Source organism: Agrobacterium sp. CNPSo 3708 (genome assembly GCF_028674915.1).
Lineage (GTDB): Bacteria > Pseudomonadota > Alphaproteobacteria > Rhizobiales > Rhizobiaceae > Agrobacterium > Agrobacterium cavarae.
The window spans coordinates 57,672-172,349 of the sequence record NZ_JAQZSF010000010.1 but is presented as its reverse complement, the minus strand read 5'-3'; the positions used below and the strand labels follow the sequence as shown (position 1 = coordinate 172,349).

The window sequence follows — 114,678 nt, the reverse complement described above, 5'->3', positions numbered from 1 at the left end:
GACAGTCGGTGCTCACCGCACGCATGAAAACACAATGCAAATCGTATCAGGTCGATTGACCAGGCCCAACATCCGCTTGGAGGCTGCCTCGTCTTGCCGGGTTGCCGCTGAGACGGAGCGCTTCATCACAAGGTTCAATCAATCCAGGCCCGATGGCCAAACGCCGCCCAAGCTTTTCCCGTGTTGCCGTCGGTCGGCTTTAGTTCGAAAGCATACATCCATTTGAGGATGGCAACGGCCAAATTGGCCGCGCACTTGCTTCGGCAACTCGTGGAAATCGGCGCACTGACGCGTAGCGGCAAACGTCGGCATAGCCGGTACTGGCTGTCATCGCAGACATAAATTGCTGCTCGTCTCGCCAACGTCATCAGCGAGGGGAGTGATTGCTCTCTGCCGCTCAGGAGCTTTGAGGGACCGTGCTGGACGGTCCGAGGTTTGGGGGAAAACAGCTCAGCAGCCTCAACGATCGCGCTACCAGCGCAAGAGACGCGGGCCGACCGCCATGCCGATCAGGCCGCATAGAACAATACCGAGCGAGTACCAGAGCGCCACGAAGGGGAGCCCGTTTTCGATACATGCCCAGGAATAGGTCCATGCGCCTATGGCCCCTGCCATCATGCCAGCGGTAAATCCGGCGAGCCGATACCGCGTCGGTGCGCAACGCCGCAAGAACCAGATATTGGCCGCGAAGACGGGAGCGGCGGACGCGACAATGATCAGTGGGCAGAACCAGTAGGAGACGCCGAAAATCAACTTCGGATAGTCCATAGCTGGCGATGCATGCAACTGCCAGAGCCCCAGCATTGCTAGCAGAATATAGATGCCGATTGAGGTCAAGCCTGCCGATTTCGGCAGTCCACCGGGGCGTGCGACAATCAACACCGCGCAGATACCATTGATCGCCAGCGCCAGCGGGTAGAATGATTTCACCCAGAAGGCGGGAAGAGACATTGCCGAGATTATGTCTGGACGCAAACCATGCACGAACAGGATAAATGCACCAGACAGCAAGACACCAGGCAGCAGCGCCTTTGTTAGTAAGCGGAGAAGAGCATGCGGCCGTATAGGCTGCAGTCCTCTTGCCAGGCTGTCGATCAGATCATCCGTTTTCGCCACGTTCGCCTCTCAATCTCGCAGCCAGCGCCTTGATGCCGCGATGAACGCTGACCTTGACCATTGCTTCCGTCTTGCCACTGGCAGCTGCCGCCTCTGCGACCGAACGACCCTCCAACCTGACGCGCCGGATCAATTCGCTTTGCCACGCCGGAATGCCAGAGAGCAATCGCTCCACATCCATGCTCGCGAGGATCGCGTCTTCGGAATAGCCGTCCGCGACGCCCTCGACCAGTTCCAGGCTGACAACCGATCGCCCGCCTCGTCGCCGGTGGTGATCGACCAGCTTGTGGCGTGCGATGGTAAAGAACCAGGCCGTGAACGGTCGCTCGCGATCGTAGGTGATCCGGCGCTGATGCAGCGCCAGAAGCGTATCCTGGATCAGATCGTCCGTATCCTGCGCGTTCGACGCCAGCCGTCGCTTGAAATAGCTCTCCAGCAGATGCCGCAAAATACCGAGCAGACAGCGATAGGCATTCTCGTCCCCGTCAAGGGACAGAAGCATCAACGCCTTCAGCTCGAATTCGCTCATCGCCATCATGTCTTTCAGGTTCATACGGCCCTAGGGCGAAACGGTTACACCGCATCGACGGTAAAATCGAGAAAAGTTCAGCCCGACCGAGTTTGCGATCACAACCGCGTGATGACTGTTACCAATTCCAGCCTTCCGCGAATGAGCCTGATGTGAACCTTCGGCGCAAACACGCGGCGAGCACATCAAACGGGAGACGCATCATGACTATTCGTTCCTTCACTGTCGCCATCGGCGCCGTCATTCTTGGTCTTTCCTTTGCGGCAAGCACCGCCGAGGCTCAATCCTCCGACGCAATGAAAAAGACCGATACCATGAAGATGGATACGATGAAAAAGGACAACATGAAGACCGATAGCATGAAGATGGCCGGCAACAAGACCGACTGTATGCACAAGGCCGGCATGGAAAAGGACTCGATGAAAAAGTCCAACATGATGAAGAAATGCGATGCGATGAAATGATCCTGTCCGCCCCCGCGAAACGCAACTTTTGCGGGGGCGGTTTCGTATCGACGATAACGCTGGCGCTCGAGGGAAATTATGGATGCGACCGCACAACCCGTCACTGGAAAACGAATTCTCATCAGGCGACACAGTCTGACCGTGCGCCTGTCGCACTGGTTAAACGTTCTGTGCATGACCGTGCTTCTGTTTAGCGGACTGCAAATCTTCAACGCGCATCCGGATCTCTATTGGGGTCAATATGGCGCCGATGACGACCCGGCCTTCATTGCCATGGACGCGGTGCAGGACGGCGACCGGGTCAAGGGCATGACCCGCATCGGCGACGTCTCCTTCGAGACGACCGGTTTCCTGGGCGTGTCCAATGTCGATGGGGAGCCAACGGCCCGCGGCTTTCCCGCCTGGCTGACGCTGCCGAGCTATCAGGACCTCGCCACCGGTCGGCGCTGGCACTTTTTCTTTGCCTGGCTCTTTGTGATCAACGGACTGATTTACATTGCCTATGGTTTTATTGCCCGTCATTTCCACCGGGACCTTTTGCCTAAGCGCGGTGAACTCGCGGCATCGCACCTCGTCCAGGAGGTGGCTGATCATGCTCGTTTGCGCTTTCCGAAAGGCGAAAAAGCGCGTCACTACAATGCTCTGCAGAAGCTCACCTATCTTCTGGTGATCTTTCTTCTGCTTCCCTTGATGATTGCGACTGGGTTGACAATGTCACCGGGTTTCAATGCCTTCGCGCCCTGGCTTCTGGATCTGTTCGGCGGTCGACAGTCGGCCCGGACACTGCATTTCATCACAGCCAGCGCACTGATCGCATTTGTCGTCATTCACATCGTGATGGTTCTGGTCTCCGGCGTATTGAACAATATGCGCTCAATGATCACCGGACGTTATATCATAATCGAAGAGCCGGAAGGGGAGTTCAAGCCATGAGCCGCCTCTTTACCCGTCGCCGTTTCCTGATCGGATCAACGCTCACCGCATCCGCACTCGGTCTGAGTGGCTGCGATGCGCTTGTCCAAAACGATAAGGTCCAGAAAACCCTGAAACTCGCCGAGGGCCTGACGAAGCGTGCGCAGCGCTTGCTGATCGGCGACAACACCCTGGCGCGCGAGTATACGCTCGCGGACATCTCGCCAAGTTTTCGCGTCAACGGTACAAGCATGCCCGACGGCGCGCAATATCAGCAATTGTTGTCGACGCAATTTTTGCAGTGGCAGTTGGAGGTCGGTGGCCTCGTCGAGCGCCCAACCAAATTCCCCCTTGCAACCCTGAAGGCAATGCCGGCACGCAGCCAGATCACCCGCCACGACTGCGTCGAAGGCTGGAGCGCGATCGGTCAGTGGACAGGTGTGCCGCTCGCTGCCGTTCTGGACAAGGTCGGCCTCAAGCCGGAAGCGCGTTATATCGTCTTTCACTGTGCCGACGAATACGAAAAGACCCTGGATGGCAGCGGCTGGTATTACGAGAGCATCGATCTCGTTGACGCTTTTCATCCTCAAACCATTCTCGCCCATTCCATGAACGGAAGAGATCTCGAAGTCGCGCATGGCGCGCCGCTGCGGCTGAGGGTCGAGCGGCAGCTTGGTTACAAGCAGGCGAAATATCTGATGCGCATTGAGGCCGTCGCGGATTTCTCCAATCTCTACGGCGGAAATGGCGGCTTCTGGGAGGATCGCGGCTACGAGTGGTACGCCGGAATATAGGTCGAAATCCAGATTTCCATAGCCAGCGGATTTTTCAGCCCGCCTCCGCCGGTTGTTCAGCAGACAGGGTTTGAAACACAAAGGAAGCACAATGTTCTCAACCTCAAAAACAGGTTTTACCCTTTTCGCCGGCGCGCTGGTTGCGTTGACGCTCGGCGGAGGCGCCAAGGCCGCCGATCAGGTTCGTGTCCGTGGCACCGTCGAAAGCCTTCAGGGCAACATCTTGTCCGTCAAAACGCGTGAAGGCAGCAGCGCAAAGATCATGCTGAAGGATGGCTGGAAGGTCTCCGGCGTCGCCAAGGCATCGGTTGACGATATCAAGCCAGGTGACTTCGTCGGTATCGCATCACTGCCAACGGCGAGCGGCGGCGATGGCGCTTTGGAAGTGCTGATCTTTCCTGCAGCGATGAAAGGCACAGGCGAGGGGAGCTACGCCTGGGACCTGAAGCCAAACAGCTCGATGACCAATGCGACTGTTGCCGACGCCGTAAAGTCTGTTGACGGTCATGCGGTGACCGTGAGCTACAAGGGGAAGGAGAAGAAGATCACCATTCCGGATGGCACGCCGGTTGTCACTTTTGCCAATGCTGCGGAAACCGACATCAAGCCTGGTGCAACCGTTTTCGTACCCTCCGAAAAGGCCGATGACGGTTCGATGTCGAGCGGTCGCGTAGTTGTCGGCACGAATGGTGTCGTTCCGCCGATGTGAGCGGAGGAAACCGCTTAAGGGAGACAGAGACCGTCGGGCGATAAAGGCCGGCGGTCGAAACATGCCAACAGGGCGGAGCACTTGGCTCGATATTCAAGCAAGGTTGGAAAGCTTCGCCGTCTGGAGAGTGATTTAAGGCTGACGTGACTGGTCCTCGCCGAACCGCCGTCAGCGGAGCGCGCGCAGAAGCGACCGCCTGACCCGACCATAAGCGACCGTATATCGCGTCGCTTCAGCCATGCGAAAGACCGTCTATCGGCGAGTACGGGGCGGGCGATGAAAGAATTTCTCGAAACCAAGGGGAAAATTGAGGGACGCAAGAGGATTGCTGAAACTAATGCTGGGCCGCGTTCGTAACTCGTCGGAAAGCAAGGCCTGAACGTGGGAGCGAAAGGTCGCGCAAGGCGCTCAGGATGAAAACGCGCTGCTGAACTGTCGCGTGATTGCTCTGCTTCGGAATCGCATAGGGCAGTATCGGCTGGAGGCCATGGCAATGTCGGAGTTGACCACATGAGGACTTGTCCCATTGACCATCTTGCCACGCTCATGGTGTTTGTGGCGATCGGCTTCTTCCGGTTAAGCAGCAGGGAGAGCCGCTTTCGCTCCTTGCCATTGGATCGATCGCGCAACACTCAGGAGCCATTCGACGATGCTGACGCCCGGGGGCTGATCGGGAGAGCTCTTCTCTCGACAGTTACGGCAGGATCCGGTCTCTGGCTCATTCGACGCCAGTTGAGAACCTTGAATGCGTCGCGATGAACAATATTCAGGGCAATGGCCGATCATGGACTGACAGAAGCAGCGTCTTTGTCGGGTTTACCGCCCGTCGCTCCTTGTTTTTTCCAGAAGCCAACCCCTATAAGGTTGGGGTGGCAAGGTTTTCTTCAATGCAAAGCAACGATATCGAAGTTTTGATCAATCGTGTCGCGATGGGAGACCGCGCCGCCTTTGTCGCACTTTACCAGGCGACTAGCCCAAAATTGATGGGCGTATGTTTGCGCATCCTCAAAAATCGCAGCGATGCTGAAGAGGCGCTGCAAGAAATATACATCAAGATCTGGCAACGCGCGAAAACCTTCGCGACCGGACATAACGGTCCGTTTGCATGGCTTGCGACAATCGCGCGCAACCACGCGATCGATACGATCCGCGCCCGCAAACCTGTTTCCGATGATCTCGACGCAGCATATGATCTTGCCGATGACACAACCCCGAACCCAGAGCAGCGCATGGGCATCGTCGATGATGGCCGCAGGATCGACAGATGCATGGCAGAGCTCGATCCGGCACATGCCAACGCAGTTCGTCGCGCCTATGTCGAGGGCCTGAGCTACATCGAACTTGCAGACGATCTGCGGGTCCCGCTGAATACGGTGCGCACCTGGCTGCGCCGTAGTCTCCTTAAGCTTAAGGAGTGCATCCAGCGATGACGCGTGATCCTGGCTCAAGCGAGCACTCTAAAGATGAAATCCTGGCAGGCGAATATGTCTTGGGTGTTCTGTCCATCGAAGGAAGAAGGATGGTCGAGCGCCGCATGGCCGGCGATGAGGCGTTTTCGCAAATCGTTGCGCGCTGGCAGGCCGACATGGAGTCCTTCAATCAGGACTACGACGAAGTAACGCCTCGCGCCGCCGTGCTGGAACAGCTTGAACAGCGTCTCTTCGCAGCACCGCAGACGAATAAGGTGAACGTCAGCCTTTGGAATTCAATGGCTTTCTGGCGTTGGCTTTCACTCGGCACCTCCGTAGCCGCTGCTGCCGCCCTGATCTATGCGTCGGGTATCGCGTCGCCATCTTCTCGGGATGGTAAGCTGGTTGCGGAACTCTCGGCACCCAGTAATTCCGTCAACATGCTGGCGTCCTATGATGCTGAAAGCGGGCGAATGCGCATCGTACCTGTCGCGGCAGGGCGCGCTCAGGAGAAATCGCTGGAGCTCTGGCTTGTCCCTGGGCAAGGAGATCCCTTCTCGCTCGGCATATTGCCGGCAGATACCGGCGGAGAACTGGTCATTCCATCGGACCTGCGTGATCGTCTGAGTGGCGGCGCAACGCTTGCAGTATCGCTGGAACCGTTCGGCGGCTCGCCCACAGGCAAGCCGACCGGAGCGATCGTGGCGAGCGGCACGGCAAGAAGCCTCTGAACTTCCGCTTTCCGGAGCGATGCGCTGCGCGATGGCACAAGGCACCTATTTGGAGGGGAGATGGGATACTCCGTGGCTGCCTATCTGAGGACGGAAGCTTGGCGGCGCAAATGCGCGACAGGGCTCGCCTGCCTGTATGGCTTCGTCGGCACGATGCACCTTCTGTGGCCGACGCCATTTCTGAAAATCACACCGGATTGGGTTCCGTCGCCACATTTGGTGATTTTGCTGACAGGGCTTTGCGAAATCGCTGGTGCGGTGGGAATCGTAACCGCACGACTTCAGCGGGCCGCAGGCATTGGTCTGGCGCTTTATGCGGTCTGCGTTTTTCCGGCGAACATGAAACACGCGATCGATGCGCTTTCTGGTGACCCGTCGGTCTGGGAGTGGATCTACCACCTTTTGCGCCTACCCCTCCAGCCCGTCCTGGTATGGTTGCCTTTGTTTGCTGGCCGCGTGGTGAGGTGGCCACAGCAAGCGAGATGACCGTGTAAAATAATTCGACGGCTCTGAAACTTCTTCTCAGGCCGTTCCGTAACCTTCTTGTCCCGGAAGAGGGAAGCCGACCCTTAGGAGATGCAGCCTTGCATCTGGGTGATCGGCCAGGAGGAATCACCATGTTCAAGCTCGCAATCCGTTTCGCAGCCTGCGCCACCGCAATCGCGATCGCTGCTGGCAGCGCCTACGCAGCCAATCCAAAGGTCGGCGGCGCCGCGATGTACGAAGACAAGAACATCGTGGAAAACGCGATGAATTCGAAGGACCACACGACACTTGTGGCCGCCGTCAAGGCAGCCGGCCTGGTCGAGACGCTGCAAGGGAAGGGACCGTTTACCGTGTTCGCCCCGACGAATGAAGCGTTTGCAGCTCTTCCCAAGGGAACCGTCGACACACTCCTGAAGCCTGAGAACAAGGCACAGTTGACCAAGGTCCTGACCTGCCACGTCGTCGCAGCCAATGCCATGTCAACGGCGATCGAGAAGATGATCAAGGACGACAAGGGCACGCATGACGTCAAGACCGTCGGCGGCTGCGTTTTGAAGGCCAAGGAAAGCATGGGCAAGATTACACTGACCGATGAAAACGGCAATGTCGCGCATGTCACGATCGCCGACGTGAAGCAGTCGAACGGCGTCATTCACGTCATCGACAAGGTGCTTCTGCCAAAGATGTAATTTGCGTCTTTGAATTGAGATAAAGCCGGATAACAAACCGGCTTTATTTTCATTGAGCCAGGCCTCGGAGTGGCCGCCCATTGGGAGATCTGGAGCTTCGCAACTCCAGCGATTTCTCGATCTAACTCTCTGATTTTCATGTTGGGCTTCAACTAAAGCCTTTCGCGGCCTTCATACTGCCCAGGGCAGTTCTCCAGTTTATTTTCTATAGAGAGTGGCCTGGTAAAAGGCGCCGGAGATCAGCGATCGATGCCGGTGCTTTCGGTTCCGTTTTCTGGCGCTTCAATCGAACTCACGACAAAGCGCCGGCACCAAGGCCAAACGCCACCATCGCCGCTTCACACGCACGGGTAAACCGCATCGACGGGCCTTCTTTTCCAGTTGCGAGCTTGCTGACGCGCGCTCCCTCCAGCAGCATGGAAAGCGTATCAGCCAAAAGTTCCGGATCGCTCGCACCCGTTGAACGACAGAGGTCGGCAAGGCGGGAATGCTGCTGCATCTTCAGGGATTCGATGACCGCGTGTGCCGGGTGTCCCTGCTCCTTCAACTCCACGGCGGCATTGGCTAGATCGCATCCATATGGCTCACTCGAGAGACACTGAGCGCGCGCTTTAACCCATGCAGCAAGCTGAGCCCTCGGGTCGCCGGGGTTGTCTGTCTCGAGATCTTTCCAAGCTTGATCCAATGTCTGAGAACTGTGCTTGAGCGCCTCGCACACCAGATCGTCCTTCGAGCCGAAATGTCGATACAACGTCATCTTATTGGTGGCTGCGGCTTCTGCGATGGCATCGACGCCTATGCCGCGTATCCCATATTCACGAAACAGTTGACAGGCCGTTGAGACGATACGGTCACGAGGTGGGATTTTCTGTTCGGAGGAGCGATCAGATTTCACGGATTTCATGATTTTTGATTTTTATCCTGAAGTGACGTTGACACGGGTGTGACTGGTCGGTAACTATCCATTTGTTACTTACCGGTAACACCATGCGGGGTGGCCGTCAAGTCACTGCCGCCCTCTGGATTTAAAACTCGTCGAAAGGAGACTGTCATGACCGTTACGACAGGGGAGATGACGCTCGCTGAAATGTATAGAGATCCACTGATCCTTTCAGTAATGCGCGCGGATGGTATCGCTCTGAATGAGTTCAAAGAGATGATGGCTGCGGCTACCGCGTCTCTGAAGACACGGGACGCAACATTGCCAGAGCTGCGAGTCCGGACGACTGAAGCCGCAGCGTCTTCGAGACGTCCGCAGGTGGCGACGATGCAGCCGTTGTTCGCAGGTTCATTTCAATCGTGCTGTGCAAATTTGTAACGTCTGATCAGTGGTTCGACATCTGACGGTGAAAGTACGCCGCGCTCCACTCAGGTGCTGCTTGCATCTGGAACAGGACGCCAGATTGAAATTCTAATAAGTTTCGTCGAAAGGCACTGTGTTGCTGCGTTGATACCACTTGTCTCCTGGAAATAAAGAGGAGATGAGTGCTTCCACGTTCGGAGTTACGCTACGCCCTAACTTGTTGCGAGGTGAGGGCAACAATTGTACCTTTCGAACATAGTTAGAGCCACCCCGATTAGCGCCGATAGCGTTTTGATCCTCGAAAGTGGATCGATAATGTAGAAAACTCTTTGAGGCTTGCGGTTCTGCGTCGGGCAGTTCGAGGGTTTCCCGCTTATTGTCGATGTGGATATCTCTGTATCGTTCTCCAGCATTCTACGTGTGAATCAACCGCCGCTCTCAAATCTGATGAACGACGGCGCGGAGGATAGGGGCATATCCTCAGCGCGCAAATTTCTCTTTAACTTCATCACGCGTCTGTCACTATCCAGAGTTAGGCCAGCCTTCACATAGGATCATCGGTCATGGCGAATTTGGAAGATGTAGCGAAGAGGGCGGGTTGCTCAATCGCAACCGCCAGCCGTGCTCTGGGTGCGCGCGGTCCCGTGAGCGATGCGGTGAAGGCGCGCGTGCGGGTGGCGGCAGCGGAGCTTGGTTATCGCCCTGGAGTGGCGCCACTTTCTCGTGGGGGGCGGAGGCCATTGGTGGGGGTGCTTATTCCGAGCATTACCAATCCAGTCTTTGCGGCCTCGCTGTCGCAAATCCAGAACCGTATGCGGGTAGGTGGTCATGCCGTTGTGCTGGCGCAATCCAACTATGATCCTGCGCAGGAAGCTGATGCGATCGAGGCGCTCCTTTGCGAGCGTCCCACCGGACTCATCCTGACGCTTTGCAATGCGGAGAATGGCGTTCGGCAGGCAAGCCGGCTGCCGCCTACCGTGTTGCTCAACAACCGTCCTACCTCTCTTTTTCGTGCAGCTGTCACAGTCGATAATTTTGAGGCTGGCCGCCGGATCACGCAGCATTTGATCGATCGCGGACATCGCCGCATTCTCTTCGTGTCGGGCAGTTTCGCTGCGTCCGATCGAGCCCTGTTGCGCTACGAGGGGTACCGAAAAGCGCTCGCAGACATCGAGGTTGCTCCGTTGGCCGCGCTGCAGATTCCGTTTGTCGAGAACCAAGAGCAACCAGATATTTTTGTCGCTGTCATGGAATTGATGCCGACGGCCATCATTGCCTCGAACGATCTTCTGGCCTGCGGCGTGATCGGCGCTTTGCGTCGCGAAGGGCTTTCGGTTCCGCAGGACGTATCGGTCGCTGGGTTCGACGGTATTGCCATTGGTCAGTTGATGACACCACCGCTGACGACCATCGCAATGCCTGATGCGAGTATGGGAGCGGTCGCAGCCTCCCTTTTGCTGGATATTGCAGAAAAGGGCGTTGCGCCACGGCATCTGCAGGTGGAGTTTGCCCTCAGAGCGGGGGGATCGGTCCGCTCCATCTGATTGTGGCCCGCCGCAGTCGATGCGGCGGGTATTGTTTCATCTAACGCATGTCGCGCTAAAGTTCGTCGCGTTTTTGCGATAAAAACATGTGGCAAAACTAGAACTTAAAGCGAGAGGAGCGAATCTGAAAGATCGCGCCACGCTTGCGTTCAGTTCGTGCGTTGCAGAAGGCGCTTTACTTCCTTGGCGGCATCGTCGAGCGCCTCTTGCGGAGACGCCGACTGGTCAACGACGCGCGAGATGTTGTCGACGATGGTTTGCGTCACACGTACACCATTGGCGCCCGGGAAGGCGTACCAGGGGATCATCCGCGGCATCTGGTTAAGGCCAGCCAGAAACAAGGGGTTTTTCTTGTAGAAGTCGCCGAGGTATTCTGGGGACTTTGCAGCCAGTTCGTTGTTCGGCACATAGCCGGTGCCGGGGACGACGACGGATGCGCCGTAAGGGCCTGCCGCGAACTTGGCAAACTTCCAGGCAGCAGCCTGCTTGGTTTCATCATGGGTGAGGATGACGACGGCATTGCCGCCGGTGGGAAGCTTGCCCTTGACGGGATCGATCAGCGGGATCGGTGCCGTGCGCAGATCAAACTTGTCGCCGACATTCTTGATGGTATTGCGCAACGCGCCGGTTGTCTGGAAGGCAAAGCCGACTTTTCCTGCCACGAAGGCCTGCTCGCCGGCCGCCTTGGTGAAAACGGGCATGCCTGCTTCCTTGACCAAGCGGTCGATCGTTCCCATGGCCTTCTGGCCTTCCGGACCGTTGAAGGCGACTTGCGTTTCGTCGGCACTCAGCATTGTGCCGCCAGCGCCGAAGAGAAGAGCGGAGAACATCCAGTCGTCGCCCTGCCAGCGGAAGTCGATGGAATCCACGCCGTTTCCAAGCGCCTTGATCTTCTTACCAAGCGCGATGACCTCGTCCCAGGTCTTCGGCGGCTGGTCAGGATCGCCGCCGGCGGCCTTCACCAGATCGGCGTTGTAGTACATGATCGGGTTTGAGGTTGCGAAAGCAAGACCAACCTGTTTGCCATTGACCTGGGCAAGCTTCAGGATCGTGTCCGAGAAGCCTTGATTCGCCATGCTCTCGTTGTCCTTGGCGATCATCGGTCCCATGTCGACAGGAATGTTGCGCTCGTCGGCCATGCGCAGACGATTGAGACCGATGAAGGTCACGTCAGGCATTTCGGCGGTGCCCACCTGGCGCATGATTGTCTGGATGCCCTCTTCATAGGTCGCGGAAGGGTTGGCGAACTGGATCTTGATATCCGGGTTCTCTTCCATGAACTTCTTCGAAATCGTGTCCATCACGTCCTTGAAGAAACCTGGCATAGGGTAGTGGACCGTGATGGTCGTTTCGGCATGGGCCGGTAGAGCCGCCATCATGGAGACGGCGGCGGCAGTGAGTATCTTGGTGAAATGCTTCATGGCATGTCTCCTTGTGTGAGAGGTAACCGGTCAGCCCTTGAGACCGGTCATGGTAATGCCCTCGACGAAGCGCTTTTGGGCGAACAAAAACGCCATGACGAGAGGGAGGGTGATGATGAGGGTTGCGGCCATAAGCGCGCCGTAGTCGTCGCCTGCCTCTGCTGCACGGAAATAGAGTAGACCGAGCGGAGGGGTGGCGTAGGTTTGGTTAGAGACGACGATCAGTGGCCAGTAGAGATCGTTCCAGTGAGCCACCACCGAGAAAATGGCGAAGGCCGTAATGGCCGGCCAGGCGTTGGGCACGATGACCCCGGCGACGATGCCCATCTCCGACATTCCATCCAGCCTTGCGGCATGAATGAGATCATCCGGCATGGCGCGGAAGAACTGCAGAAAAAGGAAGATGCCGAACACCGAGATGGAAAAGGGCGCGACGAGCGCGGTGTAGCTGTTGAGCACCGCCAGATTGTTGAAGGCCACATAAAGTGGAAGCGCTGTCGCGTGAATGGGGACCAACAGGCCCAGCATGACAAGCGCCATCATCAGCCTTGCGGCGCGAAAGTTCAGCTTGGCAAGCGCATAGGCGCAAGGAACCGCAATCAGAACCTGGAAGAAGAGGATAAGACAGCAGACCACGACGCCGTTGAACAGCAGGCCGAGCATATTCACGCGGGTAAAGGCCTTCATGAAATTCGGCAGGAAGAAGGAGTGTTGCGGAATGAGGGAGAGCGACGAGGTGAAGATCTCGCTCTGGCCCTTGCCGGCAGTCGACAGCATGAACACGTAGGGTGCCAGGAACATCAGCGCGCCGAGGCAGAGCAGGCCAAGACGCAGGGCCCGACCGAAAGTGAAAGTGGCTTGCGGGTTCATGTGTAGTGCACCTCGCGGTCGAGCAGGCGGTATTGGATGAACATCATGACGACGAGGACGGCGAGGAAGATAACTGTCATGGCGGAAGCGTAGCCGACCCGCAGATAGACGAAGCCCTCCTGGTAGATGGTGAAGAGAAGCACCTCGGAGGACTTGTTGGGCCCGCCTTCAGTCAGCGTCTTCACTGTCTCGAACACCTTGACGGCGTTGATGACGCTGATTGTGATGACGAAGAGCGTGGTGGGTCCCAACATAGGCCATGTCACGAGGAAGAAGCGATCGAGACCGGATTTTGCCCCATCGACATTTGCCGCGGCATAGAGATCCCGTGGGATCGCCGTCAGGCCCGCCAGAAAGAGGACCATGTTGAAGCCGGCACTCTGCCAGATACCGATGATCGCCAAGCTGTAGAGCACGGTGCTCGATGAACCGAGCCAATTCGGGCCGGTGATTCCGACCAGCTGCAGGGCGGCGTTGATCGGTCCGATGGTCGGATGAAACAGGTATTGCCAGACGGTAGCCATGGCGACGAGCAGCGAAGCGACAGGCAAGAAATAGGCGGTGCGGAAGAAGGACTGACCGATCTTTTCGCTTTCGATCAAAAGCGCGATGCCAAGTCCTAGAAACAGTGAGACGGGTGCCACGATTGCGCTGTAGATCGCCGTGTTCCACAGAGACTGGCGGAAGGTGCGATCAAAGAAGAGCTCGGCATAGTTTTCGAAGCCGACGAAGCGGAAGCTGCCGTAGCCAAGCTCGAAATCCGTAAATCCCAGGAAGACCACAGCGGCAAGCGGGGCGAGGATGAAGGCGATCATCAGTAGGACAGCCGGCAGTGCGAGCAACCAGGCGGTTCTTGCCTGCCGCGCAGCGCTAAGATCCGGCAGGGCGAGGGGCGTTGCGGGATAGGTTGCCTCAACCATGAGCAACCTCCAGTGCGTCCGCTGTCACGTGCTGAGAAGACAGGCGTTTGCCATCCTGTGCGAAAAGGAGCGCGCGGCCTGGTTCTGCAAAGATGGACACCGGCATGCTCGCGGAAATGCCTTTGGCTTCAGCAGGTGTCAGCTTCGCGACAATCGGCTGGTTCAGTCCATCGATCACCATATAGACGATGACCTCGGAGCCTAGGAACTCCAGGCGCTCCACATGGGCGGCAACGCCGCTTGGATTAGGAGGCGACACGCGCAGATGTTCCGGCCTGATTGCGATGGTAACTTCGTCCCCTTCGCGTGCAGCACCACTCACCGTCAGACAGATGTTCCCGAGCTTCACTGTCCTGTCCGACGTTACCCGCGTCGTGAGCGTGTTGATCCGGGGTTGACCAAGAAAACGGGCGACCTCGATATGGGCCGGATCTTCGTAAATGGCCTGGGGTGAGGCGAGCTGGAGAAGATTGCCGGCAATCATCACGGCAACCCGGTCCGCCATCGACAGGGCCTCCGCCTGGTCGTGGGTAACGTAAAGGGTCGGTACGCCTGCGCGTCGATGAAGATCGACGATTTCTCCGCGGGCATGCACACGCAGGTTGGCGTCGAGGTTGGAAAGTGGCTCGTCCATCAGGAACAGGGCCGGACGCCGTACCATCGCCCGTGCCAATGCCACGCGCTGACGCTGACCGCCGGACATCTGGCCGGGCTTGCGATCGAGTAAATGCTCGATCTTCAGGGATTGCGCCATGCCCTGAACCTGCCGTTGGATGGCGCTGCGGGCTTCTTTCTGACCGGGCAGTAGATTGCCAAGGATCGGCAGCCGCTGAACACTTGTCAGTTTGCGCATCGCCAGCGGAACGGCGATGTTTTGTGCAGCGGTTAAATGGGGATAGAGCGCGTAAGACTGGAAGACCATCGCGACATTTCGCTCGGCCGGCGCGAGCGCCGTCAGTTCACGGCCGTCCGCCACCACGCTGCCCGAGGTGGGATGCTCAAGGCCTGCCACGATGCGTAGAAGCGTGCTCTTGCCGCAGCCGGAGGGGCCAACCAGCGCGATGAATTCTCCAGGTTCCGCCTCCAGGCTGATGCCTTTGAGGATGGTGTTGTCGCCGAAGGATTTGGTAATGCCGGAAAGACGAAGCGCGCTCATTCAGCAGCCTCCCCGGCCGGTTGTGGCTTCGGGTAGACCTCTTCGATGACATCGTCGATGTAGTAGGACGTCATGCCTGGAACGGCGACGATCTCGCTCGACACCGTGGCACCTTCGAAGGTATGAATGACGGCGCCGATGAGGCGCTCCCCTGGCATTTCACGCTCCAGCGTGTCGATGAGGAAAGCGGCCGACGGTCCCCAAACAAGACTGGTCTGGTTCAGCGTACCTTGCCAAGCCCAGTGCAGGTGACCGGTGGCAACGAGACCGACATCGCGCTGGCGCATCAAGTCGTAGAGCCGCGCGCGCGGCGCGGGGCGGATGCCCCAGTAACCTGTGTCGCCTTCCAGGGGTTCGTCCACAAATATTGGCTTGTGGGTAAAGAGAGCGATACGACGATCGCCCGCAGCGGCGAAGGCCTGCTCCAGCCAAGCGAGCTGAGCGTCCTCATTTTCGTCTTCCATGCCAAGCAGGAGAGAGTTGAAGCCGATCAGCCGCCAGCCGTCGATATCGCAAGTGAAACGATCTGGACCGACGAGGCTGAGCCAGCGATCAAGACGTGTTTGTGTAACCGGCTGTGGTGATCCCCGCAGGTGGCCGACATCATGATTTCCCGGGACAATCAGAACCGGCGCCGGAGCCTGACGCATCAGCTCCATGCAAAATGTCATGTCGTCGGCGTGATCGGCACCGTCGACGGTGAGATCGCCGGTATGAATGATCAAATCCGGCTTCTCTGTCTCGAGCCAAGCCAGCAAAGGCGCCCAATTGCTGTTGAAATGCGTCTTGGACGGGCTAAAGTGGGTATCTGTGATCTGGATGACCTTCACGGGCAAAACTCCGATGCGTGGGATGAAGGCAATCTGCCTCACCGTCTTCGGGCCCTGATAGAGGCTGACCTTGTCAGGCGCGTTACAGCGCTTTCCAGTCGCTTTCCATTTTTGTCATCAAACGGTTACAAACGCCTTTGGTTATGGTGCTCTGGGCCTGCGCAAATTTTTGTGGTCACCCGGATGTTGACCAAGCCTCGTGAAATTCGCTCTCCGTGTAGCGGAGCGCAGCCATGCCTGGCTCAGGAAAGGCTTCGGCTTTACGCTCGCGCGTCTCTTCAGCCTGTAAAGGTGAGCAAGCATGAAAATGCAAAGGCTCACGGGATCACCTCAGTCTACTTTGATAGCTGCGACGAGCCCAGCAAAGTGGTTGCCGGTATCTCAATAACGACATCGGAAAGGAAAAAGCCTAAAAGTACAAAGAGGTAACCTGAAATTTCGCGACATGCTTTAGGCTGAAGTACTGATCTAAATTAGTAGGCGCCCATTTTTTCACGACTAAATTGTTAACTTCAATATGAGAGGTTCGTCCAAACCGCACTTCAGGAACAAAGACCATGGCGCTTTTCTTCAATTCCGATGACGCAAAAATATTGAATGCACTGGATCTTTCCTTTGCAGTCATCGAATTTGATGTGGATGGCAACATCCTTAAAGCCAACAAAAACTTCTGTGACCTGATGGGATACTCGCAAGCGGAGCTTCGAGGGAAGCATCACAGTATTTTCCTGGACAATGACTATGCGCGGTCTGCCGATTACAAGACCTTCTGGAACAAGCTTCGCGGCGGAGAATTTGTTTGCAGCGAGTTTACCCGTCTTGCCAAGGACGGGACCGAGATCTTCATTCGCGGCAACTACAATCCGATTAAGAACAGTGCCGGCAAAGTGCTGAAAATCATCAAGTTTGCCAACGACATCACGCAAACCAAGATGCACGGCATCGATACGGGCGCGAAGATCGAGGCGATCTCAAGAGCGCAGGCGGTGATTGAGTTCAAGACGGACGGTACGATCCTTTCTGCGAACCAGAACTTCCTGCAGGCGCTTGGCTATACGGCCTCGGAGGTTGTGGGGAAGCATCACAGCATGTTCGTCGATCCAGCTTTTGCGGCAAGCCCTGACTACGCAGAGATGTGGCGCAAGCTCAACGCTGGAGAGTTCATCGCCGACGAGTTCATGCGCGTGGGCAAAGGTGGCCGCCACGTCCACATTCAGGCATCCTATAATCCGGTTTTCGACTTCAAGGGGCGGGTCATCAAAGTCGTCAAGTTCGCAACGGATGTGACGGACCGCGTCGAAAACGTCGAGAGACTTGCCAATGCTCTGACGAGCTTGGCGCATGGCGATCTGTCGCAAACAATCGATAAGCCCTTCATGGCGGCACTGGATCGTCTGCGCCGTGACTTCAATGCCGCATCGGCAAGGCTGCGGGACGCCATGGCGACGGTGCGCAACAATGCGGAGACGATTTCCGCCGGCGCCCATCAAGTCCGCATCTCAGCTGACGATCTGGCAAAGCGGACGGAGCAACAAGCAGCTTCGGTGGAAGAGACGGCCGCGGCGCTTGAGGAAATCACCACGACGGTGAAGGATTCGAGCCAACGCGCGGAAGACTCCGGCCAGTTGGTTGGGCGGGCGAAGGCTCATGCAGACCGTTCCGGTGAGATCGTCAACGAAGCCATGGTGGCGATGGACAGGATCAATCAGTCTTCGAATGAGATTTCCAATATCATCGGCGTCATCGACCAGATTGCCTTCCAGACGAACCTGCTTGCCCTGAATGCGGGCGTGGAAGCCGCGCGTGCCGGAGAAGCCGGAAAGGGCTTTGCCGTCGTCGCCCAGGAAGTCAGAGAATTGGCGCAACGTTCGGCCTCGGCGGCGAAAGAAATCAAGACGCTGATTACTGCTTCCGGTGCACAGGTGGCCAACGGCGTCACGCTGGTTGGTAAGGCAGGTGAAGCGCTGCAGGAAATCGCCGGCAATGTTCAGGACATCAACAAGGATATCGGAGCTATCATCGAGTCCGCCCGTGAGCAGTCGACCGCTCTCAACGATATCAACCGCGCCATCAACCTCGTCGATCAGGGCACGCAGCAAAATGCGGCCATGGTCGAAGAACAGACGGCAGCAAGCCATGGGCTTGCAGCAGAAGCAAAGGCGCTCTTCGCCTTGCTGGAACAGTTCCGTTTCGATGACCGCCCGCCAGCAAACCTGGTGACGTCCAAACCCGTTCAGGCCAGACCGCCGGTCCAGCGCGCCAGCCCGAAATTCGCCTCGCATGGCAATGCTGCGGTGAAGGCTGAATGGACGGAATTCTGATACGGCCGTCTCAGGTTTGGCCGCTATCAGTTCCCACAGTTACGATCGTCTAGAGAGCCGTGCGTCCTGTCGGACGCACGGCTCTCTATCTTCTTTGAATCGACGCATCGTGCTTTCCAAAAATCGAGTCCGATTTTCGAGCCGATGCTGTAGGGATCATAAGAAGTGCTAAGCCTCAGGAGAAACGCTGCTCTTGACGCGACAGCTTGACTTTGCACGGGATTGTCTCACCAATCGCGAAGCGGCGTCCGCGGGCTCTCCCGCCTCAAGGCCGTGTATATGGCGCATTTAAATTTGACTTTAAAAGGAAAGATTTTTATGTGCAAAAACGCTGATGAAAGCGCAAGTCGATAAACAGGACGACCACAGAATATGAACAGCGTGAGCCCCATCGTGGATGAGAGCCAAATCGAACCCAGCCGCACGAAGCGTCTGAAAGCGGGCACGCGTGACGCGCATGGTGCGCTCGACAGCTTCATCATGACCGCCAAGCCGTTCGAAAGCCGCGAAAACTTCGGCAAGTTCGTAAAGACGCAATATCTCTTTCACAAAGATCTCGACGCGCTCTTCTTCAATGCGACGCTCGACGGTCTTCTGCCGGATTTGAAAGGACGCCGTCGCATCGGGCTGATCGAACAGGATCTCCAAGATCTGTCCCTCGATGCCCCGGAAAATCAGGGTGCTCGCTTCCAGCAGGATGACCAAAATTTCGATCTGCCGGAGGCAATGGGCTGGCTCTACGTGGTGGAGGGTTCCAATCTCGGTGCTGCTTTTCTGCTGAAAGACGCTGCCAAACTGGGACTTGGAGAAGAGTTCGGCGCACGCCATCTTGCCGGTGCTCCGGAAGGCAGGGGCTTGCATTGGCGTACGTTTACCGCAGCGCTCGATGAGATCGAGCTGACGGAAGAGGAGGAGCGCCGTGTCGTTTCCGGTGCGCAAAACGCCTTCGTCGCGGTCCACAATTACGCCCGTCAGATGATGGCTTAAATTGCTTCGATCATCATGAGAACATCTCGCCAAACGTCTGAGTGACGGAGCAGACCTGTGTGAATAAAACTCATAGATCCCGCTTGCAGCGCTGGTTGTCTTTAAAGGTGCTCTATCCTACATCAGACGGGCTTTTGAAAAGGAATTGCGCATGGCGAAGATCAAGAACGTTGCGATCCAGATGGATCATGTTTCCGGCATCAACATTGCCGGAGATTCAACATTCGCCATCAGCCTTGAAGCCCAGGCGAGGGGATATCGCCTTTTCCACTACACGCCGGACCGCCTGTCGATGCGTGATGGAAAGATTTACGCCACCGTCGAGCAGATGGAACTGCGCGATATCAATGGCGACCACTTTTCGCTGTCCGAGCCTGAGCGGGTCGATTTATCGACAATGGATGTGATCCATCTGCGCCAGGATCCGCCTTTCGATATGGCTTACATCACCTCCACGCATCTCTTGGAGCGCATTCACCCGAAGACTCTTGTCGTCAACGATCCGGCCTGGGTGAGAAACTCGCCTGAAAAGATTTTCGTTACGGAGTTTGCGGATTTGATGCCCGCAACCCTGATCACCAAGGACGTTGCCGAAATTGCCCGCTTCCGTCAGGAAATGGGCGATATCATCCTCAAGCCTCTTTACGGAAACGGTGGGGCAGGGGTGTTCCACTCCACCCGTGACGACCGCAATTTCTCCTCGCTCTTGGAAATGTTCGGCCAGATGTTCCGCGAGCCCTACATCGCCCAGCAATATTTGCCGGACGTGCGCAAGGGCGACAAGCGCATTCTGCTGGTAGATGGCGAACCCGTTGGTGCCATCAACCGCGTGCCGGCTGAAAACGACGCGCGCTCCAACATGCATGCCGGCGGTCGACCCGAGCCGACTGAACTGACGGCGCGCGAAAAGGAAATCTGCGAGCGCATCGGTCCTGCTCTGCGCGAACGTGGCTTCCTCTTCGTCGGCATCGACGTTATCGGCACCTATATGACGGAAATCAACGTCACCTCTCCGACCGGCATTCGCGAAGTGAAGAAGTTCGGTGGCGCCGATGTCGCCAGCCTTCTTTGGGACGCGATCGAGCGAAAGCGCGACGCTCAGGGCTGAAGCCACCACCACAACGCAGCTGCCATCAGACCGTCTCAGCCGGTCCGATGGGCACACGTTATCTTAGCGCCTCAATCCCAGAAGGATGAGCACGAAGGCGGCCGCGAGCGGCAGCCATAAGTGCATGAGGCCGATCGCGCTGAAGACGGGAAACTCTTGCCTGCAACCTGTCGGGTTCATGCCGCAGCCAAGCGGGACAAAAAAGAAGAACCAGACGAAGGTCAGACAGACGAGTAGCGCCCCTGCGATCAGCAATATTATCTTCACCTCACTCTCCTTTCGGCCAGCGGCTTCCGGCAGTTTGTGAAAACGTACTGCCGGACGTGCTGAAGCCTTTGGTCGGTATCATTACCACGTCCATGATAGACCGCTAACATACAAACAAACCAACGCGCCATCGATTGATCGCGTCTATCATGTGATGCTTCGAACCGGTGCGGAGAGCCATAGCTGTTATACCCCTCTTGGCGTATGTCCTGTGACGCGCTTGAAGGCGTGGGCGAAGGCGCTTTGCGAGCTGTAGCCGACGGCAAGTGCCACGTCCGAGATGCTGCCCCCATTCGCCAAGTGCCGCTGTGCCAGGACCATACGCCAGCGTGTCAGATAGTCCATCGGAGCGCGGCCGACGCGCTGTGAGAAGCGCAGTGTCAGGGCGGAGCGCGACATGCCGATTTCTCTTGCGAGAGCATCGATCGTCCACCGGCGGGCCACATCGGCATGCATAAGCCTGATCGCCTTTGCAACACGAGCGTCCCCAAGCGCCGTAATCCAACCGACATTCGCAACCGGAGCGCTGGAGATATAGGAACGGACGGCCTCAATAATAAGGATTTCGGCGAGTTTCCCAGCCACCAGATCTCCGCCGATCTGACCGGCATCGGCCTCTTCTTTCAGCGCGGACAGGGTCCGAGCGATTGATCGGGCACCTGGTGAGCCAGGATCGACCCGCAGAAATGCTGGGAGTGCATCGAGGAGAAAAGACGCGTTCACACTGGCAAACCCGCTGCCGCCGCCGATCAGCATCGTGTCGCAACAATCTCCCAGACGCACTGTGTTGTGACCGGGAGGAGCATAGAGCGCCATACCATCGGAGGGCTCAATGTCCGGGTGGCTTGCCACCGCGTAGGAGATGTTGCTGAGCAGGATGACATCTCCCTCAACCAGCGCTTCCGGATCACGACCAGGCAGCACAAGCGAGCAACGTCCCGTCAGGACGGCGACGAATTTCAAGCGCTGCCTTCCGTCGAACGATAAGGCCCAGGTGCCACCTGCCTCAAGGCTCGTTCCACGCACACTGCGCGGTTCCAGGACGGTCAGAACATCGGAGAGAGGATCATTCATTTCGATTTTTGGCCGATTGCGACAAAGATTGAGCCCATCAAGCATAGATCGTCCAAGAACGCCATCCTATCCTGGCTGCTCTTAAGTCAGAAAGGAAAATCCCATGACCATTCAGGGCAAGGTTGTCGCGATTACGGGTGCCGGACGCGGAATTGGACGGGCGACCGCGCTTCATCTGGCTGCACGTGGCGCGCGCGTGGTGCTTGGGGCGCGTAGCGAGACCGAACTACTCGACGTCGCTCGGGAGATCGAAAGTGCGGGTGGTGAGGCGGCGTTGCGCAGCACCGATGTGACGAGGAGGACTGACCTTGAATCGCTCATCCGTCTTGGCCGCGACCGGTTTGGCAGGGTCGACGTTATCGTCAACAATGCCGGCATTGGCCCGATCTCCCGCTTCGATGCGTTGCGGGTGGAGGACTGGGACGCGATGATCGACGTCAACCTGCGTGGAGCTCTTTATGGAATTGCCGCTGCTCTCACAGCCTTTGCGCAGCAAGGGAAAGGCCATGTGATCAACGTGATTTCCACGGCGGGTCTGAAAATCGTGCCGACCATGGGCGTTTACGCCGCTACCAAGAACGCGCTACGCACCGCCACCGAAGCCCTGAGGCAGGAGGCCGGCGCAAAGCTGCGGGTCACGGAAGTCTCTCCCGGCTTCATCGACACGAGCTTTGCCGATTCATCAATCACCGATCCGGACGTAAAAGCCATGATCAACCAGCAGAAGGAGCGGTTGGCGATCTCGCCGAACGCCATTGCGCGTGCCATCGCCTTTGCCATCGAGCAACCCGAGGATGTCGAGATTGGCAGCGTCGTTGTCCGTCCGACCGCGCAAGATTAGAGCAGGTTATGGTTCTGCTCACTGCTATAGACCGCTCACCATGGCTTTATGAGCGTGACATCGCTCAAAACGTCATTGCGCCCACATTCGGAGCTTCCGGATGCAGGCGCAAGTGCGGGTTCGTGCCGCCCATCGACATGTCGAGTGCGAAGCCGTTAGCGCGGGCCTGCTGGGCGTGGACGGGTTGCGACGGGGCAGGGCGACGAACCGGAGCAGCAGATTTTGCCGCAGGACGGTGCGCGACCGAGGGAGCCGCTGCGCGAGCCGGGGCGGCACGACCATTCGTATTGGCACGCTCGACCTTGAAGAAGGCGATGCTGGCCTGAAGCTCTTCGGCCTGTGCGGCCAGTTCTTCCGAGGTGGCGGACATTTCTTCGGAAGCACCGGAGTTCTGCTGCGTCACCTTGTCGAGCTGCTGGATCGCCTCGTTGATCTGGCTTGCACCGATATCCTGCTCGCGGCAGGCCGCAGAGATTTCCGAGACCAGTTCCGCGGTTTTGCGGATATCCGGAACCAGACGGTTCAGCATTTCGCCAGCTTCGGTCGCAACCTGAACCGTCTCGCCTGAAAGCGAGGAGATTTCAGCGGCTGCCGCCTGGCTGCGCTCTGCCAGCTTACGGACTTCCGAGGCAACGACCGCGAAGCCCTTGCCATGCTCACCGGCACGCGCGGCTTCGACAGCGGCATTGAGTGCCAGAAGGTCGGTCTGACGCGCGATTTCCTGGACGATAGAGATCTTCTGCGCAATGGTCCGCATGGCGACGACGGCACGGCCCACCGCTTCACCGCTGGCCTCTGCATCCTTGGAAGACTGGCGAGCGATCTTCTCGGTCTGGGCAGCATTATCGGCGTTCTGCTTGATGTTGGCTGCCATCTCTTCCATCGAAGCGGATGCTTCTTCAGCGGAGGATGCCTGTTCGGTGGCACCCTGAGACAGCTGTTCGGAAGACGAAGACAGTTCCTGGCTGCCGGAGGAGACGTTATCGGCTGCGGCAAGTGCGTCACCGACGACGCCGCGCAGGCGCTCGACCATCGACTGAAGAGCGATGCCGAGCGTGTCACGTTCCGATAGAGGCTTCGGAGTGACGGTCAAATCACCGTTCGAAATCTTGTCCGCGACACTTGCGGTTTCGCGCAGATTGGTCACCATGTTCAGCATGGCGATGCCAAGCGTGTCCTTCTCCGAGAGAGGCTGCACGTCCTTTGACAGATCACCAGCCGCAATCGTGCCAGCAACATCGGCTGTTGCACGGAGATTACGAGTCATTGTGTTAACGCGATCGACAAGGTCCTTGATCTCGTCGTTGCTACGGATCTGAACATTCTGCTCAAGGTCGCCCACAGCAATTGCTTCTGCTACCGTCATAACCTTGCGCAACCCCGAGCTGATACCCAGGGCAATCCAAAAGGCGGTGAGGACTGCAATGAGAATCGCTGCTACAGAGCATGAAATCAGCATAAATCTTGTTTGATTATAGTCGTCTGAAGCTACCTGTTTAGACTCCTGCAGTCGTGCCCTGTTCATCTGGACGCCTTCATCGAGCTTCTTCGTCAGGGCGTTGGCGGCGTCGCGTCCTTCTCCGGCAGAATAAGCCTCGGCAGCAGCGGTGTTTCCTTCGTCTATCAGAGCACGTACGCGATTGTCGCTGGCTTCGAAGGCTGTTGTGATCGTCTGCAGATCCGCCCAGTAGGAGCGCGTCTCAGAACTTGCCGTTGCCGCCATCTCATTCAAGAGTTCGGTGAGATGGGCTTTGCTTTCATCGCCCACCTTTTTGTGTTGAAGCATTTCCGCAGGGGACTTCGCCAAGATCATGTTTTTCTGCGCCCGGATCGTCACAAGCGACAAGGCATTTATCTGATGGACCTTGTCGAGACGAGGAACGGTGCCTTCAACCACTTCGTTCATCGCGTCTCTTGCTATGCCCAGGCTATAGATCCCATATCCTGAGGTGCCCGCTAGCATGAGAATGAGAAGACCGAAGGCGAGAGCCAGTTTTGTTTTGATGGTGAACCGCATATCAGACGTCCTTGAACGCGAGGTTATGATTGTCGAGAAGACACCAGGCCCGTGCCATTGGCTCGAGCTGTGGGTGGCGCTGACTGGAATGTTGAAGTTCGCAGCTAAGTGGGCTTCGGGATGAATACTATGTAAGGGTAGTCGTAGATTCCGCGCCCGTAACCCGGCACCGAGCAGCTAAGTGCTGAGGAAAGCCATTCAGTTAAAGTGGATCTAGGTGCTTACGAAACAGCGCTGGAGGGCGGTTGATCGGGCTTATCGGCTGCGCAGGGCACAGACGCTAAGGCAGTAAAGCGACGTGTTTCGATCAGTTTGGTCGGCATGATTTTCTCATCGCATGAGAGTTAGAAACTCCGCATCGACCCTTCCAGGATGGTCGGCGCTGTCGGATCAAGCGGCATCTTTAAAGGAGACCCGTGCGCATCATGCGTGCGAGGAAGACAATCCTTGAAGGATTTCAAGGGTAGCTTTTGAATGGAATCAATTTATCGGTTTGTGGTAAAAATAACGTTACTGCTTTTGGCAAACAACAATTGTTGCCAGGAACCTCGCCCTCGATTTGAGGGCCGCGACGACTTCTTAAAAGATACCCTTGGTGCCCTAGTTGACCCAACGACGTCGATGACGCGGGCTGGCCTCACGGCGTTTGCGCACCCGTCGTCGCGAGATAGACGGAGTAGAGGGATTTGGTCGCCGTGATGAAGAGCCGGTTCTTCTTCGCACCGCCAAAAGTCAGGTTCGCCACCGTCTGCGGCACCTTTATCTTTCCAAGAAGCGTACCCTCTGGTGAGAAGCAGTGGACACCGTCGCCGGCGCTCGTCCAAAGGTTACCGGCCGTATCGAGGCGGAAGCCGTCGGGCAGGCCACTATCCAGGTGGCAGAACTCTTTGCCGTTCGTCAGCGTCTTACCATCGACCACGTCGAACACCCTGATATGACGCGGGCGTGAGACATCATGGCTGTAGGAGCTGTCGGCAACATAGAGTTTTGTTTCATCCGGGGAAAATGCCAGGCCATTCGGCTGCACGAAGTCGTCGACGGCGATCTCCACCTCGCCGGATGCAGGATCGATCCTGTAGACATTGCGGGTCTTCTGTTCCGGCTCGGATTTATAGCCTTCATAGTCGGAAAGAATGCCGTAGGTCGGGTCGGTGAACCAGATGCTGCCATCGGATTTGACGACGACATCATTGGGTGAGTTCAGCCGCTTGCCATCATAGCTGTCCGCCAGCACCGTGATCGAGCCGTCGATTTCGGTCCGCGTCACGCGACGGCCGCCATGCTCGCAGGAGATCAGCCGGCCCTGACGGTCTCGCGTATTGCCATTGGCAAAGTTGGACGGCTGGCGGAAGACGGAAACTCCGCCATCCGGCACCCAGCGAAGAATGCGCTGGTTGGGAATGTCGCTGAAGAGCAGGCAGTTGAGGTCGGCGAACCAGACCGGTCCCTCGCTCCAGCGGCAGCCGGAATAGAGTTCTTCCAGTTCGGCGTTGCCGACGATCAGATGTCGGAAGCGGTCGTCGCGAATGTCATAAACGGAGCTTTGATCTTTGGTCATGGGCGTCAATCGGCTTGAAAGTGTTGCGTTGGTTCAGCGGGTGGCTTTGGGGCCGCTCGCCAGAAAAATCACGGAAATGATAATGAGGCCAGTGAGGATAAGGCGCGCGCCAGCACCGAACCCATAAGTGTTCAGCATCGAGACCACAAGGAACATGAAGAGCGATGCGCCCCAGATGCCCGGCACGTTGGAATCGCCGCCGGCAACGGCTGTGCCGCCGATGACGACCACGGCAATCGACATCAGGAGATATTCCGACCCCATGTTGAGCGCTGCACCGCCGGAAAAGCTTGCCAGGAGATATCCGGCGATGGCGGCGAGGACGGAACAGAAAACGTAGGTCGTGAAGCGCGCGCCATCGACGGGGATGCCGGTCATGCGGGCGGCAAAGGTGCTCTGGCCTATGGCTGAAATCCAGCGCCCGTAGAAGGACCGGTCAAGCAGTACCCAGGCGATGACCGAAAGGAAAAGTGCAACGAGCGCCACATTCGGTATGCCAAAAGTACTGGAGATAGCGAAGTTAGCCAGTGTTTCAGGTGGTCTGATCCGCAGCCCGCGATTGGACCAGATCGCAATCGACTGAACGATGAAGCTCATCGACAGTGTCGCGATGATGGGCGGGATTCGTAAAAGCTTGATCAAGGTGTAGTTGCCGATGCCCACCGCAATCCCGATGAGGATGGCGACGAGCAGTCCGGGAAGGATAAGACTGTCGGACACATCCATGAACTTCAGCGCCAGCGTGCCGGACAGCGTCATGGTGGCGGGGACGCAGAGATCGATATTGCCTGGCCCAAGCGTGATGACGAACATCTGGCCGATGCCCACGATGACCGAGAAGGCCGCGAATGTCAGCGCCGCATGGGAAAGCCCGAAGGAGCTTGCGCCGCCGGTGAACATCACGGTGATGACCCAGACCGCAACCGTCGCGGCAAAGGACCAAATCCACGGTTTTTTGGTGAAGGCAGCGAGGCGGCTCATTGGTTTTTCTCCCGCTTCTCGAGGCGATTGAGCAGAATGCGCAGGGCAAGCACGATGATGAGGATCGCGCCCTGTGCACCGATCTGCCAGTCTGGCGAAATGCGCATGAAGGACAGGAAAGAGCCCGCGAGCGTCAGCGTCAGAGCGCCGATCACCGCACCGATCGGGGAAACACGTCCACCGACGAATTCACCGCCACCGAGAATGACGCCGGCGATCGACAGAAGCGTGTAGCGCAGGGCGATATTGGCATCGGCCGACGTCGTCAGTCCCACGAGCGCTATCCCCGAGAGGACGGCAAAAAATCCAGCCAGTGCAAAGGTCGCGGCACGAATGCCGACCACCGACCAACCGGATCGCTCGACCGAGCGCAGATTGCCGCCGACGCCGCGCATCAGAACGCCGAAGGACGAGCGCATGACGATGTAGTGGGCAACCACTGCGATCACGATGCTGGCAATGATGGCGACCGGGACGAATGGCGGCTTTGCCGTCATCAAGGCGCGCACGAAGGCCGGTGCCTGTCCACCGGGGGACGGCAGGATCAGAACGGCGAGACCACCCCAGACGAAGCTCATTCCGAGGGTCACGACAATGGAAGGCAGGGCACGCAGGTGAATGACGGCGCCAAGAACCGCATAGACGGCGATCGCCGCTGCAAAAATGCCGATTCCGATGACGGGAGAATCCTGAAGAAATGTTGCGGTCACGCAGGCGCAGAAGCTGACGAAGGTGCCCATCGAAAGGTCAAGATCGTTGACGGACATGATCAGCATCTGCGCGATGGTCGCAAGTGCGATTGGCACCGCCAGATTGAACAGCAGGTTCATGCCGGTATAGCTCATGGCCCGCGGCTGCATGTAGAGGACCGCAATTAGCAGGAAGGCCAGCGATGCGGCGGGAATGACAAGGCGAAGGGTGTTGGCTGAAACTTTCATGGCTGCGCCTCCCCGGAAAAGGATGCAGCCAGCACATTCTGTTCGGTAATGTCGTCGCCGACAAGTTCTGCCTGTATGGCACCATCGCGGAACACATAGACGCGGTCACACAAGCGAATCTCGTCCATCTCCGTCGAGTACCAGATGAAGGTCCGGCCGTGCGCGGCTTCCGTTCTCAAGATGTCGTAGACCTCCTGTTTGGTGCCGATATCGACGCCGCGCATCGGGTCGTCCATCAGCACGGTGCTGGCGGTCGTCGCCAGCGCCCGGGCAAAGAGCACCTTCTGCTGGTTGCCGCCGGAAAGTGAGAGAATCTTGTTGCCCATGTCGGGGGTACGAATTTCGATCCGCTTCTTCCACTCGGCGCCGAGTTCGCTCTCACGTGACCTGTCCACCAATCCACCGGAGGAGATGTCCCGAAGCGATGCGACCGACAGATTTTTAAGAATGCTCCAAAGCGAGAAAGTGCCGTTCAGGCTGCGGTCTCCCGCAACGAAGGCGAGATCGGCCTTGCGGTTGGGCAGCCAGCTGCTGTTCTTTGCCAGATAAAGATCGAGTAGCGCCTCCGTCTGTCCATGACCGCCAAGGCCGGCAAGACCAATGATCTCGCCGCGATAGGCCTGAAACGCGATCTCTGAGCCGCGGCGTTGCGCCATGGAGAGAACTTTTTCACCGGACCGGACGCGGGCAGTCTTCTGCCTGTCCTGATCCTTGACGACACTGCCCATGGCTTCGACCAGCGTCCGTGTCGTAAATTCACCGGCTAGACGGTCCGCGACGACGCGGCCATCCTTCATCACCACAATGCGGGTGGCGGTCGACAGGATCTCGCCGAGAATGTGGGAGATCAGCAGCACCGAGCCGCCCTCGCGCACAAAACGGCGCACATAGGCCATGAGTTGCTCCGCTAGACCTGCATCCAGCGAGGAGGTCGGTTCGTCGAGAATGACGAGCCGGGGCGCATCCGGCGTGCGGCAGAAATTGATTGCGATTTCCACCATCTGGCGTTCTGCGATGGAAAGGTCGGAAATCGTCGCTTCGCAATCGATCCCGTGGCCTGGAAAGATGTCGTCGATGGTTTGGCGTATCGCGGAAAGCGCGCGTCCGCGCCAGTTCCGGCCGCTCATGCCGGGATGCATGATCCGCACATTCTCACTGATCGTCAGGTTCGGGCAGAGGGATAGTTCCTGGAATACGCAGCGAACACCGCCTGCGCGCGCTGCCGAAATGCCCTGTCGACCCGGTGCCCCGCCATAGGAAATCGTGCCCTCATGCGGTGTCAGGCCACCATTGACGACATTGACGATGGTGGATTTTCCTGCGCCATTGTGGCCAACGAGGCCAAGACATTCGCCTGCGCGGATGATGAGATCGGCGCCGTCCAGTGCCTTGACGGCGCCGAAGACGACTTTGACGCCGTGTGCGGCGACGACTTCTTCCGTCTCGATGATGTCATTCATGAGCAAAACGCCAACGATCTGAAATGATGAAAAAAGGATGGCCGCTGCGGCGACACGTCAGCCGCAGCGGATAGGAGGCGATGTCCGGCCTTACTTGCCGGCAATCACCTTCTGCGCATCAGCCTGGGAGTAATCCACGTTGGCAACGCCACCCTTCTGGGTGTTTTTCAGGTTCTCTTCGAGATTGTCCTGATCGATACGCAGGAAGGGAACCGTGAGATCCTTCTTCACATCCTTGCCGTCGAGAATTTGCTGTGCCACCCAGAAGGCGAGCGTCGAGACGCCGGGCGCAATCGAGACCGACATGGTCTTGTAGCCGCTGGCATCCTTCTGCTGCTTCCACCATTGCAGTTCATCTTCGCGGTTGCCCATGATGATGGTTGGGGTCGGGCGCTTGGCAGCGGCAAACGCCTGGGCAGCACCGTAACCGTCACCACCCTGGGTCACGACAGCCGCGATTTCAGGCAGGCTTGGCAGGATGCCGGCGACGGCGCGCTGTGCAACGTCCTGAGCCCAATCGCCATTGACCGAACCGGCGATCTTGAACTGCGGGTTCTTGGCAACGCCTGCGGCGATGCCCGCATGGATCTCGTCATCGACGGAGACACCAGCGAGGCCGCGGATTTCGAGCAGGTTGCCGCCCTTCGGCATGGCCTTTGCAAGATAATCGATCTGGCTTTCGCCCATGGCCTTGAAGTCGACGGCGATGCGCCAGGCGCAAGGCTCGGTGACGATCCCGTCGAAGGACACGACGATTATGCCCGCATCACAGGCTTCTTTGACCGCGCCGTTCAGCGCTGTGGGAGAAGCGGCGTTGATGACGATCGCATCATAACCCTGGAGGATGAGGTTCTGGATCTGGGCTGCCTGCTCCGTTGCCTGGTTTTCGGCAGTGGTGAAGGCGTCCGCGGCTGCGACCTGCTTGTCGCCAACCGCCTGCTTGGTGATCTTGTCCCAGCTCGTCAGCATCGCTTGACGCCAGGAGTTGCCGGCATAATTGTTGGAGAGCGCGATTTTCTTCGCCGATGTATCGGCGTGAGCGGTGATGGGCATCGCGGCGCATAGGACAGCCGCCGATGCGAGAAGCATCTTTCTAAAAGCCATTGATTTTCCTCCCTGTGGCTTGCTCTTTCGGAGCCTGGAATATGTTTCGCCGCAAACCTTCCCCACGGCGGAAACGCAATTCCGTTGCACTGGAGCTCCTTTCCCCAGTAAGAGCTAAAATGACGAAGAAGGGCTGGCTTGTATAGGCGCATCACGGCAATCTTCGTGCGGACTTACGCACAAAGCTTGCGGGTTCCCGCAAGACGAAGAGCGTTGCGGAGCGCAGAATGCGAACCGGGCGCTTTCGACAGATCGCCGTCCGTCAGGGAAGATGCTTGGGAGGGCATCGGCATATGCTGGATAAACCGAGCAGCACGCTGTTTCACCACTATATGGGCATATCGCGTCTGCTCGCCGGGCAGCTTGAATTCAACGCCATCATCCAGGCCGTGGCGACCGAGATCAGCCATATCATCCCGCATGACCATATGGATGTCTGCATCAAGCAGCTCGATGACAAATATCATATTGCCTATGAAAGTGGCCTCGCCAGTGCGTGGAGCCTGCAGCCGCCAGCGCTTCTGACGGGTAGCCCCATACGCTCGGTTCTGTCAGGGGAGGTCGATTATCTCCTGAGCGGGGACGCCTGCGCCGACCCACGCTTTCATTTCGACGGCGCGTTCTCCAGCCCGATCCACGAACTCGATCTGCACAGCCGTCTGCATGTGCCGATGAAGGTGCATGGCGATATCATCGGGGCACTCAGCTGCTCGTGCCATCAGTCCAATGCCTATACGATGGAGGATGTCGCCAATGCTCGTGCCGTTGCCGACCTTCTGGCCCCCTACTTCTATGCGATCCGCGCGGCCGAGCAAGCCAAGCGCTCGGCCATCGAAGAGGCGCAGGCCAATGCCCGGGAGGAGGGCTTGCGCCTCGGTGCACTGCAACTGACCGAGGCACTGGAGGCCGAGCGTCAGCGGATCGGCATGGATCTGCACGATCAGACGTTGGCGGATCTGACGCGGCTTGTCCGTCGTGTAGAGCGCATGAGCCACGCGACTGAAGTGTCGGGAGAAATGCTTGAGCCGGTGATGCGCAGCCTGCAGCAATGCATGCAGGATCTGCGCGGCATCATCGAGGAAGCCAAGCCATCCATCCTGCAGCTTTTCGGCCTGGTGCAGGCGATCGAGACTTATCTGGACAGGTCGGTGAGGGACAGCGGATCGCCGATCGACTGGTCTGTCTCCGATACCACGGACGGGCTTGTCGACAACCTGGATAACTCGGTCGCCGTCTCCTTGCTGCGCATCGTCCAGGAGGCGGTCAACAACGCCATACGCCATGCACAACCGACGAAGATAGAGGTGGAGCTATCGCAGGCGGATGACGCGCTGCGTGTCACCGTGTCGGACGACGGTTGCGGCGTTCCCGCCGACAGCGGCTCCGGTGGAGGCCTTGGTATCGGCAACATGAAGACACGTGCGCGACTGATTTCAGCGCATTTTCATCTCGGCCCCAACGCTCGGGGGACAGGCACCTGCATCACCCTGACCTTACCGACCGGGCTCGGCGAAAAGCCTGAGGAGGCATAAGATGGACGTATTGATCATCGAGGACGACGTTCTGCATCGGGCCTATCTCAACGAAGCGGTGAGGGCGGCCCTGCCGGAATGTGGCACGGTACTGGAGGCTGAGAACGGTAGGGCAGGTGAAAAGCTGGCGCGAGAAAATCGCGCCGCCCATATCGTTATGGATTTGCAGATGAACGAGCGAAACGGCATCGAGGCCGCCCGCACCATCTGGAAGGAGAGGCCGGATACCCGCATTCTCTTCTGGTCCAATTATTCGGATGAAGCCTATGTGCGTGGCGTCTCCCGCATCGTGCCCGAAGGCGCCGCCTATGGTTACGTGTTGAAATCAGCCTCGGACGACCGCCTGCGGCTGGCGCTGCGCAGCATCTTCATCGAAGCGCAATGCGTGATCGATCGCGAAGTCCGGGGGCTGCAGGAAAAGAGCCTCGGCAAGGCGCACGGCTTTTCCGATGCGGAATATGAAATCCTGATCGATATGGCGCTGGGACTGACGGACAAGGCCATTGCACGGCGTCGGAACCTGTCGCTGCGCAGTGTGCAGAACCGCCTGCAGAGCCTCTACGAGAAACTGAACGTGCATCAGTCGACGGCCGACGACGAGGCGGAAGGGCGATATAATCTGCGCACGCGCGCCATCACCATCGCCTACCTGCGCAAGCTTCTGAATTACAGCGCATTGGAGAGAGCCGAACGCGAGTTGGCCGAGTGGCATGGGGGAAAATGACAAAGGCCCGGTTAGTTTGTCCCCCACTTCTTCAAATGAGGAATATTCTGCTATGGCGGAAATTGGTCGCTAAACTCCGAGCACTAAGGCTGATCTCCGCAGCGCTTTTTAGCTTTCTAGTGCTAAATGCCCCGTGTTGAGCTGGTATCTTTCAGCGCCGCCGCTCCAGTTTCTAATCTCAATTTTTTCACTTCTCCCATGATGTCCAGCTCGACAGTCTTATCGGAGACAGTGAAATTCCACGGTGGTTCGACACAGACTGACCAGAGCTTCTCGCCGGTCTTGCTCCAGACCCCGAACTCCAACTCCGCAGACATGAGAACGTAATCCTCGTGCCGTGTCCAGCGCAAGAAGCCGTAATCGGTGCGATCCTCGAAGATCCTTTCTCGCTTATGGATGTTATAGCCCAGGAGACGTTCTCCCGCTCCGATGAATAGAATCGAGGTCTCCGGAACGACGAGGAAACCAGGATGGAATGTTCCACTGGCATCCTCATATCTCTGAGTAATGACGATCTCAGGTAACCTGTGCGGGTTGCCTCCATCGCATAATACCCCCAAGAATAGATCGCGCCCTTCTAGCGCATTCGGTTCGATTTGATCCACGAAGGCGGCACTTTTCACGTAGCTGTCGCAAATTGGTGGAAGGCTTCCGTCTTCGATCAACAATGTCCAGGTTCCGACCGCAACCGAATGCAACAAGCGCCTCCTATAGATGACCGTTCTGCGCCTGTATCGACGAGGTGGCAAAAAATTGAACAATTGCTTCCTATGCGCAATGCTTCAAGAAAATATTTCGAACGAGAAAAGCGCCTACAATGTCCCCACTGTAGGCGCTTCAGCATCATTGTTGGTTCCACCCTCAAGTCTCGGTAGGTGGTTGGAGTTTAATTCGGGCCTGCCAGCTTTCGATCAGTAAGTATCAGTTCATCTGGCTGACGAAGCGGGTCTCGAGATAGGCCTCGACCGCTTCTGAACCGCCCTCCGTGCCGTAACCGGAATCCTTCACGCCGCCGAAGGGCACTTCCGGAATGGCAAGGCCATTGTGGTTGATCGTCAGCATACCGGCTTCGACGCGCTGGCCGAGAGCGTGCGCCGTCTTCACCGAACCGGTAAAGGCGTAGGAGGCCAAGCCGAAGGGTAGGCGGTTTGCTTCCTCGATCGCATCTTCCATCGTGGAGAAGCGGTTGACGATCGCCACTGGACCGAAGGGCTCTTCGTTCATGATCTTGGCGCTTGTCGGCACGTCGGTTAGAACCGTCGGCTCGAAGAAGTTACCCTTGTTGCCGATGCGCTTGCCGCCGGTCTTCAGCGTGGCACCATGCGAAACCGCGTCCTGAATCAGCGCTTCCATCGCAGGGATGCGGCGTTCATTGGCCAGAGGTCCCATGCCGGTGTCGGCATCCAGACCGTTTCCGATCTTCAGGCCTTCGGCATATTTGACGATGCCGTCGATGAACTTGTCGGCAATGCCATCCTGGATGAGAAAGCGGGTGGGTGCGACGCAGACCTGTCCGGCGTTACGGAACTTGGCTGCAGCTGAGACTTCGACTGCCTTGTCGAGATCGGCATCCTCAAAGACCAGCACGGGTGCGTGGCCGCCGAGTTCCATCGTGGCGCGCTTCATGTGCTTGCCGGCGAGTGCTGCTAGATGCTTGCCGACCGGGGTCGAGCCGGTAAACGAAATCTTGCGGATGACCGGGTGCGGAATGAGATATTCCGAAATCTCGGCGGGAACCCCATAGACGAGATTGACGACACCAGCCGGAACGCCCGCATCGGCAAACGCGCGAATGAGTTCTGCCGGCGACGCCGGTGTTTCTTCCGGTGCCTTCACGATGATCGAACAACCGGTTGCGACCGCTGCGGAAAGCTTGCGGACCACTTGGTTGATCGGGAAGTTCCAGGGCGTGAAAGCCGCGACCGGGCCAACGGGGAATTTGATCGCCAGGTTGGAGACGCCGCCGAAACGAGCGGGAATGACCTGACCATAGGTGCGACGTGCCTCTTCGGCGAACCAGTCGATGGTGTCGGCAGCGTTATTGATTTCGCCCTTGGACTGGGCGATCGGCTTGCCCTGTTCGCGGGTCATCAGCCAGGCGATGTAGTCGATCCGCTCACGCAGAAGATCGGCGGCCTTGCGCATGATCTTCGAACGTTCGAAGGCGGAGGTATCGCGCCAGACCCTGAAACCCTTGTCTGCGGCGGAAAGTGCCAAATCCAGATCTTCCTTTTCCGCATGCGCGATGGAGCCGATGATCTCATCGGTCGCAGGGTCGGAAACGGCGATCGTTTTGCCGGAGAGCGCGTCGCGCCACTCGCCATTGATGAAGAGTTTAACGTCGGGATAGCTGTGCATGTGAAGACCTTCGCGATTTTACCGACCGGCAGGGCGCCGGTGCATTTCGTTCAATCAGCAAATCGATTGCCGCCTGAAGCGGAACGGGATGTCTTCGGTAAACCGAAGACGGTGGTGAGCCTCTTATATTATTTCGCCCGGTCGCGGTTTCAACCGGTAAGTTCTAAAAGTATGATTTATTTCGCAGTGCAAAAGACCCGGTTCGGAGGCCGGGTCTTGGCGTGAGTGTGTGGCTTAAAAGAATGCCTGAAGGCCTGTCTGGGCCCGGCCGAGGATCAGCGCATGCACGTCATGCGTCCCCTCGTAAGTGTTGACTGTTTCCAGGTTCTGCGCGTGGCGCATGACGTGATATTCGATCTGAATACCGTTGCCGCCATGCATGTCTCGGGCCTGCCGCGCGATGTCGAGCGCCTTGCCGCAATTGTTGCGCTTGATGATGGAGATCATCTCCGGCGCCATGCGATGCTCGTCGAAGAGACGACCAACGCGCAGCGATGCCTGAAGGCCGAGCGCGATTTCGGTCTGCATGTCGGCAAGCTTCTTTTGATAGAGCTGCATGCCAGCGAGCGGCTTGCCAAACTGCTTGCGGTCAAGCCCATATTGCAGCGCCCGGAACCAGCAGTCTTCCGCCGCACCCATGACACCCCAGGAAATACCGTAACGTGCTCGGTTGAGGCAGCCGAACGGACCTTTGAGCCCGGAGACGTTGGGCAGCAGCGCGTCTTCGCCCACTTCCACGCCATCCATGACGATTTCGCCGGTGATGGAGGCGCGCAGCGAAAGCTTGCCACCGATCTTCGGGGCGGAAAGGCCCTTCATGCCCTTCTCCAGCGCAAAGCCGCGGATCTCGTTGTTATGCGCTTCGGATTTTGCCCAGACGACGAAGACATCGGCGATCGGTGCGTTGGAAATCCACATCTTCGAACCGCGCAGACGATAGCCGCCTTCGATCTTCTCAGCGCGCGTCTTCATGCCGCCGGGATCAGAGCCGGCATCCGGCTCGGTCAGGCCGAAGCAGCCGATGAGCTCGCCTGAAACCAGACCCGGCAGATACTTGTCCTTCTGCTCCTCAGAGCCATAGGCAAAGATCGGGTAGATGACGAGCGAGGACTGGACGCTCATCATCGAGCGATAACCGCTGTCGATACGCTCAACTTCACGCGCGACAAGACCGTAAGCGACGTAGCTGGCGTCGGCTGCGCCGTATTTTTCTGGCAACGTCACGCCGAGCAGACCGGCCTGACCCATCAGGCGGAAGAGTTCCGGTTCCGATGTTTCGGAGAGATAAGCGTCCTGAATGCGCGGGAGAAGTTCGGCTTTGGCGAAGGCGGCGGCGGAGTCGCGGATCATCCGCTCGTCGTCGTTGAGTTGATCCTCAAGCAGAAACGGGTCCTGCCAGTTGAATGATGCACGTTCGCTCACGATGAAGTCTCCACTTTTGTTGCCGCGATTATTGGCAATCGATCGTCGCCGGGCAAGCCATGTTTACTCATCCGGCTATTACCGATAGGAATGCGCCATGACGTCACTCAGCCGCAAACTCCTGCCCTCCACCAGCGCGCTCGCCGCCTTTGATTCCGTGGCGCGGCTCGGCAGTTTTTCGCTGGCTGCGGACGAGCTCTCCCTGACCCAAGGGGCGATCAGCAGGCAGGTCATGTCGCTGGAAGAGCAACTTGGGGTCAGACTTTTCGAGCGCGGCGCGCGGGGCGTTTCGCTGACGCGGGAGGGTGAAACCTATGCGAAAGCGATCGGTATTGCGCTTGGCGATATTCGCTCCGCCTCGCTTCAGGTCATGACCAAAACGCATGCCAATACGCTCAATCTCGCCATGCTGCCCACCTTCGGCACACGGTGGCTGTTGCCGCGCATTCCAAAATTCGTCGCTGCCCATCCGGAGATCACGCTGAATTTTGCCACGCGGATCGGTCAGTTCGATTTCGAAAAGGAAGGGCTGGATATGGCAATCCATATTGGCCAGCCGGACTGGCCTGCGGCAGAGAGCGTCTTTCTGATGGACGAGATGGTCGCACCTGTCTGCAGCCCAGCCTTCCTCGCCAGCCATCCGATCGCCAGGGCTGACGACATTGCCGGTCTTGCGCTGCTGCATATGGCCTCACGGCCCGGTGCGTGGGATCACTGGTTCAAGAGTGTCGGTATCGTCGCGCATCAGGCGCCCGCCATGCGCTTTGAGCAATTTTCCAGTGTTGCCCAAGCCTGCATCGCAGGTCTCGGCGTTGCCCTGATGCCGCTGTTTCTGATCGAAAGCGAGCTCAAGTTAGGGCAACTCGTCCAGGCCTTCGATCACCCGGTCAAAAGTCCCAGCTCCTATTATGCCGTCGCTCCGCTGTCGCGCATCAACCACGGTCCCGTCGTCCTCTTCAGGCGCTGGCTGCTCAGTGAAAGTGAAACGTTTCGCGCGCAGACGGCTGGATAGTTCTCGCTCTGTTTGCAGAGTTTCAAGGCCAAGCCGATGCTTGTGGCGAGAATTTCATCCTGCATCAATTTTAAGCTTGCGAAGACCTGGAATATGGTCCTAGATCGCCTGCGACGAGGACTGGTTGAATTGCGGCACGATGCCGATCACCCTTTGCTCGTGTCATCCCATCCGTCGATAAGCCTCTGGTTTATAACGATAAAAGTCTGCGTCAATCCTGGAATAACTTGAAATGCAATTGGTTTTCGACGGTCATAATGATGTGTTGCTGCGTCTGTGGCACAACGGTAAAAAAGGCGGGGACCCAGTCGCAGAATTCATTGACGGAGCGTCGCAAGGCCATATCGATGTGCCGCGTGCCAAGGCTGGCGGTCTGGCTGGCGGTCTGTGTGCCGTCTATATCCCTTCCGGCGATCTGATTTTGCAAGAGCCGGACGAGAACGGCCATTATGTCACGCCGCTCGCCGCACCTCTTGAGCGGCAGCCCTCTCTCGATATCGCCATGGAAAAGCTGGCGATCGCTTATCGCGTGGAGCGCGCAGGCGGCTGGAAAATCTGCCGCTCGACAGCCGATATCCGCACGGCCATGAACGAGGACATTTTTGCTGCGGTCCTTCATATGGAAGGCTGCGAGGCGATTGATGAAGATCTGGATGCGCTTGAGGTCTTTTACGCCGCGGGTCTTCGCTCGCTCGGACCCGTTTGGAGCCGTCATAACGCCTTCGGCCATGGTGTTCCGTTCGCCTTTCCCATGTCGCCGGATAGCGCGCCTGGCCTGACCGATGCCGGTTTCGAGCTCGTCAGGCGCTGCAACCAGCTCGGCATTCTGATCGATCTGGCTCACATCACCGAAAAGGGTTTTTGGGACGTGGCAAAGACCAGCGATCAGCCGCTGATCGCTAGCCATTCCAACGCCCATGCCCTGACCGGTGTTGCCCGCAATCTGACCGACGTCCAGATGGACGCGATCAAGGAAAGAAACGGGCTCGTCGGTCTGAATTACGCCGTGACCATGCTGCGTCCGGATGCGCGCGACGATGCTAAGACACCGCTACCCGACATGGTCCGCCACATCGACTACATGGTCGAGCGCATGGGCATCGATTGCGTTGCGCTCGGCTCCGACTTCGACGGCGCGACAGTGCCGGCGGACATCGCCGATGCGGCGGGCAATCAGAATCTGGTTGCCGCTCTCAAGGCTGCTGGCTACTCTGATGTAGAGCTTGCTAAAATTTGCCGGGAAAACTGGCTGCGCGTTCTGGCTCAAGCTTGGCATGAGCCGACCTGAACAAGAGTGATATGAAACCTATAAAGGGGAGAACAATGACGAAGTCGCTCAACAAAATGGCCCGCATTCTGGCAACCAGCGCCGCGCTGTCGCTGATTGCGCTGTCCGCGCCCCAGGCTTTTGCCGCCACACCGGCTGATACGCTGGTGGAAGGCTTCGCCATCGATGACATCATCACGCTCGACCCGGGTGAGGCATTCGAGCTGTCGGCCGCGGAAGTCACCGGCAACACCTACTCCAAGCTGGTCTCGATCGACCTCAACGACACCTCCAAGGTCGTGGGCGATCTGGCCGAAAGCTGGACGACGTCGGACGATGGTCTGACCTACACCTTCAAGCTGAAGCCCGGCCTCAAATTTGCATCTGGTAACCCGGTAACGGCAGAAGACGTGGCGTTTTCCTTTGAGCGCGCCGTCAAGCTCGACAAGTCCCCTGCCTTCCTGCTCACGCAGTTCGGCCTGAAGGGCGACAACGTCACGGAGAAGGCCAAGGCCACCGCGCCTGATACTTTCACGCTGACAGTCGATAAGCCCTATGCGCCAAGCTTCGTCCTGAACGTTCTGACTGCAACGGTTGCCTCGGTCGTCGACAAGAAGCTCGTGATGGAAAAGGCCAAGGCGATGACGCCAACAGCCGACTACAAATACGACACCGACTTTGGCAATGAATTCCTGAAGACCGGCTATGCGGGCTCCGGCCCGTACAAGATCCTTGGCTGGAAGGCCAATGAAGCCGTCATCATGGAAGCCAACCCAAATTATTATGGTGAAAAGCCGAAGCTTAAGCGCGTCGTCTATCGCCACATGAAGGAAAGCTCCGGTCAGCGACTGGCGCTTGAAAACGGCGATATTGACGTGGCGCGTAACCTTGAGCCCGGCGATATGGAGGCCGTTTCCAAAAAGGAAGGTCTCTCCATCACTTCCGCACCCAAAGGCACAGTCTATTACTTCAGCCTCAATCAGAAGAATGAGAACCTGAAGAAGCCTGAAGTCGTGGAAGCTTTCAAATATCTCGTCGATTATGACGCGATTGGCGCGACGCTCATCAACGGCATCGGCGAAATCCACCAGACCTTCCTGCCGAAGGGGCAGTTGGGTGCGCTGGATGAGAACCCCTACAAGCTGGATGTTGCCAAGGCGAAGGAATTGCTGGCCAAGGCTGGTCTGAAGGACGGCTTTACAGTCACTATGGACGTGCGCAACACGCAGCCTGTCACCGGCATTGCCGAAAACGTTCAGCAGACCTTGGCACAGGCCGGCATCAAGCTGGAAATCATTCCGGGCGATGGCAAGCAGACGCTGACCAAGTATCGTGCGCGCACGCATGACATCTATATCGGACAGTGGGGTTCGGACTATTTCGACCCGAACTCGAATGCGGAAACGTTTACCATCAACTACGACAACTCCGACGAAGGCAAGAACAAGACGCTTGCTTGGCGCAATGCCTGGGACGTTCCGGAGCTGACGAAGGAAACGCAGTCGGCGCTTTTGGAAAAAGACAGCGCCAAGCGCGCCAAGATCTATGAGGATCTGCAGAAGAAGGTTCTGGAAACCGGACCCTTCGTCATCGTATTCCAGCAGACAGAGGTGGCGGGTTACTCCAACAAGCTCAAGGGCCTGAAGCTCGGCCCAAGCTTCGATACCAACTACGTCTACACGATCTCCAAGGAATGATCCGGCAGGATTGGTCCATTGAGTATCGTTGAAACCCCCGCAAGCCTGAGGCACGGCAAACGCCGTGCCAACAGGCGCCTCATCGCCGTTCTTGGCTTCGTCGTTACCGTCTTTACCACCTTTTTGGGGCTGCTGGCGGTAACTTTCTTTATCGGCCGCGTCATCCCGATCGACCCGGCGCTGGCAATCGTCGGCGATCGCGCGCCTGCGCATGTGGTGGAGCGCGTTCGAGAAGAGCTCGGTCTTAACCTGCCGCTCTGGCAGCAGTTCTTCATCTACCTGAAGCAGGCTCTGACGGGCAATTTTGGCACGTCGGTGCTGACAACCAATCCGGTGATGGACGACATCAAGCGCGTCTTCCCGGCAACCATTGAGCTTGCCACGCTCGGTACGTTGATCGGTGCTATCTTCGGCGTTCCGCTTGGCGTGCTGGCGGCGGTCAAGCGCGGCAGCATCATTGACCAGATCGTGCGTGTCATTGGGCTTATCGGCTATTCCGTGCCAATCTTCTGGCTCGGCCTTCTGGCGCTTCTCTTGTTTTACGCCAAGTTGAACTGGGTCGCCTATCCGGGTCGTATCGATATTGTCTACGAGTTCACCTTCACGCCTACGACCGGATTTTATCTGTTCGACGCGCTGTGGCAGGGCCAATGGGACGTGTTCTGGGATCTGTTCCGCCACATCATACTGCCCGCTGGACTGCTCGGATATTTCTCGCTCGCCTATATCAGCCGCATGACTCGCTCTTTCATGCTCAATGAACTGGCTCAGGAATATATCGTCGCTGCTCGCGCCAAGGGACTATCAGAAACACGCATCATCTGGTTCCATGCGCTGCGCAATGCCGCGGTACCCCTGCTGACGGTCATCGTGTTGTCCTACGCCGGTCTACTCGAAGGCTCGGTTCTGACAGAAACGATCTTTTCGTGGCCGGGGCTCGGCCTTTACATCACCAATTCCCTGCAGAATGCGGATATGAATGCCGTGCTCGGCGGCACGATCGTGATCGGCGCCGTCTTCATCGGCATCAATCTCCTGTCCGATCTGCTCTACCGGACGCTCGATCCAAGGACGCGCAGCCGATGACGGATACAATGACCATCGTGAAACCCTATAGCCGCGAATGGCTTCTCTCCGACCGCCCGACCTCGCGAAAGCAGGCGCGGCTCGGACGGGCCTACGTCATCTGGCGGCGCTTTTCGGAAAACCGTCTGGCGCTCGCTGGCCTCGGCATCATTCTGGCGCTGATCCTGGTGGCGATCTTCGCAGATGTGCTCGCACCGCATTCCGCAGTCCAGGGGGATTTGCGCAACGCCCGCCTTCTTCCTCCAGGAGCCGATGGATATTGGCTTGGCACAGACGATCAAGGGCGCGATATCCTGTCCCGTTTAATCCACGGCTCGCGTCTAACGCTCTTCGTCGTCGTGCTGGTGGCAATTATCGCCGCACCGATCGGGCTGATCGTCGGCACCGTCGCAGGCTATGCCGGTGGATGGATCGACGCGGTGCTGATGCGCATCACCGATATCTTCCTGGCTTTCCCGAAGCTCGTTCTTGCGCTTGCGCTTGTCGCGGCTCTCGGTCCCGGCATCGAGAACGCTGTGCTGGCGATCGCCATTACCTCATGGCCGCCTTACGCCCGTATTGCGCGTGCCGAGACCATGACGTTTCGCAATTCCGATTTCATCGCTGCGGTGAAGCTGATGGGGGCATCTCCCTGGCGCATCGTGCTGAAACATGTCATCCCGCTGTGTTTCTCTTCGCTCATCGTGCGCGTGACGCTGGATATGGCAGGCATAATCTTGACTGCCGCCGGTCTCGGCTTCCTCGGCCTCGGCGCTCAGCCCCCGCTTCCCGAATGGGGTGCGATGATTGCATCCGGCCGTCGGTTCATTCTCGACCAGTGGTGGGTTGCCGCGATGCCGGGCGCCGCCATCCTCATCGTCAGCCTTGGCTTTAACCTGTTGGGCGACGGGCTTCGCGATGCGCTCGATCCGAAGGAGGCTGGCCAGTGACCACATCTGCGACGACACCTCTTTTGACGGTCGACAATCTGCGGGTCAGCTTTCCGACCAGAACAGGCCTGGTTGAAGCCGTGCGGGGCGTTTCCTTTTCGCTCGGCAGGGAACGTCTCGGCATCGTCGGCGAATCCGGTTCAGGCAAATCACAGACCGGTCGCGCCATCATGGGGCTGACCCCTGGTCACGCAAAAATTGAGGCCGATGCACTTCGCTTCGGCGATATCGATCTTTTGGGAGCACCTGCCAAGCAGCGCCGCGCCATTCGCGGCAAGCAGATCGCGATGATCCTGCAGGACCCGAAATATTCGCTGAACCCGGTCATGACCATCGGTCGCCAGATCGTCGAGACGCTGAAGACGCACGACAGAATCGGCTTTGCCGAGGCGAAGAAGCGTGCGCTCGATATGCTCGAGGCGGTGCAGATCCGTGATCCCGAACGCGTCTTTGGCCTCTATCCGCACGAAGTGTCCGGCGGCATGGGGCAGCGGGTCATGATTGCCATGATGCTCGTCTGCGGGCCTGAGCTTCTGATCGCGGACGAGCCGACATCGGCGCTCGACGTGACGGTGCAACTGGAAGTGCTCGATATTCTCGACAAGCTGGTGCGTGAGCGTGGCATGGGCCTGATTTTCGTCTCACACGATCTCAGGCTCGTCTCATCCTTCTGCGACCGTGTGCTCGTTATGTATGCGGGCCGCGTGGTGGAAGAGCTGCCATCTGCCAATCTGCAGAATGCGCAACACCCCTATACGCAGGGGCTCCTGAACTGTCTGCCGAAGATCGGCGAGCACCGGCATCCGCTGCCGGTCCTTCAACGTCAAGCGGAGTGGCGCCTATGACGGTCGCGCTGTCTGCCAAGGATATCGTCGTGGACTTCGACGGTTATCTAGCGCTCGATCGGGTCAGCATCGAGGTCGCCAAAGGTGAATCCTTTGGGCTCGTTGGCGAATCCGGTTCCGGTAAGTCCACACTCCTGCGCGCCATTGCCGGTCTCAACCATTTTGAGGAAGGTACCCTCACTGTGGACGGACGGACCTATAACAAGAAGTCGCGCGACAAGAGCTTCTACCGCGATGTCCAGATGGTATTCCAGGACCCCTATGGTTCGCTCCATCCGCGCCAGACGGTGGATGCCATTCTGCTGGAGCCGCTCGCCATTCATGGCATGGACGATAAAGAAGTGCGCATCACTCGCGCTCTGGACGAGGTGGGGCTGGGCACCGGCTTCCGGTTCCGCTATTCGCACCAGCTTTCGGGTGGCCAGCGCCAGCGCATCGCGATTGCTCGCGCTCTGATCCTGGAGCCGAAAATTCTGCTTCTCGATGAACCGACGTCTGCGCTCGATGCGTCGATCCAGGCGGAAATTCTCAATCTTCTTGAACAGGCGCGCAAGGACAGAAACCTCACCTTCGTCATGGTCAGCCATGATCTCGGCGTCATCAGCCACATGTGCGACAGGCTGGCGGTGATGAAAAGCGGCAAGATCGTCGAGTCGATGGAGGTGCATCAGCTGGAGACCAGAGAGTTTTCCGCCGATTATACCGGTCAGCTGATGGTGGCGAGCGAAGGTTTCCGGCGCGATTGAGACCGGCTCACGCCTGGTGTATGACCGCAGCAGTGGAGGACGCTGGTTACGTCTGTCCAACAGCCTTGATCGAACACTGGGGATGATCGCTCCATGCAATTGCGCGCATTGATGTATTTCGATGAACTGGTCCGTACCAATTCCATGCGCGCGGCAGCCGAGAACCTGAATGTTGCACCCACCGCGGTCAGTCGTCAGATCGAAAATCTCGAATATTATTTCGGCACACCGCTGGTCGAGCGCTCCAGCCGTGGGGTGAAGCTGACAGCGGCAGGCGAACTCCTTGCCGCACGCGCCGGAAAGACGCTGCGGGAACTGGACCATGTCAACCAGCTGATCGATGACCTGAAAGGGCTGCAACGCGGCCGCGTCACGATCTATGCCAATGGTGCGACCGTCGCCAATCTGCTGGCCCCCGTCCTTGCACAGTTCAGCCTGAAATATCCAAAGCTGCGTTTTGAGGTCAATATCACCAGCGCGCGCCAAGCCATAGAGGCGTTGGGAACGGCGGAAGCCGACCTCGTCGTCAGCCTGTTTGCGCCGAAGCTTTCCGGCGTTAAGGTGCGCTCACGCACGCGCATCAGCTATGATGCGATCTTCCCGGCGGGGCATGCGCTTGCCGGCCAGCCCGAAGTGACGTTGAAGGAACTTGCCGGGCTTCCGCTTGCTTTGCCGGACAAAACCTTTGCCGCACGACAGGCGTTTGACGCCCTCTTTGCAGAGGCAGGGATCGAACTCGATCCGGTCTTTATCACCAGCTCGCTGGAAATGCTGAAAGAACTGGTGCAGGGTCACGCTGCGGCGACGCTTTTGCCCGCTCTTTCGGTGGCGCGCGAGTTGCGCAGCGGCCAGATGGTTGCCGTCCCTCTGGCTGCCAAGAAGGGCATCCACACACAGATCGACCTCTGCGTCGCGCCGGACCGGCAACTCTCCTTTGCAGCCTCCAAACTCGCCGACTTTATCGAACGTTTCATGCGTGAGGCAACAACGTCTCCGTAAGGAGCATTGCGATCTTTCAGGCTCGTTCTCGATGCTTTACGTTTTCCTCTATCGAACTTCGTCCATTCGATCACCGTCTATCGGTTGATTTCCCTCCCTAAGACCGTGTAGCGTTTTCCGCTACGCGGAGCACACAAAAATGCAGATTGTGTGTGCGCCGTCTCCGTGCCACTCTTTTTGCAACAGATGGTCTTTCAAAGGGCAAAAAGCCCGGGCCGTCCGACAGGGGATAATGATGCCACGCACTTATTTTTCGCAGGCGGCGAAGCTCTCTCGCCGTACCGCCCTGACCCTTGCCTTGGGGACGGCGCTATGGCTACCGTTCTCGGCTGTTGAGGCTGAGGCCGCACCCAAGACGGCGCTGACACTTGGTATGGCGATCGAGCCGACGGGCCTGGACCCGACGATTGCAGCCCCCGTCGCCATCGGTCAGGTCACTTGGCAGAACATTTTCGAAGGCCTTGTCACCATTGACAGCAAGGGGCAAGTCAAGCCGCAACTCGCCGAGAGCTGGCAGATTTCTCCGGACGGCAAGACCTATACGTTCAAGCTGCGCAGGGGCGTGGCCTTCCATGACGGTGAGGCCTTTGATTCTTCCGTTGCTAAGTTTTCGCTGGATCGTGCCCGTGGCGAGAGCTCGGTCAATCCGCAGAAACGCTTCTTTGCTTCCATCGATACCATCGAGACGCCGGATCCTGAAACGCTGGTGTTGAAACTGAAGCAGCCTGCTGGCAGCCTCATTTATTGGTTGGGCTGGCCAGCCTCGGTCATGGTCGCGCCGAAGACTGCGGAAAACAACCGCACGACGCCGATTGGTACCGGCCCATTCAAATTCGTGAGCTGGGCAAAGGGTGACAAGGTCGAGCTTGAAAAGAACCCGTCCTATTGGGACAAGAACGTCGGGGTAAAGCTGGAGAAAGCCACCTTCCGCTTCGTGTCCGATGCGCAGGCCCAGGCGGCGGCTCTGAAAGCCGGCGATATCGACGCATTCCCGGAATTTGGCGCGCCGGAGCTGATGTCCTCCTTTGATGGCGACGCACGCCTCGGTACCTTCGTTGGCAATACCGAACTCAAGGTCGTGGCGGGCATGAACAATGCTCGCAAGCCCTTCGACGACAAGCGTGTGCGCCAGGCGCTGATGATGGCGGTTGACCGTCCGACCGTTATCGAAGGTGCGTGGTCCGGTCTCGGCACCGCCATCGGTAGTCACTACACCCCTAATGACCGCGGTTACATCGATACAACGGGCGTCTACCCATATGATGTCGAGAAGGCGAAGGCCTTGCTCGCCGAAGCCGGGTATCCGGATGGCTTCAGCTTCACCATCAAGGCCCCTCAGATGGCCTATGCGCAGCGCACATCGCAGGTTCTCCAGGCCATGCTCGCCGAAATCGGCGTGACGATGACGATCGAGACGACCGAGTTTCCGGCCAAGTGGGTCGCGGATGTGTTCAAGGGTAGTAATTACGACATGACCATCGTCGCCCATGCCGAGCCGATGGACATCGATATCTACTCCCGTAACCCCTACTACTTCAATTACAAGAACCCGGCCTTCAACGAGATCATTGCCAATGTCGAGAAGACCGCCGACGCCGGTGAGCAGGAAAAGCTCTACGGAGAGGCGCAGAAGATCCTCGCTGAGGACGTGCCGGCGCTCTTTCTCTTTGTGATGCCCAAGCTTGGTGTCTGGGACAAGAAGGTCAAGGGACTTTGGCAGGATGAACCTATACCGTCGAACGTGCTGACGGACGTTCGCTGGGAAGAGTAAGTCTTCGCAGGGACCGCACGTTCCGTCTCGCTGGGCATGATCCGGTGAGACGGAGCGATTGCAATCAACCGATCTTGGTGCACAAGGAGTAGGTGCCAGATGTTAGCCGTCCTCATCCGGCGTCTCGTAAGCCTCGTCGTCACCTTGTTTGCGGTGTCGCTCATCATCTATTTTGTCATGGGCCTGCTGCCGGGAGATCCGGCGGCCATCATGCTCGGCACCTCTGCCAGTCCCGATACGCTCGCCGCACTTCAGAAACAAATGGGCCTCGATCAGCCGCTGCCGTTTCGTTATGTCCACTGGCTGATGGGCGTTCTGCACGGCGATCTCGGGCAGTCCTATACTTACGGTGTGCCGGTGGCAGGTCTGATTGTCGAGCGGCTGGCCGTTACCCTCCCGCTTGCGCTTCTCGCTGTCTGCCTGTCCATTGCCATCGCCATCCCGCTCGGTGTGGCAGCGGCACGAAACCGCAATGGCGCGCTGGATTTCGCCGCCGGGCTGTTTTCCCATGTGGGCATTGCCGTGCCTGGCTTCTGGGTCGGGTTGCTGCTCATCATTCTCTTCTCCACAACGCTCGGCTGGATGCCGGCTGGCGGTTTTCCGGGCTGGACGCCCAGCCTTTCCGCCGGTCTTCTGGCGCTCCTTCTGCCAGCCATTGCGCTCGCCGTCTCGCAGGCCGGTGTTCTGACCCGCGTCTGCCGCTCCGCAGTGCTGGAGGTGATGAATGAGGATTTCGTTCGCACCGCCCGGGCGAAGGGTTTAAGCGAGCGGGTCGCGCTGTGGCGGCATGCGGTGCCAAATGCGATGATCCCGGTCGTCACCATGATCGGTCTGCAATTCACCTTTCTCATTGCCGGCGCGGTGCTGGTGGAGAATGTCTTCAACCTGCCAGGCCTTGGACGGCTTGCCTATCAGGCGCTGACCCAGCGGGATATCGTCGTCATGCAGTCCGTCGTGCTGTTCTTCTCAGCACTGGTCATCATCATGAATTTCCTGGTCGATATCGCCTATCTCTTCATCGATCCAAGATTGCGGACAGGTGCGCGATGATGCGACTGCTTCGCCGCCGCCCGGCATTCGTCATCGGCATTGCCGTCACGAGCTTTCTGATCGCCGTCGCATTGCTGTCCCTGGTCTGGACGCCGCTGTCTCCCACCAAAATGCAGATCGTTCAGAAGTTGAAGTCGCCCTTCGTCTATGGTGGGCTCGGCACCGATCACTTCGGCCGCGATGTGCTCTCCATGCTGATGGCGGGCGCGTGGAACTCACTGTCGACGGCGATTGCTGCCGTTGCCATCGGTGCCTTCATCGGCACCGCCATCGGCGTCACGGTCGCAGCCGTCAGAGGGTTTACCGAAACCGTGGTGATGCGCATCTGCGACATCATTTTCGCCGTGCCGCCCATCCTGTCGGCGATGATGCTCGGTGCCTTTATCGGCACCGGCCGGTTTACCGCCATCATTGCCATCGCCACCTTCATGATACCGGTCTTTGCCCGGCTGACGCTGGGTGCCGCGCTGCAGATATGGGCGAGAGAATATATTACAGCAGCAACCAGCATCGGTCAGAACAGCGCCAAGATCACGCTTCTTCATGTTGTCCCGAATATCTCCAACCAGATCATCGTGCAGGTGACGATCCAGCTTGGCCTTGCGATCCTGACAGAAGCCGGGCTCTCCTTCCTCGGTCTCGGCATGCCGCCACCCGCGGCCACCTGGGGACGGATGCTCGCCGATGCCCAGACCTATCTCGGCGTCGCCCCCTGGCTTGCCATCATGCCGGGCCTTGCCATCGCGCTTGCCGTCTTCGGCCTCAACCTGCTCGGCGATGGCCTTCGCGATCTCCTCGACCCGCGCGACACGAGCTGATCGCCCGAAGACGATATCAGCCTCATCTCCTATTATTTTTGACGAGACGATTCCATGACCGATCTCATAGACCTCAACACGCTCGAAATTCTGGCGCTCTACCGCGACAAGGCACTGTCCCCACTGGAATATTGGCAGGCAGTGGAGGCGCGCATCGAGGCATTCGAGCCGATCGTCAACGCGCTTTACGCCTATGATCCCGAAGATGCACGCAGGCAGGCGGCAGCCTCGACGCAGCGCTGGCTCAGGGGAGAATTGCTCGGGCCCCTCGATGGCCTTCCGGTCTCGCTCAAGGAACTCATCGCCACGAAGGGACAGCCTGTACCGCTCGGCACGAAGGCGGTCGAGCTTGTTCCGGCCCTGGAGGATGCACCGGTGGCGGCCCGTTGCCGTGAAGATGGGGCGATCCTCTATGCCAAGACGACCTGCCCGGATTACGGCATGCTTTCGTCGGGCCTGTCCAGTTTTCACAATCTGAGCCGCAACCCGTGGGACCCAACGCAAAATCCCGGTGGATCTAGTGCAGGAGCAGCGTCGGCAGGGGCTGCGGGCTATGGCACACTCCATGTCGGCACGGATATCGGCGGCTCCGTGCGTCTTCCCGCCGGATGGACAGGGCTCTTTGGTTTTAAGCCGAGCCAAGGCCGTATTCCGGTCGATCCCTTTTACACCGGTCGCTGCGCCGGGCCGATGACGCGCACCGTCACCGATGCTGCTTACGCCATGTCGACATTGAGCCGTCCGGATTGGCGCGATGGCACGTCGCTGCCACCCAACACCATCGATTGGCTGGATCTGGAGATCGACGTAAGGGGCCTGAAGATCGGCCTGATGCTGGATGCGGGCTGCGGCCTGCCTCTGGATGACGAGGTCCGTGATGCCGTCACGTCTGCTGCAAGACTTTTCGAGGCGGCAGGCGCCATCATTGTTCCAGTCGAGCCAGTGCTGACGCGCGACATGCTGGACGGTCTGGACGATTTCTGGCGGGCCAGATTCTGGGGCGATATGGTGGCCTTGAGCGACGAACGCCGGGCAACGATTTTGCCCTATATTCTGGACTGGGCGAGCAAGGGTGCCGAGGTGTCAGGGTCGCGCGCAGTCTCCGGCTTCAACCAGACCATGGAAATGCGCAAGAGCTGCGGGCGGCTGATGCAGAAGGTGGATGCCGTCATCTCGCCGACCAATCCGATCGTCTCCTATCCTGCGGATTGGGCTTCTCCCACCAATGACCCGCAACTGCCCTTCGAACACATTGCCTTCACGGTGCCGTGGAACATGTCGGAACAACCGGCCTCTTCAATCAATTGCGGCTTCTCGAAGTCCGGCATGCCGATTGGCCTGCAGATCGTTGGCCCGCGCTTTGAGGATCTCTTTGTTATGAAGTTGTCCAAGGCCTTCGAGGACTGGAGTGGCGGTGTGAAACAGTGGCCGCAGCCAAAAGCGCGAGGCTGATCACGCGTGCGACGAGGTTGCAAGCGTTAGCGTGCTGGGCGATGCTTCAAGCCGAGCCGTGGCACCCTAAACAAGGAATACCATGATGCCGACATGCGATTGTGCGGTCGAACTTTAAGGAGATCAGCATGCTTTTGGCCGGAACGTCCATGGAAGAAACCGGCGGGTCTGTGACCCCGGTCCTGTCGGTTCAAAATCTCACCACGTCCTTTCGCGTGGATGGCGGATGGAAATCCGTCGTGCGAGATATGAGTTTCGAGATCGCGCCGCGCGAAACGGTGGCAATCGTCGGGGAAAGCGGCTCGGGCAAGAGTGTGACGTCGCTCTCCATCATGCGGCTTCTGGATAAAAAGATGAGCCGCATCGAAGGGGAGGTCATGCTCGGCGGGCGCAATCTTTTGAGCCTGCCGGAAGAGGAGATGCGCAAGGTTCGCGGCAAGGAGATCTCGATGATCTTCCAGGAGCCGATGACCAGCCTCAATCCGATCTTTCCGATCGGCAAGCAGATCGCCGAAGCGCTGACCGTGCATCAGAACATCTCCTCATCGTCCGCAAAAGCAGAGGTCATCCGCCTTCTGGAAAAGGTCCGCATTCCCAATGCGACAAGCCGCTTTAATGATTATCCGCATCAGTTTTCCGGCGGCATGCGCCAGCGCGTGATGATTGCCATGGCACTTGCCTCCCGGCCGAAGCTCCTGATTGCCGACGAGCCGACGACGGCGCTCGATGTCACGATTCAAGGCCAGATTCTCGACCTCATCAAGCAGTTGCAGGAAGAGGAGGGCATGTCGGTGCTGTTCATCACCCATGATATGGGTGTCGTGGCCGAAGTGGCGGATCGCACCATTGTCATGTTTCGCGGCGATGTGGTGGAGACCGGTACCACGGATGATATCTTCCACCGCGGCCAGCACCCCTATACGCGTGCGCTTCTTTCTGCGGTCCCGAAGCTCGGTTCGATGAAGGAGCGCGTGCTTCCCGCCCGTTTCCCGATCATTGATATCAAGACTGGCGAAAGCCAGCCTGCGGTGGAGGTCAAGGACACGGTTTCGGGTGGCAAGACGCCCATCCTTTCGGTCAAGGATCTGACGACCCGCTTTGATATCCACTCTGGTCTTCTCGGTCGTAAATCCGGTGCCGTGCACGCGGTGGAAAAAGTGTCCTTCGATCTTTCCGAAGGAGAAACGCTTTCACTCGTTGGCGAGTCGGGTTGCGGTAAGTCCACCACCGGCCGCTCGATCACGCGGCTGATCGAGCCGACCTCCGGCAATGTGATGCTCGATGGCTATGAGGTGATGCAGCTCGACAAGGTCACGTTGCGCGCCATGCGCCGCAGTGTGCAAATGATTTTCCAGGACCCTTTCGCCAGTCTTGACCCACGCATGAGCGTGGGTGCGGCAATCATGGAACCCTTCATCGAGCACCGCCTCGGCAGCAAGCAGCAGGCGCGTGAAAAGGCTGCTGATCTGCTGGAGAAAGTGGGCCTTAACCCGGATATGATGCGGCGTTTCCCGCATGAATTTTCGGGCGGCCAGCGTCAGCGCGTGGCCATTGCCCGCTCCTTGATGCTCGACCCCAAGGTCATTGTCGCCGACGAGGCGGTCTCGGCGCTCGACGTCTCGATCAAGGCGCAGGTGTGCAACCTGCTGCTCGATCTGCAACAGAGCCTTAATCTGGCTTTCCTGTTCATCTCGCACGATATGGCCGTGGTGGAGCGGGTCAGCCATCGTGTGGCGGTGATGTATCTCGGTGAGATTGTCGAGATTGGTCCGCGCGCCGCCGTTTTTGATAATCCTCAGCATCCTTACACGAAGAAGCTGATGTCTGCCGTTCCGGTGCCGGACCCTTCACGACGGCATATTCGGCGCAACATGGCGACTGACGAGATCAAAAGCCCGATCCGCCCCGTCGGTTACGTGCCGCCGCCGCGCCATTACCGCGAGGTCTCCGCCGGGCATCTCGTACAGGAAGCAAGCTGAGGGCTCGCATCCGCTGCTCAACAGCCGTCTGCCGTGTCTCATGGTTTGACTTTTTACTGCAAAAAATGCCAGCACTTGGGGAGCAGACAAGTTAGGGCAGAGACATGGCCAGGCGATCCGATAGCGGTGGACGGTTAGACGATGCGGCGCGGGCCGGCTGGCTCTATTATGTGGCCGGTCGCACGCAGGACGAGATTGCCGCTGCCATGGGAATTTCGCGCCAGTCGGCGCAGCGTCTCGTCTCGCTGGCGGTGGCCGAGCGTCTGATCAAGGTGCGGCTCGATCACCCGATTGCTGCCTGTCTGGAGAAGGCAGAGGCGCTGCGTGAACGCTTTTCGCTAAAGCATGTCGAGGTCGTTCCGAGCGATCCGGCAGGAACCTCCTCCACCGTTGGAATAGCCGAGGCGGGTGCGGCGGAAATCGAGCGCTGGTTGCGCCAGCCAGAGCCGATCGTGCTGGCCGTCGGAACGGGGCGCACGCTGAAAGCGGCGGTGGATCAACTGCCGCCGATGGACTGTCCGCAGCATCGCATCGTCTCACTCACCGGCAATATCGGCCCCGATGGCTCGGCCGCCTATTACAACGTCATCTTTTCCATGGCGGATGCGATCAAGGCTCGCCACTTTCCCATGCCGCTGCCGGTTCTTTGCTCATCGTCTGAAGAGCGCCTCTTGCTGCATGACCAGCCCATGGTTCGCTCAACGCTGGCTTTGGGCGCTGCCGCAAATGTAACCTTCGTCGGGGTTGGCGAGTTGGGAGAAAACGCGCCGCTCTGTCTCGACGGGTTCCTCGCCGTCGACGAGATGAAAAAACTGATCGCCGAGGGTGCCGCAGGCGAAATCTGCGGCTGGTTCTTCGATGGGGATGGGCAGATCATGAACAATCCCATCAATGATCGCGTCGCCTCCGTTCCCGTGCCGCCGAGGGAGACTTGCACCGTGGTCGGTATCGCTCAGGGGCGAAAGAAATCGCCCGCCATTTTGGCCGCTTTGCGCGGAGGACTTCTCAATGGCGTCATCACCGACGAGCAATCGGCTGAATATCTGCTCACGCACTGAGCAAAAATATCTCATTTAAATCAGTATATTAGCTCCTTCTTTTGCGCTGCAACGCAGGAGGATGCTTGACTTTGTGTCGGGATAAGTGAGTAATTGCCCTCGAGCAAAGCGAATGCTCATTTTTCTTCTGGGAGGAAGATCATGACATTGAAGACACTTCTGCTGGGCGCATGCTCGGCTCTCGCCCTTTCCGGCCTCGCGTCTGCAGAAACATTGACCATTGCCACCGTCAACAACGGTGACATGATCCGCATGCAGGGACTGACAAAGGAATTTACCGACAAGAACCCGGACATCCAGATCGAGTGGGTCACACTGGAAGAGAACGTCCTGCGCGAACGCGTCACGACGGATATCGCCACCAATGGCGGCCAGTACGACATCATGACCATCGGCAACTACGAAGTTCCGATCTGGGCCAAGCAAGGCTGGCTTCTGCCACTGGAAAAGCTCGGCGACAAGTATGACGTCAACGACATGCTGCCGTCCATTCGTGGTGGCTTGACGGTTGAAGGCAAGCTCTATGCGGCGCCTTTCTATGGCGAATCCGCCATGATCATGTACCGCAAGGACCTGTTTGAAAAAGCCGGCCTGAAAATGCCTGAAAACCCGACCTGGGAATTCATCGGCGATGCGGCCCGCAAGATCACCGACCGTAAGGCCGACGTCAACGGCATTTGCCTGCGCGGCAAGGCGGGTTGGGGCGAAAACATGGCCTTCATCACCGCGCTCACCAACTCCTTCGGTGGCCGCTGGTTCGATGAAAACTGGAAGCCGCAATTCGATCAGCCCGAGTGGAAGAACTCCCTGCAGTTCTACGTCGATCTTATGAAGGATGCCGGTCCATCGGGCGCTGCTTCCAACGGCTTCAACGAAAACCTGACGCTCTTCCAGCAGGGCAAGTGCGGCATGTGGATCGACGCTACCGTTGCTGCCTCCTTCGTGTCGAACCCGAAGGACTCCAAGGTTGCGGACAAGGTTGGCTACGCGCTCTTCCCGACGCATGGCGAATTGAAGAACCATGGCAACTGGCTATGGTCCTGGAACCTAGCGATCCCGAAGAGCTCGCAGAAGGCTGGTTCGGCAGAGAAGTTCATCGCCTGGGCAACCAGCAAGGACTATTCCGATCTCGTCGCCTCCAAGGAAGGCTGGGCCAACGTTCCTCCGGGCACGCGTACCTCGCTCTACAAGAACGCTGATTACGAGAAGGCGGCACCTTTCGCCAAGACGACGCTTGCAGCCATGAATGCAGCCGACATCACCAAGCCAACGGTCAAGCCTGTGCCTTATACCGGCGGCCAGTTCGTGGCGATCCCCGAGTTCCAGTCGCTCGGTACCACGGTCGGCCAGCTCTTCTCGGCGGTCGTTGCAGGTCAGTCTTCGGTTGATGATGCGCTCGCAGGCGCTCAGTCCACCGCGACGCGCGAAATGACCCGCGCCGGTTACATCAAGTAATCCTCCCGAAGCCTGCCGCCCGGCCATTGCCGGGCGGCGGATCTTCTCGATCGTCTTCATAATCAAAAGAATGCACCGCCTGCGGTATTACTTCCGCGCGCGATACTGCGAGGACAGCGAATGGCAACGCAGAACACCAGGAACCTGGCGCGCGTGATGATGGCGCCATCCGTTTTCCTGCTTCTCATCTGGATGATCGTGCCACTGGCGATGACGCTGTGGTTTTCCTTCCAGAACTACAACCTGTTGAACCCGGCCAATGTCAGCTTTGCCGGCCTGTTCAATTACAAATTCTTTTATACCGATCCGGCCTTCTTCCAGTCCATCTGGAACACGCTGATCATCGTCGGCGGTGTGTTGCTGATCACCATTATCGGCGGCGTTGCGATTGCGCTTCTGCTCGATCAGCCGATCTTCGGCCAGGGCATCGTGCGTATTCTGGTGATCTCGCCCTTTTTCGTCATGCCACCCGTCGCGGCACTGATCTGGAAGAACATGATCATGCACCCCGGTTACGGTGTGCTTGCGGACCTAAACAGGTTCTTCGGCTTTCAACCCATCGACTGGTTCTCGCGCTTTCCGTTGCTTTCGATCGTCATCATCGTGGCCTGGCAATGGCTTCCCTTTGCGACGCTGATCTTGCTGACTGCCCTTCAGTCTCTCGATGGTGAACAGAGAGAAGCCGCGGAAATGGATGGCGCGAACTTCTTCAACCGTTTCATCTATCTGACGCTGCCGCACCTGGCGCGCGCCATGACGGTGGTCATCCTCATTCAGACCATCTTTCTTCTGGGCGTCTATGCGGAAATTCTCGTCACCACCAATGGCGGACCCGGCTATGCCTCTACCAACCTGCCGTTCCTGATCTACCGGACCGCGCTGCTTGGTTATGACGTGGGCGGTGCTTCAGCCGGCGGTATCATCGCCATCGTACTCGCCAACATCGTCGCCATCTTCCTGATGCGCGCGGTCGGCAAGAACCTCGATCGTTAAGGAGACGTCCCATGGCTCGTAAAGTCTCTACCCGTTCGAAGATCGGCTTTACCATCGCGGCATGGGTGGTTGCGCTCATCCTGTTCTTCCCGATCCTCTATGCATTCCTCACCTCCATCAAGACGGAGCCAGAAGCGATTGCAGGCTTCAGCCTCTGGCCGTCGGGGACGCTGGAAAACTACGTGACGGTGAACACGCAGCGCGACTACTTCAAGCCCTTCATGAACTCGGTCGTCCTATCGGTCGGCTCCACGATCCTGGCACTGCTCATTGCCATTCCGGCGGCCTGGGCCATGGCCTTTTCGCCGACGAAGCGTACCAAGGACATCCTGATGTGGATGCTCTCCACCAAGATGATGCCGGCCGTTGCCGTGCTGGTGCCGTTCTATCTGATGTTCCGCAATGCCGGCCTTCTCGACACCCGCTTTGGCCTGACGCTGATGCTGACCATGATCAATCTGCCGATCGTGGTGTGGATGCTCTACACCTACTTCCGTGAAATTCCGGGTGAAATCCTGGAAGCCGCCCGGATGGATGGCGCGTCGCTGTGGAACGAGATCGTCTATGTGCTGACACCGATGGCGGTCCCCGGCATTGCCTCGACACTGCTTCTCAACATCATTCTGGCCTGGAATGAGTCTTTCTGGACCATTCGCCTGACGACCACAAACGCGGCACCGCTAACGGCATTCATCGCCTCCTTCTCATCGCCGCAGGGCCTGTTCTGGGCAAAGCTCTCCGCCGCATCGATGATGGCGATCGCGCCAATCCTGGTGCTCGGCTGGTTCAGCCAGAAACAACTCGTGCGCGGCCTGACCTTCGGCGCTGTGAAATAAGGATCATAACAATGGGCAGCATTTCGCTTAAAAATGTTTCGAAGGTCTTTGGCGAAGCCAAGGTCATCCCATCCATCAATCTCGACATTCAAAACGGTGAGTTCGTCGTCTTCGTTGGCCCATCCGGTTGTGGCAAGTCCACGCTGCTGCGTCTGATTGCCGGGCTTGAGGATGTCAGCGGCGGTCAGATCATCATCGACGGTAAGGACGTGACCGAAAAGGCACCGGCCGAGCGCGGCCTTGCCATGGTGTTCCAGTCCTACGCGCTTTATCCGCATATGAGCGTGCGCAACAATATCGGCTTCCCGCTAAAGATGGCGAAGATGGAAAAGTCTGCCATCGACAAGAAGGTCAATGACGCCGCAGCCATCCTCAATCTGACCGATTATCTCGATCGCCGTCCGTCGCAGCTCTCCGGCGGTCAGCGCCAGCGTGTTGCCATCGGTCGCGCCATTGTCCGCGAGCCCTCCGCGTTCCTCTTCGACGAACCGCTGTCGAACCTCGATGCGGCACTGCGTGGCACGATGCGGTTGGAAATCTCCGAGCTGCACAACACGCTGAAGACGACAATGATCTATGTGACCCACGACCAGGTGGAGGCCATGACCATGGCCGACAAGATCGTGGTTCTGAACCGCGGCAATATCGAGCAGGTCGGCTCGCCGCTCGATCTCTATCGCAGCCCGGCCAATCTCTTCGTCGCGGGCTTCATCGGCTCTCCGCGCATGAACCTGGTCAAGGGTGCCTATGCCTTTGGCAAGTCAGCCGAAACGGCTGGAATTCGGCCTGAACATCTGCTGCTGTCGAAGGACAGCGGTTTGTGGAAGGGCAAGGTCAACGTGGCCGAGCATCTTGGTTCGGATACCTTCCTCCACATCGACGTCGAGGATATCGGCATGATCACCGCGCGCGCCGGTGGCGAGTTCGCCTGCCAGCATGGCGATATCGTCTTCATCACGCCGGATGAGACCAAGGTCCACAGGTTCGACACCAAGGGTCTGGCAATCCGGGCGTAGCGCCTGGACGCCGCCATTCGGCGAAAGCCATCACGACATGAACCTTGAGCGCGTTTCGCGCGCCGGTTCGATTGCGAATTATTCGAGGATTGTCTCATGACCTGCAAACTCTCGCTTGCAACGCTTGATCAGGCAAAGGCCACCGCCCAGATTCCCTCCTATGTGCGGAGCGACCTTTCGGCCGGCATCGTTCACTTCGGCGTCGGCAACTTTCACCGTGCGCATCAGGCGATCTATCTCGATGATCTTTTCAACACCGGTGCCGATCATGATTTTGCGATCATCGGGGCTGGCGTGCTGCCGTCGGATGCCGTCATGCGCGAGAAGCTCGCCGATCAGGATTTCCTGACGACCGTCGTCGAGCAGGACAATAATCGCACAGGTGCGCGCGTCACCGGACCGATGATCGACATCCTGCCGGTCGGCGACGCCAAAGCGATTGTCGAGGCACTTGCCGATCCGAAAATCCGCATCGTCTCGATGACAATCACTGAGGGCGGCTACTTCATCGATGCGTCCGGCGCGTTCAATCCGCAGCATCCAGCCATTGCCGAGGACGGCAAGAACCCGGCAGCACCGAAGACGGTGTTCGGCCTCATCGTTGCTGGGCTTCGAGCCCGACGTGATAGGGGCATCCCGGCCTTCACGGTCATGTCCTGTGACAACATCCCTCACAACGGCAAGGTCACGAAGAATGCCGTCGTCGGCCTCGCAGCCCTGTCCGATCCAGCCTTCGCCACCTGGATCGGTGAGAATGTGTCCTTCCCCAATTCCATGGTGGACCGCATCACGCCCGCCACCGGCGATCGCGAGCGCTCCATTGCCCGCGACGACTTCGGCATCGAAGACAACTGGCCGGTCTTCTGCGAAGAGTTCAAGCAGTGGGTCATGGAGGACAATTTCCCCGCCGGTCGCCCGGCGCTGGAGAAAGTCGGTGTTCAGTTCGTGTCCGACGTGGCGCCATACGAACACATGAAGATCCGGATCCTGAACGGCGGCCATGCTGCGGTTGCCTATCCCGCAGCACTTCTCGATGTTCACTTCGTCCATGAGGCGATGGAGCATCCATTGATCCGCGCCTTCCTCGCCAAGCTCGAAAAGGAAGAGATCATCCCGATCATTCCGCCGGTGCCGGACACCAATCTCAACGAATATTTCGAGCTGATCGAGCGCCGTTTCCTCAACCCGAAGATTGGCGACACCATTCCGCGCTTGGCGCAAGACGGCTCCAACCGCCAACCCAAATTCATCCTGCCCTCGACTTCGGACCGTCTGGCACAAGGCCTCGATATTGTCGGTCTGTCGCTCGTGTCGGCATTGTGGTGCCGCTACTTCTACGGCACCTCGGACAGCGGCAAGCAGATCGTCTTCAATGATGCGAGTGCCGAGCGCCTACAGGCGGCAGCGATCAAGGCAAAGGACGACCCGATGGCGTTCCTTGCACTGAGCGACATTTTCGGCGACGTTGCCGACTCCGACCTCTTCCGCAAGCGCTTTGCCCATGCTCTAAAGACATTGTGGCAGCAGGGAACGGCAAAGACGCTGCAGCTCTATCTGGACGATAAACTCATCGAAAGCTGACATCATGCCAACCGGAACCGGCCCCTTGGTGATCTTCGACTGCGATGGCGTTCTCGTCGATAGTGAGCCGGTTTCAGTTGCCGTGCTGATCGACATGCTGGCGCATCTGGGTGTTCAGATGACCGAGGAAGAGGCCTATCAACGGTTTCTTGGCCGCAGCCTCGCCAACATGACTGCAACGCTTTGGGAAGAGTACGGTATCGAGACCGATATCGACTTTCTCGAACATATGCGAAGCGCGCTTTTCGAACGCTTTCGCCTCGAATTAAAGGCCATTGAAGGCATTGCCGAAACACTAGACCGGCTTGATGTGCCGCGCTGCGTGGCGTCTTCCAGTCAGCCGGAACGCATCCGCTACTCGTTGGGCCTGACGGGACTCATCGAAAAATTCGAGCCGCACATTTTCAGCGCGACCATGGTGAAGAACGGCAAGCCGGCACCCGATCTCTTCCTGCATGCCGCGCACGAGATGGGCGCGGAGCCCGCCAATTGCATCGTCATTGAAGACAGTCCGGCCGGTATTGCGGCAGCTAAGGCAGCTGGCATGTGCGTTTTTGCTTTTACAGGAGGCTCTCACGCACGCTTCCCCGCATTCCGCCAACAGATCGCAGCGCTTGAGCCAGATCTCGTGTTTGACGCGATGCCGGATTTGGTCCACCTTGTGCGCGACCGAAAGGGCCGCCAAGGCTCAAGAGCAGAGGCTGGTTGACGTGCAGGTGAAGACACGGAACGGTTCTCTCCCGGTTTTCGGTAAAACAGGGATGGGAAACTAGCTTTATGCGCCAATATCTCGTTGCGGTCGATGTCGGAACAGGCAGCGCGCGCGCCGGGGTGTTCGATCGTCATGGTGCAATGCTGTCTCGCGCCACTCATCCCATCCTGATGCAGAGGCCCAGGGAAAACCACGCCGAGCACGATTCCGAGAACATATGGAAGGCGGTCTGCCTTTCGGTGCGGTCTGCCATGGCGGACGCGGCGATCGATCCGGCGCGTGTGGCTGCCATCGGGTTTGATGCCACATGTTCGCTGGTTGCGCGCGGAGAGTCTGGCGAGCAGGTGTCGGCCTCGACCACAGGCGAAGACCGGTTCGACACGGTGGTCTGGCTCGATCATCGCGCCATCAACGAGGCGGATTTTCTCACCGCATCGCGTCACCCGGTCCTAGATTTCGCCGGCGGGTCGATATCTCCCGAAATGCAGATACCGAAGCTGATGTGGCTGAAGAAACATCTGCCTCAAAGCTGGTCGAGAGCCGCTTACTTCTTCGACCTTGCCGACTTCCTCACATGGAAGGCAAGCGGCAGTGCTGCGCGCTCCAACTGCACATTGACGGCAAAATGGAATTTTCTGGCGCATGAACAGCAAGGCTGGCGCAACGACTATCTTGAACTTGCCGGGATCGGCGATCTGATAGAGCGCGCCGCGCTTCCTGCAAGCACCGTAGCACCAGGTCAAGCCGTTGGTACCCTCTCGGCCAAGGCTGCCGATGAATTGGGGCTTGATACGCAATGCCGGGTCGCGACCGGCATGATCGATGCCTATGCGGGCGCGCTTGGTGCGCTTGGCGGAAGCCTCGACAACCATGTGGAAAACAACGTCGCGCTCATCGCTGGCACATCCAGTTGCCTTGTGGCGCTCACGCCCAATCGCATGCATGGTCGCAGCCTGTGGGGACCCTACTGGCAAGCTGTTCTACCGGATCACTGGCTGGTCGAGGGCGGACAATCGGCAACGGGTGCGCTGCTCGACCATATCGTGCGCATGCATGCCGCAGGTGGCGAGCCGGATGCGGCACTTCACCGTCGCATCGTCGACCGCGTCATGGTGTTGCGGGCAGAGGAGGGCGAAGGATTTGCCAGCCGTCTGCATGTCCTGCCGGATTTTCATGGCAACAGATCGCCGCTTGCCGATCCGCATGCCAGAGGTGTGATCAGTGGCCTGACACTCGATACCTCGTTCGACAGCCTTTGTGCACTATACTGGCGCACGGCTGTGTCGATCGCGCTCAGCACGCGCCACGTTCTGGATGCGATGGAGGGTTTCGGATATCGCACCACCACGCTTCACGTCGCGGGTGGGCACATCCACAATCCGCTGCTGATGGAACTCTATGCCGACGCGACAGGCAAACGGGTCGTGGTGCCACAGACCAGCGATGCCGTTCTTCTCGGAACGGCCATGACCGCTGCAGCGGCGGGCGGCGTCTATGACAGCCTGACGAAGGCTGGTGCTGGCATGTATCCCGGCTGTGAGGAGCGCCAGCCGAATGGATCACGCGCATCCGTTTATGAGCGCGATTACAAAAAATTCCTCGCAATGTATCGACATCGCGAGGAACTGGATCGCCTTTGAGGGACGTGAGATTGCGCGGTTTTGGACGCTTCCCTCAGATCACCGGATAGAGCGACCAGAAGAACAGATCATGTTCCTGATCGCGATCGCGCTGCTCGGCCTCGTCGCGCGTGACCTGGTCCTTTTTCGATCCGCTCTCACGCTTGAGCTTTTCTTCCTGTGCCCGACGGCCAAGGCCGAAGAGATCGAAGGAAAGCATGTTGAAACCAGCAACCATTTTCATTCCTCCTGTCACCAAACTTAACAATGTGTAAAGTTTCGCGCGTTGCCACGATTTCGTCAAGATTGCGGGAGGGATTCCTGTGTCACTGCTGTGGACGGGAGGGAAAGATCCTTCCAATGGCAGCGTTTCAGTGAGAGCATTTTTTCACGGGCCTGGAAAGCTGTTCAATCATCGCCTCACCTAGAATAGACGGCATCCAGCGCCTCAAAGGCTTTTTCGACCGGTCTTGAATGGCCCTGGAATTGCAGGGCATGGGCGAAGGCTTTGATGTTTGAACGCACCGCCTCCTTGCTGGCACGCTGGCCGGTATGGTTGAGGCGGATCAGTCGATCTGAGCCGGGTCCAACCGCTGCGCCAATATCTGCCCCATCGAGCCTCGCGGCCTGGAGAAAATTGCTGCGGTCGATGTTCGTCGGAAGCTTGACGGCCGTCACCAGTGCCGAAGCCTGAGTGTCGTCGACCCAAAGCTCGGCACCCAGCGCGCGCAAAGCGTCTCGCGTCGCTTTCGCCGCCAGACGATGCCGCGCTTCAACCGCGTCGATGCCTTCGGCTTCCAGACGCTCGAGTGCGGCGTCTAGCGCAAAGAATTCGAGCGGCGCAGGCGTACCGGGCAAAGCGCCTCTGCCGGTCTCGAGCCATTGCTCTTTCTGATCGAGAAGGGACAGCATCGAGTTGCGCGGGGCGCTCTCATGCTGCAGCATCGCCCAGGCGCGGTCGCTGACCGAGATTGCAGAGACGCCCGCCGGCCCTGCTAGCGATTTTTGCGGACCGATCACGACGATATCGATGCCGTCTGCATCCACATTCAGAGCATGGCCGCCAATCGATGCGACCGCATCGACCACCGTGAGCACACCCCGTTCTCTTGCAAGCCGAATGATGTCTTCCAGCGGATTGAGAATGCCGGTGGCGGATTCGGCGTGGACCAGTGACAGCACAGAGATATCGGGATGGTCGTCCAGTTGCTGACGCACAGCCTCTATCGCGATCGGCCGTCCGGGCTCAGCCGCGAGATTGATGACATCGCTGCCCCCGCGCTTCAGCCAGTCGCCGAACCATGCACCATAGGGGCTGGTCACGATGTTCAGTGCTTTCAGGCCAGTTCGCGCAAGGCTGGTGGCGACGGCTTCCAGCGCCAATACCGCCTCGGCCTGAATGAGAAGCACATCGTTACGTGTCTTCATCAGGGCCGCCAATCGGTCTGCAAGCTTTGCGTAACGCTCCGAAGGAAAGGCGGGCACGTCGAGCAGATGGCTCCAGTTGCGATCAGGCATGGCTTTGGTCCTTACGAAGTGTGGGAACGGCGGCAATCAGCCGTCTTGCTGTATCCGACTGTGGATTCGAGATTACGCTGTCCGTCTCTCCACATTCGACGATGCGCCCCATTTCCATGATGGCAACGCGATGGCAGACGGCACGAATGACCGCCAGATCATGCGAGACGAATAGACAGGAAAGGCCGGTCTCGCTTTGAAGGGATACCAGCAATTCGAGGATCTGGGCGCGGACGGAAACGTCGAGCGCGGAAACGGCCTCATCCATCACCAACAGGGACGGGCGGCAAGCGATGGCCCGGGCGATTGCGACGCGCTGTCGCTGGCCGCCCGACAGTTGGAGGACAGGACGCTCAGCGTAGTCCGCGCCAAGCCCGACCCGCTCCAGCAGGCGGGCGATCTCGGCTTGCCGATCGCGGGGCGCAACAATTTTATGGATTCGTAACGGTTCACCGATCGCATCTGCCACCGTGGCGCGCGGATTGAACGCGCCATGGGTATCCTGAAACACCATCTGCACATGGCGACGGGCGGCTCTCAGGTCCCGACCCGAAAGGGCCAGCCAGTTTTGGCCTTGAAAGCGCACCTCGCCGCCATCTGCGGGCGAAAGCCGCATGATAATGCGCGCGAGCGTCGATTTCCCGCACCCCGACGGGCCTGCAAGCCCAAGTGTTTCGCCGCGCGCCAGCGTGAAGGAAACATCGTCGAGCGCCTGCACTGTCCGTCCCCGCGCTTGGTATCGCTTGCAGAGGTGGTTGACGGAGAAAAACGGCTGCATTAACCGGCCCTCCGGATCAGCGATGGAGTGGTCAGATCAAGGTGCGAGGAGAGGAGACGTTTGGTATCGCTGCTTGCCGGATTCGAGAGCACATCCTGCGCCTTGCCCGACTCTATAAGTCGGCCCGATTGGAACACCGCGATCTCGTCCGCAAGGCTGGAGGCCAGCGCGATATCGTGGGTGATGAAAATCAGCGTCATGCCATTGGCGCTGACAAGGCGGTCGAGGAGCCGGGCGATCGCCGCTTGCGTGATTGTGTCGAGCGCGCTGGTGGCCTCATCGGCAATCAGGATTTTGGGCGCTGCGGAGATGGCGGCCGCAATCGCCACACGTTGCCGCTGCCCGCCGGAGATTTGATGCGGATAGGCCGACAGCAAGGCATCAGGGTTCGGCAGTTGTACCTCTGCCAGCAAATCCCGGGCGTGAGCCCGCGCCTGTTTTCGGGTGAGGCGAAGATGACGGATCGCAGCCTCGGCCACCTGTTCGCCAATCGTCAGTACCGGGTTTAGGCTGGCGCTCGGGTCTTGAAAGACATAGGCGATATCGCGGCCTGGCGTTGGAAATCGTGTTTTATGGCTCTTGTCGGGATATCCATTCCAGATGAGCTGACCGTCGGTCTTGGCTCCGTGCGGCAACAAGCCGGCGATGCAGCGCGCCAGCGTGCTTTTGCCCGACCCGCTTTCGCCGATGATCGCCAAGCGCTGCTTTTCCTGAAGCTGAAGCGATACGTTGTGCAAGGACGGTTGCGCGGCGCCGTGGTAGGTGACGTTGAGCCCTTCGATTTTAAGAAGCGGGGCAAGGCTCATCGCACAGCCCCACCGGCGAACGCTTTGTTGATGCTCTCACCCAGCAGATAGACCCCAAGGACCGTAGCGAGCAGAGCCATGCCGGGGATAATGGATAGGTAAGCCGCTGAGCGAAGCACATTTCTCCCCTCGGCAATCATCCCACCCCAGGTCACGATGTTCGGGTCGCCAAGTCCGAGGAAGGAGAGGGCGGCTTCGGTCAGGATCGCCGCAGCGACGATGATGGCGGCGAGCGCCATAACCGGCGGCAAGGCGTTGGGGAGAATTTGGCGGAAGGCAATTTCCATCGGGTGCATGCCGATGGTGCGGGCGGAGGCCACATAGTCGCGCTCACGGATCGACAACACCTGCGCGCGCGTCAATCGCGCGGGGTCGGCCCAGGCGCCGAGCGCGATGGCAATGACCACGATGGGCAGCGATGGACCGATGGTGCTGACAAAGGCAAGTGCCAGAAGAAAGCTCGGCACGATCTGAAAGGCATCGGTGATCCGCATCAGCGCCTCATCGATGATACCGCCAGCAAAGCCCGCAAGCGTTCCCATAACAGTGCCGATCAGAAGGGCTGCGGCGGCAGCGCAGAGACCGACGAGCAGCGAACTGCGCGCAGCGTGGAACAGGCAGGCCATCACATCGCGTCCGAGCGTATCGGTTCCGAACGGCAGGGCGCGGTCGGTGAATGGGGGAATGAGTGGCGCGGCGACGATGGAAAGCGGATCGTTGGGAAAGACAAAAGGCGCCGAAAGGCCAGCGATCGCCACGACGAGAAGGATTGCGAGACCGACCAGGCCTTCGCGGCTGCGGAACACTCGGCCAAGAACCGTCACGTCGTTTCCTCCCCGGCGCCGATACGCGGATCGAGAAGCGCGTAGAGCAAATCGACGGTCAGGTTGACGAGGATGACGAAGACGGCGCTGACGAGGATGATTCCCATCAGCAGGGGTGTATCCCGACCTGCAACTGCCTCTTGCGCCAGCCTCCCGAAGCCCGGAATGGCGAAGACACTTTCTATCACAACGGAGCCGCCCAGCATCATAGCGGATTGAAGGCCAAGCACGGTGAGAAGGGGAAGGGCGGCATTACGGGCAACATGACGCAGTACCACCCGCGCACGCGACAGTCCTTTCGATTGGGCGAAAGTGACGAACTCCATCCGCCAGATTTCGCCTATGGCGCTGCGCATCACGCGCAGGAAAAGAGCGAGATAGATCAGGCCAAGGCTCGCAACGGGAAGAACGAGATGCCGCGCAATGTCGAGGGCGCGTGCGAAACCTTGCTTACCGGAAGCGATGGTTTCCAGACCGGACGTGGGGAGCCAGCGAAGCTTTACCGCGAAGACGAGCACGAGGACGAGGCCGAGCCAGAACCCCGGAACGGCATACAGTGCCAGTGATACAGATGATAGCGCCCGGTCCAGCAGGTTTCCCGGCTTTGCTCCAGCGACAATCCCCAGAGCAGTGCCAAGAATGAAGGACAGGAGCGTCGCACTACCCATCAAAAGCAGCGTGTTGGGCAAACGCTCTATAATCAGCGACAGCACAGGGCGGTCGAAGGCGACTGACCAGCCGAGATCGAGTTTCAGGACAGAGGTGGCGTAAAGCCACAGCCGCCATAGGGCCGAGTGATCCAGCCCATATTGCGCCCGCAGGCTGTCTCGCAGGCTGGCATCACCGCCACCGATCGATACGAGGTAGGCATCGACCGCGTCGCCCGACGCGTTTTCCAACAGCAGAAAGGTGAAGAGAAGCACGATGATCAGCACCGGAATAGCACTGATCAGCCTGCGACGGAGAATGCGGCCTGCGCCTCCCACCTCACTCCTCGATGGCGGTGTCCGCCCAGTTCGAAACCGCCCATCTTGGATTGCTGGCGACGTTCTTCACCGTATCGCGGGCGACCGTAATGAAGCCCCACTCGGCCACATTGATGATCGGCAGGTCCTCTTTGACCTTCTGCTGGAACACCTTGTAGAGTTCGGTACGCTGCTTTTCGTCCACCGTTTGCGCCGCCTTGTCGATGATGGCGTCCAGTTCCTTGTTCTCGTAACCGCCCTGGTTGGAGAAGGGTACGCCGGCTGGTGTTCCCGATTTCACCAGGATGGTGGTGGAAATGGCGGGATCGCCGCGGAAGACGGTGGGTGCTACGGCGAGATCGAAGGCGTGATCCGTATAGACCGCCTTCTGATGCGCTGCCGCATCGTTGTTCACCAGCTGCGCATCGATGCCGATGGCAGATAGTGCTTGGCGCAGATAGGCGCCGAACTGCTTGGTTTCGTTGAAATACGGCGCGGGCAACAGTTTGAGCGAAAAGCGGTTGCCATCGGCACCACGCGGATAGCCGGCCTCATCGAGAAGAGCATTGGCTTTGTCGACATTGAAGTCGTAGAGTTTTACGTCAGGCGTATAGAACTGCGGCGCGTTCTTCGGTACGGGACCGGTGGAATTGGTGGCGTAGCCCAGGAACACCGTGTCAACGACGAGTTTCTTGTCGATCGCGTGCGCAATGGCCTGCCGAACCTTGAGATCGGCAAGCTCCTTGCGGCGGTGGTTGATCTCCACCACGAGCTGGTAGGTCAGCGCCTCATAGCCATCGGCGATAACCTTGATACCGGGTTCCTTGGAAATGCGGGCAAGATCCGTCAGCGGCACGGCGGAGAAGGCTGCAAGCTGGATCTCGCCGGCTTCCAGCGCGGTTGCGGCGCCTGCTCGGTCCGGAAGCACGCGATAGATGATCTCGTCCAGTTTCGGCTGACCCTTGCCCCAGTATTTTTCGTTGCGCGTCAGCCGGTAATACTCGCCGGGTTTGTACTCGGCAAAAACAAAAGGCCCGGTGCCGACCGGCTTGGTGTTCAATGGGTTGGTGGCAATGTCGGTGCCGTCATACAGGTGCTTCGGCAGCACACTCGTCACCACCGGAAGCGCGTTGCGGATGAGCTGGAACGGTGTGGGCTTGGAAAAACGCAAGATCGCCGTGTGCTCATCCGGCGTATCGACACTCTCCAGATTGGCAAAGACCAGACGCCCGAGGTTCTGAAGCGGCTTCCAGACGGAGAGGGCCGAGAAGGCCACATCGGCCGAGGTGAAGGGTTTGCCGTCATGCCAGGTCACGCCCTCGCGCAGTCTAAAGGTCGCGCTCAAACCGTCCTGCGATCCTTCCCAGGACGTCGCAAGACGTGGTTCCAGACCGTTCCTGCCGCTGAACGATGCTTCCGCCAAGGGCTCCACAATCTTGCTGGAGATGTAGAACACGCCGTTGGAGGCAACGATCGCCGGATTGAGGTTCTTAGGCTCCGAATCTGCCGCCACGACCAGTCGTTCGCCGCTGCCTGCCGCCCAGGCCAGATCGGTCCGCATCAGCGTGGTGGAGGCTGCCAGCAAGGCGGCGGTCTTGAGAAGAGAGCGGCGCGAAATGGGGGACGGCATGAAGGACTCCGGGTTCGGATTGTGGGCGGCGTCATTGTCTCATTTAGGACTATGACGGCTTCAGTGTCCATGGGAAGTCATTGCATTGACAGCAATGTTTTCACGCCGCCTGGAATGCGCGAGGCAAATCTTTTCATCACCATCCAAGAGGCCGCGAAAATCGTTCGCGGCATCAAAGAGGCATAGGGTGGTTGATGGCCGAAGGAGCCGACGCCTTATCGCGGTCCCGCTGTCTTGGTGGTCAGTGCTTTCAGCACGCTGTCGGCTTCGTAAATCGCGCAGACGATATGATAGAAGGTGCTGGCCGGTGCCGGTTCGTCGATCATAGGTGCATCGGCGGGCCACTTGTCGAACCAGAGGCCTTTCACTGGTGTGTCGAGAAAGGGCTGGATCGCCATCACGGCCCGCGAGGCGGAGGTGATATAGCGATGCCGCTCTTCGCCTTCGGTGGCACTGGCCAGGCGAACGGCGGCCTTCAGCCATTCGGTTTGCGGCCAGAAGCGAGCCAGGCGATCATGCATGCTGAAATCGTCGAGAAGGCTCATTACCGCGACTTTGCGGCGCGGGCAGATGCCATGGCTCTCACCGATGTCGAACATCCGCTTTGCCTTTCGAATGGCATCGAAGCTGTTGCGCAAAAGCCCCCATCTGACCAGAAGCCAGGCCCATTCGAACTGATGGCCAGGCTCCATGATGCGGCCTTTTTCGCCGGGTGCCGGGGTCCAATCCTTGTCGAAGAATTCGCGCAGGCCGCCATTCTCCTGATCGATGAAACGCGTCATCGCGAGATTTGCAATCTCATCGGCGACAGCCGTCCAGGGGCCGGTTGGATCGACCGTCTCCCAGGCCAGCATGGCCTCGAAAAGATGCATATGCGGGTTGGAGCAGAGCGGATAGCGAGACGGACTGTCTTCCTCGAAGCCCTGTTCGGAATGGGCATAATGCTCTTTGAGGAGCGAGAGGATGCCGAGCGCGCGCTCGCGCATCTCGTGCTTCCTCTCCGGCAACGCCATCGCCGTCTGGGCCGCAGCAAAGAGGGCGAAAGCCTGATTGTAAAGATCGAAGGACGGATCGATCAGCTTTCCGGATGCATCGGCAAGATTGCCGTAGAGTCCGCTCTCCAGAAGATAGACTTTGTCGAACCAGTCGAGACCGTGATTGATGGCGCGCTGCCAGTCGCCGGTCCAGCCGTTTTCGCCGGCTGCGGCGTAGCAGTAGGCCTGGCGGGGCTGCACGCGAGCGCGACGATTATCGCCAAGAACCGGCTTTCCGTCCTGATCGACCCTCTCGTGAAAGCCGCCGTCGGGTTTTGCCGCTCCGGCCTCCCACCACAGCGGCAAAGCAGCCTCCTCCAGCCATCGACGCAATGCGGTGATTTCGTCCGTCAGTTGTGTTGTGGCGCTCAAGGTCTGCTCTTCCATGCTGTTTCTCTTTCCGTATTTTGATTCCCTCGCGCCGTCCGTCAAGTCGTCATAGCGGCCGTCGCCCAAGTAGAGAACCATCCGCCCAATCTTGGTCAGACGATAAAGTTCCCGTGAGCCGACCGAGGGTCGCGCCGCGACATGCGGCATCACTCTATGCCATCGACAATTCGGATTGCTAATTCATGGCGCTCACGTATTTCGTAACTATGATTGTGCCACATGTGATTCGCGATGTTCGATCCCCATCAAAGGGGCGTGGTGGGGTGATGAACACCGCCACTGCGACAGCATTGGCATGTGGCATGGCGCTGACGCTTTCAGGTTGTAATACGCCGGCCGGCGTGCAGCAATCCGGCGGGCCGAAGATGTTGGCGCCGGAGGAAGCACTGATCTTTCCGCCGCCCGGCGGCCCGGAAGTCCTCACCGTTATCAACCGCAATTATGCCAATGCCGTTCAGCAGGACGTGATCCTGCGCTCGGATGCGGCGACCCCTGGTCAGAACTATCTGAAGGTGCAGCTTTTCGGGCCGCAAAAGGCAGAGGATACCGGAAGGGGCGGACTATCGGAAAGCAGTCTGCGTGTTTCCTCGATCTCGCGGGAGATCAGGAGCGCATTTCCCGGTGTGGCGATGGCGACGTCTGCCGAATATCTGCAGAACAATTACGGCACGTTTTCCTATGCGTCAGGCAGAGGTTATGGCAACGACGCCTGCATCTACGGATGGCAGCAGATCAGGTCGCCGGAAAGCGCCCGCCAGAGCTTCAAGAATCTCGGTCGCATCAATGTGACACTGCGGCTTTGCCAGTCGGGTGTCACGACGCGCGATCTCCTGGCGGTAATGTATAACTACACGATCACCGGCAATTATCTGTCCACCAACTGGAATCCTTACGGAACCGCACAGGACCCAGACAAGGGCCTCGGACGTGCCGGCAATCCTATCTATCCCGTATCGGGTGCCGTGCCCATGCAGCCTGGAACGCAAACGCCTCTCTCGGCTCCGGTTCGTTCGCAGCCACGACCTGCGGTGACGGCCTTGCCCACTGCAGCACCGGTCGTTGTGCAGCCGCAGCCCACCGTATCCTCCAGGCCGGCTGTCCTCATTCCGTCCCCGGCAGCGCCAAGGGCGGCTGGCAGCAGACCGGCAGACGTGCCCCCGCCAGCGCGGCGTATCGAAACGAAACAGGTCGCCATTCCTTCGCCCGCCTGCGTTGCCGGTCAGACGAACGGACAAACCTGCAATTAACTGTTTCAGGTGTAACTGATCCACTTGGTCTCTTCGTCGCAGTCAGGGGCCAGTGGCATGAGGCCAGGGAGCGGTCCGCTTCTTATCGACTTGATGTAAAGGTTTGCTGATGAGCAAGGTCATCGCTTTCACCCTCTGGCTGTTCGTGTCAGCCTGTGTCTTGCTGATCATCACATTGCCCGTCAGCTTACAGACGCATCTCATCGCCACGGCGATTTCGCTGGCCTTGCTTGCCACCATCAAGTCTCTGAACGGCAAAGGCGCCTGGCGGCTCATCGGTCTTGGCTTCGGTACGGCCATCGTTCTGCGATATGTGTATTGGCGTACGACCAGCACCCTGCCGCCCGTCAACCAGCTCGAAAACTTCATTCCGGGCTTCCTGCTCTATCTCGCCGAAATGTACAGCGTGGTGATGCTGGCGCTCAGCCTCGTCATCGTCTCTATGCCGTTGCCGTCGCGAAAGGGCCGTCCTGGTTCGCCCGGCTATGTGCCAACGGTAGACGTATTCGTGCCAACATATAACGAGGATGCGGAGCTTCTCGCCAACACGCTGGCGGCTGCGAAGAACATGGATTATCCGGCGGACAAGTTCACCGTCTGGCTGCTGGATGATGGCGGCACGGTGCAGAAACGCAATGCACCGAACGGGCTGGAAGCGCAGGCCGCGACCCGGCGGCACGCGGAATTGCAAAAGCTCTGCGCCGATCTCGGCGTCAACTATCTGACGCGTGAGCGCAACGTCCATGCCAAGGCTGGCAATCTGAACAATGGTCTGGATCATTCGACGGGTGAACTGGTCACCGTTTTCGACGCCGACCATGCGCCCGCGCGCGATTTTCTTCTCGAAACTGTTGGCTATTTCGACGAAGATCCAAGGCTCTTTCTCGTGCAGACGCCACATTTCTTCGTCAATCCGGACCCGATCGAGCGCAATCTGCGCACCTTCGAAACCATGCCGAGCGAGAACGAAATGTTCTACGGTATCATCCAGCGCGGCTTGGACAAATGGAACGGTGCGTTCTTCTGCGGATCGGCAGCGGTTCTGCGGCGCGAGGCGCTCAAAGAGACCGATGGTTTCAGCGGCGTCAGCATTACCGAGGATTGCGAGACGGCGCTTGCGCTTCATTCGCGCGGCTGGAACAGCCTTTATGTCGATAAGCCCCTGATTGCCGGTCTGCAGCCCGCGACCTTCACCAGCTTCATCGGCCAGCGAAGCCGCTGGGCGCAGGGCATGATGCAGATCCTGATCTTCCGCCAGCCGCTTTTCCGCCGAGGGCTCTCCTTCCCCCAGCGGCTCTGCTACATGTCCTCGACGCTGTTCTGGCTCTTCCCGTTCCCGCGCACCATCTTCCTTTTCGCGCCGCTCTTCTATCTCTTCTTCGACCTGCAGATCTTCGTTGCATCCGGGGGCGAGTTCCTGGCCTATACGGCGGCCTACATGCTGGTAAACCTGATGATACAGAACTTCCTCTATGGAAGTTTCCGCTGGCCGTGGATTTCCGAGCTTTATGAATATGTGCAGACGGTGCATCTCCTGCCTGCCGTGGTATCGGTGCTGTTCAACCCCAGCAAGCCGACCTTCAAGGTGACGGCGAAGGACGAATCCATCAGCGAAGCCCGCCTGTCGGAAATCAGCCGGCCCTTCTTCGTCATCTTCTTCGTGCTGGTCATCGCCATGATCTTTGCGATCTATCGCATCTATGCCGAGCCCTATAAGGCGGACGTCACGCTCGTCGTTGGCGGCTGGAACCTGCTCAACATCATCTTTGCCGGCTGTGCTCTCGGCGTCGTGTCCGAACGCGGAGAGAAATCCGCGTCGCGGCGCATCACCGTCAAGCGCAGATGCGAATTGCAGTTGCAGGAAGACGGCCCCTGGTTGCCGGCAACGGTTCAGAACGTGTCCGTCCACGGCATGCTGATCAACATTTTCGAAAAGGATCTGGATGTCGTCGAGAAGGGCCGCCCGGCGATTATTCGCGTCGACCCCTATAGCCCTGGGGCTCCCTCGTCGATGACGATCGATATCGTCCGGACCGTTAAGCAGCAGGGCTTTACCTCGGTCGGCTGTACCTTTGCGCCAAAGGAAAATATCGAACACCGCCTGATTGCGGATCTAATCTTCGCCAATTCAGAGCAATGGACCGAATTTCAGCGCGCGCGCAGGGGTAATCCCGGCCTGATCCGGGGCACGATCACCTTCATGGGCATCGCGCTTTTCCAGACACAACGCGGCCTCTTTTATTTCATGCGCTCCTTCCGATCGAGAGCGCGACAGAAGGCTGCGGCAGGAGTGGCAAAGTGATGAAAAAGCCGCTCCTCCTCATAAGCTTTTACGCCATGTTGTCGGCAAGCGCATTTGGGCAAAGCGCACCGTTTGACATGTCTCCAGAGCGCCCGGCGAACCCGCCTGCGGCAAGGCCGGTTCCGGTGCAGCCCGCGCCACAGCCAGTCCCACAGGCACCCTCCGCGCCGCAAATCCCGGCTGCGCCGCCCACTGTTTCGCCGCCTGCAATGGTGCCTCCTGCACAGCAGCCGGCACCGGTACGGCCTTTGCCCGTTCCGATCACTCCCGCGCCATCTCCACCATCTTATCCCCAAGGCGCGCCGTCACAACCGCAGACCCAGGCTCAGCCAACGCAGGCGCCATCGCTACCCGTCCAGACGTCCGTCGATCCGCGCCGCCGTTACATATTGCCGTTCAGCGAACTCAGCCTGTCCGGTGAGATCGATCAGCGGCAATGGACCATCTACCTGACAGAGCAGCAGGCACAGGCAGCGCAGGCCGTCACGATCGCGTATCAAAACGCCGTGGTGGTTGCGCCGGAAAGCTCGAGCCTGGAGATCGCGATCAACAATGTGCCGCTGGAGAAAAAGAGCATCGCATCTCCCGATGCGGAAGGGAGCGTCTCGATTCCCATCCCGCCAGGCACGCTTCAGGCGGGCGCCAATGTCGTGACACTTGGCGTCAAGCAGCGTCACAGGACCGATTGCACGGTCGAATCCACCTATGATCTCTGGACCGATATCAATCCTGCCGGCACCTTCATCACGCTCAACGCCGATGTTGCCAACCGTTTCGAGACGATTGAGGACATCCAGGCGATCGGCGCTGGCAGCGAAGGCCTCACCTCCATCGATATCGTGGCTCCCGGCCTGGCGAACCCGGTGATGGCGGAGTCGTTGCTGAAGCTGTCGCAGGCGCTGGCGCTGCGCACGCAAATGCCCAATCAGCAAATCGCCTTCCACACGACGGTGCCGAAGGAGCGGAAGGCGGGCTCGCTGATCGTGCTGGCCGGCACATCGCGCGAGATCGCCGCTGTTGCAAGCTCTGTTCCGCCGGAAGTTCTGGCTGGCCCCTATGCCGGTTTTGAGAGCAACATCGTCAGCAATCTTTCGGCGTTGATCGTCGGAGGCCCGACACCTCAAGCGCTACAAACGGCGATCGACAGTCTCGTTGCCTCGGCCGAGCGTCCGGCCGGATCGGTGCGTTCGTTTCTGTCTACACGCAACTGGCACACCCCGGATGCGCCACTGGTTGTCGGAAACCGCCGCCTCTTGCTCTCGTCGCTCGGCGTCAAAAGTGCGGAATTTTCAGGCCGGCGCTTCCGCACCGATTTCACCATCGGCATTCCGGCTGATTTCTACGCTGCCGCCTATGGTGAAGCGACGCTGCTTTTGGACGCGGCCTATGCCAGCGACGTGCTTCCCGGCAGCCATATCGATGTTTATGTGAACGGCAATATTGCCTCCACCGTGCCGATTTCGAACCGCGGCGGTGGCATCTTCCGACACCTGCCGATCAAGGTCACGTTGCGGCATTTCGTGCCGGGCGCCAACACGGTTGCCATTGAGGCCGTCATACAGACGCAGGCGGATTCGGATTGCTTGCCGGGAACGACGGCAAGCGGGACACCGCGTTTTGCGCTGTTCGACACGTCCGAATTCCACATGCCCAATTTCGCGAGAATTGGTCGCGCCCCGGATTTGGCCGCCAATCGTGGTGTGATACAGCCCTATCACGCCTCGCAACAGCCCGTTGCGGTCTATATGGAGCGGATCGATCCAGACGTCATGTCGTCTGCGGCGACGCTTCTCGGCCGTATGTCACTTGCCGCCGGTCAGCCACTCGCGATCGATCTCGTCAGTTCCATTGCTGCCGTGGGAGACAGAGACGCCGTCTTCATCGGCACGCTGGCCCAGATACCGCCAGCACTGGCTGCCCAATTCAACATTGCTCTTGCCAGCCAGACGAGCTGGGGTGAGGGAGGGCGCGCAACGCCACCCGTCGAGCAGACCGATCAGTTGTTTGAAAACTGGCGCGAGCGCGTGGATGGCGGTGTCTGGCAAGGGCAGATATCCTCCTTCGAGGAGTGGATCAGGCGCAACTTCGATATCAGCAGGGAGACTCTCCGGTTTCTTCCGGGCGCGGAACAAGTCTACACACCGCCAGGAAATGTCAGCTTCATGCTAGCGCAGGGGTTGAGCCCCGGTGGCGAGGGTGTGTGGACGCTTGCCACGGCACCGGCCATCGACACTTTGAGATCCGGCGTCAACTCGATGACGGAACTGAAGCGATGGAGCGGGCTCTCTGGACGTATCGCCACCTTTGATCCTGCCGCCGACAAGGTTGAGACGATCGTTGCCCAACAGCAGACTTTCTTCGACACCGGCCCGGCGACGTTCTCCAACTGGCGGCTGATCGCAGCCAACTGGCTGTCCAGCAACACGCTTTCCTACGCGCTGGTGTTCATCGGCTTTTTGTCAGTGCTCGGATGGGTTACCTTCATCCTTCTGAGGCTGTTGGGACGCAAGCCGTGATGACATTTGCCAGATCACTGACAAGAATGGTGTTGTTGTTGGGGGTGCTGATGATCCCGCTGAGCGTCAAGGCAGCCTCCATCAACGCGGCGGACTGGCAGAGCTATCGAGCCGCCTTTCTCGACGCGTCCGGGCGCATCATCGATACAGGCAATAACGGGATCAGCCACAGCGAAGGCCAGGGTTACGGCATGTGGCTCGCCGTTCTTGCCGACGACCAGGCGAATTTCGAGCTGATCTGGTCTTTTACCAAGACCGAACTTCTGGTGCGAGACGATGGTCTTGCTGCCTGGAAATGGGATCCGCAATCGACGCCGCATGTCTCGGACATCAACAATGCCACGGATGGCGATATTCTGATCGCGCAGGCGCTGGCGCTCGCTGCCCGACAATGGGGACGCCAGGACCTTGCAGACGCCGGGGGCGCGATCGCCAAGGCAGTGCTCGACAAGGCAGTCGTAGAACGCGGCGGTCGAACCCTTCTTCTTCCAGCCGCGTCCGGCTTTGCCGATAGCGACCGGCCGGATGGGCCTGTCGTCAATCCATCCTACTATATTTTTGAAGCCTTTCCGCTTCTCAACGAGCTTTCGCCGTCACCTCTATGGGGCAAGCTTGCAGCCGATGGTCTCGTCGCGATCAACGGCTTTGCCTTCGGCCCGCGAAAGCTACCGGCTGACTGGGTGTCCGTGCGCACCAAGCCGCGTCCGGCCGATGGTTTTGCGCAGGAGTTCGGCTACAACTCCGTTCGCATTCCGCTCTATCTGGTCAGAGGGGCAGCAGGCTCGCCCGATCTCTACACCAGGATGGCGGCTGGCATGTCGCTCGAGGACGGCAATATCGCGACCTTCGATCTGAAGTCCGGTGCGGCCAAGGATGTGCTTTCGGATGCAGGCTATCGCATCATGCCCGCACTTCTGGCCTGCAAAGCCAGCAAAAAACCCATTCCACAGGAACTGAGAACCTACGCGTCAACACTTTATTATCCATCTACGTTGCATCTCTTGGCTTTGTCTTTCGTAGCGCAGGCGAATCAGGAGTGCCTATGAATAAGAAGCCACTGTTGCTGTCCGCTGCCGTCCTGGCACTGTGCGCCGCTGGCATCTTCCAGTCGCGCGATGCGCTCCTCGGCCACGTCAGCGCCGTTCATTCCGCCCCGATGCAGGCGGCCGGAACGCATGCGTTCGCCGCGGGCATGAACAATGCCGACGTCCAGAAGGGTGACAGCCCGCTTTCCCTCGGCACCAGAGAGCCGCAATCCCGCGCCGCCCCCTCGACCAATCTTGCGCAGACACCGAGAACGCCGCAGCAGGCGTCTCAAAACACAACTCCGACCCCTCAGACTGGCACGGGCGGTGCCGCACCGGTCGTCGATGAAAGCGCTCTTCGTTACTTCGCCACACGCGGCGACACGGCGCGTCTTCAAGCTGAGATCGCACGGCTGAAAGCGCTTTATCCAAATTGGACCCCGCCTGCCGATCCTACCGCTGCCGCACCCACTGGTGATCCACAGTTGGACGGGATCTGGCAACTTTATGCCACCGGTCGCTATTCAGAGGCGCGCAAGGCCATCGCCGATCGTCAGGCTGCGGAAGCCGGATGGCAGCCGCCCGCTAATCTGACCGAGATGCTGGATCTTGCCGAAGCGCGCCAGCGTCTGGTGAACGCCTCCGACCTGAAACAGTATAATGCGGTGCTCGGCGTTGCGGCTGAAAACCCGGGCCTGCTGACCTGCAGCGAAGTCGATGTTCTCTGGCGGGTGGCGGAAGCCTTCGCTCGGACGGAGAAGCCCGCGCGTGCACGCGATGCCTATGGCTACGTGCTGACCAATTGCCAAAATCCGGCTGAACGTCTGGCAACTGTGCAAAAGGCCTCGACGCTTCTGCCGATCGAGATGATGGAAGACCTCCTCTCGCGCGAAAAACCCGGACCGGATGGCCAGCTTGAGTTCGAGCCCGTCAAGGACGATCTCGCGCGTCAATTCGTGGCAAAGGCGGGTGAAGACCCCAAGGTTACGGTACCGCCTACTTATCTCTCCCGCATGGAACGGCTGGCGGAAACCAACAAGCTCGCAAGCGATGCGCTCCTGCTTGGGTGGTACAATGTCGGCCGTGAGAAGATGGACGACGCGGAAAAGTGGTTTCGCCGCGCAAGGGATGTGGAGGATTCCGCCTCCGCCTCGGAAGGCTTAGCGCTTGCGCTGGTCGCGCGCGGAGAACCCCGCGAAGCCGAAGACATCATGTTCAAGTGGCGTAATTCCTCCGATGGTGCGCGCGCGACCTATCTCGCTGCAGCCGCCAATCTCCTCGCACTTGATCCGCCTGTCGCGCTGGATCCCGATACTCTTCAGCGCATTGCAACGGAAACCGTAGCGCAGAAGGATGCCGCGACCGCACAGGAATTCGGCTGGTACTCGCGCGCCTTCCAGCAGCCGCAAATGGCGCAGCAATGGTTCTCCACCGCATTGCAGTGGAAGCCGGAGGATGAGCCATCGGCCTATGGTCTGGCTCTGACCTACCAGGAACTCAACAATCTGGCGGAGGTTCGTCGGCTCCAGAGCCAATGGGGTGACCAGTCGCAGCGTATCTTGGAGATCGGCCGACCGACCGCTCAGGCGGGCACTGTCGCTGCCGCGCCCGCAGTCACGACACCTGCGCCCGTACAGCCTCAATCTCGCGCAATGACCACCGCACCGCGCATGGTCTCGCCGCAAGCGACCGCCGTCGCTTACGAGCTTTCACCGCCGCGCCAAGCGGGCGCCGTTCGGGGTGCGCGCCAGTCCGGGCGTTGCTCTGCAAGCCTCAATCCGGAAGCGCTTTCTGCGCAGAGTGCACTCCAGCAAGGCTGGTGTCTGATGGAGGCGAACCGGCCTGCGGAGGCGGTGAAAGCCTTCTCCGCGGCGCTCAAGAACGGCGATTCGACGGTTCGCAGCGATGCGGCCTATGGCCAGAGCCTTGCTTATCTTCGCATGGGTTTGACGGACAATGCCGCCGTTTCCGCAACAAAATCTTCGATGGATCGCCAGAAGGCAACCGAGCTTCAAGTGGCAATCCTCACCGACCGTGCGCTGGCGGCCTATGAGAGCAAGCACTACGAAGAAGCGCTGATCCTTCTCGATCAGCGGGCGAGATATGCCACGGAGCGTATCGATCTCATGGTCATCCGCGGCTACGCCTATCTCAACATGAAGCGTTACGGCGAAGCCGTACAGGTCTTCGAGGCTTCTGCGGCAACCGGCAATGCGGATGCGATCCGCGGCCTCGCCACGGCGCAAAATGCCCGGCCGAGCCGCGGCCCGCAGGGCGGCTAGCCGTTTGGCTCGAATAGACCATTTCCGAGTTACCGGGGCCGATCTATTCGATAATTTTCATGGAATTCATTGAAAGTTCAGGTGCCGAGCAGTATGTCGGGTCAAGCTACTGCTTGATGAAACGCGACCTGCTGGATGTGAAAGACGCCGATGCTAACGAAAAAGGGTAAATACGGTCTCAAAGCCATGATCGACCTCGCGAGCCTCGATAAGGGGCAGACCGCGTTTGTCAGCGACATTGCCGCGCGCAACAATATCCCGAAAAAGTTTCTCGACGCGATTCTGCTGGAGCTTCGCAACGAGGGCATGCTGCGGTCGAAGAAGGGACCGGGCGGCGGCTATGCGCTGTCAAAGCCGGCATCCGATATCTATATCGGCCAGGTCATTCGCGCCCTGGATGGGCCGCTCGCCCCTATTCGCTGCGCCAGCCGTACGGCCTTTGAGGCCTGCGAGGACTGTTCCGATCCGGCGGCCTGTCAGGTCCGCCGGTCGATGACGGATGTCCGGGATGCCATGGCAGCCGTTCTCGACACGATGACGCTTGAGCAGTTTGCGGCGAACACCGGTGAAGAGCCGGTGAACAAGACAGCGTGATGCAATCGCGCTGCGCAAGCGTCACTCTCGTCAGATCTGAAGATATTGTCCGGCGTGGTAGAGAAGCGGGCGTCCGTCTCCACGGGTAACGGAGAGAACCCGGCCGATGACGATGGCGTGGGTGTGACGCTCCACGACATCCTCTACGGCACAGTCGATGACCGCGAGCGCGCCGTGTAAGCCCGAAGCGCCGCTTTCCAGATCGAACCAGTCGGCTCCTTCATAGCGCTCCGCACCCTTCAGTCCGCCAACGCCTGCAAAGCGGGATGCGACATCTTCCTGTTCACCGGACAGGATGTTAACGCAGAAGTGATTAAAGCGCGCGATGACCGGCCATGTCGAAGACGACCGGTTGATGTTGACGATCATCGTTGGCGGCTCCATCGAGAGCGCCGTGGCTGACGTGACGGTCGCTCCCGTGCGATGGACGCCATGACCCGCCGTGATGATGCTGACGCCGCCTGCGACCTGGCGCATGGCCGTTTTCAATTCCGCAGCTTCCAGGGCGAGTTTCTCCCGCTCCTCGTGAATGTAAGTCACTGTCGCTGTCATCGTTTCCACCTTTCAGCGCGTGTTCCCCGAGCAATTCAAACGTAGCAACGCCTTTGCTCACGCCACAGCCAAAAGATTTTATTGTTGATCAATTTTGTAGAATGATCCTGGCGTTGTTGTTGCTCAAACAGCGCCTGCATGCCGCGACCGCCGAGCAAGGTTAATGGCGCGCTTGGATCGTCACGGATCGTCGACACGCACCACCCCACGAAAAATCGCAAGCCGGACTCGACATTGGAGACGGTTTGCACTAGCTTGCTTAAACGATTAAGCAAGGGCGCAAGATCATGGCTTTGCAAAAGCCCGCCGCAAATCTGCACGGAATTGCCGCGGTACTCGGTGTCTCGAGCGCGACGGTATCGAACGCCCTTTCCGGCAAAGGGCGTGTTTCGGCGGAGCTTGGTGAGCGCATTCGCAAGATGGCAGCGGAGATGGGCTATGTGCCCAGTCCTGCCGCCCGCGCGCTTCGCACGGGGCGCAGTGGCGTTCTTGGCCTCGTGCTTCCCGATATCGGCAATCCGCTCTTTCCCCAGATCGCTCAAGCCATCGAGAAGGCCGCGGCCGATGCTGGCTACGGCGTTCTGATCGCCGACTCCCATGGGGAGATTGCCAAGCAGACGGATGCAATCAACCGGTTGATCGAACGTGGGGTCGAAGGCATGGTCGTCGTCCCCCGTCGCGGTACCAGGATTGCCGATGTGGATTGCCCGGTTGCGGTGATCGACTCTCCTTCCACGCCCGGCAACACCGTGGCTGCCGACCATTGGGATGGCGGCGTGCAGATCGGTCGGCATCTTGCTGGGCTCGGACACAGCAATGTCGTGATGATCGCCAGAAATCCGGATTCCAATGTGCAGAACGATCGCATCGGTGGCATTCGCGCCGGACTGACCGCTTCCGCCCGAACCGAAACGCTCTGGATCGCGTCGCTTGAAGAGCGCCATGGTGAAGGCTGCCGGCTCGGCGTGGCGGACAAGGTGCGCCAGGGGTTTACCGCCTTTGCCGCCGCATCTGATCTGCATGCCTTGCGTGTTCTCACCGAACTTCAGGATGAGGGTATCGCCGTGCCGGATGAGGCAAGTGTCACCGGCTTTGACGACCTCATCTGGGCATCCGTGGTCACGCCGTCGCTCACCACCATTCGCATGGATATGGCACGCATTGCGGAAGTCGCCGTTACCGCTCTTGTTCGCGCGATTGATGGTGATGACCCTGCAAACCGGCCCGCCGCGGGCGGCGTGGTCGCGGATATTTCCAAAGTGGCGATGGAGCTCGTCATTCGTCGCTCCTCCGCCGCCAATAACAAGAAGCAAACTGAAGATAAAAAACCCACAGCTGGAGAACATACATCATGAAAAAGATCCTTTTCGCATCCGGCACGGCGCTGATGCTGTCGCTCGGGGCCGCGCAGGCACAGGACAAGACCTTGACGATCTCCGTCTATGCCTTCGCGCAGGATGAATTCAAGGAACTCGTCTACACCCCCTTCGAGCAGAAATGCGGCTGCAAGCTGGTCGTGGAAACCGGCAACAGCGTTGAGCGCCTGGCGAAGATGGAGGCCAACAAGACCAACCCGGTCATCGATCTCGCCATCGTTTCCATGGCGGATGCGCTTTCCGCCGCCCGTAAGGACCTGATCCAGAAGATCGATACCGCAAAGGTGCCGAATATCGGGAAGCTTTACGATATTGCCAAGGATCCGAATGGCGATGGCATGAGCGTTGGCGTCAATCTCTATGCGACGTCGATCGTCTATCGAACCGACAAGATGAAGATCGACAGCTGGGGTGATCTCCTGAAGGACGGTATCGTCGATCACATCACCTTCCCGAACGTCACCACCAATCAGGGTCCGCCTGCGCTCTATATGCTGGGCAAGGCGATGGACAAGGACACGCCTGATCTCGCAGCGCCGATCGCGGCTGTCGGGGCCAAGAAGGACGATATCGTCACCTTCTACGTGAAGTCTTCGCAGCTCGTGCAGTTGATGCAGCAGGAAGAAATCTGGGCCGCACCCATCGGTCGCTTCTCTTGGGCGCCGTTCACCAAGCTCGATCTTCCACTCGCATGGGCAACGCCCAAGGAAGGTCAGACCGGCGGCATGAACGTGCTTGTCGTGCCGAAGGGGACGAAAAACGAGGATCTTGCGCTTCAATTCATGGATTTCTGGCTCTCGACCGACGTTCAGAAGGCACTGGCCGACAAGTTGGTGGATAGCCCCACCAACAAGGAGGTCAAGGTTTCCGAAGAGGTGGCGAACAACATCACCTATGGCGAAGAAACCGTGAAAAGCCTGCAGCTCATCCCGTCCGCCGTCTCGCTCGACAACCGCGACAAGTGGCTGTCGGAATGGAACGCCAAGGTCGGTCAGTAATCTTGCGTCGCGCGTCATCCTCGGACCCAAAGATCGAGGATGACAGCTCATCTGTGATCGACCAGCCTGTCGAAGGATAGACCGCCATGTTTCAAAATCGGACCGAGGCTCTGGCGCTGGCCTTGCCCGCCGCAATCTTTGCGGCGGCGGTCTTTCTCGTGCCGGTCTTCATTCTCCTCTCGGAGGGCTTTCGCACCGCCGATGGGTGGACGCTGCAAGCTTACACCACTTTCTTCTCCGACCCGCTGAACCAGGCGGTATTCCTGCGCACGCTGAAACTTGGCGCGCTGGTCACGGTTGTGTCCGCCGTCATCGGTTATGCTGCCGCCTTTGCCATCGTCAGCCTGCCGCCCGGTTCGAAGGGGCATATGATCAATCTGGTCATCCTGCCGCTGATGATTTCGCCGGTGGCGCGCACCTATGCCTGGATCGTCATTCTGGGGCGCACGGGCATAGTCAACGAAGCGCTGAAGTTTCTTGGGCTGACCGATAGCCCGATCCGCATTCTCTTTAGCGAGACGGCTGTGTTCATCGGCCTGTTGCAGCTCTTTCTACCCCTGATGATCATTTCGCTGATCAGCGCGCTGGAAAACATGCCGCGCGATGTGGTGGCCGCCTCGCGGGTTCTCGGTGCAAACTGGTTCCAGGTCTTCTGGAAGGTCATCATTCCCCTGACGAAGGAAGGCCTCGTCGTCGGTGGCACGCTGGTCTTCACCGGCTCGCTCACCGCCTATATCACGCCCGCCATTCTCGGCGGTTCCAAGGTGCTGATGCTGGAAACGTTGCTCTATCAGCAGGTCACGGTGTCCAACAATTTCGTCGCCGCAAGCGTCATTGCCTTCATTCTGATCGTCATGAGCTTTGCGGCCAATATCCTGCTCAAGCGCATCGCAACGGCAAGGAACAGGAAATGACCCGCCATCTCTTCATTCCCCTGACGCTGATGCTGGTCATCGGCTTTCTGATCGGGCCGTTCCTGATCATTGTTGCCGCGTCGTTTTCGGCTGGCGACACGCTGGCCTTCCCACCGCAGGGCTTTTCGGTGAAATGGATCGCCAAGGTCTTCACCGTGGAAAGTTTCCGCGACAGCTTTGCCATGTCGATGTTTCTTGCCATCGGCGGCACGTTTGCAGCCCTGCTCCTCGGCATACCCGCGGCTTACGCGATGTCGCGCTACAAGCTGCCGTTCTCGGAAACGATCCGGACCATCGTTTCGGCACCAATCATCGTGCCCGGCATCATCGTCGGTCTGGCGCTTTTGCGATACTTCGTCGTTCCCTTCGGCATCGGCATCACCCTGGCTCTCTTCCTCGCGCACACCGCCTTGATCCTGCCCTATGCGGTGCGGGTGGTCTCTGCCAGCCTCACCAATCTGCGCTCGGATATCGAAGAGGCGGCGGTTCTGCTCGGCTCATCCCGGCTTGGCGCCTTCTTCCGCGTCGTTCTGCCGAACATTCGCGGCGGCATTCTGTCGGCCTTCATTCTCGGCTTCGTCACCAGCTTCAATCAGGTGCCGGTATCGCTCTTCCTGTCTGGTCCTGGCGTTCGCACGCTGCCGATCGATATGCTGGGCTATATGGAAATCGTCTTCGATCCGTCCGTTGCGGCGCTCTCTTCGCTCCTCGCCTTCCTTTCCATCGGCATCGTTTTCATGGCCGAACGTTTCCTGGGGTTCTCCCGCTATGTCTGACGCACAGTATCTCTCTCTTCAAAATCTTTCGCTCGCCTATGGCGCCACCATGGCCGTCGACAAGCTCAATCTCAATATCCGCAAGGGCGAGCTTCTGGCGCTGCTCGGGCCATCGGGTTGCGGCAAGACCACCACGATGCGTGCCATTGCGGGGTTGATGCCGATTGCGGGCGGTCGTATCGATCTGGATGGTGCCGATATCACCCGTGTCTCTGCCAACAAGCGTGCCGTTGGTCTGGTCTTCCAGTCCTATGCGCTCTTTCCGCATCTGACCGTTTATGAAAACGTTGCCTTCGGTCTGCGGCTTAAGGGCCTGACGGGTGCAGAGCTGGATGCAAAAGTGGCGTCGGGCCTTAAATCCGTCGGTCTCTCCACCTTTGCCTCGCGCAAGCCAGCGGAACTATCCGGTGGCCAGCAGCAGCGCGTGGCGCTTGCGCGCTCCATGGTCATGGATCCCAAGGTTCTTCTGCTCGATGAGCCTCTCTCCAACCTTGACGCCCGGCTCCGACTGGAAATGCGCACCGAGTTGCAGCGGGTGCAGAAGGCGACCGGTGTAACGATGATCTTCGTCACCCATGATCAGGTCGAGGCCTTGGCGCTGGCTGATCGCATAGTCGTGATGAAGAACGGCGCAATTGAGCAGATCGGCACGCCGGAAGAGATCTATAATGCACCTGTCTCTTCCTTCGTCGCCGACTTTGTCGGCTTTGAAAACATCTTCCGTCTGGAAGGTCCAGAGCTGAAGACGGATGCAGGACGAGTTACGCTTTCTGGCCATGTTCCGAGTACGGCGGGACTGGCATGGAGGCCGCGCATGGTAACCCTCGGTTCAGGTCCTTTCGAGGGCACCGTGCGCGGCACGTCTTTTGCAGGCAACACGCGAGAATATCTGCTCGACAGCGCGCTCGGCGCCATCAAGGCCGAGGTGGATGCGAGCCTGCCGTCCTATGAGATCGGCGCCACGCTGCCCTTCGATCTGCCCGTCGAAAAGGCGGCATCTCTCAAGGTGTTCAGCTGAGATGGGACTGTGGATCGATACCGATATGGGTTTCGACGATATCGCCGCCATTCTGGTAGTGGTAGCGTCCGGTCACGTCATCGACGGGGTCTCTCTGGTCTTCGGCAACGCGCCGCTTGATCAGGTGCAAAAGAATGCCGCGGGTGCGGCCTCGACCTTCTCGTGGCGCTTCCCGATCCACGCCGGGCGGGCGAACCCCGCGCTCGCAGAGATCGAAACAGCGCAACGCATTCTGGGTGAAACCGGTATCCCGACGGTGGGAGCAACGCTTCCGGCATCGGACGATCTGCCACCATCGAATGCCTTCGACGCGTTCTGCCATTGGTTGGCGGACGGGGCAGAGGAAAAGAGGATTCTGGCCCTTGGCCCTCTGACCAACATTGCTGCAGTCTGTCTCGCTAGACCGGATCTTGCCGGCCGCATCACCGAACTGACCTGGATGGGTGGCGGCGTGACACTTGGCAATCACACGGCCTCTGCCGAATTCAACGCCTTTGCCGATCCTGAAGCCGCAGCCATCGTCATTGCCCATGGGCTTCCGCTGCGCATGGTCGATCTCGACTTCTGCCGCAAGGTCACCGCCTCGCTTGCGGATGTGGCGCCTATCCGGCAGGCGGGTGGAAAGAACGCAGCACTGGTAGCCGATATGCTGGAAGGCTTTATCAACATCGCCGTCAGCCGGGGACGTGACGCCATGGCGCTTTACGATCCTTGCGCGGCGGTGGCCGTGGTTGATGCTGAGAGCATCACATGGAAACCGGCTCGCATCGATGTCGAACTGCAGGGCGGTCTCACGCGCGGGCGAACGGTCGTGGAAGCGCGGCTTGCCCATGCAGAGCGTTTCAATGCCCACTATGCCGAGAGCGTCGATGCCGAATATGCGCGCAGGATCATCCTTGGCGCACTTGAAGCAGAGGCAAGCCGATGAGTGAAAAGCCGATCATTGCCGATCGCGACGGCATGAATGACGCCGTTCTCCGCACCCGTGCGGTTGCGGCGGCAAGGGGCGACACGCCGTTCGATGTCCTGATTTCCGGGGGAACTTTGGTGGACGTGGTGACGGGCGAATTGCGTCCCGCCGATATCGGCCTCGTTGGTCCGCTGATTGCAAGCGTCCACCCCACCGGCTCAAGACAGGACGCCGCGCAGGTCCTGGACGCCACAGGAGGCTATATCGCGCCGGGATTGATCGATACGCATATGCATATCGAAAGCTCCATGGTAACGCCTGCTTCCTATGCTGCCGCGGTCGTCGCCAAGGGTGTGACCACTGTCGTCTGGGACCCGCATGAATTTGCCAATGTCCATGGACTGGACGGCATGTCCTGGGCATCGCGGGCAAGCCGAAACCTGCCGCTGCGAACCATCCTGCTCGCGCCTTCCTGCGTGCCGTCGGCGCCGGGGCTTGAACGGGCGGGTGCTGATTTCGATGCGGCGGTGCTTGCCGAGATTCTCTTCTGGCCTGAAGTCGGCGGCGTTGCCGAAGTCATGAATATGCGCGGTGTCATCGAGCGCGACCCGCGCATGAGCGCCATTCTCCAGGAAGGACTGCATGCGGATAAGCTGATCTGCGGCCATGCGCGTGGGTTGGAAGGCGCCGATCTTAACGCGTTTATGGCGGCCGGTGTCACCTCCGACCACGAACTCACATCAGCGGACGACCTGATGGCGAAGCTGCGCGCCGGGTTGACCATCGAACTGCGCGGCTCCCACGATCATCTGCTGCCTGAATTTGTCGAGGCCCTGAACAGGCTCGGCCATCTGCCGCCGACGCTGACGCTTTGCACCGACGACGTCTTCCCCGACGATCTGTTGAACGGCGGCGGGCTGGACGATGTGGTGCGCCGGCTGGTGCGCTACGGCCTTCGGCCGCAATGGGCATTGCAGGCGGCGACCCTCAATGCGGCAGCACGCCTTCAGCGCAATGATCTCGGCCTGATCGCCGCCGGGCGAAGGGCCGATATCGTGGTTTTCGACGATCTGACGCAGTTCTCCGCCCGCCATGTTCTGGTCAGTGGAACGCCCGTTGCCGAGCAAGACCAAATGATCGTGGAGATCCCCGAGATCGACGCGGCGCCTTTGAAAGGCTCCATGAAGCTGCCGCTTCGCTCGCCTGAGGATTTTCGGGTGAAGAGCAACGGCAAACGCGTGCGGCTCGCCACCATCGACAGGCCGCGCTTTACCCGGTGGGGCGAGATCGAGGCTGACGTGGCTGACGGCTTTGTCGTGCCTCCTGATGGTACGACGATGATTTCTGTCACACACCGGCACGGTAAGGCGGAGCCTGTCACGCGAACGGGATTTCTAACCAGCTGGGGAAAGTGGGACGGCGCCTTCGCCACCACCGTCTCCCACGACAGCCACAACCTGACCGTCTTCGGCGGCAACGAAGCGGATATGGCGCTCGCCGCCAATGCCGTGATCAAGGCGGGCGGCGGAATGGCCGTCGCCTCAGGCGGAAAGGTGACCGCCCTGCTGCCTCTCCCGCTTTCCGGCCTCGTATCCGATGCACCTCTGACGGAGGTGGCCGCGGGCTTTGAGGCGGTGCGCGAAGCCGTCGGCAAGGTCGTCGAATGGCAGCCGCCCTACCTCGTCTTCAAGGCCTGCTTCGGCGCCACGCTTGCCTGCAACACAGGTCCCCACCAGACCGATATGGGTATCGCCGATGTGCTGACGGGAACGGTGCGGGAGCCACTGTCAACTTGATGTCGGTTGGGGGACGGGATCTCGGCCCACATTCTCAGGGCTGCTGCGCGCCGGCAAGGTAGCGCGATGGCGTGGTACCAAGCGCCTTCTTGAACATGACGATGAAGGCCGTCGTGGACTCGTATCCCAAGTCGCTCGCCACCTTCTGGACGGTTGCGCCACCCGCCAGTTCCCGTAGCGCGATCACCAGATGCAGCTGGCGTCGCCAACGGCCGAAGCTCAATCCGGTCTTTTCGATCATAAGCCGTTTTAACGTTCGTTCACTGACGGCGACATGCTCAGCCCATTGGCAGAGGGTTCGGCGGTCGCTCGGATTTGCCAGGAGCGCCCTAGCGATCAGGGCGATCTTTGGATGATCAGAGACAGGGAGCTCCAGCCTTTGACGCGGCATCAGCGCGAGCTCATCGAGCATCACTCGCATCAAGCGTTCTACATGCGCGTCGCGCCGGTCCTGTTCTGGAAGCTCCGCTAACCGATGGATCATCTCCCGAAGCATGGGCGAAACCGACAGCGTGCAGCACTCGTCTGGAAGCGTGGCCGCGCCGGGCTCGACGAATAGATACGTCAGACGAGCATTGGGTGTGACCTGATTGCTGTGATGAACGCCGCCGGGGACCCAGAGTCCGCAGTCGGGCGGAACGATCCAGACCCCGCTTTCCGCAGTGCAGGTGACCGCGCCATGGAGCGCCAGGATCAGTTGACCCTGTGGGTGCTGATGCGGGTCTGCCTCGGCCTCATAGTCGGCGAAGTCCATCCTTATGGCCATCGCCGGTCCATGCGCGAGTCTGAGATCGCAAGCGGTACTACAAGGAGGTCGCTTATTCGGAGATTGGCCTGATTTCGATATCATATGGCATTATCTCCAATTCTGCCACGCCACGCAATCCTTTAGTGTCCTGGTCAAACAACTTCAGGAGATAAGCCATGCGTATTGCCGTGGTTGGTGCGACCGGCAGGATCGGCACCAAACTGACCGAAAACCTCTTGGCCAAAGGCCATTCCGTCAAAGCCCTGTCCAGAGGAGGGCCCGCCCTCGATGCGCTTGTCGCGAAAGGCGCAGAACCGTTCATCGGCAGCTTCGACACGGGTGATGGTGAACTTTCCAAGTTCTTCGAAGATGCTGACGCTGCGTTCCTCATGGTCAAAACCCTTTGGACGGCGGAGGATTTTCATGGGCACTATCCCGCGGTAGCGCTCAGGTTCTTCGACGCACTTCGGGATTCCCCGGTGAGATTTGCGGTGAGCCTGACCGGAATGGGATCCGAACTCACCGGCAACACCGGCCATTTCCAAGGCTTCCATATTCTTGACCAGATCCTCAACCGGTTACGGGACATCAAGCTAGTGCACCTCCAAGGTGGCTGGTTCATGGAGGACCTGTCCAGATGGGCGGAGGCGATTGCCAAACATGATAGGATCGGCTTTACGCTTGCGCCCCACGTCAAAGCGCCTTGGGTTTCCATTCAGGATCTCGCTGATTTTGCCGCCAGGGAGTTCGACACGCCGCCTGAAGAGCACCGGTCCGTGAAACAACTGGGCATCGATTACACGATGTCCGAGATCGCCGCGATCATCGGTCGGGCGCTCGGTCGAGAGGTGGATTATCGCTTCGTCGATCCCACCAGTCACGCGGTCGAGACGGTCTTCCGGGAGAGGTTCGGGACGCTAGATCGGTGGGTCTATGACAAGAACACCGCGGCGGCTCTTAATGATGGGCGGGTCAAGTTTCGCGATGATCGCCCGGTGCTGCCCACGACAATGGAAGAGTTCGTCAAGGACACGCTTAAACCGCTTATCGAGAAAGCGCGGACGGATGGTGTCAGACCAGAGACGTTCCTGACCTGGAGTTCAAGACGATAACTGCCGCGTTAAAAAAAATAGTCTGCCCAGAAGGGTGATCGGCAACGGCGCTTTGCACGATGACCGATGCGGTGCGACCCTGTAGAGCTTACAGCTCTTCAGGCTCCGCCACCAATATGCTGCTATCGGTTCGGCGTCAGCGGGCGCCGAAGCTGCCACGTCTTCTTTCAAATGCACCTCGCCGTCTTGCTGCGTTTGCAGAAGCTTGAGGATTTCTTTCTTCAACGCTCGTCCCCGAGGCTCTCGCGCAAGACCGGCTATTCCGCTGCCAGTTCCTGCTTCACCAGGGTCTTCCAGAAAGCAACTCCGGAGGCGATCGCGTCATCGTTGAAGTCATAGGAGGTGTTGTGGTGCAGCGCGCCGTCCACAGCAGGACCATTGCCCAGCCAGACATAGCAGCCGGGTGCTTCGCCAGCAAAGAAGGCGAAGTCGTCGCCAGCGGTGGAAGGCGGAAAGGCCGTCCGGACTTTCGCCCCAAAGACGCTGCGCGCCGCGTTTAGCGCCCGCTCTGTCGCATGGGCATCGTTGACGACAGGCGGAATACGACGGATGAACTCGTAGCTCGCTTCGATGCCGAACATGGACGCCGTACCCTGCGCCAGACGGCCGATTTCTTCCTCCAGCTGATCGCGCACATGGGCAGCATAGGCCCGCGCCGTGCCGCCAATATGCACGAGATCGGGAATGACATTCAGGGCATTCGGGTCTCCTGCCTGAAGCGAACAGGCACTGACGACGGCGGGCTGCAGCGGATCGATGACACGTCCGACGATGCTCTGTAACGAGGAGAGAAAGCTTGCCGCAGCGGTGATCGGATCGCGGCCAAGATGCGGTTTCGCCCCATGGGTCCCGACGCCCTTGAAGACCACCCGCCAGCTATCGGACGAGGCAAGCTGCGGTCCTTCGACCACTGCCATTTCGTCCGTATCGAGACCCGGCATATTGTGGAGACCGTAGACCGCATCGCAGGGGAAAAGCTCAAACAGCCCGTCTTCGACCATCTTCTTCGCTCCGCCACGGCCTTCTTCCGCAGGCTGGAAAATGAAATGCACCGTACCGGAGAAACCGCGATCGGCAGCAAGCGCGCGAGCAGCACCGAGCAGCATGACGGTGTGGCCGTCATGGCCGCAGGCATGCATCTTTCCCGGAACCACCGACTTGTAAGGTCTCTCAGCCAGTTCCGGCATGGCAAGCGCATCCATGTCGGCGCGCAGCCCAATGCACCGCGTGCCGTTGCCCACCTGAAGTGTGCCGACCACGCCCGTGACCCCAAGACCGCGATGGACAGCAATGCCCGCCTCCTCCAGAAGAGAGGCGACGATCTGGCTGGTGCGTTCTTCCTCGAAGCCGAGCTCCGGATGCGCATGCAGATCGCGACGCAGCGCCGTCAAAAGGGAGAGCTCGTCGGCGGTCTTGGTCGAGGCGGTCATAAGGGAAATCCTTGGGATCTGTGCATCAAAGCCGAGGGACACGGCTCATCTGTCGATCTCATTTCTAGTGCAAAAGCGCTTTGGATTTAATAGGGCATTTAATAGGAATCGGACGATGGTTCGGAAAAGAGTGATGAGGAAGGACGCGCGATGAAGCCCCACGAGTTCTGGCAAGATCTGCATGAGCCCGGGAGCTTTCCCGAGGAGGGGAGCAAGGTCGTCTTCTACCCGGTTACGCTGGGTGATGGCCGCCAGCTTCGGCTGCCGATCCGGCCGCTGAGCGATGGAGAACATGCGCTGGCCTCGCTGATCATCAATCAGGCTTCCTTCACGGTGCTGGGCGCTCTGGCGGACGATCTTGCGGCCAAGCTGAAGTCCTTCGAGCCGGATGTGGTGGTGGGACTGCCGACACTTGGCCTGACGCTGGCAAGCGAGGTGGCCCGCCGCCTCGGCCATTCGCGCTATGTGCCGCTCGGGACCTCGCGTAAGTTTTGGTATCTGGAGGAGCTGTCAGTGCCGATGTCGTCCATCACCACGAAGCAGGAAAAGCGGCTCTATATCGATCCGCGCATGTTGCCGCTTCTGGAAGGGCAGCGCGTGGCGCTCATTGATGATGTCATTTCCAGCGGAACATCGATCCTCGCCGGGCTCTCGCTGCTCCAAGCCTCCGGCATCGCGCCAGTCGTTATCGGTGCGGCGATGTTGCAATCGGAACGCTGGCGCGACGCGTTGGAAAGCCTGGACTTCGAATGGCCGACGCGCGTGCGCGCGGCTTTCTCCACACCCTTGCTGCGAAAAAATGGAGATGGCTGGATCTGACGCCTGGGAACTTCCTGTCTCCTCCGGGGATTAGAGAAGGTTGCTGCAACTCAGCCTCGCACCTCAAGGAGTTTCCATGCCGAGACAGACATTCTGGAAAGGTCATCTGAGGCTGTCGCTTGTCACGGCAAAGGTCTCTCTCACGCCTGCCATTTCTCAAAGCGGCAAGATCCGCTTCCACGTCATCAATCGCGAGACGGGCAATCGCGTCGAAAGCCGCTATGTGGACAGCGTCACCCATCGTCCGGTTGCGGATAGAAATCAGGTGAAAGGGTTTCCCAAGGAAGACGGCGATTTCGTGCTGCTGGAGGAAGACGAGATCGATGCTGTTGCTCTGGAAAGCACCAGAACCATCGATATTCAGACCTTCGTTCCCGCGGGCTCCATCGACTGGATCTGGTACGATCGTCCGCATTTTCTCAAACCCGAGGACAAGATCGGTGCCGAAGCCTTCAGCGTCATTCGCGAAGCGATGAGGGCCAGCAAGGTCGTCGGCATTGCGCGGCTAGTGCTCTATCGCCGCGAGCACGCTGTTCTGCTGGAGCCATCCGGCAAGGGCATCATCCTCTGGACGCTGCATTATGGCGACGAGGTGCGCGACGCTGTCGATACGATCGATAAGAAGGCGAAGACCGATAAGGAATTGCAAACGGCGCTGGATAAGCAGATCGACAAGCAGTTGACGAATTGGAAGCCGTCGCTGGTCCAGGACACGGTGCAGAAGAAAGTTCAGAAGCTCTTGAAGACGAAGGCCAAGGACGCGCCTAAGTCCAAAGCCAAGAAGCAGCCCGCCGCGGCAAAGCAGGGCGGCAATGTCATCAACATCATGGATGCGCTGAAGAAGAGCCTGCAGTCCTAACGTGTCCCAATGATGAGGGCGGTGCTCTCGACACTTCAGCCAGGAAGCGGCTTGGCGGACGCCCGGAAGTCCGCCCATGGGTCAGATTTCCTCGCCTCTATATGCGCGGGTGCATTCTTCACTGTGAACGCCGCCGGTCCTTTGATCTTGGACAATTCCGTCCATTCGAGCGGCATGGATACCGTAGCGCCCGCCCTGGCGCGGGTGGAGTAGGGGGCCACCGCCGTGCTTCCGCGCCCATTGCGCAGGTAGTCGACGAAGATGCGGCCATTGCGCTTGGCCTTGGTTGCCACAGCGAGATATTTATCCGGCTCATCTTTACCCATGTCGGTCGCGAGTGTCTTCGCAAAATTTTTCACCTTCGCCCAGCCGGCTTTCGGCTCCAGTGGCGTGACGACGTGCAGGCCCTTGCCGCCCGACGTCTTGACGAAGGCGGCAAGTCCCGCTGCTTCCAGCCGGGATTTAAGGTCCAGCGCGGCTTCGACGACAGCGCCCCACTCCACGTCCTCACCCGGATCGAGGTCCATGGTGATCAGGTCCGGCTTCTCCCAGGCCTTGGTGGTCGAACCCCAGGGGTGAATTTCCAGCACGGCGGATTGGACGAGCGCCATCATGCCATCGAAATCGCTGATCACCACCAACGGTTCGCCCGACCGGTCCTTCGGGTCCTTGATAGCACCAATGGCTTTATTCATTCCGCGCCACGGGTGCTTCTGGAAGAAGGTTTGGCCGTCGATCCCTTCCGGGCAGCGGAGCAGGGAAAGCGCGCGGTTGGTGACGTAGGGTGCAATATGCTCCCAAACCTGTGCATAATAATCGGCAAGATCCGCCTTGGTGATGTTCTGATCCGGCCAATAGACCCGCTCGGGATGGGTGAACTTGATCTTCGTTTGCGGTGTCTCTGCTGCGTCACCTGTCTCGGGCTTTGTCACGTCTTCCACCTCCCGGCTGATCTCCTTGGGTGCCTTGTCTTCCCGCAACCCTTTGAAGGAGGCATGGCGAAGGTTGCCATCGCCGGACCAGCCACGAAACTCGACTTCCGCAACAAGCTCTGGCTTGACGTAGTGAAGATCGCGCCGGGCCAGTGCTGTTAGCTTCTGCGAGAAGGGACTTTCTGTCTGCGTCTGGGGTTTTAGCCTGTCGAAGATCATCTCCGCAGTCGCGCCGGTAAAGCCTGTTCCCACCCGGCCGACATGCCGAAGCTTGCCATTCTCGTAGACGCCGAGCGCCAGAGAGCCGATAGCCTGGTCCGATGAGGAAGAGAGCGTATAGCCACCGATGACGAATTCCTGGCCGCTGCTGCACTTGGACTTGATCCACTGCCCCTTGCGGCCGGAGACGTAGGGAGACTCGGCGACCTTCGAAATAACGCCTTCCAGTCCAAGCGAGCAGGAATGCTGGAGAACCTTTTCCCCGTCCTCCTGAAAATGCGCGCTGTAGCGCAGCACAGGGTCGTCGGACGGCAGCAGTTTTTCCAGCAACGCCTTGCGATCCACAAGTGCAGCGCCCTGCAGGTCCCGGCCATCCAGATAGAGCAGGTCGAAGACGTAGTAGCGGAAACGATCCTGCCGGCCCTCGCTGAGATCGGCCTGAAGTGCGGAGAAGTCGGAAACGCCGCTTTCCTTTTCGACGACCAGTTCGCCGTCGATGATGGCGGTTTCCACCGGTAGTGCCGCGAGCGATTGGCGGATGGCCTCTCCGAATTTCTCCGTCCAGTCCAGACCGCTGCGGGTCAGCAAAACGACCTCTCCCTTCTCGATCCTCGCCTGGAGGCGATAGCCGTCAAACTTGATTTCATGCAGCCAGCGCGATCCCTCCGGCGCATTGTTCTTCAATGTCGCCAGAGCGGGTTTGATGAAAGACGGCATTGCCGCCTTATGGCTTCCCTTGGGAAAATCATGCACCTGCTTGCCGGTGGTATTATTGCTCTTGGCTTTGGACGAGACGTCTCTCGAGTTCCAGGTGTCCTTCGGGTGCTTTGCCACCTGCTCGATGCTTCGCCCCGTCTTGACCGAGTTGGTCGCCTCTTCGATCAGGTCGATGGTTTCGCTGGCTTCCTCGTCATGTGCCTTGATCAGCAGCCAGTTTTCGCGCTTCTCCTCAGGCTTGCCTTTCATCCGCACCAGATGCCAGCGGCCTTTCAGCTTTTCGCCGTCGAGTTCGAATTCCATATGGCCCTTGCGGTAGGCCTTCTTGGGGTCGCCGATGGGGGACCATGTGCCACGATCCCAGACGATGACTGTGCCACCACCATATTGGCCTTTGGGAATGATGCCCTCGAAGTCGGCATAGCTCAGCGGGTGATCCTCGACGTGGACGGCAAGTCGCTTTTCATTCGGATCGAGGCTCGGGCCTTTGGTCACGGCCCAGCTTTTCATCACGCCGTCCATTTCCAGGCGGAAATCATAGTGCAGCCGCCTCGCATCATGTTTCTGCACCACGAAACTGTTGCCGGCCGTCGCCGCCGCTTCGCCCTTCGGCTCCGGCGTCTTATCGAACTTGCGCTTCTGGTTATAGGTTTGAAGGCCCATGGATCAACTTGCCTTCTTGCGTTTGGTGGTGCCGGACGACTTGGGCTTGGCCGCCTTCTTGTCGGAGACACCGGCGCTCTGGCGCAAGGCTTCCTTCAGGTCGATGACGTTGTCGCGCTTCTCGGGCTCGCGCTTCTTGATCGTCTTGCCTTCGATCTTCGCCTGCACCAGTTCCGTCAAAGCATCATTATAGCGGTCGCTGTATTGCGACGGATCGAATTTGCCTGCTCGCTTCTTGATGATGTGGCCTGCGAGTTCCAGCATCTCGTCATCGAACTCGATGTCGGGGATTGCTTTGAAAGCGGCGGTCTGCGAGCGTACCTCGTAATCATAGTTCAAGGTCGTGGCGATCACGGCGTCCCCGTCGAGACGGATCAACAGCATTCTGTTGCGACGAAAGAGGATCGCTTCTGCAAGAGCTGCGGCCTGACGCTCCCGCAGCGTCTGCGCCAGGAGTGAAAGCGCTTCGCGGTCCTCGTCGGTCGAAGGCGACAGATAATAGGGCTTGTCGAAATAGAGTTTGTCGATTTCATCGCATTCGAGAAAGCTTTTCACCCGGATGACCTTGTTGCCGTCCGGCATCAACTCAGAAAGCTCGTCGCCTTCGATGACGATGTGGTCGCCATTCTCAAGCTCATAGCCCTTGACCTGCTGATCGCGCTCGACCTTGTCGCCGGTCTCGCTGTCGAGATACTGTCGCTCGACGCGGTTGCCGGTCTTTCGATTGATGATGTTGAAGGAGATTTTTTCCGACGATGAGATCGCGGTGTAGAGTCCGACATCGCACTGAAAATCAGCGAATTTGATAGTGCCTCTCCACACGGCTCTTGGCGCCATCGCCAGCCTCCTTTTCTTACGCTCTAACTTTTACTGGAACGCTCGCGGTCGATTATCCGCTCAACGGCCACGACATCTTCCTGCGAAAACACCGCAACAGGGTCGGACGCCATGGCCTCCATCACATCCGGCGAAAGCCCACCGTGCCGCGCAACCCACTCCATGGCCTCACGCGTCTCCCGTTCCGCTTTCAATTGCGCATAAAGCGCCACAATCAGCCTGTCGCGAATGTCGGGCTGTTGATCCTGTCGAGGTGTGGTTTTCGCAGTATGTGCCATCATTCTTAAATTCGAGACAGGCACGAAAGTTCCAGCACGGGCGACACGATGGCATTCTGGTCGCACTGGATGGCCGGAAGTCGCAAATATACGGGGGCTCTCGCCTTAGGCAGCCGCCACGGGAAATTTTTCCTCGAAGGAGGGCAGTTCTTTCTCAACACCACCGCCGTTGCGCTTTGCCCGATAGGAGGCAGCGTCCGCCAGGCGTATCATGGTGCTGAACTCCGCATCCTTGGCCGCTTCAGCCGTATATCCGAGGCTCACGCCCACGCGGACCGTTTCATTTGAGAGGTTGAATGGCGTCGTCAACGACTGCCCGATGTCATGGGCCATGCGCTCGACATCTGCTGCGTTGCGGACTTCCGTTTGAACAACGACGAACTCATCGCCGCCAACACGTGCGGCGATGTCATGGGGCTCAAGGAGGTCCCGAAGCCGGGCGCCGACGCCGATCAGCAGGTCATCGCCCGCGGCATGCCCGAGGCGATCGTTGATAGCCTTGAAGCCATCCAGGTCAAGGCAATGAACGGCAATCATCGTGTCCGTCGTGCGCGAAATACTGCTAAAGCCTTCGCGAAGCGCAATGCGATTGGCAAGGCCTGTCAAAGGGTCGGCGCGCGCAAGGCGCTCCATCTCTAGCCGGAGCAGGATCTGCTGTGACGCGGTTCGATACACATGCGACACGCTCTGCATCGCCGCGAGAAGGAAGACAGCGAACATCGTGGCCAGCAACCAGTGCGCCGCGTCGCCCGCGAAGGCGGCCGAAATCGTGGTTGGCACGGCCGCGATAGTGAGTGCGGTCACTGATATGAGAGGTCGAACCGACATGCGGCTGGCAACGCCGGCCGCATAACCGAACAGCAGCGCTGTTGCCAGCACATGCAGGGAGAAATCGGAGGATCGGAAGATCAGCGCGGAGATCGCGCCGACCGAGGCGGCGACGAGAAATGTGAGAAGAGCATGCGCAAGCTCCCAGTCTTTCGGCGTCAAAGAGGTGGGGTGCCCGGTCTTTGTCCAGCGTCGGTGGCGCAGCATCACGCAGATCTTGCTGAAGGACGCCAAGCCACCGCACACCATGGCGACAAAAATCCAGGTGTCATGCAAGGTTGTCGCGGCGAAGTAGCCAATGGCGACGATGGTAAAACCCATGACGGTCATCGGTGCAACCGTGTAGGCCAGTTGGGCAACAAGTGCCTTATAAAGGTCGTCCGGTTCTCTTATTCGCATCGATCAGCCCTTGCCACGGGGTAGCGGTTATAGAGCGCTATAATCTATGCGGAAAATTTAAACGACTCTCTAATCGACGCCTCAATGGTTGTCAGCTGTCCTCAGCGCTGTCGCGTCTTGAAGGTTACCCTCTAAAGTCGCCTTCATTCGTGTCGCGCTCGTCGTAATTCACGTCCCAATCCTTTTCGGGCTTTTTCTTGCCCGGCGGCAGTTTGTTGACAGTCGCGTCTTCGGAACCGGTGATGACGGTGGGTTTGGCGCTTGCGACGCCATTATTGTCGGACGTCTTTTTGCCCGGCGCAAATTGCGGCTTTGCGTCGGCATGGATCTTGTCGATGTCTTTCTCAGAGCTCATGGGAACCTCCATTGGTTCATGAGCTAACCTCGAAGTAGGAGGTGTGTTCCGTCAGCAGACATTCTGCGATGCGTGATAGCACCTCTACGTGAGCGCGACACCAGCGGGATGACCGGAGCAGGCGCAGTTCTCGCCTGCTCTCAAAGGGCGATCAATCAATCGTCATCAGCGCGTGGCCAGCCTGAAGGTAGTCGCCTTCCTTGACGAGAAGACGGATCGTACCGCCCTTGGTGGCGAGGATCTGGGTTTCCATCTTCATGGCTTCCATGACGGCAACCAGATCGCCTTCGGAAACGGTCTGGCCGTCTTCTACCTTGAAGGATTGCAGCGTGCCTGAAACAGGCGCGGCAATCTCGCCATCGTTTTTGGTGGCTGTGCCACTTGCCGAAGCCGTTGCTCCGCCACCGACGCTGCCCAAAGCGGAGAGCAGAAGCGTGGGCAGGCCGACCGAAACGCGCTTGCCGTCGATTTCCAGATAGGTGCGGTGGATGGAAGGGTCATCTGCCTGGGCAGGGCGCTCCATCGCGTCCGGCATTGCGGCGAAATCGGTTTCGATCCAGCGGGTGTGAACCTTGAAAGCGTCTTCGCCGGTGAAGTCTTCCGCCTCAAGGGCTGCGCGATGGAAGGGCAGGACGGTTGCCACGCCTTCGATACGGAATTCCTTCAACGCGCGGCGGGCTCGTTGCAGTACCTGCCGGCGATCCTCGCCGGTGACAATCAGCTTTGCCATGAGAGAGTCGAACACGCCGGGCACGCTCGAACCACTGACGACACCGCTATCAAGACGAACGCCGGGACCCGATGGCGGATCGAAAACTGTGATCGTTCCTGGCGTGGGCAGGAAGCCGCGGCCTGAATCTTCGGCATTGATGCGAAATTCCATCGAATGGCCGCGAGGCTCCGGCGTCTCCAAAACGCGAAGCGTTTTGCCTTCGGCAATGCGGAACTGTTCGATCACCAGATCGATGCCAGTCGTTTCCTCGGTGACGGGGTGTTCGACCTGCAGGCGGGTATTAACCTCCAGGAACGAAATCGTGCCATCGACGCCCAGCAGAAATTCCACCGTGCCGGCACCGCTATAGCGCGCGGCGGCACAGATCGCCTTGGCGGACGCGTGGATTTTTTGCCGTTGCTCGTCCGAGAGGAAGGGGGCAGGGGCTTCTTCGATCAGCTTCTGGTTTCGGCGCTGCAGCGAGCAGTCGCGGGTGCCCAGCACCAGCACGTTGCCATGCTTGTCCGCCAGAACCTGCGCCTCGATATGGCGCGGCCGGTCGAGAAAGCGTTCGAGGAAACATTCGCCGCGACCGAAAGCGGCGGTCGCTTCTCTGACCGCGGACTCGTAGAGATCGGCGATCTCTTCCATTTTCCAGGCAACCTTCAAGCCGCGTCCGCCACCGCCATGGGCAGCCTTGATGGCAACAGGCAGGCCGTGTTCTTCGGCAAAGGCGATGACTTCGGCCGCGGTTTCTACCGGACCGTCGCTGCCAGCAACGAGCGGCGCGCCGACGCCGGTCGCAATACGGCGTGCCTCCACCTTGTCGCCCAGTGCTTCAATGACCTGCGGATCGGGACCGATCCAGGTCAGGCCGGCATCGAGCACGGCTTGCGCGAACTCGGCGCGTTCGGACAGAAAGCCGTAGCCGGGGTGAATAGCGTCCGCACCCGAACGCTTTGCGATGGCAATCAGCTTGGGAATATCGAGATAGGTTTCTGCAGGACGCACGCCCTCCAGCGCGTAGGCTTCGTCTGCCATGCGAACGAAGACCGCATCCTGATCCGGGTCGGCATAGACGGCGACTGATTGGAGCCCGTAATCCCGGCAGGCGCGGATAATCCGGACAGCGATTTCGCCGCGATTGGCAATCAGGACTTTCTTCATCGCTTTTCTCCTCGGATTTAAGTGTTCTTGGCCGTAATGTCGGCGAAAGGCCCGATCGGGCGAAACTGGATTTTGGCATTGACGGGGATCTGACCCGCAAGATCGAGATGGTACTCCGCCACCGCCCCGATCACAGGGTAACCGCCCGTCAGCGGATGGTCTGCAAGGAAGAGCACAGGCTGGCCGCTATGGGGGATCTGGATGGCGCCCGTTGCAGTTCCCTCGCTCGGCAGTTCTGCGCTGTCGCGCCGTTCCACCGGCACCTCGCCCGCAAGGCGGATGCCCACGCGGTTGGACTGAGGCGTGACCTGCCAAAGCTGGCTCGTCAGCGTCTCGACGCCCTGTTGGGTGAACCAGTCGGTGCGCGGTCCAAGGACAACGTCGAGTGTGACGACCTCACCCATAGCCGGTGGCTCGAAGGCGGGGACTTCATCGACGGCGACGCTCGAAAACTCGTTCGTTTCGGCCTTGAGCGGCAGGATCGTACCTGCCGTGACCGGTTCTGGACCGACGACGGCCAGCGTATCGGTGGCGAAGCTGCCGAGCACAGGCTCGACATCGAAGCTACCGCGCACGGCGAGATAACAGCGCATGCCTTTTGGCGGCTGGCCGAGCGTGACGGTGTCGCCCGCCTCAAGCGGGATGGGCGCGTAAGTCTTTGCGGTGAAACGCCCCTCTGCCGTTTCGATGGTGACGGGACAGGGCGCGCCGGTGAGACCGATAACGGTGCGGCTCGCAGCGCGGAAGGAAAAGCCGCCGAGCGTCAGTTCCAGGCAGGGCGTGTTGTGCGGATTCCCGACGATGCGGTTTGCCGCATTGAAAGCGCCGCGATCAAGCGCGCCGGACGCAGAAACGCCCTGTCCGGTCTGCCCGAAGCGACCGAGATCCTGAAAGAGAGCCGGCATAGGGGCCGCCAGCACTTCGAAATGCAGCCCTTCGCGTGACGGCTCTTTGCGCGGCTTTGCCTCCGAGACTGGCAGGCGGATCTTTCCTGAAGTCTTGTCCATGTCGAGGAAGCGAACGCGGTAGCCCGGCTGGAAGAGCGCGCCGGGCTCGCGATCGATGTCCCACATCTTCAAGGGTGTAGTCCCAATGATCTGCCAGCCGCCCGGGCTGTTTTGCGGATAGACGCCGCTAAAGGCGCCCGCCAGCGCCACAGAGCCGGCCGGGATGCGGGTGCGGGGGCTCTGTCGCCTGGGAACATGGAGCGCGGGATCGCCGCCCACCAGATAGCCAAACCCCGGTGCAAAGCCGCAAAACGCAACGGTAAATTCGCTCTCGGTATGACGACGGATCACCTCGTCAACGCTAAGCCCTGTCAGCGTCGCGACATCGGCAAGGTCTTCGCCATTATAATGGACCGGGATTTCGACCAGCTTGTCGGACGGCGGAATCTTCGCCGTCAGGTCGCGACGGGAAAGCTCTGCCGCAAGCGCCTGCCCATCGATCTTTTCTGGTCGAAAGCGGATCATCAGGGTGCGTGCGGCCGGTACGGTTTCCTCGATGCCCTCGACGGGATCGTTTTCGAGAGAAGCGAAAAGCGCGAGCGTTTCGTCCAGATCGGCAAGTTCGACTAGGATCGTCGAGAGACTGACGGGGAGAAAGCGCATCATGTCCTCACGCGTGATAGGCAGAATCGGGAATGTCGGTGATGAACATATGACCCGGTGCATGGGTGATGGCAAATGGCACGCCAGACGCCATGACCGCCGCCTGCGGAGTTACACCGCACGCCCAGAAGACCGGGACTTCGCCGGGCTCGATGCGCACGGCATCGCCGAAATCCGGCTTGGCGAGATCAGCGATGCCGAGTTCCTCCGGCATGCCGATATGAACCGGTGCGCCGTGAACCGCCGGAAACCGGCCGGAAATCGTGGCCGCATCGGCAACGCGCGATGCCGGGATCGGACGCATGGACACGACCATGTTGCCCTTCAAACGGCCTGCCGGGCGGCAGGGACGGTTGGTCAGATACATTGGGACATTGCTCTTGTCCGTCATGTGACGGATCTCGATGCCCGCTTCCACCATTGGCGTTTCAAAGGTGAAGCTGCAGCCGATCAGAAAGGCCACCATATCGTCCCGCTCAGCCCAGGCTGATGTCGCATCATGGGTTTCCTCAGCAAGCTTGCCATCACGCCAGATGCGGTAGAGCGGCAGATCGGTTCGTAGATCGGCACCCGGCGCAAGCAGCGTGGTGGGTGAGCCGGGATCGGAGACGTCAAGCACCGGGCAGGGCTTTGGGTTGCGCTGCGCATAGAGAAGGAAGTCGAACGCCCAGTCGCGCGGCAGCACGATCATATTGGCCTGGGTGAAGCCCGGCGCGATACCGGAGGTCGGCTGCACGAGACCGGCGCGGTAGCTGGCGCGTGCTTTTTGGGCAAGCTCGACGTTCTTGGCGGTGTGCGATGTAAGGATGGTCATTGGCCGCTCCTATCGTTCAAGAGGTGAAAGAGCGAACGGCAATACCGTCCGTTTCAAACCGGCGGCGAATTTCGCGCGCAATATCGACTGCGCCTGGACTATCGCCATGAACACAGATGGACTGCGCCTCGATCTTGATGACGCTGCCGTCAATGGCTTTCAGCGTTCCCTGGCGGGCCAGTTGCACCATGCGGTCGGCAATTTGTCCGGCATCATGCAGGACAGCGCCCTTTTCGCGACGGGACACGAGTTGCCCGTCCGGCGTATACGCCCGGTCAGCAAAAGCTTCTGCCACGATCGAAAGTCCCGCTTTGCGTGCCAGTTCAAGGATCGGCGCGTTGGCGAGCCCCATCAGCACCAGCGACGGATCGATGGCTTTTATGCCGTCAATGACAGCCTGACCTTGTTTTGCGTCATGGGCGATGCGGTTATAGAGCGCGCCATGTGGCTTGACGTAGCGCACCGTGGTTCCGGCTGCTGCGGCAATGCCCTTCAGTGCGCCGATCTGGTAGATGACGTCGGCGATCAGATCCTCCGGCGTCACATCCATATCCCGGCGTCCAAAACCGACGCGGTCCGGATAGGAAACGTGAGCGCCGATCGTAACGCCATTTGCGGCGGCTGCCTTCACCGTCTTGTAGATGCCTGTCGGGTCTCCGGCGTGAAAACCACAGGCAATGTTGGCGCTGGAGACGATGGAAAGCATGGCCTCGTCGTCGCCCATGCTACATGCACCGAAACTTTCGCCGAGATCGCTGTTGAGGTCTATATGCGCCATGGTGATGTTCTCCTAACCCGTTGATGCTCGTGGCCACGCTCAGGCGGCCACGATGTTTTTCGTTCGTCGGCCGTTAGAGGCCGAGCAGGCCGAAGATGGTCCCTGCGGACTTGTAGCCCATGTACCATGTCAATGCGCAGGTCAGAACGCCAAGCCCAAGCAGGATGCGGGAATAGCGATGACCGCCCATCAGATCTTCGCGCTTCCATGCGGCAAACAGGAAGATGCTGAGACCGATCGGCAGGATGAGACCATTCAAGCCGCCGACGAAGACCAGCATGGCCGCTGGCGGTGTGGTGATCAGCAGGTAGGAGACGAGCGACACCGCGATGAAGATCACAGTTGCGATGTTACGGGCGTGCTCGCTCATGTCCTGCTTGAAGACGGGCAGGAAAGACACCGACGTATAGGCGGCGCCGATGACACTGGTGATGGCGGCTGCCCAGAAGATGATACCGAAAAGACGGAAGCCGAGATCGCCTGCCGCAGAGCGGAACGCCTGTCCAGCTGGATTGGCGGCTTGGCTGGAGGTATCGATGATCACACCGCTGGCGACGACGCCGAGGATGGCGAGGAACAGCACGTAGCGCATGATGCCTGTAACGGCGATGCCGGTGAGTGCTGCGCGGTTGACGGCAGGCAGATTTTCGATGCCGACCATGCCGCGATCCAGCAGGCGATGGGCGCCGGAATAGGTGATGTAGCCGCCAACAGTGCCGCCGACGATGGTGGTGATCGTCGCGAAATTGATCGTGTCAGGCAGGAAGGTTTGGCGGAACGCATCGCCGACAGGCGGCGCGGAAACAAAGGCCACATAGAGCGTCAGCACGATCATCAGGATGCCCGCGAATATGATGAAGCGGTCGACCGCCAGACCAGCGCGCTTGGACAGGAAGATGGCGATGGCAAAGACCGCACTGATGGCGCCGCCGATCTTCGGATCAAGGCCGAACATGGCGTTCAGGCCAAGGCCGGTGCCGCCAATGTTGCCGATGTTGAAGAAAAGGCCGCCGATGATGACGAGGATTGCAAGAAGATAGCCGGAGCCGGGAATGGCTGCATTGGCAATGTCTGATGCGCGCATACGCGTCAGCGTTACGATGCGCCAGATGTTGAGCTGAACGACGAAGTCGATGAGGATGGAAGCGAGAATGCCGAAGGCGAAGGCGGCACCCAGCTGAGTGGTGAATGTCGCCGTTTGCGTTATGAAGCCTGGGCCGATGGCGGGTGTCGCCATCAGGAAGATAGCCGATAGCAGTGCAAGGCGTGTGGACTTTGGCTTGGACGCAGCCGCGTTCGTGCGGCCGGGCGTTTGCTCGGTCTGCTGCATGAGAGTTTTCCTGTTCTTATCGTCACCCGCCCCTCGCGGATGCTTATGAGGTCATCATGGATGGTTTGTTTGTGATGTCAATATTGTTCAACAATTTTTTTGTTTTGTTCATTCATGCTTATATTCTTGGCGTCGAAAACAGCCTTCGGAGGGGACTTTGCCGTCCCGGCAGAGGCGTGGTTAAAGCCGTTGAAACTATTGCTTGATTCCGCCAGTCTTTTGTTATCTGAAGACGCCGCAAGAAGAAGCGAGGAAGCCTGTGACAGACACACGTGAAAGCATGCCGCTGTCCGACTGGATCGCCAAGCGCATCCGCCTCATGCTAATTTCGGGCGAACTCAGACCCGGCCAGCGCATATCCGAAGCAGCCTTCAGCGAGCATCTGGAAGTGTCCCGCAACTCTCTGCGCGAGGCCTTCCGTATCATGACGAAGGAAGGGCTGCTTCGCCACGAAACCAATCGTGGCGTCTTCGTCCAGACCCCGACCATGGCGTCGATCATGGATATTTACCGGGTCCGGCGCATGCTCGAATGCGGAGCGTTGCGTAAAGCGTGGCGCCTGCATGAATCGGTCAAGGTCATGCGTCAGGCCGTCGAGGAAGCCAAGCAAAAGCGGGAGCAGGAGCTTTGGGTCGATGTCGGCAGCGCCAATATGGCCTTCCACTCGGCTGTCGTCGCACTTGCCGATAGCGAGCGTTTGAGCGAGCTTTACGAAAGGGTGTCGGCCGAGCTTCGTCTGGGCTTTGCCCTGATCGAGGACCCGCGTCTGCTCCATTCACCCTTCGTCGACATGAATGACGAGATTGTCTCTTTGTGTGAAGAGGACAGGTTTGCAGAGGCAAGCGAGAAGATGGAAGACTATCTGCTGATCTCCGAGAATGGTCTTCTGAAAGCGTTCGGAAAGCTCTCAGGCAAGGCGCGGTAAAGCACACGGCCTTCCTGGAGTTAGCTTCCGCTCTTCCGCTCATCTAAGCTTCCAATCCGTCAATAGAAACAAAAAGGGGACCGCGCAGGACGCGATCCCCTCTTTTGTCATAGTCGATCGTCGATCAGAACTGGCGACGGAAGCCTGCGGTGATGGCGTGGCTCTTGAAATCCGTGCTGGAGACGGTGCCGTCCGTAGCAGTGAAGTCAAAGTTGTCGGCGCCTGTGTAACGATAGCCGATATCGAAGGTGGTGTTGGCAAACAGCGCGTTGTCACGCAGGAAGGAAATGGTGTTCAGCTCGATGCCGACGCCTGCATCCAGATGGTATGCGAATGCGGTGTCGCTGTCGTTCATGATCACGCCGGCACCAGCCGTGCCCTGGCGACGAAGCTTGAGGTTCATCGCGCCGATACCGCCACCGAAGTATGGCGTGAAGGCCGTGCCCGTCGGAACGTCGATGTAACCGTTGACATAGCCCTGGAAGTTGCGAGCCGAGCCGAAGGAACCAGCAGCGTCCACGCCGTTTACCGTGTGGGTGTCGACATCCGAGCGGCCGTAACCGACTTCGAGCTCGAGGCGTGGGGAAACGAAGTCGTAGGAACCGAAGCTGTAACCGACGCGGAATCCGCTGTAGTATCCGACATCGTAATCGGTGTTGACGCCAGCGCCGATAGTCGAGAAATTCGTGTCGTCCAGGAATGTCAGGCTGTTCAGGCTACCGATGTAAAAGCCGCCTGGATCGGCAACAACTGCCGGTTCGGTCTGAACGGCAAGGTCAGCCGCATAGGCGGTGGTGGAAGCAAGCGCTGTCATGAGTGCAGCAAGCTTGAAGACGTTTCTCATTAGAAAACCTTTCTGAATCGGCCCCCGCCGGTGTCCAGAGACTGCTTGCAACATCCTCCAATGTCCACGCCGCAGCTTTGATTTAGCACTTGATCGCAAGCTGAAACCGTCATCCCGTTGCAACATGGCAACGAATGGACGAAGTGACGTAAGGGAAGGACATTGACCAACTGCGGGCGACATAATGTGGTTGTTTTTTCACTAGATGGCCCCTTCCGACAATTTCACGCTAACAATCAGGACACCCTTGGGAGACGCAGATGGAAGAGATCAGAACTGAGCGCCTGGTGCTTAGAAACTTCAGGGCGCCAGACGCGCAGGACCTTTTTTCCTATCTGCGCGATCCGCGACCGAGTTGCTTTTTCTCACAGCGACTTCAAAATCTGGACGAAGCCGAGGCAGAGGCGATCAAGCGTGGCGGCTCCGATGAGTATATTGCCGTTTACTCAAGCGAGCACCGCAGAATGATTGGCGATCTTTTCGCCATAGCCGATGAGGAGGGCGATACGCTGTCCGTCGGTTGGAATTTCAACAGTGACTATGCAGGCCGTGGCTATGCTTATGAGGCGGCGCGCGCCATGTTCCGCTGGCTCTTCGATGAAAGGCAGATACGCCGCCTCTACGCCTATGTCGAGGACAACAACCTGGCTTCTCAGCGGCTGTGCGAAAAGCTTGGAATGCGTCGCGAAGGGCTTTTTCTCGAGTTCATCTCTTTCACCGAGGATGAGGCCGGGCACCCGCTTTACGAGAACACGATGCAATATGCACTTTTGCGCCGGGAGTGGCAGCACCAGATGCGAGGCTCCGTTGACAAAGAAGCTTGAATAGGACCAAAGTCGCGCCGATCATTGTGTTTTCGGGGAGAGACCGATGTCCTTTCGCGTCGTTTCGCACGCTTTTGCCCTTGTTCTTGCAGCATTTTCCGTCTCGCCGCTTCTGGCTGAGGATGCGCCGCGCAAGGTGGTAACAACCGCAAATGGCGACTATTTCGGTTTCGATCTGCGCACGGAACAGGATGTGTCTCTCGATCAGTGCAAGACCATCTGCATCGATGACAAGGGCTGCAAGGCCTTCACCTACAATCCCAAGGTGAAGTGGTGCTTCCTCAAATCGGACTATAATCAGCTCAATGCGTTTCCCGGCGCCGTTGCCGGGAAGATTGTGGAGGCGGCAAACGAGCCTGATCTCGGCGCGCCACAGCGTCTCTCCTTCGTCGAGGACAGCCTCTACCAGCAGGCCCGCAAGCTCAAGGCGGATTTGCCTGAGGCGGATGATACCCAAGGCCTTGAAGCGTTGCTATCGCAAGCACGCCAACAGGCGGTGCTCGATATCCCCCAGGCGGTGGAAATCTACAAGACGGCGCTATCGCTCAATCCTGAGAACGGCGCCTTGTGGGCGGAACTCTCTTCCGTCGAGGCGAAGGTCGAGAACAACTACCAGATCCTCGGCGAGGCACCGGCCGCAGCGCTCAACGCCTACCAGTTCAGCCGGGCACAGAGCGCCCGCCTGGCTGCGCTGAACCGGTTGGCTCAAGCCTTCGAGAAGGGCCAGAATTATCGCGCGGCGCTGAACGCCTACAAGGCCAGCCTTGCCCTTTCGGATGTCGCCAAGACGCGGGCGGCCTATAACGACCTTCGCACCCGCCAGGGCTTCCGCGTCATCAACAATACGGTCGACACCGACAGCGTGACGCCGCGCGCCTGCATCCAGTTTTCCGAACCGCTGGTGAAGAATGCCGACTACTCGTCCTTCGTGACGCTGGACGGCGCTGCTCCGAAAGCGCTCGAAGCCAAGGGTAGCGAAATCTGCGTCGAAGGTCTGACGCATGGGCAGAGATACAAGATCGCCCTTCGCGCCGGGCTGCCATCTTCCGTGGAAGAGCCGCTGGAAAAGCAGGTCGATCTCGATATCTATGTGCGCGACCGTTCCGGATCAGTTCGCTTTACCGGCGACAACTTCGTGCTTCCCGGAACCGCGCGCCGCGGCATTCCGCTCGTGTCGGTCAATATCGATCATGCCGATCTGAAGCTCTACCGCGTGGGGGATCGCAATATCACCGCGCTCTTGGCCAATTCTCAGTTCCTGACCCAGATGGACGGTTATGGTGGGGAGAAGATCGAGAACGAGCTGGGCGAACTCGTCTGGCAGGGCGGCATCGACATTCAGACGGAACTGAACAAGGACGTCGTCACCAGCTTCCCGGTGGACGAAGCACTGCCGGACCGCAAGCCTGGCATCTATGTCATGACCGCCGTGCCGCCAGGCACCGCAGCGGAGAATTGGGACGCGCGCGCCACCCAATGGTTCCTCGTTTCCGATACCGGCATCACCACCTATGCCGGCACCGACGGGCTGAATGTCTTCGTCCGGGCGCTCAGCAATGCCGAACCGCTGAAGGGCGTTTCGCTCCAGCTTCTCGCCAAGAACAACGAGGTGCTGGGTTCCGCCACCACCGATGCGGAGGGACGCGCGACGTTTTCCGCCGGTCTGATGCGCGGCTCCGCCGGCCAGGCACCTGCCATCATCACGGCGCGCAATGGCGAGAAGGACTACGTCTTCCTCGATATGACACGGGCGGGCTTCGATCTTTCCGATCGCGGTGTGACCGGTCGCGCCGCACCCGGCGCCATCGACGTGTTCAGCTGGACTGAACGCGGCATTTACCGCGCGGGTGAGACGGTGCATGCCGCAGCACTTTCGCGCGACATCGAAGGCAATGCGATCGAGAACCTGCCGCTGACCTTCATCTTCTCGAGGCCTGACGGCGTCGAGGATCGCCGCTTCGTCAGCGACGGCAAGGCGCTGGGGGGCCACGCGGTCGATCTGCCGCTGCAGGAAACCGCCATGCGCGGCACCTGGACGATGCGCATCTATACCGATCCGAAGGCAAGCGCGATCAGCGAACAATCCTTCCTGGTGGATGATTTCGTGCCGGATCGCACCGAGTTCGACCTCACCAGCGCGGCAAAAGAGATCGATCCGGCGGGCGAGACGACAATCGATGTCGATGGTCGCTATCTCTATGGCGCGCCGGCGGCGGGGCTTGAGCTTGAGGGCGAAATCGCCCTGAAGCCGTCGCGTACCAACCCGGCCTTCGAAGGATATCTCTTCGGCCTAGCGGATGAGGAGACCGAAGAAGAAAGCCGCACCACGCTCGATAATCTTCCGGTTCTGGATGAAAACGGCAAGGCAAGCTTCCCGGTGGAGCTTGGCGATCTTCCCTCCACCACGCAGTTTCTTTCGGCCAGCATCACCGTGCGCATGCGCGAGGCAGGTGGCCGTGCGGTGGAGCGCTCGCTGACATTGCCGGTCAAGTCCGACAGCAACATGATTGGCATCAAGCCGCAATTCTCCGGCGATCTGGCGGAAAACTCCATCGGGCGTTTCCATGTGATTGGGCTCGCGCCAGACGGCAACAGACAGGCGATGAACGGGCTTACCTGGAAGCTCATCAAGGTGGAGCGCAATTATCAGTGGTACAGGCAGGGTAATTCCTGGCGCTATGAGCCGGTGGTCCATACCAAGCAGGTGGAGACCGGCACGCTTTCGGTCACACCGGATGGAGCAGACATCTCCGTACCCGTGAACTGGGGTCGCTACCGGCTGGAGGTGGAAGCGCCGCAGAATGACGGCGCTGTCTCCAGCGTGGAATTCGATGCCGGCTGGTTCGTCAGCGCAAGCTCGACCGAAACGCCGGATGCGCTCGAAATTGCACTCGACAAACAGAGCTACGAGGTGGGCGAGACGGCCAAGCTTCAGGTCACATCCCGTTATGCCGGCCAGTTGATGGTTGTCTCCGGTTCCGAAAAGCTGATCTCGGTGCAGAATGTCGAGATCGGCGACAAGGGCGGCGAAGTCGAAATCCCGGTGACGGAAGATTGGGGCGCTGGCTCCTATGTAACCGCAACCCTGTTCCGTCCCGGCGACGCGCAGGAAAGCCGTATGCCGATGCGCGCCATCGGCGTGAAGTGGCTGGCGGTCGATCCGGGCGAGCGCAAGCTTGGCATCGCGCTCGATCTTCCCAAGCAGACATTGCCGAGGCAGGCGCTGCAGATTCCGGTGCATGTCTCCGGTGCGGGTGCGGGCGACAAGGCCTATGTGACGATTGCGGCGGTCGATGTCGGTATTCTGAACCTTACCCGTTACGAGCCGCCGAAGCCGGACGAGTGGTATTTCGGCCAGCGCAGGCTCGGCCTCGAAATTCGCGATCTCTATGGCCGCCTCATCGATGGTTCGCTCGGCGACACGGGGCGTCTGAGAACCGGTGGCGATGGCGGACAGGTTGCGCTTCAGGGCAGCCCGCCGAAGGAGAAACTCGTCGCGTTTTTTGCAGGCCTCGTAGAGCTGGATGCACAAGGCAAGGCAACGATCAGCTTCGATATCCCGCAGTTCAATGGCACGGCACGGGTTATGGCCGTTGCCTGGACAAAGACCGGCGTTGGCCACGCGGTCTCGGATGTCGTCATTCGCGATCCGGTGGTGGTGACGGCGAGCGCGCCGAAGTTCCTGAGCCCAAGCGACGTGTCGCAACTGCGCCTCGATATCGCCAATACCGATGGTGAGGCTGGCGATTACAAGATCGATGTCACCAGCAACATGGCCGTGACCGTGGATCAGGGCGAGTTTTCTCAAACGACGAGGCTGGAAAAGGGCGGCAAGACGTCCCTGACCGTGCCTTTGACGGGCGAGTTTCCCGGCGAAGGGCAAATTGCGATCAAGGTCAGCAACGCCAGCGGCGTCTCGCTGGAGCAGGCGCTGACCATTCCGGTGCGGCCATCGGTGCTTCCGGTCACGACACGCCGCAACATCAAGATCGCGCCCAACAGCAGTCTGACGGTGGACGGCAACCTATTGGCCGACAGCATGCTGGTCGGCTCATCGGTCTCGGTCAACGTTACCCGCTCTCCGGCGTTCGACGTCCCCGCTTTGATGATGATGCTGGACAAATACCCCTATGGCTGCGCCGAACAGACGACGAGCCGGGCTCTACCTCTGCTTTACGCATCCGAACTGATGAAGGACAGCGGCGGCAAGGACGATCCGGAATTGCGCAAGCGGGTGCAGGACGCGATCTACCGGGTGCTCTCCTTCCAGTCGAGCGCCGGTGGTTTCGGTCTATGGTCTCCCGGCGAAGGGGATTTATGGCTTGATGCCTACATCTCCGATTTCCTGACGCGGGCACGTGAGCAGTCCTATGATGTGCCGGAAGCAGCGATGGTGCAGGCACTCACCAATCTGCAAAACGGTCTTGCCTATGACAGCAACGTCAAGGACCGCGGCAACGAGATCGCCTATTCGCTCTATGTGCTGGCGCGCAATCGCAAGGCTGCGATCAACGATCTGCGCTACTATTCCGATACGGCCTTGAACGAGTTCCCGACACCGCTCGCCAAGGCACAGGTCGCGGCAGCCCTCTCGCTTTATGGCGATGCTGCGCGCGCCAAGTCCGCGTTCGGGGCATCCTTGAGCATGGCATCCTCGAGCGCGAACGTAACGCTGGCGCGTGCCGATTACGGTTCGGCTCTTCGTGACGGCGCTGCGTCCCTGGCGCTGGCGGCCGAAAGCCGTCCGGTCCCCGCGGTTGTGTCCCAGCTTGCGGGTGTCGTGTCCAAGGACTTCGAGTCCAAGAGCTACACCAGCACGCAGGAGCAGGCCTGGATGGTTCTCGCCGCGCGCGCCTTGAAAGGCGAGGACAAGGATATTCGCCTGGATGTGAACGGCAGCCTGCAGCAGGGCGGCTTCAGCCAGCGCATGAGCGGTGATGAGTTGCTTCAAGCGTCGCTGAATGTCACCAACGCTTCGGCAGATCCGGTCACGGCGGTCGTCACCACCGTTGCGCCTCCGTCCAAGCCGCTTCCGGCAGGCGGCGAGGGCTTCACCATCGACAAGACCTATTACTCGATGGATGGCGAAGAGGTGAATGTCAGCGAGGCAGAGCAGAACCAGCGTTACGTCGTAGTGCTGAAGGTCATTCCGCAAAACGACTGGCAGGCGCGCATTCTGGTGACCGATCTTCTGCCGGCCGGTTTCGAGATCGACAATCCGAGCCTCGTCAACAGCGCGACGCTCACAAACTTCGATTGGCTGCCGGAAACCGAAGCGGCGCATACGGAATTCCGTTACGACCGCTTCGTGGCCGCATTCGACAGAACGGCGGGCGACACCTCTGAAATCACGCTCGCCTATGTGGTTCGGGCCGTGACACCCGGCACTTACGACAACCCGGCGGCGAGCGTGGAGGACATGTACCGTCCGCAGTTCTCCGCTCGCACGGCAACCAGCAAGATGGAGGTTCGCGCAGCGCAGTAATGAGGGGTTGGCGCAGCTTCTTCTTCGGCTTTGCTCTGGCGGCATCGGTAACCGGTGCCGCCATCTACGGGCTTGACCGTCTGGATCGCGCCTATCCGCCGCCGCTAGACAATGCGCGTATCGTCTCTCAGGAACTGGTGGATGCCGATGGCAATCTTCTGCGCGCCTTCGCCACGCCCGATGGACGCTGGCGCTTGCAGACGACCGCGGCCGAGGTCGATCCACAATTCATCAAGATGCTGATCGCCTATGAAGATCAGCGATTTTACGACCATCATGGCGTGGACATTCAGGCGCTCGGTCGTTCCGCCTGGCAGTTGCTGACCAATGGTCGCATCGTTTCCGGTGCCTCGACCTTGTCGATGCAGGTTGCGCGCCTGATCGAGCCTCGGGCAGACCGCTCCTTCAGCGCCAAGTTTCGCCAGATGCTGCGCGCGGTGCAGATCGAACGCCGGCTGAGCAAGGACCAGATCCTCGAACTCTATCTCAACATCGCCCCCTATGGCGGCAATATCGAGGGCGTGCGTGCAGCAAGCCTCGCATGGTTCGGCAAGGAGCCACGGCGGCTGGATACGGCGGAAGCCGCGCTTCTTGTCTCCCTGCCGCAACTCCCCGAAAAGCGCCGACCAGATCGTTTTCCCGACGCCGCGAAAGAGGCCCGCGAGCGCGTGTTGCAGAGACTGGCCGTGGCACGCATCGTCGGAGAGAGCGAGGCGGAGCGCGCATCTGCCGCCGCTGTTCCCCGGGATCGATTGGCGCTCCCGGCTTTCGCACCCCATCTGGCGCAAGCCGCGCGGACAAAATTTCCGCGCCAGCATGTCATCGGCTCGACCTTGCGGCGTGGCATCCAGAGCGAACTCGAAGCCTTGGCGCGGCATGCCGCAGACAAGATCGGCGACAAGGTTTCGGTCGCCATCGTCATGGCGGACAGCACGACAGGCGACATTCTCGCCGATGTCGGCTCGGCCGATTTCCTTGATAGCTCCCGGAGGGGCTGGGTGGAGATGAGCCGCGCGATCCGCTCGCCCGGCTCGACGCTAAAGCCCTTCATCTATGGACTGGCCTTCGAGAATGGCCTGGTGTCGCAGGAAACCATCATTGAGGACCGACCGGCAGATTTCTCCGGCTATCGACCGCGCAACTTCGATATGCAGTATCAGGGCGATGTCAGTATCCGGCAAGCTTTGCAACTGTCTCTCAACGTGCCTGCGGTGAAGCTTTTGGATGCCGTCAGTCCTGCCGCTTTGATGGTGCGTTTCAGACGCGCCTCGGTCAATCTCGCACTGCCGAAGTCTGAGCCACCGGGTCTTGCCATCGCGCTTGGTGGTGCTGGCGTGTCCCTGGTCGACCTCGTGCAACTCTATGCCAGCCTCGCCAATCAGGGGCAGCCGGTGAAGCTCGGTGATGGCGTGAGAAACACGCCGGAGATTCTCGACGTCGAACCGATCTTTTCGCGCAGCGCCATCTGGAACATCACGGATACGCTTTCCGGCGTTCTGCCACCGCTTGGCATGAAGCAGCGTGGCATCGCCTATAAGACCGGCACCAGCTATGGCTACCGCGATGCGTGGTCGGTGGGTTTCGACGGCCGCTATGTCATCGGTATCTGGGTCGGCCGGGCCGATAATGGTTCGGTCCCGGGAATTGCGGGCTACGCCACTGCCGCTCCCATTCTCTTCGATGCCTTTGCCAAATCCGGCGTGGCGATCACGCCCTTCGCAGCCACACCAAGCGGCGTGATGCGCTTGAGCTACAGCGATCTGCCAGCCAACCAGCGACGCTTCACCACGACCGCGAGCGGACTTCTCTCAGCGTCGCGACGCGAATCTTCGCCCGTGATCGTGTACCCGCCGGAAGGCGCGCGCGTCGAACTTTCAGACAGCGCTGGCGCTCTCTCGCCGCTGGTTCTCAAACTTCAGGGCGGTCGGGCGCCATTCCGCTGGCTCGCCAACGGCAAGCCGCTGCCGGACCTGACGCGCCGCCGCAGCAATGAGTGGACGCCGGAGGGGCAAGGCTTCTTCACGCTTACCGTCATCGACGCCGATGGCCGGGCGTCGAGCGTACGCATCTTCGTGCAATGAAGTATCCTCGCTCGTGTGAACGATGGCGCTGGCTATTTCAGAGCGAAGGCGTTCTTGCCGGAAGAATCCGGTTCTTGACGCTATAGGCAAGCGCAAGCGCCGTCGGGAAGGGCCTGCGCAGGAAAGCGACCTTGCGAACATAATTGTCCACCCGCCACGTGGCCC

At 59.1% G+C, this 114,678-nt stretch carries 100 protein-coding genes and 1 pseudogene (1 of these 101 cut by a window edge); 58 read left to right on the top strand and 43 right to left on the bottom strand.

What is annotated here, in order from left to right; genetic code table 11:
• Positions 1 to 206: 206 nt before the first annotated feature.
• Positions 207 to 296: pseudogene (locus PVA19_RS22445) on the top strand (Fic family protein); the annotation flags it as partial.
• A 175-nt stretch (positions 297 to 471) separates the two neighbouring features.
• On the opposite strand, the gene PVA19_RS20685 reads toward PVA19_RS22445, so the two are convergent.
• Positions 472 to 1,116: a DUF1109 domain-containing protein gene (locus tag PVA19_RS20685; protein WP_274104029.1), complete on the bottom strand. Its 645-nt coding sequence runs from the start codon at positions 1,114 to 1,116 to the stop codon at positions 472 to 474.
• Positions 1,100 to 1,654 (bottom strand): sigma-70 family RNA polymerase sigma factor, encoded by a 555-nt coding sequence (locus tag PVA19_RS20680; protein WP_112359890.1) that lies wholly within the window; start codon positions 1,652 to 1,654, stop codon positions 1,100 to 1,102. Before PVA19_RS20680 ends, PVA19_RS20685 begins: the two co-directional genes overlap by 17 nt.
• Before the next feature lie 194 nt (positions 1,655 to 1,848).
• On the opposite strand from PVA19_RS20680, the gene PVA19_RS20675 reads away from it, so the two are divergent.
• The 8 genes from PVA19_RS20675 (at position 1,849) to PVA19_RS20640 (ending at position 7,839) form a co-directional block, all read left to right on the top strand.
• Positions 1,849 to 2,109 (top strand): pentapeptide MXKDX repeat protein, encoded by a 261-nt coding sequence (locus PVA19_RS20675; RefSeq protein ID WP_274104028.1) that lies wholly within the window; start codon positions 1,849 to 1,851, stop codon positions 2,107 to 2,109.
• Between the two features lie 78 nt (positions 2,110 to 2,187).
• Positions 2,188 to 3,042, top strand: a complete 855-nt coding sequence (locus PVA19_RS20670) for a cytochrome b/b6 domain-containing protein (RefSeq protein ID WP_274104027.1) — start codon at positions 2,188 to 2,190, stop codon at positions 3,040 to 3,042.
• Positions 3,039 to 3,815 carry a molybdopterin-binding protein gene (locus tag PVA19_RS20665; protein WP_274104026.1) on the top strand — a complete coding sequence of 259 codons (777 nt, stop codon included), beginning with the start codon at positions 3,039 to 3,041 and terminating at the stop codon, positions 3,813 to 3,815. Before PVA19_RS20670 ends, PVA19_RS20665 begins: the two co-directional genes overlap by 4 nt.
• Before the next feature lie 91 nt (positions 3,816 to 3,906).
• Entirely contained in the window at positions 3,907 to 4,524 is a 618-nt protein-coding gene (locus PVA19_RS20660) for a hypothetical protein (RefSeq protein ID WP_062423840.1), read from the top strand.
• 887 nt (positions 4,525 to 5,411) lie between these two features.
• On the top strand, positions 5,412 to 5,954 hold the full coding sequence (locus PVA19_RS20655; protein ID WP_274104034.1) for a sigma-70 family RNA polymerase sigma factor: 543 nt from the start codon (positions 5,412 to 5,414) through the stop codon (positions 5,952 to 5,954).
• Positions 5,951 to 6,664, top strand: a complete 714-nt coding sequence (locus PVA19_RS20650; RefSeq protein WP_274104025.1) for an anti-sigma factor — start codon at positions 5,951 to 5,953, stop codon at positions 6,662 to 6,664. The genes PVA19_RS20655 and PVA19_RS20650 overlap by 4 nt, the downstream gene beginning before the upstream one ends.
• A gap of 60 nt (positions 6,665 to 6,724) precedes the next feature.
• Positions 6,725 to 7,150, top strand: a complete 426-nt coding sequence (locus PVA19_RS20645; protein ID WP_443111652.1) for a DoxX family protein — start codon at positions 6,725 to 6,727, stop codon at positions 7,148 to 7,150.
• 131 nt (positions 7,151 to 7,281) lie between these two features.
• Positions 7,282 to 7,839, top strand: a complete 558-nt coding sequence (locus tag PVA19_RS20640; RefSeq protein WP_027676880.1) for a fasciclin domain-containing protein — start codon at positions 7,282 to 7,284, stop codon at positions 7,837 to 7,839.
• A gap of 292 nt (positions 7,840 to 8,131) precedes the next feature.
• Here the strand turns inward: PVA19_RS20640 and PVA19_RS20635 are convergent, their stop codons facing one another.
• Positions 8,132 to 8,743: a TetR/AcrR family transcriptional regulator gene (locus PVA19_RS20635; RefSeq protein WP_113267665.1), complete on the bottom strand. Its 612-nt coding sequence runs from the start codon at positions 8,741 to 8,743 to the stop codon at positions 8,132 to 8,134.
• Positions 8,744 to 8,890: 147 nt separating this feature from the next.
• Here PVA19_RS20635 and PVA19_RS20630 point away from each other — a divergent pair, with 147 nt between their 5' ends.
• Positions 8,891 to 9,157, top strand: coding sequence for a hypothetical protein (locus PVA19_RS20630; RefSeq protein ID WP_274104023.1), 267 nt, complete (start codon positions 8,891 to 8,893; stop codon positions 9,155 to 9,157).
• Positions 9,158 to 9,705: 548 nt separating this feature from the next.
• Positions 9,706 to 10,686 (top strand): LacI family DNA-binding transcriptional regulator, encoded by a 981-nt coding sequence (locus tag PVA19_RS20625; RefSeq protein ID WP_274104022.1) that lies wholly within the window; start codon positions 9,706 to 9,708, stop codon positions 10,684 to 10,686.
• 149 nt (positions 10,687 to 10,835) lie between these two features.
• On the opposite strand, the gene PVA19_RS20620 is transcribed toward PVA19_RS20625, so the two are convergent.
• From PVA19_RS20620 to PVA19_RS20600, 5 genes are read right to left on the bottom strand one after another with little or no spacing between them, the layout of a single operon-like run.
• Positions 10,836 to 12,107, bottom strand: coding sequence for an ABC transporter substrate-binding protein (locus PVA19_RS20620; RefSeq protein ID WP_274104021.1), 1,272 nt, complete (start codon positions 12,105 to 12,107; stop codon positions 10,836 to 10,838).
• Between the two features lie 30 nt (positions 12,108 to 12,137).
• Positions 12,138 to 12,977 carry a carbohydrate ABC transporter permease gene (locus PVA19_RS20615; protein ID WP_274104020.1) on the bottom strand — a complete coding sequence of 280 codons (840 nt, stop codon included), beginning with the start codon at positions 12,975 to 12,977 and terminating at the stop codon, positions 12,138 to 12,140.
• Positions 12,974 to 13,897: a carbohydrate ABC transporter permease gene (locus PVA19_RS20610; protein ID WP_274104019.1), complete on the bottom strand. Its 924-nt coding sequence runs from the start codon at positions 13,895 to 13,897 to the stop codon at positions 12,974 to 12,976. The genes PVA19_RS20615 and PVA19_RS20610 overlap by 4 nt, the downstream gene beginning before the upstream one ends.
• Positions 13,890 to 15,053 (bottom strand): ABC transporter ATP-binding protein, encoded by a 1,164-nt coding sequence (locus tag PVA19_RS20605; RefSeq protein WP_274104018.1) that lies wholly within the window; start codon positions 15,051 to 15,053, stop codon positions 13,890 to 13,892. The genes PVA19_RS20610 and PVA19_RS20605 overlap by 8 nt, the downstream gene beginning before the upstream one ends.
• A complete protein-coding gene (locus PVA19_RS20600; protein ID WP_274104017.1) occupies positions 15,050 to 15,883 on the bottom strand; it encodes a metallophosphoesterase family protein in 834 nt (277 codons plus the stop codon). Before PVA19_RS20600 ends, PVA19_RS20605 begins: the two co-directional genes overlap by 4 nt.
• Before the next feature lie 557 nt (positions 15,884 to 16,440).
• Here PVA19_RS20600 and PVA19_RS20595 point away from each other — a divergent pair.
• From PVA19_RS20595 to gshB, 3 genes are all read left to right on the top strand, one after another.
• On the top strand, positions 16,441 to 18,204 hold the full coding sequence (locus tag PVA19_RS20595) for a methyl-accepting chemotaxis protein (RefSeq protein WP_274104016.1): 1,764 nt from the start codon (positions 16,441 to 16,443) through the stop codon (positions 18,202 to 18,204).
• Between the two features lie 372 nt (positions 18,205 to 18,576).
• Entirely contained in the window at positions 18,577 to 19,191 is a 615-nt protein-coding gene (locus PVA19_RS20590) for a biliverdin-producing heme oxygenase (protein ID WP_274104015.1), read from the top strand.
• Positions 19,192 to 19,342: 151 nt separating this feature from the next.
• On the top strand, positions 19,343 to 20,299 hold the full coding sequence (gene gshB / locus PVA19_RS20585) for a glutathione synthase (protein WP_062423610.1): 957 nt from the start codon (positions 19,343 to 19,345) through the stop codon (positions 20,297 to 20,299).
• A gap of 63 nt (positions 20,300 to 20,362) precedes the next feature.
• Here the strand turns inward: gshB and PVA19_RS20580 are convergent, their stop codons facing one another.
• Both PVA19_RS20580 and PVA19_RS20575 read right to left on the bottom strand, forming a co-directional pair.
• On the bottom strand, positions 20,363 to 20,566 hold the full coding sequence (locus PVA19_RS20580; protein WP_062423609.1) for a hypothetical protein: 204 nt from the start codon (positions 20,564 to 20,566) through the stop codon (positions 20,363 to 20,365).
• A gap of 186 nt (positions 20,567 to 20,752) precedes the next feature.
• Positions 20,753 to 21,640 carry an AraC family transcriptional regulator gene (locus tag PVA19_RS20575; RefSeq protein WP_274104014.1) on the bottom strand — a complete coding sequence of 296 codons (888 nt, stop codon included), beginning with the start codon at positions 21,638 to 21,640 and terminating at the stop codon, positions 20,753 to 20,755.
• 103 nt (positions 21,641 to 21,743) lie between these two features.
• On the opposite strand from PVA19_RS20575, the gene PVA19_RS20570 reads away from it, so the two are divergent.
• The gene (locus PVA19_RS20570; RefSeq protein ID WP_274104013.1) at positions 21,744 to 22,481 is read left to right on the top strand and encodes an SDR family oxidoreductase; all 738 of its coding nucleotides are present in this window, start codon (positions 21,744 to 21,746) and stop codon (positions 22,479 to 22,481) included.
• Positions 22,482 to 22,545: 64 nt separating this feature from the next.
• Here the strand turns inward: PVA19_RS20570 and PVA19_RS20565 are convergent, their stop codons facing one another.
• The 6 genes from PVA19_RS20565 to PVA19_RS20540 all read right to left on the bottom strand — a co-directional run bounded on the left by PVA19_RS20565 (position 22,546) and on the right by PVA19_RS20540 (position 30,539).
• The gene (locus PVA19_RS20565; protein WP_274104012.1) at positions 22,546 to 24,498 is read right to left on the bottom strand and encodes a methyl-accepting chemotaxis protein; all 1,953 of its coding nucleotides are present in this window, start codon (positions 24,496 to 24,498) and stop codon (positions 22,546 to 22,548) included.
• A gap of 637 nt (positions 24,499 to 25,135) precedes the next feature.
• A complete protein-coding gene (locus PVA19_RS20560; protein WP_274104011.1) occupies positions 25,136 to 26,056 on the bottom strand; it encodes an SMP-30/gluconolactonase/LRE family protein in 921 nt (306 codons plus the stop codon).
• Between the two features lie 33 nt (positions 26,057 to 26,089).
• Complete coding sequence (locus PVA19_RS20555; RefSeq protein ID WP_062423604.1) at positions 26,090 to 27,037, bottom strand: ABC transporter permease; 948 nt, start codon at positions 27,035 to 27,037, stop codon at positions 26,090 to 26,092.
• Complete coding sequence (locus tag PVA19_RS20550; protein ID WP_274104010.1) at positions 27,034 to 27,975, bottom strand: ABC transporter permease; 942 nt, start codon at positions 27,973 to 27,975, stop codon at positions 27,034 to 27,036. Before PVA19_RS20550 ends, PVA19_RS20555 begins: the two co-directional genes overlap by 4 nt.
• Entirely contained in the window at positions 27,972 to 29,435 is a 1,464-nt protein-coding gene (locus PVA19_RS20545; protein ID WP_274104009.1) for an ATP-binding cassette domain-containing protein, read from the bottom strand. The genes PVA19_RS20550 and PVA19_RS20545 overlap by 4 nt, the downstream gene beginning before the upstream one ends.
• A gap of 90 nt (positions 29,436 to 29,525) precedes the next feature.
• The gene (locus tag PVA19_RS20540) at positions 29,526 to 30,539 is read right to left on the bottom strand and encodes an ABC transporter substrate-binding protein (protein WP_274104008.1); all 1,014 of its coding nucleotides are present in this window, start codon (positions 30,537 to 30,539) and stop codon (positions 29,526 to 29,528) included.
• A gap of 293 nt (positions 30,540 to 30,832) precedes the next feature.
• Here PVA19_RS20540 and PVA19_RS20535 point away from each other — a divergent pair, with 293 nt between their 5' ends.
• Positions 30,833 to 32,071: a GAF domain-containing sensor histidine kinase gene (locus PVA19_RS20535; protein ID WP_062443646.1), complete on the top strand. Its 1,239-nt coding sequence runs from the start codon at positions 30,833 to 30,835 to the stop codon at positions 32,069 to 32,071.
• Position 32,072: 1 nt separating this feature from the next.
• On the top strand, positions 32,073 to 32,795 hold the full coding sequence (locus PVA19_RS20530) for a response regulator transcription factor (protein WP_062423599.1): 723 nt from the start codon (positions 32,073 to 32,075) through the stop codon (positions 32,793 to 32,795).
• A gap of 122 nt (positions 32,796 to 32,917) precedes the next feature.
• Here PVA19_RS20530 and PVA19_RS20525 read toward each other — a convergent pair whose 3' ends face one another.
• From PVA19_RS20525 to PVA19_RS20515, 3 genes are all read right to left on the bottom strand, one after another.
• Entirely contained in the window at positions 32,918 to 33,493 is a 576-nt protein-coding gene (locus tag PVA19_RS20525; protein WP_162686450.1) for a hypothetical protein, read from the bottom strand.
• A 223-nt stretch (positions 33,494 to 33,716) separates the two neighbouring features.
• Entirely contained in the window at positions 33,717 to 35,153 is a 1,437-nt protein-coding gene (locus PVA19_RS20520; protein WP_274104007.1) for an NAD-dependent succinate-semialdehyde dehydrogenase, read from the bottom strand.
• Positions 35,154 to 35,387: 234 nt separating this feature from the next.
• Entirely contained in the window at positions 35,388 to 36,575 is a 1,188-nt protein-coding gene (locus PVA19_RS20515; protein WP_274104006.1) for an acyl-CoA dehydrogenase, read from the bottom strand.
• 97 nt (positions 36,576 to 36,672) lie between these two features.
• Between PVA19_RS20515 and PVA19_RS20510 the strand changes: the two genes are divergently transcribed.
• The 21 genes from PVA19_RS20510 to PVA19_RS20410 all read left to right on the top strand — a co-directional run bounded on the left by PVA19_RS20510 (position 36,673) and on the right by PVA19_RS20410 (position 61,517).
• Positions 36,673 to 37,587, top strand: a complete 915-nt coding sequence (locus tag PVA19_RS20510; protein WP_112359373.1) for a LysR family transcriptional regulator — start codon at positions 36,673 to 36,675, stop codon at positions 37,585 to 37,587.
• 232 nt (positions 37,588 to 37,819) lie between these two features.
• Positions 37,820 to 38,875, top strand: a complete 1,056-nt coding sequence (locus PVA19_RS20505) for a dipeptidase (RefSeq protein ID WP_274104005.1) — start codon at positions 37,820 to 37,822, stop codon at positions 38,873 to 38,875.
• A gap of 35 nt (positions 38,876 to 38,910) precedes the next feature.
• Positions 38,911 to 40,551, top strand: a complete 1,641-nt coding sequence (locus tag PVA19_RS20500) for an ABC transporter substrate-binding protein (RefSeq protein WP_274104004.1) — start codon at positions 38,911 to 38,913, stop codon at positions 40,549 to 40,551.
• 18 nt (positions 40,552 to 40,569) lie between these two features.
• Positions 40,570 to 41,637 (top strand): ABC transporter permease, encoded by a 1,068-nt coding sequence (locus tag PVA19_RS20495; protein WP_274104003.1) that lies wholly within the window; start codon positions 40,570 to 40,572, stop codon positions 41,635 to 41,637.
• Positions 41,634 to 42,566: an ABC transporter permease gene (locus PVA19_RS20490; protein WP_113179171.1), complete on the top strand. Its 933-nt coding sequence runs from the start codon at positions 41,634 to 41,636 to the stop codon at positions 42,564 to 42,566. Before PVA19_RS20495 ends, PVA19_RS20490 begins: the two co-directional genes overlap by 4 nt.
• On the top strand, positions 42,563 to 43,411 hold the full coding sequence (locus PVA19_RS20485) for an ABC transporter ATP-binding protein (RefSeq protein ID WP_274104002.1): 849 nt from the start codon (positions 42,563 to 42,565) through the stop codon (positions 43,409 to 43,411). The genes PVA19_RS20490 and PVA19_RS20485 overlap by 4 nt, the downstream gene beginning before the upstream one ends.
• Positions 43,408 to 44,157, top strand: a complete 750-nt coding sequence (locus tag PVA19_RS20480; protein ID WP_274104001.1) for an ABC transporter ATP-binding protein — start codon at positions 43,408 to 43,410, stop codon at positions 44,155 to 44,157. Before PVA19_RS20485 ends, PVA19_RS20480 begins: the two co-directional genes overlap by 4 nt.
• A gap of 93 nt (positions 44,158 to 44,250) precedes the next feature.
• A complete protein-coding gene (locus tag PVA19_RS20475) occupies positions 44,251 to 45,156 on the top strand; it encodes a LysR family transcriptional regulator (protein ID WP_274104000.1) in 906 nt (301 codons plus the stop codon).
• Positions 45,157 to 45,391: 235 nt separating this feature from the next.
• Positions 45,392 to 46,927: an ABC transporter substrate-binding protein gene (locus PVA19_RS20470; RefSeq protein ID WP_274103999.1), complete on the top strand. Its 1,536-nt coding sequence runs from the start codon at positions 45,392 to 45,394 to the stop codon at positions 46,925 to 46,927.
• A gap of 99 nt (positions 46,928 to 47,026) precedes the next feature.
• Complete coding sequence (locus PVA19_RS20465) at positions 47,027 to 47,977, top strand: ABC transporter permease (protein ID WP_274103998.1); 951 nt, start codon at positions 47,027 to 47,029, stop codon at positions 47,975 to 47,977.
• On the top strand, positions 47,974 to 48,795 hold the full coding sequence (locus PVA19_RS20460) for an ABC transporter permease (RefSeq protein ID WP_274103997.1): 822 nt from the start codon (positions 47,974 to 47,976) through the stop codon (positions 48,793 to 48,795). Before PVA19_RS20465 ends, PVA19_RS20460 begins: the two co-directional genes overlap by 4 nt.
• Positions 48,796 to 48,849: 54 nt before the next feature.
• Entirely contained in the window at positions 48,850 to 50,247 is a 1,398-nt protein-coding gene (locus PVA19_RS20455) for an amidase (protein WP_274103996.1), read from the top strand.
• Between the two features lie 128 nt (positions 50,248 to 50,375).
• A complete protein-coding gene (locus PVA19_RS20450) occupies positions 50,376 to 52,226 on the top strand; it encodes an ABC transporter ATP-binding protein (protein ID WP_113260402.1) in 1,851 nt (616 codons plus the stop codon).
• 104 nt (positions 52,227 to 52,330) lie between these two features.
• Positions 52,331 to 53,284, top strand: coding sequence for a sugar-binding transcriptional regulator (locus tag PVA19_RS20445; RefSeq protein WP_274103995.1), 954 nt, complete (start codon positions 52,331 to 52,333; stop codon positions 53,282 to 53,284).
• Between the two features lie 141 nt (positions 53,285 to 53,425).
• Positions 53,426 to 54,739 carry an ABC transporter substrate-binding protein gene (locus tag PVA19_RS20440; protein WP_274103994.1) on the top strand — a complete coding sequence of 438 codons (1,314 nt, stop codon included), beginning with the start codon at positions 53,426 to 53,428 and terminating at the stop codon, positions 54,737 to 54,739.
• A gap of 120 nt (positions 54,740 to 54,859) precedes the next feature.
• A complete protein-coding gene (locus PVA19_RS20435) occupies positions 54,860 to 55,732 on the top strand; it encodes a carbohydrate ABC transporter permease (protein ID WP_062443610.1) in 873 nt (290 codons plus the stop codon).
• 11 nt (positions 55,733 to 55,743) lie between these two features.
• Positions 55,744 to 56,568 (top strand): carbohydrate ABC transporter permease, encoded by an 825-nt coding sequence (locus tag PVA19_RS20430; RefSeq protein WP_062423581.1) that lies wholly within the window; start codon positions 55,744 to 55,746, stop codon positions 56,566 to 56,568.
• A gap of 11 nt (positions 56,569 to 56,579) precedes the next feature.
• The gene (locus tag PVA19_RS20425) at positions 56,580 to 57,584 is read left to right on the top strand and encodes an ABC transporter ATP-binding protein (RefSeq protein ID WP_274103993.1); all 1,005 of its coding nucleotides are present in this window, start codon (positions 56,580 to 56,582) and stop codon (positions 57,582 to 57,584) included.
• 96 nt (positions 57,585 to 57,680) lie between these two features.
• Entirely contained in the window at positions 57,681 to 59,165 is a 1,485-nt protein-coding gene (locus PVA19_RS20420) for a mannitol dehydrogenase family protein (protein WP_274103992.1), read from the top strand.
• Between the two features lie 4 nt (positions 59,166 to 59,169).
• Positions 59,170 to 59,874: an HAD family hydrolase gene (locus PVA19_RS20415; protein WP_062423578.1), complete on the top strand. Its 705-nt coding sequence runs from the start codon at positions 59,170 to 59,172 to the stop codon at positions 59,872 to 59,874.
• Positions 59,875 to 59,942: 68 nt separating this feature from the next.
• The gene (locus PVA19_RS20410; RefSeq protein WP_274103991.1) at positions 59,943 to 61,517 is read left to right on the top strand and encodes an FGGY-family carbohydrate kinase; all 1,575 of its coding nucleotides are present in this window, start codon (positions 59,943 to 59,945) and stop codon (positions 61,515 to 61,517) included.
• Between the two features lie 34 nt (positions 61,518 to 61,551).
• Here PVA19_RS20410 and PVA19_RS20405 read toward each other — a convergent pair whose 3' ends face one another.
• The 8 genes from PVA19_RS20405 to PVA19_RS20370 form a co-directional block, all read right to left on the bottom strand.
• Positions 61,552 to 61,734 (bottom strand): hypothetical protein, encoded by a 183-nt coding sequence (locus PVA19_RS20405; RefSeq protein WP_274103990.1) that lies wholly within the window; start codon positions 61,732 to 61,734, stop codon positions 61,552 to 61,554.
• 182 nt (positions 61,735 to 61,916) lie between these two features.
• Positions 61,917 to 63,014 carry a pyridoxal-phosphate-dependent aminotransferase family protein gene (locus tag PVA19_RS20400; RefSeq protein ID WP_274103989.1) on the bottom strand — a complete coding sequence of 366 codons (1,098 nt, stop codon included), beginning with the start codon at positions 63,012 to 63,014 and terminating at the stop codon, positions 61,917 to 61,919.
• Positions 63,007 to 63,792 carry an ABC transporter ATP-binding protein gene (locus tag PVA19_RS20395; RefSeq protein WP_274103988.1) on the bottom strand — a complete coding sequence of 262 codons (786 nt, stop codon included), beginning with the start codon at positions 63,790 to 63,792 and terminating at the stop codon, positions 63,007 to 63,009. The genes PVA19_RS20400 and PVA19_RS20395 overlap by 8 nt, the downstream gene beginning before the upstream one ends.
• Positions 63,792 to 64,598, bottom strand: a complete 807-nt coding sequence (locus PVA19_RS20390) for an ABC transporter ATP-binding protein (protein WP_274103987.1) — start codon at positions 64,596 to 64,598, stop codon at positions 63,792 to 63,794. The genes PVA19_RS20395 and PVA19_RS20390 overlap by 1 nt, the downstream gene beginning before the upstream one ends.
• On the bottom strand, positions 64,595 to 65,422 hold the full coding sequence (locus PVA19_RS20385) for an ABC transporter permease (protein WP_274103986.1): 828 nt from the start codon (positions 65,420 to 65,422) through the stop codon (positions 64,595 to 64,597). Before PVA19_RS20385 ends, PVA19_RS20390 begins: the two co-directional genes overlap by 4 nt.
• On the bottom strand, positions 65,419 to 66,408 hold the full coding sequence (locus PVA19_RS20380; RefSeq protein WP_274103985.1) for an ABC transporter permease: 990 nt from the start codon (positions 66,406 to 66,408) through the stop codon (positions 65,419 to 65,421). The genes PVA19_RS20385 and PVA19_RS20380 overlap by 4 nt, the downstream gene beginning before the upstream one ends.
• A gap of 1 nt (position 66,409) precedes the next feature.
• Positions 66,410 to 68,017 carry an ABC transporter substrate-binding protein gene (locus PVA19_RS20375; RefSeq protein ID WP_274103984.1) on the bottom strand — a complete coding sequence of 536 codons (1,608 nt, stop codon included), beginning with the start codon at positions 68,015 to 68,017 and terminating at the stop codon, positions 66,410 to 66,412.
• Between the two features lie 215 nt (positions 68,018 to 68,232).
• Positions 68,233 to 69,438, bottom strand: a complete 1,206-nt coding sequence (locus tag PVA19_RS20370; protein WP_274103983.1) for an AGE family epimerase/isomerase — start codon at positions 69,436 to 69,438, stop codon at positions 68,233 to 68,235.
• A 269-nt stretch (positions 69,439 to 69,707) separates the two neighbouring features.
• Here PVA19_RS20370 and bcsN point away from each other — a divergent pair, with 269 nt between their 5' ends.
• The 6 genes from bcsN to PVA19_RS20340 all read left to right on the top strand — a co-directional run bounded on the left by bcsN (position 69,708) and on the right by PVA19_RS20340 (position 79,407).
• A complete protein-coding gene (gene bcsN, locus PVA19_RS20365) occupies positions 69,708 to 70,688 on the top strand; it encodes a cellulose biosynthesis protein BcsN (RefSeq protein ID WP_274103982.1) in 981 nt (326 codons plus the stop codon).
• Positions 70,689 to 70,797: 109 nt separating this feature from the next.
• Complete coding sequence (bcsA, locus tag PVA19_RS20360; RefSeq protein WP_274103981.1) at positions 70,798 to 72,990, top strand: UDP-forming cellulose synthase catalytic subunit; 2,193 nt, start codon at positions 70,798 to 70,800, stop codon at positions 72,988 to 72,990.
• Positions 72,990 to 75,506 carry a cellulose biosynthesis cyclic di-GMP-binding regulatory protein BcsB gene (locus tag PVA19_RS20355; RefSeq protein WP_274103980.1) on the top strand — a complete coding sequence of 839 codons (2,517 nt, stop codon included), beginning with the start codon at positions 72,990 to 72,992 and terminating at the stop codon, positions 75,504 to 75,506. Before bcsA ends, PVA19_RS20355 begins: the two co-directional genes overlap by 1 nt.
• On the top strand, positions 75,506 to 76,552 hold the full coding sequence (locus tag PVA19_RS20350; protein ID WP_274103979.1) for a glycosyl hydrolase family 8: 1,047 nt from the start codon (positions 75,506 to 75,508) through the stop codon (positions 76,550 to 76,552). Before PVA19_RS20355 ends, PVA19_RS20350 begins: the two co-directional genes overlap by 1 nt.
• Positions 76,549 to 78,813: a tetratricopeptide repeat protein gene (locus PVA19_RS20345; protein WP_274103978.1), complete on the top strand. Its 2,265-nt coding sequence runs from the start codon at positions 76,549 to 76,551 to the stop codon at positions 78,811 to 78,813. Before PVA19_RS20350 ends, PVA19_RS20345 begins: the two co-directional genes overlap by 4 nt.
• A gap of 150 nt (positions 78,814 to 78,963) precedes the next feature.
• Complete coding sequence (locus PVA19_RS20340) at positions 78,964 to 79,407, top strand: RrF2 family transcriptional regulator (protein WP_062423567.1); 444 nt, start codon at positions 78,964 to 78,966, stop codon at positions 79,405 to 79,407.
• 30 nt (positions 79,408 to 79,437) lie between these two features.
• Here PVA19_RS20340 and PVA19_RS20335 read toward each other — a convergent pair whose 3' ends face one another.
• Both PVA19_RS20335 and PVA19_RS20330 read right to left on the bottom strand, forming a co-directional pair.
• The gene (locus tag PVA19_RS20335) at positions 79,438 to 79,959 is read right to left on the bottom strand and encodes a flavin reductase family protein (protein WP_274103977.1); all 522 of its coding nucleotides are present in this window, start codon (positions 79,957 to 79,959) and stop codon (positions 79,438 to 79,440) included.
• Between the two features lie 35 nt (positions 79,960 to 79,994).
• Complete coding sequence (locus tag PVA19_RS20330; protein WP_274103976.1) at positions 79,995 to 80,156, bottom strand: hypothetical protein; 162 nt, start codon at positions 80,154 to 80,156, stop codon at positions 79,995 to 79,997.
• Between the two features lie 90 nt (positions 80,157 to 80,246).
• Between PVA19_RS20330 and PVA19_RS20325 the strand changes: the two genes are divergently transcribed.
• The 7 genes from PVA19_RS20325 to PVA19_RS20295 all read left to right on the top strand — a co-directional run bounded on the left by PVA19_RS20325 (position 80,247) and on the right by PVA19_RS20295 (position 87,747).
• The gene (locus tag PVA19_RS20325) at positions 80,247 to 81,314 is read left to right on the top strand and encodes a LacI family DNA-binding transcriptional regulator (RefSeq protein WP_274103975.1); all 1,068 of its coding nucleotides are present in this window, start codon (positions 80,247 to 80,249) and stop codon (positions 81,312 to 81,314) included.
• Positions 81,311 to 82,333: an ABC transporter substrate-binding protein gene (locus PVA19_RS20320; protein ID WP_274103974.1), complete on the top strand. Its 1,023-nt coding sequence runs from the start codon at positions 81,311 to 81,313 to the stop codon at positions 82,331 to 82,333. Before PVA19_RS20325 ends, PVA19_RS20320 begins: the two co-directional genes overlap by 4 nt.
• A gap of 86 nt (positions 82,334 to 82,419) precedes the next feature.
• The gene (locus tag PVA19_RS20315; protein WP_062423563.1) at positions 82,420 to 83,247 is read left to right on the top strand and encodes an ABC transporter permease; all 828 of its coding nucleotides are present in this window, start codon (positions 82,420 to 82,422) and stop codon (positions 83,245 to 83,247) included.
• Positions 83,244 to 84,023 carry an ABC transporter permease gene (locus tag PVA19_RS20310; protein ID WP_062600489.1) on the top strand — a complete coding sequence of 260 codons (780 nt, stop codon included), beginning with the start codon at positions 83,244 to 83,246 and terminating at the stop codon, positions 84,021 to 84,023. The genes PVA19_RS20315 and PVA19_RS20310 overlap by 4 nt, the downstream gene beginning before the upstream one ends.
• Positions 84,016 to 85,041 carry an ABC transporter ATP-binding protein gene (locus PVA19_RS20305; RefSeq protein ID WP_274103973.1) on the top strand — a complete coding sequence of 342 codons (1,026 nt, stop codon included), beginning with the start codon at positions 84,016 to 84,018 and terminating at the stop codon, positions 85,039 to 85,041. The genes PVA19_RS20310 and PVA19_RS20305 overlap by 8 nt, the downstream gene beginning before the upstream one ends.
• A gap of 1 nt (position 85,042) precedes the next feature.
• Positions 85,043 to 85,969: a nucleoside hydrolase gene (locus PVA19_RS20300; RefSeq protein WP_274103972.1), complete on the top strand. Its 927-nt coding sequence runs from the start codon at positions 85,043 to 85,045 to the stop codon at positions 85,967 to 85,969.
• Positions 85,966 to 87,747: an adenine deaminase gene (locus PVA19_RS20295; protein WP_274103971.1), complete on the top strand. Its 1,782-nt coding sequence runs from the start codon at positions 85,966 to 85,968 to the stop codon at positions 87,745 to 87,747. The genes PVA19_RS20300 and PVA19_RS20295 overlap by 4 nt, the downstream gene beginning before the upstream one ends.
• Before the next feature lie 34 nt (positions 87,748 to 87,781).
• Here the strand turns inward: PVA19_RS20295 and PVA19_RS20290 are convergent, their stop codons facing one another.
• Complete coding sequence (locus PVA19_RS20290) at positions 87,782 to 88,597, bottom strand: AraC family transcriptional regulator (protein WP_274103970.1); 816 nt, start codon at positions 88,595 to 88,597, stop codon at positions 87,782 to 87,784.
• Positions 88,598 to 88,671: 74 nt separating this feature from the next.
• Between PVA19_RS20290 and PVA19_RS20285 the strand changes: the two genes are divergently transcribed.
• Entirely contained in the window at positions 88,672 to 89,607 is a 936-nt protein-coding gene (locus PVA19_RS20285; protein WP_274103969.1) for an NmrA family NAD(P)-binding protein, read from the top strand.
• Positions 89,608 to 89,864: 257 nt separating this feature from the next.
• Here PVA19_RS20285 and PVA19_RS20280 read toward each other — a convergent pair whose 3' ends face one another.
• A complete protein-coding gene (locus PVA19_RS20280; RefSeq protein ID WP_274103968.1) occupies positions 89,865 to 91,037 on the bottom strand; it encodes a M20 aminoacylase family protein in 1,173 nt (390 codons plus the stop codon).
• 150 nt (positions 91,038 to 91,187) lie between these two features.
• Here PVA19_RS20280 and PVA19_RS20275 point away from each other — a divergent pair, with 150 nt between their 5' ends.
• A complete protein-coding gene (locus PVA19_RS20275) occupies positions 91,188 to 91,856 on the top strand; it encodes a phosphoribosyltransferase (protein WP_274103967.1) in 669 nt (222 codons plus the stop codon).
• 76 nt (positions 91,857 to 91,932) lie between these two features.
• Positions 91,933 to 92,715 carry a non-homologous end joining protein Ku gene (gene ku / locus PVA19_RS20270; RefSeq protein ID WP_116492545.1) on the top strand — a complete coding sequence of 261 codons (783 nt, stop codon included), beginning with the start codon at positions 91,933 to 91,935 and terminating at the stop codon, positions 92,713 to 92,715.
• A gap of 35 nt (positions 92,716 to 92,750) precedes the next feature.
• Here the strand turns inward: ku (PVA19_RS20270) and ligD are convergent, their stop codons facing one another.
• The 10 genes from ligD to PVA19_RS20220 all read right to left on the bottom strand — a co-directional run bounded on the left by ligD (position 92,751) and on the right by PVA19_RS20220 (position 104,354).
• Positions 92,751 to 95,246: a DNA ligase D gene (ligD, locus tag PVA19_RS20265; protein ID WP_274103966.1), complete on the bottom strand. Its 2,496-nt coding sequence runs from the start codon at positions 95,244 to 95,246 to the stop codon at positions 92,751 to 92,753.
• A gap of 3 nt (positions 95,247 to 95,249) precedes the next feature.
• A complete protein-coding gene (ku, locus tag PVA19_RS20260; protein WP_274103965.1) occupies positions 95,250 to 96,083 on the bottom strand; it encodes a non-homologous end joining protein Ku in 834 nt (277 codons plus the stop codon).
• A 23-nt stretch (positions 96,084 to 96,106) separates the two neighbouring features.
• Entirely contained in the window at positions 96,107 to 96,361 is a 255-nt protein-coding gene (locus tag PVA19_RS20255) for a hypothetical protein (protein WP_274104033.1), read from the bottom strand.
• Between the two features lie 105 nt (positions 96,362 to 96,466).
• Positions 96,467 to 97,588: a GGDEF domain-containing protein gene (locus PVA19_RS20250; protein WP_274103964.1), complete on the bottom strand. Its 1,122-nt coding sequence runs from the start codon at positions 97,586 to 97,588 to the stop codon at positions 96,467 to 96,469.
• 124 nt (positions 97,589 to 97,712) lie between these two features.
• Positions 97,713 to 97,943: a hypothetical protein gene (locus tag PVA19_RS20245; protein WP_062424514.1), complete on the bottom strand. Its 231-nt coding sequence runs from the start codon at positions 97,941 to 97,943 to the stop codon at positions 97,713 to 97,715.
• Between the two features lie 151 nt (positions 97,944 to 98,094).
• The gene (locus tag PVA19_RS20240; protein WP_274103963.1) at positions 98,095 to 99,822 is read right to left on the bottom strand and encodes an acetyl/propionyl/methylcrotonyl-CoA carboxylase subunit alpha; all 1,728 of its coding nucleotides are present in this window, start codon (positions 99,820 to 99,822) and stop codon (positions 98,095 to 98,097) included.
• Between the two features lie 17 nt (positions 99,823 to 99,839).
• Entirely contained in the window at positions 99,840 to 101,432 is a 1,593-nt protein-coding gene (locus tag PVA19_RS20235) for a 5-oxoprolinase/urea amidolyase family protein (protein WP_274104032.1), read from the bottom strand.
• A gap of 7 nt (positions 101,433 to 101,439) precedes the next feature.
• Entirely contained in the window at positions 101,440 to 102,246 is an 807-nt protein-coding gene (locus PVA19_RS20230; RefSeq protein WP_274103962.1) for a putative hydro-lyase, read from the bottom strand.
• Between the two features lie 16 nt (positions 102,247 to 102,262).
• Positions 102,263 to 103,024: a LamB/YcsF family protein gene (locus PVA19_RS20225; RefSeq protein WP_274103961.1), complete on the bottom strand. Its 762-nt coding sequence runs from the start codon at positions 103,022 to 103,024 to the stop codon at positions 102,263 to 102,265.
• A 73-nt stretch (positions 103,025 to 103,097) separates the two neighbouring features.
• Positions 103,098 to 104,354 carry an NRAMP family divalent metal transporter gene (locus PVA19_RS20220; protein ID WP_274103960.1) on the bottom strand — a complete coding sequence of 419 codons (1,257 nt, stop codon included), beginning with the start codon at positions 104,352 to 104,354 and terminating at the stop codon, positions 103,098 to 103,100.
• Positions 104,355 to 104,613: 259 nt separating this feature from the next.
• Between PVA19_RS20220 and PVA19_RS20215 the strand changes: the two genes are divergently transcribed.
• Entirely contained in the window at positions 104,614 to 105,279 is a 666-nt protein-coding gene (locus tag PVA19_RS20215) for a GntR family transcriptional regulator (protein ID WP_062444172.1), read from the top strand.
• A gap of 124 nt (positions 105,280 to 105,403) precedes the next feature.
• Here the strand turns inward: PVA19_RS20215 and PVA19_RS20210 are convergent, their stop codons facing one another.
• Positions 105,404 to 106,123, bottom strand: a complete 720-nt coding sequence (locus tag PVA19_RS20210; protein ID WP_062443530.1) for an outer membrane protein — start codon at positions 106,121 to 106,123, stop codon at positions 105,404 to 105,406.
• 260 nt (positions 106,124 to 106,383) lie between these two features.
• Between PVA19_RS20210 and PVA19_RS20205 the strand changes: the two genes are divergently transcribed.
• The 3 genes from PVA19_RS20205 to pbpC are packed head-to-tail and all read left to right on the top strand — an operon-like array spanning position 106,384 to position 114,513.
• Positions 106,384 to 106,947: a GNAT family N-acetyltransferase gene (locus PVA19_RS20205; protein ID WP_274103959.1), complete on the top strand. Its 564-nt coding sequence runs from the start codon at positions 106,384 to 106,386 to the stop codon at positions 106,945 to 106,947.
• Between the two features lie 46 nt (positions 106,948 to 106,993).
• Positions 106,994 to 112,432: an alpha-2-macroglobulin family protein gene (locus tag PVA19_RS20200; RefSeq protein ID WP_274103958.1), complete on the top strand. Its 5,439-nt coding sequence runs from the start codon at positions 106,994 to 106,996 to the stop codon at positions 112,430 to 112,432.
• A complete protein-coding gene (pbpC, locus tag PVA19_RS20195; RefSeq protein ID WP_274103957.1) occupies positions 112,432 to 114,513 on the top strand; it encodes a penicillin-binding protein 1C in 2,082 nt (693 codons plus the stop codon). Before PVA19_RS20200 ends, pbpC begins: the two co-directional genes overlap by 1 nt.
• A 37-nt stretch (positions 114,514 to 114,550) precedes the next feature.
• On the opposite strand, the gene PVA19_RS20190 is transcribed toward pbpC, so the two are convergent.
• On the bottom strand, positions 114,551 to 114,678 hold the 3' portion of the coding sequence (locus tag PVA19_RS20190; RefSeq protein ID WP_144619876.1) for a cupin domain-containing protein. It continues 379 nt past the right edge of the window; the window shows 128 of its 507 coding nt (coding positions 380–507); its start codon lies beyond the right edge, outside the window; the stop codon is at positions 114,551 to 114,553.

What these genes read in the sequence shown, in the direction of transcription:
- PVA19_RS20535 (WP_062443646.1), top strand. Translation starts at nt 30,833, where the DNA reads ATGCTGGATAAACCGAGCAGCACGCTGTTTCACCACTATATGGGCATA.
- PVA19_RS20565 (WP_274104012.1), bottom strand. Translation starts at nt 24,498, where the DNA reads ATGCGGTTCACCATCAAAACAAAACTGGCTCTCGCCTTCGGTCTTCTC.
- PVA19_RS20320 (WP_274103974.1), top strand. Translation starts at nt 81,311, where the DNA reads ATGAAAAAGATCCTTTTCGCATCCGGCACGGCGCTGATGCTGTCGCTC.
- PVA19_RS20235 (WP_274104032.1), bottom strand. Translation starts at nt 101,432, where the DNA reads ATGCGCTTTCTCCCCGTCAGTCTCTCGACGATCCTAGTCGAACTTGCC.
- PVA19_RS20620 (WP_274104021.1), bottom strand. Translation starts at nt 12,107, where the DNA reads ATGAAGCATTTCACCAAGATACTCACTGCCGCCGCCGTCTCCATGATG.
- PVA19_RS20440 (WP_274103994.1), top strand. Translation starts at nt 53,426, where the DNA reads ATGACATTGAAGACACTTCTGCTGGGCGCATGCTCGGCTCTCGCCCTT.
- PVA19_RS20415 (WP_062423578.1), top strand. Translation starts at nt 59,170, where the DNA reads ATGCCAACCGGAACCGGCCCCTTGGTGATCTTCGACTGCGATGGCGTT.
- PVA19_RS20220 (WP_274103960.1), bottom strand. Translation starts at nt 104,354, where the DNA reads ATGCAGCAGACCGAGCAAACGCCCGGCCGCACGAACGCGGCTGCGTCC.
- PVA19_RS20635 (WP_113267665.1), bottom strand. Translation starts at nt 8,743, where the DNA reads ATGAAATCCGTGAAATCTGATCGCTCCTCCGAACAGAAAATCCCACCT.
- PVA19_RS20315 (WP_062423563.1), top strand. Translation starts at nt 82,420, where the DNA reads ATGTTTCAAAATCGGACCGAGGCTCTGGCGCTGGCCTTGCCCGCCGCA.
- PVA19_RS20280 (WP_274103968.1), bottom strand. Translation starts at nt 91,037, where the DNA reads ATGACCGCCTCGACCAAGACCGCCGACGAGCTCTCCCTTTTGACGGCG.
- PVA19_RS20310 (WP_062600489.1), top strand. Translation starts at nt 83,244, where the DNA reads ATGACCCGCCATCTCTTCATTCCCCTGACGCTGATGCTGGTCATCGGC.
- PVA19_RS20295 (WP_274103971.1), top strand. Translation starts at nt 85,966, where the DNA reads ATGAGTGAAAAGCCGATCATTGCCGATCGCGACGGCATGAATGACGCC.
- PVA19_RS20225 (WP_274103961.1), bottom strand. Translation starts at nt 103,024, where the DNA reads ATGGCGCATATAGACCTCAACAGCGATCTCGGCGAAAGTTTCGGTGCA.
- PVA19_RS20205 (WP_274103959.1), top strand. Translation starts at nt 106,384, where the DNA reads ATGGAAGAGATCAGAACTGAGCGCCTGGTGCTTAGAAACTTCAGGGCG.
- PVA19_RS20475 (WP_274104000.1), top strand. Translation starts at nt 44,251, where the DNA reads ATGCAATTGCGCGCATTGATGTATTTCGATGAACTGGTCCGTACCAAT.
- PVA19_RS20335 (WP_274103977.1), bottom strand. Translation starts at nt 79,959, where the DNA reads ATGACAGCGACAGTGACTTACATTCACGAGGAGCGGGAGAAACTCGCC.
- PVA19_RS20595 (WP_274104016.1), top strand. Translation starts at nt 16,441, where the DNA reads ATGGCGCTTTTCTTCAATTCCGATGACGCAAAAATATTGAATGCACTG.
- PVA19_RS20680 (WP_112359890.1), bottom strand. Translation starts at nt 1,654, where the DNA reads ATGATGGCGATGAGCGAATTCGAGCTGAAGGCGTTGATGCTTCTGTCC.
- PVA19_RS20350 (WP_274103979.1), top strand. Translation starts at nt 75,506, where the DNA reads ATGACATTTGCCAGATCACTGACAAGAATGGTGTTGTTGTTGGGGGTG.
- PVA19_RS20490 (WP_113179171.1), top strand. Translation starts at nt 41,634, where the DNA reads ATGACGGATACAATGACCATCGTGAAACCCTATAGCCGCGAATGGCTT.
- PVA19_RS20300 (WP_274103972.1), top strand. Translation starts at nt 85,043, where the DNA reads ATGGGACTGTGGATCGATACCGATATGGGTTTCGACGATATCGCCGCC.
- ku (WP_116492545.1), top strand. Translation starts at nt 91,933, where the DNA reads ATGCCGAGACAGACATTCTGGAAAGGTCATCTGAGGCTGTCGCTTGTC.
- gshB (WP_062423610.1), top strand. Translation starts at nt 19,343, where the DNA reads ATGGCGAAGATCAAGAACGTTGCGATCCAGATGGATCATGTTTCCGGC.
- PVA19_RS20410 (WP_274103991.1), top strand. Translation starts at nt 59,943, where the DNA reads ATGCGCCAATATCTCGTTGCGGTCGATGTCGGAACAGGCAGCGCGCGC.
- PVA19_RS20275 (WP_274103967.1), top strand. Translation starts at nt 91,188, where the DNA reads ATGAAGCCCCACGAGTTCTGGCAAGATCTGCATGAGCCCGGGAGCTTT.
- PVA19_RS20240 (WP_274103963.1), bottom strand. Translation starts at nt 99,822, where the DNA reads ATGAAGAAAGTCCTGATTGCCAATCGCGGCGAAATCGCTGTCCGGATT.
- PVA19_RS20425 (WP_274103993.1), top strand. Translation starts at nt 56,580, where the DNA reads ATGGGCAGCATTTCGCTTAAAAATGTTTCGAAGGTCTTTGGCGAAGCC.
- PVA19_RS20340 (WP_062423567.1), top strand. Translation starts at nt 78,964, where the DNA reads ATGCTAACGAAAAAGGGTAAATACGGTCTCAAAGCCATGATCGACCTC.
- PVA19_RS20530 (WP_062423599.1), top strand. Translation starts at nt 32,073, where the DNA reads ATGGACGTATTGATCATCGAGGACGACGTTCTGCATCGGGCCTATCTC.
- PVA19_RS20470 (WP_274103999.1), top strand. Translation starts at nt 45,392, where the DNA reads ATGCCACGCACTTATTTTTCGCAGGCGGCGAAGCTCTCTCGCCGTACC.
- PVA19_RS20625 (WP_274104022.1), top strand. Translation starts at nt 9,706, where the DNA reads ATGGCGAATTTGGAAGATGTAGCGAAGAGGGCGGGTTGCTCAATCGCA.
- PVA19_RS20305 (WP_274103973.1), top strand. Translation starts at nt 84,016, where the DNA reads ATGTCTGACGCACAGTATCTCTCTCTTCAAAATCTTTCGCTCGCCTAT.
- PVA19_RS20480 (WP_274104001.1), top strand. Translation starts at nt 43,408, where the DNA reads ATGACGGTCGCGCTGTCTGCCAAGGATATCGTCGTGGACTTCGACGGT.
- PVA19_RS20610 (WP_274104019.1), bottom strand. Translation starts at nt 13,897, where the DNA reads ATGGTTGAGGCAACCTATCCCGCAACGCCCCTCGCCCTGCCGGATCTT.
- PVA19_RS20370 (WP_274103983.1), bottom strand. Translation starts at nt 69,438, where the DNA reads ATGGAAGAGCAGACCTTGAGCGCCACAACACAACTGACGGACGAAATC.
- PVA19_RS20670 (WP_274104027.1), top strand. Translation starts at nt 2,188, where the DNA reads ATGGATGCGACCGCACAACCCGTCACTGGAAAACGAATTCTCATCAGG.
- PVA19_RS20505 (WP_274104005.1), top strand. Translation starts at nt 37,820, where the DNA reads ATGCAATTGGTTTTCGACGGTCATAATGATGTGTTGCTGCGTCTGTGG.
- PVA19_RS20465 (WP_274103998.1), top strand. Translation starts at nt 47,027, where the DNA reads ATGTTAGCCGTCCTCATCCGGCGTCTCGTAAGCCTCGTCGTCACCTTG.
- PVA19_RS20660 (WP_062423840.1), top strand. Translation starts at nt 3,907, where the DNA reads ATGTTCTCAACCTCAAAAACAGGTTTTACCCTTTTCGCCGGCGCGCTG.
- PVA19_RS20555 (WP_062423604.1), bottom strand. Translation starts at nt 27,037, where the DNA reads ATGAGCCGCCTCGCTGCCTTCACCAAAAAACCGTGGATTTGGTCCTTT.
- PVA19_RS20575 (WP_274104014.1), bottom strand. Translation starts at nt 21,640, where the DNA reads ATGAATGATCCTCTCTCCGATGTTCTGACCGTCCTGGAACCGCGCAGT.
- PVA19_RS20290 (WP_274103970.1), bottom strand. Translation starts at nt 88,597, where the DNA reads ATGATATCGAAATCAGGCCAATCTCCGAATAAGCGACCTCCTTGTAGT.
- PVA19_RS20455 (WP_274103996.1), top strand. Translation starts at nt 48,850, where the DNA reads ATGACCGATCTCATAGACCTCAACACGCTCGAAATTCTGGCGCTCTAC.
- PVA19_RS20560 (WP_274104011.1), bottom strand. Translation starts at nt 26,056, where the DNA reads ATGACCAAAGATCAAAGCTCCGTTTATGACATTCGCGACGACCGCTTC.
- PVA19_RS20640 (WP_027676880.1), top strand. Translation starts at nt 7,282, where the DNA reads ATGTTCAAGCTCGCAATCCGTTTCGCAGCCTGCGCCACCGCAATCGCG.
- PVA19_RS20650 (WP_274104025.1), top strand. Translation starts at nt 5,951, where the DNA reads ATGACGCGTGATCCTGGCTCAAGCGAGCACTCTAAAGATGAAATCCTG.
- PVA19_RS20325 (WP_274103975.1), top strand. Translation starts at nt 80,247, where the DNA reads ATGGCTTTGCAAAAGCCCGCCGCAAATCTGCACGGAATTGCCGCGGTA.
- pbpC (WP_274103957.1), top strand. Translation starts at nt 112,432, where the DNA reads ATGAGGGGTTGGCGCAGCTTCTTCTTCGGCTTTGCTCTGGCGGCATCG.
- PVA19_RS20540 (WP_274104008.1), bottom strand. Translation starts at nt 30,539, where the DNA reads ATGGCTTTTAGAAAGATGCTTCTCGCATCGGCGGCTGTCCTATGCGCC.
- PVA19_RS20545 (WP_274104009.1), bottom strand. Translation starts at nt 29,435, where the DNA reads ATGAATGACATCATCGAGACGGAAGAAGTCGTCGCCGCACACGGCGTC.
- PVA19_RS20550 (WP_274104010.1), bottom strand. Translation starts at nt 27,975, where the DNA reads ATGAAAGTTTCAGCCAACACCCTTCGCCTTGTCATTCCCGCCGCATCG.
- PVA19_RS20460 (WP_274103997.1), top strand. Translation starts at nt 47,974, where the DNA reads ATGATGCGACTGCTTCGCCGCCGCCCGGCATTCGTCATCGGCATTGCC.
- PVA19_RS20285 (WP_274103969.1), top strand. Translation starts at nt 88,672, where the DNA reads ATGCGTATTGCCGTGGTTGGTGCGACCGGCAGGATCGGCACCAAACTG.
- PVA19_RS20520 (WP_274104007.1), bottom strand. Translation starts at nt 35,153, where the DNA reads ATGCACAGCTATCCCGACGTTAAACTCTTCATCAATGGCGAGTGGCGC.
- PVA19_RS20345 (WP_274103978.1), top strand. Translation starts at nt 76,549, where the DNA reads ATGAATAAGAAGCCACTGTTGCTGTCCGCTGCCGTCCTGGCACTGTGC.
- PVA19_RS20590 (WP_274104015.1), top strand. Translation starts at nt 18,577, where the DNA reads ATGAACAGCGTGAGCCCCATCGTGGATGAGAGCCAAATCGAACCCAGC.
- PVA19_RS20445 (WP_274103995.1), top strand. Translation starts at nt 52,331, where the DNA reads ATGGCCAGGCGATCCGATAGCGGTGGACGGTTAGACGATGCGGCGCGG.
- PVA19_RS20210 (WP_062443530.1), bottom strand. Translation starts at nt 106,123, where the DNA reads ATGAGAAACGTCTTCAAGCTTGCTGCACTCATGACAGCGCTTGCTTCC.
- ku (WP_274103965.1), bottom strand. Translation starts at nt 96,083, where the DNA reads ATGGCGCCAAGAGCCGTGTGGAGAGGCACTATCAAATTCGCTGATTTT.
- PVA19_RS20435 (WP_062443610.1), top strand. Translation starts at nt 54,860, where the DNA reads ATGGCAACGCAGAACACCAGGAACCTGGCGCGCGTGATGATGGCGCCA.
- PVA19_RS20510 (WP_112359373.1), top strand. Translation starts at nt 36,673, where the DNA reads ATGACGTCACTCAGCCGCAAACTCCTGCCCTCCACCAGCGCGCTCGCC.
- PVA19_RS20645 (WP_443111652.1), top strand. Translation starts at nt 6,725, where the DNA reads ATGGGATACTCCGTGGCTGCCTATCTGAGGACGGAAGCTTGGCGGCGC.
- PVA19_RS20665 (WP_274104026.1), top strand. Translation starts at nt 3,039, where the DNA reads ATGAGCCGCCTCTTTACCCGTCGCCGTTTCCTGATCGGATCAACGCTC.
- PVA19_RS20500 (WP_274104004.1), top strand. Translation starts at nt 38,911, where the DNA reads ATGACGAAGTCGCTCAACAAAATGGCCCGCATTCTGGCAACCAGCGCC.
- PVA19_RS20675 (WP_274104028.1), top strand. Translation starts at nt 1,849, where the DNA reads ATGACTATTCGTTCCTTCACTGTCGCCATCGGCGCCGTCATTCTTGGT.
- PVA19_RS20375 (WP_274103984.1), bottom strand. Translation starts at nt 68,017, where the DNA reads ATGCCGTCCCCCATTTCGCGCCGCTCTCTTCTCAAGACCGCCGCCTTG.
- PVA19_RS20395 (WP_274103988.1), bottom strand. Translation starts at nt 63,792, where the DNA reads ATGCAGCCGTTTTTCTCCGTCAACCACCTCTGCAAGCGATACCAAGCG.
- PVA19_RS20355 (WP_274103980.1), top strand. Translation starts at nt 72,990, where the DNA reads ATGAAAAAGCCGCTCCTCCTCATAAGCTTTTACGCCATGTTGTCGGCA.
- PVA19_RS20450 (WP_113260402.1), top strand. Translation starts at nt 50,376, where the DNA reads ATGCTTTTGGCCGGAACGTCCATGGAAGAAACCGGCGGGTCTGTGACC.
- bcsA (WP_274103981.1), top strand. Translation starts at nt 70,798, where the DNA reads ATGAGCAAGGTCATCGCTTTCACCCTCTGGCTGTTCGTGTCAGCCTGT.
- PVA19_RS20655 (WP_274104034.1), top strand. Translation starts at nt 5,412, where the DNA reads ATGCAAAGCAACGATATCGAAGTTTTGATCAATCGTGTCGCGATGGGA.
- PVA19_RS20430 (WP_062423581.1), top strand. Translation starts at nt 55,744, where the DNA reads ATGGCTCGTAAAGTCTCTACCCGTTCGAAGATCGGCTTTACCATCGCG.
- PVA19_RS20615 (WP_274104020.1), bottom strand. Translation starts at nt 12,977, where the DNA reads ATGAACCCGCAAGCCACTTTCACTTTCGGTCGGGCCCTGCGTCTTGGC.
- PVA19_RS20405 (WP_274103990.1), bottom strand. Translation starts at nt 61,734, where the DNA reads ATGGTTGCTGGTTTCAACATGCTTTCCTTCGATCTCTTCGGCCTTGGC.
- PVA19_RS20400 (WP_274103989.1), bottom strand. Translation starts at nt 63,014, where the DNA reads ATGCCTGATCGCAACTGGAGCCATCTGCTCGACGTGCCCGCCTTTCCT.
- PVA19_RS20605 (WP_274104018.1), bottom strand. Translation starts at nt 15,053, where the DNA reads ATGAGCGCGCTTCGTCTTTCCGGCATTACCAAATCCTTCGGCGACAAC.
- PVA19_RS20420 (WP_274103992.1), top strand. Translation starts at nt 57,681, where the DNA reads ATGACCTGCAAACTCTCGCTTGCAACGCTTGATCAGGCAAAGGCCACC.
- PVA19_RS20250 (WP_274103964.1), bottom strand. Translation starts at nt 97,588, where the DNA reads ATGCGAATAAGAGAACCGGACGACCTTTATAAGGCACTTGTTGCCCAA.
- PVA19_RS20200 (WP_274103958.1), top strand. Translation starts at nt 106,994, where the DNA reads ATGTCCTTTCGCGTCGTTTCGCACGCTTTTGCCCTTGTTCTTGCAGCA.
- PVA19_RS20570 (WP_274104013.1), top strand. Translation starts at nt 21,744, where the DNA reads ATGACCATTCAGGGCAAGGTTGTCGCGATTACGGGTGCCGGACGCGGA.
- ligD (WP_274103966.1), bottom strand. Translation starts at nt 95,246, where the DNA reads ATGGGCCTTCAAACCTATAACCAGAAGCGCAAGTTCGATAAGACGCCG.
- PVA19_RS20390 (WP_274103987.1), bottom strand. Translation starts at nt 64,598, where the DNA reads ATGAGCCTTGCCCCGCTTCTTAAAATCGAAGGGCTCAACGTCACCTAC.
- PVA19_RS20630 (WP_274104023.1), top strand. Translation starts at nt 8,891, where the DNA reads ATGACCGTTACGACAGGGGAGATGACGCTCGCTGAAATGTATAGAGAT.
- PVA19_RS20245 (WP_062424514.1), bottom strand. Translation starts at nt 97,943, where the DNA reads ATGAGCTCTGAGAAAGACATCGACAAGATCCATGCCGACGCAAAGCCG.
- PVA19_RS20255 (WP_274104033.1), bottom strand. Translation starts at nt 96,361, where the DNA reads ATGGCACATACTGCGAAAACCACACCTCGACAGGATCAACAGCCCGAC.
- bcsN (WP_274103982.1), top strand. Translation starts at nt 69,708, where the DNA reads ATGAACACCGCCACTGCGACAGCATTGGCATGTGGCATGGCGCTGACG.
- PVA19_RS20230 (WP_274103962.1), bottom strand. Translation starts at nt 102,246, where the DNA reads ATGACCATCCTTACATCGCACACCGCCAAGAACGTCGAGCTTGCCCAA.